We start from the raw sequence: 115343 nt of genomic DNA, 5'->3' as shown, positions 1-115343 counted from the left end.
CACAGCCAGCAAAAAGTGCTGTGCAGCAAAAAGTAGCGGCTTCGCTGGCCCGCCGGCACCGGCAGGAAACCCTGTTCCGCTTTACCGGGTTAACGGCTGTGATGATCAGCCTGGCATTGGTAGCGCTACTATTTATCAATATTTTTTCCAAAGGCTTACCGGCATTTTGGCAGGCCAGCATCACGCTGGACATTCATTTTGATCCGGCCATTTTGCAAATCAGCGACAAGCCAGTGCAGCAGCGTGGCGAGAGCGACAATGCTTTCCGTGAGCGCGATCTGGCCTGGCGCAGTGAAGTGGGCATGATCAACTTCAACCGCATTATTTCCGATGCCTTGATGCAAGTGCTGCCGGATGCCGACCAGCACCGCCGGCAGGTACTCCGTATGGTGACTTCCGGCGAGCGTTTTGCCCTGCGGGATATGGTGATTGACGATCCGTCCATCATCGGCCAGACCCGGCGGCTGAATCTATTAACCGATGCCAACGTCGATGTTTGGTTAAAAGGCAACATCGATCGCAGTTTGCCGGATCATCAGCAGCAGCTGTCACCTATTGTCCGGCAGTGGGCTGATGAGCTCTATGCCTCGGGTGTGATTCAAAACCGTTTCAGCTTTGCCCTTTTTATGAACCCGGACTCGCGCAGCTCACTGGCCTCAGCTGGCTTGGCTGGTGCCTTTATGGGCTCGCTTTTTATGATGCTGATTGTGATGCTGCTGGCCGTTCCAATGGGTGTGGCCGCAGCCATCTACCTGGAAGAGTTTGCCCCACGTAACAAAATCACCGATTTGGTGGAGGTGAACATCAACAACCTGGCGGCGGTGCCTTCCATCGTTTTTGGTTTGCTGGGGGCTTCGGTCTTTATCGGCTGGTTTAATTTGCCAATGTCAGCACCTGTGGTGGGTGGTTTGGTGCTGTCGCTGATGACATTGCCGACGGTGATTATTGCCACCCGCTCAACGCTAAAAGCCATTCCGCCTTCGATCCGCCAGGCAGCGCTTGGCCTGGGTGCGTCCAAGATGCAGACCATTTTCCATCATGTGCTGCCGCTGGCCATTCCTGGCATTCTAACAGCATCCATCCTTGGGGTTGCCCAGGCTCTGGGAGAAGCGGCACCGCTGCTGCTGATTGGCATGAAGTCCTTCGTGGCCAGTGTGCCGGCTACTCCTTTTGAGCAGTCAACCGCCTTGCCGGTACAGATTTTCCTCTGGCAGGGCAACGAGTTGCGTAACTTTTTTGAAGCCCGTACTTCAGCCGCCATTATCGTGCTGCTGACCATGATGATCAGTTTGAATGGCCTGGCCATCTGGCTGCGGAAAAAATTTGAACGGCGGTGGTAACTATGACACGCGATATAACAGATCAACGCAATGCAAGCGTACTTACAGAACAACCGAACTTAACAGCAGGCCTGGCGATGAATGCACAAACTGAATTGAAGATGAAAGCCCGCGATGTCAAAGTCTTTTATGGCGCGAGCGAAGCCATCAAAGGCATCGACATGGATGTTGCGAAAAACGAGGTATTGGCCTTTATCGGCCCATCCGGCTGCGGCAAGTCGACCTTTTTGCGCTGCCTGAACCGGATGAACGACACCATCGACAGCTGCCGGGTGACCGGCCTGATTGAACTGGATGGCCAGAACATGTACGACCCACGACTGGACGTGGTGCAGCTGCGTGCTCAGGTTGGCATGGTGTTTCAAAAGCCAAACCCTTTTCCAAAATCGATTTACGACAACATCGCCTATGGACCGAAATTGCATGGTCTGGCGAGCAAAAAATCGGATCTGGATGACATCGTCGAGTCCAGCCTGCGTAAAGCCGGCCTGTGGAACGAAGTAAAAGACCGATTAGCGCAGCCGGGTACCGGTTTGTCCGGGGGGCAGCAACAGCGCCTGTGCATTGCCCGTACTATAGCGGTTAGCCCCGAGGTGATTTTGATGGATGAGCCCTGCTCTGCACTGGATCCAATCGCCACTTCGATTATTGAAGAGCTGATTGATGAGCTGAAAACCAACTTCACCATCGTGATGGTCACGCACAACATGCAGCAGGCGGCCCGGGTCTCGGATCGCACCGCCTTTTTCCATCTGGGGGAGCTGGTGGAAGTAGGGCCGACCAACGAGGTCTTTACCAACCCGCAAAACAAGCGAACCGAAGACTACATTACCGGCCGTTACGGCTAAACAGGCGGGATCAGAGGACATTGATGATGAATAAAATTACCGGACATTACTCCCAGTCGTACGACGATGAATTAAACGAAGCGGTCGACCGCTTGCTTACTATGGGCGCCTTGGTTGAGCAACAGCTCCGTGATGCCATCAAAGCTTTTATTAAAGGCGACCGTGACTTGGCACTGGAAGTGATTCAGACTGATCGTACTGTCAATACCCACGAAATTGGTATTGAAGAACATTGCCTGGAAATCATTGCCCGTCGTCAGCCGGCGGCCCGTGATTTGCGTTTAATCGTTGGCGTGCTCAAAAGCATCAACGATGTTGAGCGGATTGGTGATCAGGCCGAGCACATCGCCAAACAGCTGCTGGATGAAGAATGCCAGCGCCCGACTGAAGCACAGCTCGAAGACATTGAAATGATGGGGGATAAGGTACTGCACATGTTGCAGCAATCGCTATCAGCATTTAAAGAAATGGATGCTGCGCTGGCCTTGGCGATACTGAAACAAGATAAGCTGGTCGATCACGACTATGGCCGTATTTTACGTCATAACCTCACCTACATGCTGGAAGATACGCGCCAAATTACCCGTGGCCTGCATCTGATCTGGGTGGCTAGGGCGCTGGAGCGGATTGGTGATCATGCGCAGAATATTTGCGAATTCAGCATCTTTATTGCTAAAGGGCAGAACGTCAGCCATCTGACCGAAGAAGAAGTAGAAGCTGTGGTCGATAAAGGCCGTAAATAACGGGGCTGCTTTGAATTCTTCCTGCAATAAAAGGGCCTTCGGGCCCTTTTGTCATCAAACTGTCATTGAAAAGACATTTTAGTGTCATCTCCTGCTTTGATAATAACGCCAGCAAACACAAGTCGACATCCATAATAAGGTCTGGAGAGTTCCGAATGAAAACCATCAAAACATCTTTACTTGCCGCTGCTGTTGTCTCTGCATGTGCAGTGCCAGCGTTGGCAAATGACATCAATGTAAAAGTATCAGGTCGTGCCCATCTGTCGGTAGATCACCTGAACGATGGCGTGGACAGTGGTTTGAATCTGTCCAGCAACTCCAGTCGTCTGCGTTTTGCTGCCAGCACTGAAGTGGCAGAAGGCTTAACTGCAGTCATGCAACTGGAACAAAACATTCGTTACGACCAAAGCGGTGGCAGCTTTGCGACCCGCGATTCATTCCTTGGCTTGCGTGGTGACTTTGGTTTGGTGCGGATGGGTTTCTTCGATACGCCATTAAAAGCCATTCGCAGCCGCACCGATATGTTTGGTGATCGTGTTGGTGATGCCCGTAACATCACCAGTGGCCCTGGCATGAGCTTTGATAACCGGTACCGCAACGGTATTCACTACCGCAGCCCGGCGATGAATGGTTTTACTTTTGATTTTCAGTACACGCCGCACAATGCAGAGAATGCTACTGTCGATAACGACCGTGAGTCATACAGCACCTCATTCACTTACAATGCCAATGGCCTGTACGCTGCCATTGCCTATGAAACCTATGAAAATGCCGCTGGTGATGATCCAAATGCCTTGCGTCTGGGTGTCAGCTACGATGTGAGCAAGCAATTGAAAGTTGCCGCTTTGTACCAAAATGCCAGCAACCTGGTGGGTGGTGACCGCACTGTGTGGGGCATCGGTGCCAGCTACAAAATCGAAGATTACACCCTGCGTGGTCAGTTCTATCAGGCCGGTAAAAACGACCTGACGGACTCTGGTGCCAGCATGTTGGCCATTGGTGTAGATCGCAACTTTGGTCGCGCTCTGACCATGTATGCGGTCTATGGCCTGACTTCAAACGACGATGCTGCAGCTTTCACTATCGCCAGTGGTGGCCGTGATACCCGTTTACCAGCTCTGGCTGGTGAGAACAGCTCAGGTTTTTCCCTGGGCCTGATTTACAACTTCTAATCCTGCTGTTTCCTGTTACCCTGGATTTAGCCCTCCTTACCGGAGGGCTTTTTTTATGCAGCTGCATTTATGTTGCTGGAAATGTATATTTTTTGTTTGGTTTTGTTTTTTCATAAATCTGTCATAATGAAAGAAGATAATATACATACTCAGGAACTTAGCAGGTGGGAAAGAGTATGTCACGTAGAGTACTGGTGGTGGAAGATGAAGCCCCGATTCGGGATATGTTGTGTTTTGTGCTGGAGCAAAATGGCTACCAGACATCAACAGCTGAAGATGTTGATCAGGCTCTGGAATCACTGATTGAGCCATACCCTGATTTGGTGCTGTTGGACTGGATGTTGCCAGGGGGCAGCGGCATTCAGATTGCCAAAAAAATGAAACAACACGAACTGACCCGGCAAATTCCTATCATTATGATCACCGCCCGCGGTGAGGAAGAAGACAAAGTCAAAGGCCTGGAAGTTGGCGCTGATGATTATGTCACCAAACCGTTCTCGCCCAAGGAGCTGATGGCCCGCATTAAAGCGGTGATCCGCCGGGTATCGCCCACCAGTTTGGATGATGTGATTGAAGTACAAGGCTTAAAGCTGGATCCGGTATCGCACCGGGTCAGTGCCAAAGAAGAAGCGCTGGATATGGGCCCAACCGAGTTTCGTTTGTTGCATTTCTTTATGACGCATCCGGAGCGGGTGTACAGCCGCGAGCAACTGCTGGATCATGTCTGGGGCACCAATGTGTATGTGGAAGATCGCACCGTGGATGTGCATATCCGCCGCTTACGGAAAGCCATTTCACCGGCCGGTCATGATCGTTTGATCCAGACGGTACGCGGCTCCGGTTATCGTTTTTCCCTGAAATAAGGCAGGTTAGCAGCAAGCATGCGCCTTTTATTATCCAAACGAGCGATCCTGTTCCGGCTCGCTTGCTTATTTTCTTTCGCTGCCCTGCTTGGTAGCATCTGGGGGCGTGCTACTGAAGGCATGCTGCTGGCTGCATTGATGCTGTTGCTCTGGCATTACAAACATTTATTTATGATGGATCGCTGGCTTTGGCGTGACCGCAAGCTGACCCCTCCCGATGGCTGGTGGAGCTGGCAGCAAATTTTTGATGGCGTCTATTACCAGCAGCGTAAATCCAGGCGCAAACAAAAAGAGTTGCAAGAGCGGATCCGTCGCTTTCGGGATGGGGCTGAAGCTTTGCCGGAAGCCATTGTCGTGCTCAGTGATGAGTGGAGCATCGTCTGGTGCAATAAACTGGCGCAACTATTGATTGGTTTACGCTGGCCACAGGATGAAGGTCAACGCATTGACAACCTGGTGCGGCATCCCGAGTTCCAAAAGTACTTGCATCGGCAAGATTTTAAAGAGGCTCTGGTATTAACCGCGCATCACCCTGAAGAGTTGGTGCTGGAGTTTCGTTTTGTGCCTTATGGCGAGCATCAGTTTTTGTTGATCGTGCGGGATATCACGCAACTTAAGCAGTTGGAGCAAATTCGCAAAGACTTCGTCGCCAACGTATCGCATGAGCTCAGAACGCCATTGACTGTGGTGCAAGGCTATCTGGAAATGTTGGAACCAGGTCAGTTGCCGGATGAAGCCATGTGGCAGAAAATCCACCCGGTGATGTTGGATCAGACGCTGCGGATGCAGGCACTGGTGCAGCAGTTGCTGGCTTTATCGCGCATTGAAGCATCAGGGCCTGTACAGCATGATCGTATTGTACAGGTTCCTGGGTTGTTGCATTACCTCGAGCAGGAAGCGCAATCGCTGAACCGGGATAAAAATCATCAGATCAGCTTTCTGATTGATGAGCAACTGCTGGTAAAGGGCAGTGAGGATGAGCTGCGCAGTGCTTTTTCAAACTTGATCAGCAATGCGATTAAATACACGCAACCTGGCGGTGAGATCAAAGTTAGCTGGCAACGCCAGCACACCAAGGCGGTATTCTCGGTCAATGACAATGGAGAAGGCATAGCGCCAAAACATGTGAAACGGCTGACGGAACGTTTTTACCGGGTCGACCAGGCCCGAAGTCGTGCTACCGGGGGCAGTGGCTTAGGGCTGGCCATTGTGAAGCATGTACTGTCGCGTCATAACAGCCGCTTGCTTATTTTCAGTGAGCCAGGTGCTGGCAGCAGTTTTTCTTTCAGTTTGGCGGCAGAGAATGCACTTAGCCCAGACCAAGCTGCCGGTAAGTTGCAATGATCTGTTCACGGCGAAAACAATCCAGGCTGTGATCATTGACCATGCCGCACGCCTGCATATGGGCGTAGATGGTGGTGGAACCGACAAATTTAAAACCACGTTGCTTTAAATCTTTGCTAAAGGCATCGGATGCTTTGCTGGTGGCGCGGTAATCTGCCGGGCCACGAATGGCATTGACAATAGGGCGACCATCGACAAAACGCCACTGATAAGCCGCAAAGCTGCCAAATTCTTGCTGAATGGCCAAAAAACAGCGGGCATTGTTGACGGCTGCTTCCACTTTCAGCCGGTTACGGATAATGCCGGGGTCTTGCAGCAGTCGTTCAATCTGGTGTTGGCTGAAGCGAGCCACCTGCTGCGCATCAAAGTTTGCCAAGACGGTGCGGTAGTGCGGCCGCTTTTTCAGTACCGTGTACCAGCTCAGGCCAGCCTGGGCAGCTTCCAACGTTAAAAACTCAAACAGTTTGTCATCATCCAGCAGCGGTACGCCCCACTCGGTATCGTGGTAGGCAACATAATCGGCTTTGCTGGTATCCAGCCAGGGGCAGCGACACAGTTCTGTCATGGCATCACTCCGGGCAGTTCAAAGGTAGGGTGAGCGTAAAGCCGACTTTGCTAAGCCAGTCGGACTCCTGCTGCAGATCCGCTTGCAGCAGCGGTTGCTGTGCCAGCCAGTCGGTTGGCAAGGTTAGTGTCAGGCCGCACTCGCTGGCCTGGATTTCAGGTTCCGGCAACCAGTCATCCAGTCGTTTCTGATTCAGCAGCACCGACAAGCGCAACAACACCAGTAATCGTAACAGTTGATGCGAAGGGAAAAGATACAGCTGCGGCAGGCTGAAGCCTTTCAGCTTACGGCGGTGAAAGCGCACCAAAAAGGCCAGCACTTGCTGTTGTTCCTGATTAAAACCCGGCAGGTTGGCATGCTGCAGAATATAAGCAGAATGCTTCTGAATGCCGGAGGAGTTAATCTGCAAGCCAATTTCCACCACCTGACAGGCCCAGAGCAAGAGTCGTATTTCTGTGCTGGCTAACTGCCAGTCGGTCTGGCAATGACTGATCAGTTGCCGGGCAGTGCGCTCCAGTCGTTGGCAATGGCTGTCGTCTACCTGATAACGTCGTTGCAAACTGCTGATGGTATTTTGGCGGATATCCTGCTCATAACGACACTCACGCATTTCATTCAGCACCCCTTCGCGCAGCGCAGCATCGCAATAGTGCATCTCGCGGATATCCAGCATCTGAAAAGCGGCAATGGCAATACTCAGGGCCGGTGCCAGCAATTGGCGGCGGTCATCACTCAAACCTGCCAACTGCAGATGAGAGGTGTGGCCGGAGCTTTGCAGTAATTGCTGCAGTTGCAGCAAGTCGGGCAGGCGCAGTACCCCATCGGTTTGCAGCTGTTGCTGCAAAATATCACGCAGCACTTTGACCGAGCCTGAGGTGCCCAACGCCTGTTGCCAGCCGGTTTTCTTAAAGCCACTGGCCACGGACTCCAGTTCCTGCTCTGCTTGTACTATAGCGCGGGCAAAACGTTTGGCACTGAGTTTGCCGCCGGCAAAAAACTCAGCGCCAAAGCTGACACACCCCATATTACGACTGCTAAGCCGCAGTACCTCGAAACCTTCACCAAGGGCAAATTCGGTGCTGCCACCGCCAATATCCATCACCAGCCGGCGATTGCTGGCATGCTCGAAATGCGCCACCCCCTGATAGATGTAGCGCGCTTCTTCCTGGCCGGAAATAATTTCAATCGGGTAGGGGAAAAAGCGGTTGGCGCGGCGCAGAAAAGTCTGGCTGTTTCTGGCACGGCGTAAGGTGAAGGTGGCAATCACCCGAACGGCCTCAGGCGCAATGCCGGACAAGGTATCGGCAAACTGGCGCAGCACGCTCAGGCCTCGCTCCATGGCGGCTTCGCTCAGGATCAGCTCGCTGGTTAGGCCTTCCGCCAGCTGGACTTTTTGTTTTTCACGGTGCAGCAATTGCAGGTCGCCATCAATCTCCCGGGCGATCACCAGGTGAAAACTGTTCGAACCCAGATCGACCGCGGCCATCAGGTTGGGTTCAGATGGAAAATAGGTAGTTGCTTGGCTCAATCGGGTGTCCTTGCTGGCACATCGTGCTGCAGCGCTGCCAGATAGTCGTAGGTGGCTTGCTGCGAGCGGATATTGCGCTTATTGCCACGCTTCACGTAGCTGTTACTCTGGCTGGCATCCAGCAGCCGACCTTTGACGTTATCTTTGAGCTGGATGTGCAGGATGTCAAGGATTTGCTGCTTTAAGCGTAAATCGTATATGGGCACGCCCACTTCGACTCTGTGGTCAATGTTGCGGGTCATCCAATCGGCCGAAGAAATATAGACCTCGGTCTCGCCACCATTATGAAACACATACACCCGACTGTGCTCGAGGTAGCGGTCCAGCACGCTGACCACCTTGATGTTCTGACTCAGCCCTGGCACACCGGGGATCAGCGAGCACATGCCACGAATGATCATGCGGATTTTTACCCCGGCCTGACTGGCCTGATACAGCAGGGCGATGATGTCTTTATCCACCAGATTGTTTATTTTGAGGATGATTTCGGCTTTACGGCCCGTGGTAGCAAAACCGATTTCCCGTTGGATCAGCGCAATTAAACGCGGCCGGCTCCATGTCGGAGAGACAATCAGATGATTGAACTGATAGGCCCGGTAACTGTATTCGATAAACTCGAACACCTGATCGACTTCCGCGGTAATGTCTGGCTGGCAGGTGAATAAGCTCATATCGGTGTAAATGCGGGCGGTTTTTTCATTGAAGTTGCCGGTGCCAATGTGGGCATAGCGTACCGGTTTGCCGCGTTCGAGCCGGGTAATTAAACACAGCTTGGAGTGAATTTTCAACGTGGTGAGTCCGAACACCACATGGATACCGGCCTCGGTCATCTTGCGTGACCAGTTGATGTTGTTTTCTTCATCGAAGCGTGCTTTGAGCTCCACCACCACAATAACCTTTTTGCCATTACGCACCGCATCGACCAGCGAACTAATCACCCGTGAGTTTTTGGCGACCCGGTACATGGTCAGCTTGATGCTGCTGACTTTGGGATCAAAGGAAGCCTGGCGGATCCACTCGGTAAAATAGCCAAAATCCTGATAAGGGTAATGCAGTAAAATATCACTGGTGCGAATGGCATCAAAGCTGGTGGCGTACTGTTCAAACTCTTGGCTCGGCAAAGGCGGCTGGGTAGCAAATTCCAGGCTGTGGTGGCCCATATTCGGAAAACTGATAAAGTCTTTAAAATTGCGGTAGCGCCCGCCGGCAATTAACGAGTCCATTGAACTGGTACCTAGTTGCTTGCGAAGTACTTTGAGCATGGCTTCCGGCATATCTTTGTCGTACACCAACCGTACCGGCTCGGATTTTAAGCGTTGCCGGATGCCCTTGGACATTTTGTCCAGCAAGCTTTGATCCAGCGTATCACTGATGTTGTATTCCGCGTCCCGGGTCATTTTCAGCGAATAGCCCTGGATCTGCTCAAACTCGAAAAAGCCACTGAATAAGTCGGCCAGGCACAGCAATAAAATATCATCCAGTAGCATCAACTGGCGGCGGTAATGGCCATTCTTCTTGCGGGTATTCAGTTCCAGTGGCAGCTCAACAAAGCGGGACAGCTCCTGAGTAGGCACTTCGACAATGGCGTATTCGGGCTTGCCCTGGCCACTCATTTCGACAAACAGATAGGTGGTATTGTCCTCCAGCGCGCGGGCCAGTCGCTGTTCCTCATTGCTAAGGATAATCGGCGAGATATGCTTTTTTACTTCGCTGCGAAAGTAATTGCGCAGCCAGTCGATTTGCGGTTCGGTCAGGCGGCTGTGATCAATCAGCTCGATGCTGTGCTTGCGCAGCTCCAGCTGAATATCTTTGTAGATTTGGTTGAATTGCTCACCCTGCTCAATGACTTTTTGCTGAATGTCCTGCAGCAGTTGTTCGGCATCTTCATCCGGACTGGCCTGGTACTTTTTAAGCAGGATACGCCGTTTGACATCAGCGACCCGTACCCGGAAGAATTCATCCATATTGTTGGAGTAAATCCCCAAAAAGCGCAGTCGTTCAATGGCCGGGTTGCGGGTGTCGGCGGCTTCCTGCAGCACCCGGCCGTTAAACGACAGCCAGCTGAGTTCACGTGGGATCATCGGGACGTGCGGTATTTCAGATAAAGTATGATGAGTATCCATAGCGGGGCTCCTGACAGCTATGGCACTACTCTATGGCAGTTTTATGACAATTGGATGAAGCGGCCAGAGGCCGCTGTAAAAATAAGTGCCCAGCTGGGCACTAGGCAGGACTAGCATTATTAGCTGGCTACTTCCACATCTACCACCACATCGGTGGCGATGGCTTCCAGCGCAGCAATGACTTCGTCCCTACTTAAACCAGGCGCCAGCTCGACGGTCGCAATGGCATTGAATAAGGGCGAGCCCCAATTCGGTGCACTTTGCTTGGAGCTTTCAAAGTGGATGATGTTGGTGCCCTTGTGCTTAATGACTGAAGACAGCTCGCGCACGATGCCGGGGCGATCATTGCCGGTAATGACGAACTTCAGTAATTGCTGATTTTGACCAGCGCTGTCAATGCCATGGTGGATATGAATGTCCAGATCGGAAATGGCTTGCAATGCCTCTGTTAATTCGGCCAGGTCAGTGTCAGCTACCTCCAGTTGAACAATGCCGGCAAAGTAACCCGCCAGGTGGCTGAGATTACTGGCCATCCAGTTGCCATTGTGTTGATTGACCACGGTAGCCAGTTGTTCTACCAGGCCGGATTTATCGCGTCCTATGACGGTCAGGACCAACTGCTTCATAGCGATTCCTTTTATTAGCGTCAGTATGGGGATGATTGTAGTCGTTGTATTAGTTATTAGGAACATGGTTCCGTGACCTAAGTGTAGACCTGTCACGAAAATATAAAAGTCAGCTCCGAGATTTTTTTGTTCTAGTCGATGCGCTTTGGTAGTGATGCACGCCAGAGCTTACAAAATCAGTAGCATAAAGGTCAACAAGGCTAGGTATCAGTGCTACTATAGCAACATGACCCTAACAGCGCTGCTGTGTTTGAGATGGGGGCCTTTGGCAGCCAGGTCCAGCTCGGGAGATAACGGTATTTGAACCAGCATATCGGGAGCATGCTCCTTGCTCATTGTTTAGTCGCTGTGCTTTGCTTTGTTCTGTTTCCGGCTGTTGCTGATGATGGCGTGGCAGCACCCGTTCAGGCAGGGCGGCTTTCTGGTAATCTGAGCTCTACCGGCTCGGACAGTCTGAACAGTTTGATGCAAGCCTGGTCGCTTCAGTTTATGCAGCACCACCCAGAGCTGAATGTACAAATTCAGGCCAGTGGCTCGGCTACGGCTGCGGTGGCTTTAACGGAGTCGACGGCCAATCTTGGCCCGATGAGTCGGCCCATGACCCACACCGAGCGTCTTCGCTTTGAGCGGATGCATGGCTACCCGCCCCTGGAAATACCCGTCGCATTGGAAACTCTGGCAGTCTATGTGCATCGCAACAATCCACTTAACGCCATAAAAATGAATGACTTGGAGTCGCTGTTTTCAGTTGAACCTCAGTGTCGGTCAGTAAGGCGCATCAGTCGCTGGGCTGAGCTAGGGGTTGCCCCACCGCTCGGTCAACGCCGTATTAGCTTGTTTGGGCGCAATTCTGCGTCCGGTACCTATGGCTTTTTAAAACAACAACTGCTCTGTCATGGCGATTTCAAGCCGGAGGTGCATGAGTTACCCGGTGCTGCAGCTGTCATTCAGGCCGTAGCCCTGGCGGAAAATGGCATCGGTATTGCCGGAGCCCGTCACCAGAGTTCTGCAGTGAAAGCGTTGCAGCTGTTGCGGCAGGATCAACAGCCGATGACTTTGCAGCGAACTTTGTTCATTTATCTGAATGCGCATCCGGTGATGGGGCTTGGCGCTACCGAGCTCGCTTTTATGCAGCTGGTGTTATCCGATACCGGACAGCAACTGGCAGAGCAACATGGCTTCGAACCCATTCCACTTGAAACCCGGCTTGGCTTGTTGCAACGATTGAAGGAGTTGGTGCATGTGGACTAGAAAGAGTCGTGATTGCATCAGCCGCCTAGCAGTCACTTTGGTTGGCTACAGTGTATTATTGGCCTTTGCTATGATCTTTATTTTTTTACTCTGGCAGGTGTGGCCATTGTTTCAGCCAGCAAAAATCAGTGCCCAGCCTGGGTCATCAGCATCGGGAGCAATGTCCTTCAGCTATTCAATCGATGGCGAAAGCAGCACGCCTGATAGCAGTTCGCTGTGGCTGGACAATGGATGGGATGAGCGGGTACTGCTGCAGGCCGATGGATATTTTCGCTGGTATCTTCGGGTGGGTGATGACTGGCAGCTCCAGCTGCAGGGCAAGTTGGGGCTTACCAGTTGGCAAGCCGCTACCATGTTAACAGGCAGCCGTACTTTGTTGGTGGCGGATCAGTATGCACAGGTGCATTCCTGGTTTCGCTTGCATCAGGAGTTGATCGCCCGGCCAGGGATTGCTCTGCGCCAGGCCGAATTGCGGGCTCTGATCCCTGTGTCGGCCGATAGTTTTTTTAGTCTGCATCCGGGGCACTTGCATTGGTATCATGCAACAACCGGTACACGCCTTGCAGAGTTGCGGCTGCCAGCGACACCCTTGCAGCACCTTCATTTGAGTGAAGATCGCCAACGAATGCGACTTGACTGGGCCTCAGGGCACAGCAAGGCGTACCAGCTACAATGGCAGCACCCGGCGGTAGCAGGGGGGCAATTGTGGTCTGCAGTGCATTACGAAGGCCGGCGTGAAGCTGCTTATGTCTGGCAAACCGCTGCTGCAGCGGATGATAGCAATCCGCGTTTATCGCTGGTGCCGCTTACTTCAGGGACTTTAAAGGCTGCTGGCTATGCCATGTTGTTTGCGACCCCTTTGGCGATACTGGCTGCGGTGTTTACGGCCTTTTATCTGCCGGAGCGCTGGCGTTACCGAACCCGGGCCACCATGGAAATGCTGGAGTCCATGCCAACGGTGATCCTGGGTTTTATTGCGGCTTTTTTGTTGGCGCCCTGGCTGGAGCAACAATTGATGTTGTTTTTTGTGTTGCTGGTGCTGGTTCCATCAGTGCTGGTGCTGTGCAGTGGACTCTGGTTTCACTGGCGACAGCGGCAACAACAACAAGCCGAACAGCCAGGCGCTCTGTTGGTGCTGTCGCTGGTAGCGAGTATTTTGATGGCTTTTATGCTGGCTCCTGCGCTGGAGCACGCCTGGTTCGATGGCAGCTTGCTGCTCTGGCTGGCCAGTCAGGGTATGGATTATCAGCAACGTAATGCTTTGATTATCGGCATGGCGATGGGGTTGGCAGTGATCCCCTGCATTTTTAGCTTGACGGAAGAAGTGGTCTCTCAGGTGCCTTCTTCGCTGACACAAGGAGTGCTGGCACTTGGAGCCAGCCGTTGGCAGACATTAAGTAGTATGGTATTGCCGGTGGCCGCACCGGGTATTCTGGCAGCCGTGTTGCTTGGGCTCGGCCGGGCGCTCGGAGAAACCATGATTTTAATCATGGCAACGGGCAATACACCATTGCTTGGCTTTGATCCTTTTGAAGGTATGCGCACCCTGACGGCCAGTTTGGCCCTGGAAATACCAGAGGCAGCAGTAGGCTCCAGCCACTTGAAAGTCCTGCTGCTGGCAGCCTTGCTGTTGCTGGTGTTAACCTTTTTGGTCAATACACTGGTTTCCGTGCTCAGGCAGCGGATCCGGCAGCGTTATCAACAACTGTAGGAGTTTCAATGCGGCAATGGTGGCAACAAGGCAGCCCCTGGGTATGGCTCAGTGCCTCAGCACTGTTGTTGTGCCTTGCTCTCTTTATGGCGTTGCTGGGCTTGATTGCCGTCAAAGGCATGCAGCACTTTTGGCCGGCGCCCCTGGTTCAATTCCAGTTGACCGAGCAGAGTAAGCCACAGCCTGGCCGGTTGGTACGCCAGGTCTCGGACCGCACTGAGGCGATGACAAGATCGCTCTGGCTGGTAGACCGCGGTGATGGGCTGACAAATCAGACGAATGCTGAGCTGGGACGTTATCTGCTGCTGGAGTCGTACCAGCTGTTGCCTGAGCGGCCATTGGGGGCTGTGTTGGTGCAGTTGCAGGATGGCCGCACACTTTATGGCTCACAACTGCAAAGCGCATCAGAGACAAACGGGCTCTGGCTGGAGCTGAGTTCGGCACCGCCAGTGCTGCTGACAGCGGCAGATATCCGGGCATATTGGTTGCCCAATCAGCTGAGTTGGTGGCAACGAGGCGCGATTTTTTGGCAGGAATGGCGTCACTTTTTGACGGCATCGCCCAGTAAAAACCAAAGTGCCGGTGGTATTTTTCCGGCTATTTTTGGTACTTTAGTGATGGTGTTGCTGATGGCGGTGCTGGTGACACCTTTCGGTATTTTAGCGGCTATTTATCTGCATGAGTACGCGCCGAAAAACTGGCTTACTCAGCTTATTCGTACCAGTGTGTACAATCTTGCTGGCATTCCATCCGTGGTGATGGGGGTTTTTGGGCTGGCCTTTTTTGTCTATGTGCTGGGCGGCAGCCTGGATCGTTTGCTTTTCGCCGAGCAGTTACCGGCACCAACATTTGGCACCCCCGGATTGTTTTGGGCTGCCTTAACGCTGGCCCTGCTAACCTTGCCAGTGGTGATTGTTGCGACCGAGGAGGGGCTTAGCCGCTTGCCCCAGGCTCAGCGTTTGGGCAGCTTTGCACTTGGTGCCACGCAGGCCGAAACGATTTGGAAAGTGGTGGTGCCTCAGGCTGCCCCAGCCATGTTAACAGGGCTGATTCTGGCCATAGCGCGCGCTGCTGGCGAGGTCGCTCCGCTGATGCTGGTGGGGGTGGTGAAGTCAGCGCCACAATTGCCAGTCGATATGCAGTTTCCGTTTATTCATTTAGAGCGAAAGTTCATGCACCTGGGGTATCATTTGTACGATGTTGGCTTTCAAAGCCCGGATGCCGAAGTCGCCATGTCGCTGGTCTATGCCATTGGCCTGGTCTTGCTGACGCTGATTTTGTTGCTGAACCTTAGTGCGTTTTTTTTGCGCCAGCGCTTACGCCGTAAGTACCGGTTAATTGATTAGAGTGACCATGCAGACCAAACTAGCCATTCGCGATTTTTCTTTGTGGTTTCAGCATCAGCAGGTGTTGGATGCCATTGGTTTGACTATCCCGGCCAATCAGGTCACGGCCTTGATTGGCCCGTCTGGTTGCGGCAAGTCCAGCCTGCTGAGAGCAATGAACCGGATGAACGAGTTGATGCTCGACTGCCGCAGTCAGGGGCAGGTGTTGTTGGATGGCCAAAACATCTACCAGCCCGAAACCGATGTTGCACGTTTGCGCTGTCGGGTCGGCATGGTGTTTCAAAAACCCAACCCTTTTCCCAAGTCGGTCTACGACAATGTCGCTTTTGGCTTGCGCTTGCAAGGCCAGCGCAGCCGCAGGCGTCTTGATGAGCAGGTCGAGTCGGCTTTGAAACAGGTCGGGCTTTGGAGTGAAGTCAAAAGCCGCCTGCACCAGAATGCCCTCACGCTATCGACCGGCCAGCAGCAGCGACTGGTGATCGCCAGAGCCATTGCATTGCAGCCCGAGGTGCTGCTACTGGATGAACCGGCATCGGCACTGGACCCGATTTCAACCTTAAAGGTTGAAGAGCTGATCTATGAGCTAAAAGCCGCCTATACTGTGGTCATTGTCACGCACAATATGCAACAGGCGGCGCGGATCTCTGATTACACCGCTTTTTTGAATCAGGGACGCCTGGTGGAATGGGCCGAAACCCATACCATCTTTACTCAGCCCGCTTCGCAGCAAACCGAAGATTACATTACCGGCCGTTTTGGCTAAGGAACAGTGATGGATACCTTGCATTTATCCCGCCATATTTCCAGTCAGTTCAATGAGGAAATTGAGCAAATCCGTAATCATGTGATGGCGATGGGCGGGCTGGTCGAGCAGCAGCTGCATCATGCTTTGCAAGCCATCGCGAATTCGGATACGGACAAAGCCCAGCAGGTGATTGACAATGATCGCAAGGTCAATGACTGGGAGCTGACGATCGACAATGAATGCACCCGCATTATCGCCAGGCGTCAGCCGGCGGCCAGTGATCTGCGGTTGGTGATGACCATTTTAAAAACCATTGCCGATTTGGAGCGGATTGGCGATGAAACCCGCCGTATCGCCATGGTTGCGCTGGAGTCCTTTAATACGGAGCAACAAGATTTACTGGTCAACTTGGACAATCTGGGGCGTCATGTCTGGCAAATGCTGCATGATGTACTGGATGCTTATGCCAGGATGGATGTCGAAGCTGCTTTGACTGTCTACAAAGAAGACAAACGGGTGGATAGGGAGTACGAGGCCATTACCCGTCAATTGATGACTTACATGATTGAAGATCCACGCTCAATTCCTAAGGTGATGAATGTGCTCTGGTCGGCACGGTCACTGGAGCGCATTGGCGATCGGTGCAAAAACCTGTCGGAATACATCATCTATCTGGTGAAAGGAAAAGTGGTGCGGCATAGTGATGAGTCGGAGTTAGAGCGCAATGCCCGCAGCTGACAGATATGTCGTTTATAGTCATAAAAACGAAATATTTCATTTTTTATTGCGCTGGTTCGCAGCTATAATGCCGACTGAATTGCACCAATGCATAAAATATGTCCGATTTTAAAAGCAGACAGCTTTTAAAGCGGCCTATTCAGGGCAAAAACGCATGAGCTATACATTGTTTGATTTTCTCCAGTTGATTGGTTCGCTGGGGATTTTTATTTTTGGCATGAAGATTTTCAGCGAAGGCCTGCAGAAAATAGCAGGACACCGGCTGAAAGGCATCTTAAGCGGCATGACCCGCAATCGTTTAACTGGTGTGCTTACCGGCTTTGGCACCACCGCCATTACCCAATCATCCACCACTACCACTGTGATGGCGGTGAGTTTCGTCAATGCCGGCTTGCTGACCTTTGTGCAATCGACGGGCGTGATTATGGGAGCCAATATTGGCACCACCATCACTGCCTGGATGGTGGCCTTGTTTGGCTTTAAGTTTCAGATCACCCCGATCGCGGTTGCCGTTATCGGGGTATTTTTTGCCTTCCTGTTTTCCAACAACAGCCGGCTGCGCAATATCGCCGAGGCCATGGTTGGTTTTGGTATCCTGTTTATTGGTTTGGAGTTTATCAAAGGCGCTGTGCCGGATATTCGCGCCAACCCTGAGATGTTTGCCTTTTTGGATGCCTTTACCGAGTACGGCTATTTATCGCTGCTGCTGTTTGTTTTCGCCGGCACGGTGTTAACCTTACTAACCCAATCGTCCTCGGCAGCAACCGCCATTACCCTGGTGATGCTGTTTGAAGGCTGGATCTCTTTCCCGATTGCTGCAGCCATGATCTTAGGTGAAAACATTGGTACTACCGTGACCGCCAATATTGCGGCTCTGGTAGGCAACGTGCATGCCAAACGAGCCGCCCGTTTTCACTTCTTCTTTAATATTGTCGGGGTGATCTGGATGATGGTCATCATCTTCCCGATGCTCAGCCTGATGGATACCGTGGTGCAGTATTTTACCGGCAATCCGGTGTCTGTTATGGCAGGGACGCAGGAGGCACGGGCCAATGCCACCCTGGCTTTGTCCTTGTTTCACACCACTTTTAATGTACTGAACGTGGTGCTGTTGTTTGCTTTTGTGCCTTATCTGATCCGTTTTGTCGAGTTTATCCAGCCGGATCGCGGTGGCGAGGACGAGGAGTTCCATTTGCGTTACATCAGTGCTGGCGTGATGACGTCGCCGGGGCTGTCGGTGGCGCAAGCACAAAAGGAAATTCAACAGTTTGCCGGTGTGGTGGAAAAAATGCATGAGTCGGTGACCGAGCTGCTGTTTGAGCCTGGCAACAACCGCGAAAAACTGATGGAAAAAATCCAGAAATACGAGGATGCGACCGATCAACTGGAAGTAGAAATTTCCGACTATCTGGTGCGGGTCAGTGAGCACACCAACCTGGAACATTGGATGACAGAGCGCATTCGCTTTATGCAAACCATGATCAACGATATGGAGCGGATTGCCGATATTTATTATCAGGTGTCAAAACTGTCCGAGCGGATGGTGGAAACCGAATCGACCTGGCCAGAGGTCGCAAGCACCGAAATGGCCGCAATGATGACGGCGCTGCACCATGCTATTATTGCTATGAAAGACAATGTAGCGAAAGAGCCAGCGGCCGTAAGCCTGAAAGATGCCATTGCATTAGAAGATAAAATCGACAAGCTGCGTGATGAGTATCGCAACAACCATTACGGCCGTTTGGAAAGTGGTGACTATGCCCCTCGAGCTGGTGTGATCTTTATCGATATGCTGAATCGGTTGGAACGGATTGGCGATCACGTACTGAACGTCAATGAATCGGCATCGGGGCGTCGCTTGAAGGCGATGCGGATTGATGGCCAGGCTCAGGCGCGTAAGCACTAGTCTCTTAGTCGGAAACCACTCCGTTATCGGAATAAAAAGCGCCGCTCATTGAGCGGCGCTTTGCATTTCAGGGAGAAATGGTGTTTTTACTCGTAACGTACTTCCAGTGTCATACCGCTGACCGCACGGAATGCATGCAAACCAATGTGCCAGGTGCCTTCGGCCGGGTTGGTGAAGGTACAGGTTTCATTGTTGCCATTGGTGCCTGGCTTGCAGTCGAACTGCGTTGCTGTGGGTACAGCGCCATGACGCACATGCAAATCGGCATCACCACGGCCACCGGAGATTTCAACCACCAGGCTGGTGGCACCGGCTGGTACATCCACACTGTAGTAACTCCAGGTCCGACGGGCAATGCTGATGTCGTTCACAACATAACCACCTGCATCCGGTACATCCGGCTCATCCGGCACTTCCGGTGCTGTGAAGCTTCCCACCAGGCTAACGCCGCTAAAGGCGGTATAGCCATTGATCATCACATGCCAGGTGCCTTCTTGCGGCGTGGCAAAATCACAGCGCTCTTCGTTGCCAAAGCGGAATGGCCGGCAATCGTAATCGCTGAGGGTTGGCGCTGAGCCAAACTTCACATACAAGTCTGCATCACCGGTGCCGCCAGACATCACAAAGGCCAAATCGCTGGCATCAGCAGGCAGTTGCATGGTGAAGGACAGTTGCTCTCCGCTGCCACCGGCAAGATCGGTTACCGGAACACCATTTTGCAGCTCAGTGTCTGGCTCTGGATCCGGGTCTACCGGATCATCCGGTAAATCAGCACCTTCACAGCCATTAGCGGTCAAATAATCCACCGCATCTTTGGCCTGTACCAAACCCCAACCATAGGAAGTATCTCGGCCTGGCGCTCCCAGATCTTCCGCGGAGGCGGCCAGCGCAGCACGAATTTCAGCATTGGTACATTGTGGGAAGTGGCTCCATACCAGAGCAGCAACACCTGCAACGTGCGGTGATGCCATCGAGGTACCGCTCATCAGGCCATAATTGCTGGCACCTGAGGTAAAGTTAGCTACATCACCCAGTTGCCCCATCAATACGTTGCCTTCTTCTTGCGACAAACTTACTGCTGGAATGGTGGTCGTCGGGTTGTCACCGACAGTACCACTGAAATTACCCGGTTCGTTGTTGTAGATAATGGCTGCTACACCGCCACCGTCCTGACAGGACTCTACCTTTTGCGCGAAAGAGACTTCACCCCGTTGCATCAGGCAGACTTTACCCACCATATCATCACAGGTGGTTAAACCCAGACCACAGCTGGCAATTTCTGCCGTCATGCTGCCTGAGCCAGCGCCAGAGATAGGGTTTGGATTAAAGGCAACGCCATTGACTGACAGCAGCGACTCAACACCTGTCCCTTCCGGATACGTTGAACGTACGTCAACCCCTGGGCCTGCCAATTCGACCTGCGCATTACGTTGTGAGAAGCCAGCCAGTGTTTTGCTGCTATCCACTGCAGCGACTGAAATGACTGAGTCGTAGGAGGCAGGGTAAGACATGGCGGTGTTGCCGCCGTTACCCGCAGCAGCTACCAACAGCACGCCGGAGTCATAAATACTTTGCAGGGCGTTGCGCTCAGCCACGCTCGAGCCTGCACCACCTAAGCTCATATTTACTACGGTTGAGCCATTTTGAGCACAGACGTTAATGGCATTGACTAATGAGGAGGAGTAACCCCAGCCAGCGGCATTAAAGACTTTCACAATATGCAGTTTGACTTCGCCATTTGGCAGCACACCAACAATACCGACATCATTATTCAAAGCGGCAATGGTACCAGCAACATGAGTACCGTGTGGGCCACCGGCTTCAAACCAGTTACCCGTGCCAGGGTCATTGGTGCCAGTGATGTTGCTGCTCAGGAAATCTTCATGCGGTAGATCCAGGCCGGAGTCAATCACACAGACCGTTTGATTACTGGCAAATTGATCAGACACCTGATCGGCTTGCACCATGGTGTAGCCGTACGGAATATCCTGAGCCATTGGGTAGCGAACCAGGTCTGGTTCAATAAGTTCAATGCGCGGGTCTACTTGCAGACGCTTCAGAACAGCTTCCGGTAACTCAGCAGCGATAGCCCGTTGAGGCCCCAGGATAAGTTTGGTCTTAGCGCCCATCCGCTCCAAAGCACGAGCTGTCACTTGCAGTGCAATCTGCTCATGGCTTTCACCCGGACGAAGAGAAAGGTTTTGTTGCGCCAAATGTTCAGCGCTGTAATGAATGATAAAACGGTTGGAACTTGGCTCTGCGCTTTCTTTTGCTTGTGCTGCCAGTGGGGCAGCTAAAGCCGCAGAAATAGCCAAGGCGACTAAACTGCTCTTGGCTCCAGCCAGAGTAGCAAAGGATTTGGACATGGTTTCACCCTCCCGAGGTGATTATTATGGTTATGGTAGTAGCGCACTTACTGAGAGAAGCAGACAGCAGGACAGACTCAAAACATAGTGGCGACACTGAGTCAATGCAGGTCAGGCTTTATGGCCCATTAACCTTAAACATTGTTGCCTAATTAACTTATAACATCAAAGATTTGGATTCAATCAATAATTTACAGCTGTAATCATAACTAATTATAAATTGCTGTAATTAATCACAATTTAATTGGAAATGGTCAAGAGAAGATGCTTGCTCGCGTGCCTTTATTGGGTAATTGTGTTAACTTTGCGGCGAGGTAAAATGCTGTGCGTTCAGAAATCATGCTGATATACTAAATGAGAAGCTTATGGGGGGATGATGAAGCGTTTACCTAGCATTAAACAAATGCAGTATCTGTTGGCGCTGCATGAACATCAGCATTTTGGCCGGGCGGCTGAGGCCTGTTTTATTGGACAGTCCACTTTAAGTGCTGCAATTGCTAATATGGAGGAAACGCTCAATGTGCAGCTGTTGGAGCGTGACCATAAAACCTTTATTTTTACCCCACTTGGTGAGGATATCGTTCGTCAGGCTCGTTATATCATTGAGCAGTGTGAAGAGCTCAGCCTGTTTGCTCAGTGCCAGGGTAAGCCAATGTCGGGTCCTTTTCGTCTGGGGTGCATCCCTACCATAGCTCCTTTTGTACTCAGTGATATTATGGCGGAGTGTCGCCAGCAGTTTCCGGAGCTGCAGCTGTTGCTGCGTGAAGATACTACAGATAACTCCCTCCATGCGCTAGGGGAAGGGCGGTTGGATATGGTGTTGCTTGCATTGCCGTATGAAACCGGTGCCTTTCATACGGAAGTGCTGGCTGAAGATCCATTTCAATTGGTGTTGCATAGGGACTGGTTGGGGCATGGTTTTGAGCATGACATCACGCAATGGCCAGACGAAAGTATTTTTCTACTGGAACGGGAGCATTGTTTGACCGGCCACGCCGTAAAAGCTTGTGAGCTGGAAGATAATCGTAAGGTGAATCTTTTTTTTGCCACCAGCTTGCATACTCTGACCCAGATGGTGAATAACAAATTGGGGGTCACCTTTATGCCGCAACTGGCCATCAATGCAGGTTTATTGCAAGGCACTGAGCTGGTATGTCAACGGCCTGGCACAGGCCAAGCCAGCAGGGATATTGGTGTGGCGTGGCGGCCTACCTCCAGCAAGTTGCACAGTTATCGCTTACTGGCCGAGTTGATTCGTCAGGTCTTGCAGAAGAAAGTTACTTCGCCGGCGTAAGCACTGACCCGGCGGAAGCCAGATCGGGCAAGATGAAGTTAGGGTATTGCTGATACAAGGGCTCTAATTGGCCACTGCGGTACAAGATTTGGTATTGATAATCCCACCATCGCTTTAGCTCAAGGCCTCGGACGTTGTTGGCAAACCCCATATAAATTGGTTCACCTTTAAGAAAACGCAGCTCCAGACCAGCTAAGTCTTCTGCGTTAATTGTGCTCTGCAGCTCTGTTTTTTCAACCAAAAATGCATCTACCCGCTGGTTGCGCACCATATCAACGCCGGTGCGAATGCTGTCTACTTCATAACTGGTATTATTCAGATTCATCACCAGCTCATAATTGTAGCCGCGCTGTGTGGCGAGTCTGAGCATGGATAATTTACTGTTTTCCGTCAGTTGCAGTTGATCAGGCAGGTACAAAACCGCAATCTCGTCGACATCAAAGGGCAGGTCGGACAATAACAACTGTTTACTGTCTTTGACGCCAATCCCAATCACCATCAGTACTTGTTGTTGTTCCGCCATCAGAATGGAACGGCTGAAACTGGTGAAATGTAATTCCAGCTCGGTGTCGACAGGTAAAATAAGCTGTAGCAAGTGCAGGTAGGCCCCTTTGCCATCAGGCTCTGTAAACCCAGGCCAGAGATCACTGGCTACATGAATCACCCCAGTGGGGATGGTGGGTCGTGTATCAGCTTTGCTCGCAGTGAACAGCAAGCCATGCCCGCACATCAGCAGCAAGCAGCAGTACAGCATCTTTTTGACAGCAGTGACAGTGCTCATGGCAACCTCCACTGCTAAGTGTAGACCTTTTCAGGCGGAGTAGAGGTGGATTTCACTTGTTCAAAGCCCCTGCTGTTATTAGACTAGCGGCCTTGATTTTTCAGAGGTGTTGGTTCCTATGCAGCTTGCCGATTTTCATTTTGAACTACCGGATGCACTCATTGCCCGGTATCCACAGGCTGAACGCTCAGCCAGCCGTTTGCTGTGTATGGATCGTCATACCGGGGCCTTAAGTCACCGGGTGTTTCGGGATCTTGCCGACCAGCTTAAGGCGGGTGACCTGTTGGTATTCAATAATACCAAAGTGATCCCCGCTCGATTGTTTGGCCAAAAAGCCTCGGGCGGCAAGGTGGAAGTGCTGGTGGAACGAATGTTGGATGAGCAGCGCTTTTTAGCCCATGTCCGTGCCAGTAAATCACCCAAGCCAGGCACTGAGTTGCTGTTGGAGAACGACGCCAGAGTGACGATGCTGGGGCGCCAGGGCGAGTTGTTCGAACTGGAGCTGCAAGGCGATGAAAATGTGCTCAGCATGCTGGAACGGCTGGGTCATATGCCGCTGCCGCCTTACATCGACCGTCCCGACAGCGAAGAAGACAAAGCCCGTTATCAAACGGTGTATCATCAGAAACCCGGCGCTGTCGCTGCACCAACCGCCGGTTTGCATTTTGATCAGCCACTGCTGGATACATTGAAGGAAAAAGGTATCCAGTTCGCTTTTATTACCCTGCATGTCGGGGCTGGTACCTTTCAGCCGGTGCGGGTGGAGGATGTCACTACCCATCAAATGCATGCTGAATACATTGAGGTGGATCAAGCGGTGATTGATGCGGTCAATGCCTGTAAAGCGCGCGGTAATAAAGTGATCGCTGTTGGAACCACCTCGGTGCGGGCACTGGAAAGCACCGCGCAGCATGCCCTGAGCCAGCAGCACCCCTTGGCGCCATTTCAGGGCGATACCCAGATCTTTATCTACCCCGGCTATCAGTTCCAGCTGGTGGATGCCCTGATCACCAACTTCCACTTGCCCGAATCGACCTTAATTATGCTGGTCTCGGCGTTTAGCTCACGCGATCATGTGATGCAGGCTTACAACACGGCGGTGGAGCAACAGTACCGCTTTTATTCGTACGGTGATGCCATGTTTATTAGCTAAAGCGTCGCTATCACGGGATGCCTTGCATCGCATTTTCCGGCCGGACAGGGTATGATAGCGCCCGCGAAGCCGGACTGTTTCTCCGGTGTACGAGGTAAGCTGTGAAATTTGAACTGTTAGCGACCGACGGCAAAGCCCGTCGAGGTCAAATGATGTTTGAGCGGGGCGTGGTCGATACGCCTGCGTTTATGCCGGTGGGCACCTATGGCACTGTCAAGGGCATGACGCCGGAAGAGCTGGAGCAAACCGGGGCGCAAATCTGCCTTGGCAATACCTTTCATTTAATGCTGCGTCCGGGCACGGATATCATCAAGCTGCATGGTGACTTGCATGATTTTATGCACTGGCACAAACCCATCCTGACCGACTCCGGTGGTTTTCAGGTGTTTAGTCTGGGCGAATTGCGCAAGATTACCGAGGAAGGGGTGTTGTTTCGCTCGCCACTGAATGGCGAAAAAATCATGCTGACACCGGAGCGCTCGATGGAAGTGCAACAGGCACTGGGCTCGGATATTGTGATGATTTTCGACGAGTGCACGCCATATCCTGCGACCGAACAACAAGCGAAAAAATCGATGGAGTTGTCGTTGCGCTGGGCAGCACGCAGCAAAGCGGCTCATGGCGACAACCCTTCTGCCTTGTTTGGCATCATTCAGGGTGGCATGTATCCGGGGCTACGCGATGTATCCTTGCAAGGTCTGGAAGACATCGGCTTTGATGGCTACGCCATTGGCGGTTTATCGGTGGGTGAGCCGAAAGAAGACATGATCAACATTTTAAACCACACCACCGACAAAATGCCGGCGCACAAGCCGCGTTATTTGATGGGCGTGGGCAAGCCAGAAGACATTGTCGAAGCGGTGCGCCGTGGCATCGATATGTTCGATTGCGTCATGCCAACCCGCAATGCCCGCAATGGTCATTTGTTCGTCAGCGATGGCGTGGTAAAAATTCGCAATGCCAAACACAAGGCCGATACAGCGCCTTTGGATAAAAATTGTGATTGCTACACTTGTAAAAATTATTCCAGAGCCTATCTACATCATCTGGATCGTTGCAATGAAATTCAGGGCGCGCGCCTGAACACCATCCATAATCTGCATTTTTATCAGAAATTGATGCAGGGATTGCGTGAAGCGATTGCCGCTGGTAATTTGGACCAATTTGTTGCTGACTTCTATGCCGCCCGAGGCATGGCTGTACCAGCGCTTGATTGATTACGTTTATTTAAGGGGATAGTTATGAGTCTGTTTATTGCAAATGCACATGCGACAGGTGGCAGTGCACAAGGTGGCGGTGGTATGGAACTGGTCATCATGTTATTGGCCTTTGGTTTGATTTTTTATTTTCTGATCTACCGGCCACAAGCCAAGCGTGTGAAAGAACATAAGAATCTGATGGGCGCGCTTGGGAAAGGGGACGAGGTGTTGACTCAGGGCGGCCTGGTTGGCCGTATCAGCAAAATCTCCGAAGAAAAAGATTTTATCGTGCTGGCGCTAAATGACAGCACCGAAGTGACGGTGCAAAAGGCGTCTGTCTCAGCTGTGCTGCCAAAAGGCACCCTGAAGTCGCTGTAATCTGAATTGCCATTGATGCAAAAGGACTGTTGAGTGTTAAATCATAACCCAGCATGGCGTTATCTTGTGGTCATCCTGGTGCTGCTGGTTGGTACCTTGTATGCCCTGCCGAATTTATATCCGGAAGATCCCGCCATTCAAGTAAGTGCCACCCGTGGTGGCGAGGTGCAGCAGGATAGTTTGGTCTTGCTGCAACAACGTTTTGCAGAAGACCAGATTGCGCTAAAAGACATCACGCTGCAGGACGGTCAGTTACTGGCTCGCTTCTTCAATACCGAAGATCAGCTGCGAGCCCGCGATCTGGTTAGCCGCACGCTCGGTAATAATTATGTGACCGCGTTGAATATGGCGCCGACCACGCCAGCCTGGCTGATGGCTATTGGCGCCAGCCCGATGAACCTGGGCCTGGATTTACGCGGTGGCGTGCACTTCTTAATGGCCATCGATATGCAGGCGGCGATTGATAAGCAGTTGGACGATCTGGCGCAAATTTTCCGCACCGACTTGCGTGAAGCCCGTATTCGTTTTGGCAATATCCAGTCCGATACCGACTCAGGGACCGTGCTGGTGCAATTGCGCAATGCTGATGATTTAGCGGCGGCCCGTCGTTTGATCAGTCAAGATCGTGATTTGGATGTGAGCAATGGCCCGGTCGAGTTCAGTCTGCAAGTGCGGATGAGCGATGCCAAAATTGCCGAAATTCGCGATTATGCACTGCAACAAAACATCACCATTATCCGAAACCGGGTCAATGAAATCGGGGTTGCCGAGCCACTGGTGCAGCGTCAGGGCGAACGCATTATTGTACAACTGCCCGGCGTGCAGGACACCGCCCGCGCCAAAGAAATTTTAGGCGCTACCGCGACGCTGGAGTTCCGGCTGGTGGATGATAGCGTGGATCTGAACGATGCACTGGCAGGCCGGGTGCCGCCCAGTGCCCAGCTTTATTATGACCGTGATGGCCGCCCGGTGGTGCTGCAACGGCGTATTATGCTGACCGGCGATCGCATTACCGGTGCCAGCTCCAGCTTTGATGAATATGGCCGGCCGCAGGTCAATATTTCATTGGATGCGCAGGGGGGCAATATGTTCTCTCAGGCCACCCGTGATGCCATTGGCCGCGGCATGGCCACCGTGTTCATTGAATACAAACCGACCGATCAGATTGGCCCGGATGGCGACCCTGTACTGGAAAAAATCGAGGAAGTCATCAACGTGGCTACCATCCAGGCTCGGCTAGGTCGCAGCTTCCGTATTACCGGCATTAATAACCCCGGTGAAGCGCACAACTTAGCGCTGCAGTTGCGGGCAGGTGCCTTGTTAGCTCCGATCCAAATCATTGAAGAGCGCACCATAGGCCCAAGCCTGGGTCAGGAAAACATCGAATTAGGGCAAACCGCTATTATGTTGGGTTTGGCTGCCGTATTGGTGTTTATGGTGCTGTACTACAAAGCCTTTGGTTTGGTTGCCAATGCCGCTCTGGTCGCTAACCTGGTGCTGATTGTTGGCATTATGTCGATGATCCCAGGGGCCACCCTGACCTTGCCGGGTATGGCGGGTATCGTGCTGACGGTTGGTATGGCGGTGGATGCCAATGTGCTGATTTTTGAGCGCATCCGTGAGGAACTGCGCGATGGACGTAGTGTGCAGCAAGCCATTCATCATGGCTACGACCGGGCACTGTCAACCATTGCCGATGCCAACGTCACCACTTTGATTGCGGCGCTGATCTTGTTCGGTGTTGGTACCGGGCCTATCAAAGGCTTCGCGGTTACACTGATGATCGGTATTATTACCTCGATGTTTACCGCCATTGTCGGTACACGTGTGCTGGTCAACATGATCTGGGGCGGACGTCGCCTGCAGAAGTTGCCAATTTAAGGGGGCCATGATGATCGCAATTAATTTCAATAACACCATCAACTTTATGAGCTTGAAAATACCGGCCTTGATTTTGTCCGGTATTCTGGTGATTGCTTCCCTTGGTTTGATGGCCACCAAAGGCATGAACTGGGGGCTGGACTTTACCGGTGGTACCGTGATTGAAGTCGGCTATCAGCGCGATGCCGATTTATCAGCCGTGCGCTCTGTACTGGCCGATGCCGGCTTTCCGGATGCAGTGGTGCAGTATTTTGGCTCCAGCCGTGAAGTGTTGATCCGCATTGGCCCGCGTGATGATATCGAGCAGGTCACCCTTGGCGAGCAGGTATTACGTTTACTGGGTGACGCGGATGGCACGGTCGATATGCGCCGTATCGAATACGTGGGCCCCAGTGTGGGTGCCGAGCTCAAAGAGCAGGGTGGCCTGGCTACCCTGGCGGCCTTGATCTGTATTTTGATTTACGTGGCGTTTCGTTTCGAGTGGCGTTTTGCACTAGGCGCAGTCGCTGCCTTGGCGCACGATGTCATCATCACGCTGGGCTTGTTTTCCTTGCTCGGGCTGGAGTTTGATCTCACGGTACTGGCCGCTGTGCTGGCGGTGATCGGTTACTCGCTGAACGATACCATCGTAGTCTGTGATCGTATTCGTGAAGGTTTCCGTCGTATCCGTGAGAGCGCGCCGATCGACGTGGTGAATGAATCGCTGACCGGCACCATGAGCCGGACCATCATCACCTCTTTAACGACCATACTGGTGCTGCTGGTACTGTTCTTTAAAGGCGGCGAGTTGATCCATGGTTTTGCTACTGCGCTGTTGTTTGGTGTGGTGATTGGGACCTATTCGTCGGTCTATATTGCCAGCTCCATGTCCTTGTTGCTGGGCATAAGCCGCGAAGATCTGATGCCACCGCCGGTGGAAAAAGAAGGCGAGAACACCGAGCCCTTGCTATAAGCGTGTTTAACCGACAAAATGCCAGTCAATCGACTGGCATTTTTTTTGGAGCTTGTTATGCAGCACTCACCGGCATTTCTGGCCTTAGTCAACGCCGCCAAAGCCGTTATCAAGGAAATGGATATCGCGACTTTGCAGCAGCGAAGCACACCTTATGTACTGATAGATACCCGTGAGGATCATGAGTGGCAGCAAGGGCACTTACCCGGGGCCATGCATCTTGGCAAAGGCATTATCGAGCGGGATATTGAACAGACAGTGCAAGATAAGCACCAGGCGATTATCTTGTATTGCGGTGGTGGCTACCGCTCGGCGCTGGCAGCCCAGGCACTGCAGCAAATGGGCTATCAGCAGGTGTTTAGCCTGGCAGGCGGTTATCGCGCCTGGCAAGAGCAGGGCTTGCCCACTGAAAATAGCATTGTTAATAAATGTGGTTTAATTTGATTTTATATTTTCTTGTGGTACATTTAAGTTTCTTTTTGGTAAGAGGGAACTGTAATCATGAAGAAATTTGCTTTGCTGTTTGCTTTATTCCTATTGATGAGCTCAGGGGTAAAAGCCGCACTTCAACCTATGGAGTCTGTGATATGTAACTTTTGCACGGATGCACAAATGCGAAATAAAATTGAGCGTGAAACACCATTACCAAGTACAAAGCAGTTATTAGTCATAGATATAGCCCAGGAGATTGCGAGGCAGTACATTGTTACTAAAAATTTCGATAATTGGGGTGAGCCACAAACATCAACAGTCGAAATTTCAATTAGCCCTCAACTACAAGACGTTGTGAATAATATTTTCCTACTCCGGCAGCAATTGATTATTGATTTTGGTGCATTTCCGGCTGATGATTTTACAACACAAACTAATGTTACACCTCAAAACTCTTCGTTTTACTTCAGAGTACCTCATCGTCAAATCATCGCTGATCCATATGATTTTGTGCAGTCCAGCAGTGTGAGACGTGATGTTTACAATGTTCTAACTAACACTTTATCTGGGCAGAGCAGGCTCTTGGTTGCATCTACGGTTGGTTTCATCAACTCTTTGCTTTTAACTGATCTTGGGATCAGCATGACAGTTGTATTTGTAGACAGGCAAGGTAATAAAATAGGTGAGGCAATTGTAGCAATAGATGTAACAAGAGAAGAGCTTGTTGTATTAAATGCTTTTGATCAGGCAAGTAATCGTATACCGCAAACAGTAGCCCAAGTACCCGGCTCTTACAGTACGGTTTCAGCAGCTCACAACGAAGCCTTCGTTAACTACATGAATACGAGTTATTCTATTAACTGGGATGTTGGCTCTGTTTCTTCTGCCCATTATTGTCAGGTTGTTACATCGAACACCACAGGTAATAGAACGATTTATAGGTTTAACTGTAATTAAAAGGCCCGAAGATGAAACTTTATCCCTACCAGAATCTAAAAGCCGGAAACTTAGGCTTACTTCTCTTCGTTGCCAGAGTGCTAGGTATTTTCAGTATGGCGCTTCTTACGATTGCAGTGTGTATTGTACTGTTCGGCATTTGGTGGTTTTTTGTTCCTGATATTGTGCTCACAGACCCTGACCCAACTGCCTTGTACAAGGAATCCAGGTTTCAACTGTCAGCACTGACTAGCACCTCATTCATTGCGGCGGTATTTGCAGGATTTAGTTTTGTTCTTGCATTTATCAGTGGTGTAAGTGCGGCCATCGTTTCTTGGGAGGCAAGTTTACTTAATCGAGGCAAAAAGATAGCTGTGAATGAGTAATTGCCACTAGAAAGCTTTGCTGCTTTGAAGAACGCACTTTCACTATCCGGGAAAGTGCGTTTTTATAGTAAGCTCTAACGCATCAAATCTTCAGTCAGGTGCGGCCGCATGGTTTTTAGCATGCCCTGCAGCACTTTCGGACTGGCGGCGACCACATTGCCACTTTTTAGCTGGTTGTTGCCACCGGCAAAGTCGGTGACCATACCACCGGCTTCGCGCACAATCAGTTCACCGGCAGCAATATCCCATGGTTTTAAACCAATTTCCCAGAAACCATCCAAACGGCCTGCAGCGACATAGGCCAAATCCAAAGCAGCCGAGCCAGCACGGCGCATATCAGCGACCAGCGGGAACAGGCTGTTAAACACACTGCTGTATACCGGCAGCAATTGCTTTTGCTTAAAGGGGAAGCCAGTACCAAGCAGCGCACCGGTCAGTTCAGGCCGGTTGCCAACACGAATACGGCGGCCATTAAGCTGAGCGCCACGGCCACGGGAAGCGGTAAAGAGTTCATCGCGCAGCGGATCGTAGATCACCGCTTGCTCGAGCTTGCCCTGAACTTTTAAGGCAATGGAAATGGCAACATGCGGGATACCGCGGATAAAATTGGAGGTGCCATCGAGCGGGTCGATGATCCATTGGTGATCGCTGTCCGCCGGCCCTTGCACACCCAGTTCTTCACCAACCACACCATGGCCAGGGAAGGATTTACGCAAGGTTTGCACAATCAGTTGCTCGGCTTCACGGTCGATGTTGGTGACAAAGTCGTTGCTGGATTTCTCCGTCGATTTAACGATATCCAGTTGCTCGCAAGAGCGGGCAATAAGTGTTCCTGCACTGCGGGCAGCACGGATGGCGATGTTCAACATCGGATGCATAGCGATTACCTTATTGGATAAAGAGCGGTTAAAACATACACAAAAGTGCGGCGGCTATTGTAGCGATTTAGCCGGTAAAGTAAAGGGGTTTTGGTCTTTAAGCGAGGGAAAGGTATCGCCTTAGGAAAACGCAGACTGGCCGAAAGGCCAGTCTGCAAAGAGCTTATTTGGAAATAATGACCTGCTCTTGTGTGACAGGATCCAGCTGCTTTAACGCGCCCTGGCCTACTGTCAGAAAGGTACCATTCTCCAACGGCATGGCATTGATATATTCGTGCCGTTGTCCAAGGATTTGGCAGCTTTGTGTAGCGAAATCATAACTTGCTAACTGACCGGACAGGATAAGCAAGCGTTGGCCTGCCGCATCATAATTTATCTTGTAAATGCCAGACTCGTCCACATTCAGGATGTTCTGTCCATAGTTGTTCATGCACCTATCTAACACCATTTCTGTTTCGAGCGTCTCCAAATCAAGGCGGTAGATGGTACTTTGCGATTGGCTGGACAAATAAAGTTGCTGATTTTCAGCATCCAATGCCACATCATTTACGCCTTCGATGACACCGGCAATACCGGCACTGCCATCAAACCCAAGCACAATACGCTGACCAGTCGTGACATCAATCTTAAAGATGGCATTGGTCAGACTATGCTTTGCCATATAGAGTGTTTCAGACTCTGCATCAAAGTCACCACCGGTTATGGGCCATAACTCAGGCCCATGCCCTGCACCCATGCCACTCACAACCGAAGTACTGCCATCGCTCAGTGCCACTGATATAATTGCGTCATCCAGCCCCACCAGCAGTGCATTGTTTTTTGCATGAAAGAACAGTCCGCTATGATAGTTGACTCTATCCTGATTAATGTCCGCAATCATGGTGCGATCACCGCTTGTTAAATCAACTGCAAATAATACATCAGCTGCATTAGAGCCATTATCCAACACGTAAAGTGTATCGCCCTCATCTGCAAAGGTCAGGTAGCGTGGCATCATGATACTGCGTCCAGCGCCAATACCTGAACGAATGAAAGCCGAGCGCTCGCCTGTGCGTGTATCAACTTGAAGTACATTGCCAAAATCCGGGTCTAATACCAGCAAAGTTTCCTCATCCAGCAATAAAGCCCCACGTATTTGGGAAGTCGGGTACAAGGTGGTACTGGTTTCGCGGGATAGCATGATGCTTAAAGGGAAAGCCAGTTCTATTTTGAGAATGCCTTGAAAACCGGCTATGAATAGCTGGTCGTCTCTGCTCCCTGCTGCCATTGCCATGGGGCTAAAATCCGGAAGTCCCATAACCGTGGTTCGCTCTCCAGTCTCCGTATTTATTTCAATCAACTGCCGGTTACTTGCTGCTGCGTACAGGCGCGTGCCAAGCATGGTCATGTGGGATATCGTCATCCGAGGACTGTCGTCAAGGTAGCTGGCAGATAATAAGCGGCTGGTATCGTCTGCTAAGTTAAATTGATACAGGCGATCGGTGGCATAGAAACTCCCGTCCTCCAACAGTTTTAGTAATACAAAAGCCAGTTGATTGATCGGGTCAAACACTGAGCGGGCCATAATAATCTTAACATCTGGCGCTAATTCCGGCGTGTAAGTCACCAGTGATTTTTGACTGCCCAGCACCAAATCTACTTCATGCAAAGAAACGGTATTTTCATGATGAGTAGAGTAGATAATACGGTTGTATACAGGGTCAAAATTCAACTCACTGATGAAGTCAGCGGTTGTTATTGGCTGATAACTCAGGTTCGACGGGTCAATAGCCACGATTTCTTTGCTTCCCAATACACCAATGAGTCGTTCATTCAGGTTGTCGTAAACAAGAAAAGTGGGTGCTTCCAGGGTATCGACCCTGACAGAGGCCGCATCATTATTCTCAGCGCCATCAGCATCACTGACCGATACTTTCAACTCAGTAGCACTGTTTGATTCTATCTCGACATCTGCAGTCCACTCAAACTCTTCTTCTTCTTGTTCTTCGTCGTCTTCATTACTGCCCTGGGCATGAAAGCTTTGTGCTGAAACCCTCTGTGCTGCAGCACTTCGGCTATGTACTGTGGCAGCTACACCATTCACACGCAAATCGCTGATGCCATTACGGCTGGTCGCAGTACCACGCACTGTGAGGGTGCCAGCTGTCGCTTTTGACTGCGACCATGGAAAAAGCACGGTCGCTTGCGGTGGTGTGCCGGTGCCGACTGCTGACGGTTGGTTGCGGGTAGTACTAACAAAGTTGGCACTGACACCACCAATAGTCAACGTTGTGGTCTGGCTGCTGGCGTATTCAGCCGATGCCTGATGACGTACCCTAATTTGCGCAGCATTATTAACGGTTGAAGAGCCCGAGGCAAAGTCACCGTTGTCAATTGAGTACTCGCCACCTTGAATGCTGATAGTCGCTGCCGCATTGATACCAGACACGGTAATACTGTTTGAAGTGACAGTGGCTCCGGGTTCAACATCCGCTTGCACGTTAAAGCTGAAGGTGTTTGGCTGGGTGTTTACTGGTGGTGGGGTAGGGCCAGAGTCAGAATCTGAGCCACCACCACAGGCAATGAGCAGCATAGATAACAGCAGCAAACAGAATTTTCCAGTTAATAAGAGTTGTTTCATAACTTTCCCTGTTGTATTTGGTGTAATTTTCGCGAGATTAAATTTATTATGGTGTGAATAAAAAAGCAACAATTAAAGCCGAGATGGATAAAAAAGTCACTTACCAAAACAAAGCTGTCAACACAGCACCGAGCAGAGCAACCCTTGCACCAGCACTATTATGGCGCTGGGGAATAAGCGTCTTAAACCAGAAAAGGGTGTATTAACCGGGTGTCAGCCTACAACGGCAAAGCCGGGAGCCGAGGAAAGATAGGATTTAATTTTGATCTGACCCCGATTTTAGGGAGCCGAGGAAAGATAGGATTTAATTTTGATCTGACCCCGATTTTAGTGATTCGACTATTAATGGAGCTAAAGGTTATGGTGGAGGCGGTGTTGGTGCGAATGCCGGAATTCAATTTTGCCGAACCTACACATACTCTTGTAATGGTAATTAATTATTTATGGTCAAGCTAAGAATATACTTAGGTCGAAGTTCATGGGCGTGGAAAGGCTTTATATGTTTCATAGTCGCACTTCTTGGTTTTCTTCTAGTGAAATCAGAGATAAATATTGTTGGTAATGCTCTGATGTATTCGGGCTTTTTCTGTGGGGCATACTGTGTTATTCAGAGTTATGTGACTAACGTGAAGATCCTTAAAGAAAGGCGGGGAAAGGGAGGCAAGAAGTAAATTGTTGTCCCGTCCAGGTGTCCCGTTCATATCGTTCGCATATGGAGGGCGGGTAAAAACAACCGGATTTTGGTTGATATTTAATCATCCTCAGGTTGTTAGCGGTAACAAATTTGGCAGTTCAGCCAGATTGGTTACTGCTTTTGCTCTTTTACAACCTCATTTTCTGCTTTTCAGGCAGGGGAAGGCGGCATTCGGTACGAACGCTGCTTTTTACCTGCCGGAAGATGGTGGCTGCTAATCCGGCACTCTTGCCATACTTCGGCATGGGGTAGCCCACTTAAACCTTGATGGATGACTCAAGTTGTTGGTATGCAGGGGATGGTGACAGCTATACTGATAACTTTTGAGTGCGATAGCTGGGTTTGTTAGAGATGGGGATGGTTCAAAATGTGTTGGGTATTATTGCAATAATAACAGCAATGTTTGTTTTTATTGCAGCAGCAGGATTGTTTTTGCGGCTCATTACCGACTTATGGATACATAAAAAGCTTAATACTGAGGTTTTGGTTAAAAGTGCGTTGTGTACGGCTGTAGCAGTTTTTATTTTTTTGCTGATATCAAACAACCCTGATTGGGTTAACTTTGAAGTTGTCATAGTTGAGTAAGTATTCCGTCCAGGTGTCCCGTTCACATCGTTCGCATACGGATGGCGGGTAAAAACAACCGAGCTTTGGTTGATATTTAATCATCCTCTGGTTGTTAGCGGTAACAAATTTGGCAGTTTAGCCAGATTAAATTCGGGGTCAGATCCTGAGGTATCCCCACGAAATTGTTAGCGAAAACAAAAGATGACATGATAAGGAACATTCATGGCGTTCGGTGATCAGATCAATCGCCAAACATCACTGAGACCAAACAACCATGAATGTTCGTACTATATTGACCAATATCGTTTCATTTGTCACACCTAAAATGCATGCAACCAGGCAAAAAGCTGTCATTGATTGTGTGCACAGCCTGGCCAATGTTAATGCTGCTACGGTGACCAGTATAGGCCGGGGGATTCACTCAAGTGCTCTTGAAAAACATAACATTAAGCGAGCTGATCGCTTACTCTCAAATGCTCACTTGCTACGTGAACAAACGCTGGTTTATGCTGCCATTTGCCAGCTGTTCTGCAAATCAAAACACCCAACTACTATCAAAAGCAGCATGGCACTTGGAAATGAGCGCTTTAAACAAGAAGTGGAAGTATTAACCGGGCGCAGGCAGTACAAAGGCAAAGCAGGGCGACCGAGGAAAGATAGGATTTAATTTTTATCTGACCCCGATTTTAGGGCGACCGAGGAAAGATAGGATTTAATTTTTATCTGACCCCGATTTTAACCCCGATTTTAATCGCCGCACGCTTACACTCGTTGAGATCAAATTGATAGCTAATCCGCTCAAAGTTACTTTTCCTCAATGCAAGAACTATTTGCACTATGTAAACTGGCTGCAGTAAAGTGTAGTAGCCATTTACTTTACTGCGAAATAACAATGACAAAACGTTACAGCTTTAAGAACCCTGAAATGATTATCGCGGGCTCAGCGCTAATGGTCAGTCTCATCACAGCTTTTGTTAGTATCTATTCGGCTTTTATTGACCGAGCTTACGCCCGCGCTTCGGTATGGCCAAGACTGGAGTTTTTCTATAACTATATCGAGGGAGACAATTTTGCATATGAAATTACCAATAAAGGCACTGGCCCAGCACTTATTAAATATGTAAGGCTCAGCTACGAGGATCAGCCAATACGAAGTTGGCCTGAGTATCTGACATTAAGTACAGGCCGCACTGTATCCCATACTCAATCATTTATCTATTCAAGAGTTATCTCTGCCGGAGAAACAGTAACAGCACTGTATACCACTGATTTTGAAGCAGCAAAGCTATTAGTCGCTGACAATAAGTTAAAAATAGAGCTTTGTTACTGCTCTATTTACAACGAATGCTGGCTATTAAACGACTCCATCGAGCCTAAAACCATCTCATATTGCCAAATTGATGAACATCTGCGGTTTATGCAGTAAGCTGTTTAAGGTATTCGAGTAAAAGCAGCTATATTTTTTTCAAAACTGCACAGGTGGCGCTACACTGCCGCCTTCGATATCCGCAATCGGATAAGCTCTGGAATTGCCGTGATTTCATTCGACTTTTCTGCCGTCTTAAGCTGCCCCAACACCACTTTGTTGGCACAGGCAAACGCAATGACCATGTGGATGGTCGATTTTCGATCTTCCCGGTGAAAAGAGCCTCGAAGCGTTTTACCATCAATGGCAACCAGCTCGCCCTTTGTCAGCTTATGCACGGCCTGCATCCCATCAATAAAGCACTGCCGGAATTGTTCAGGGGCAATTTTTGCAATGCAAAATGCGTGGTGAAAACTTCAAGGTGCATGCTACTTCCCCGAAAAAGAGAGTATAAGATCACAACTAAAACTGATCGTCGAATCGATCGTTTACTGATTAAAAAATGTTCGCGATCTTGCCCTGTTCAGCGACCCAGTGCATTAGCTGCTTTACGGCTATGGCTATCTGACCTCGAAACTCCCCCGAAATCCCCGTAGCGCCCTGAGACGTGCTATATATCGACTGTTGTGGTCAATCAGATGAATAGATGAATAGATGAATAGATGAATAGAGGTGAGTTTTAACCATGAGCGTAATTGTAAACGGCCACAAAGTGGCAGAGGGTGCCGGTTAGTACAAATAAATGCCAGATAAAGTGCGCAAACTTCACCCGGGTATCCAGCAGATAAAATACCACCCCCAGGGTATAGGCGATGCCACCTGCTGCCAGCCAAACAATGCCTGCCAGTGACACCTGGCGGGAGAGTGGGGGCAGGGCAATCAGGATCATCCAGCCCATAATCAGGTACAGCCCGACAGACAGCACTGGGTGTTGCAGTTTTCTCTGGCTTTTCATCACCACACCAAAAGTGGCCAATCCCCAGATAATCCCAAACAGCGTCCAGCCCCAGGGGCCACTCAGAGCGCCCAGAGTAAAAGGGGTGTAGGTACCGGCTATTAACAGGTAAATGGCGGAGTGGTCAATATCCTGGCATATCAGTTTAGCGCGGCCCTGAGGGAGCATATGGTAGACGGCGGAGGCCAGATACAATGCAATCATGGTGGCGCAGAAAATGCTTACGCCCACCACAAAGGATGGAGCGCCCGTGCGCATAGCCTGGTGGATGATAAAAGGCGTGGCGACTATTGCTGCCACCATGCCAATGGCATGGCTGACGCTGTTGGCCACTTCTTCACCCACACTTTGCGTCCGGCATGGAAAGGTAGGGGCTCTGGCTTTATTGCTCACGGCTTCTTTCCTCCTGCCTGGTGTATGGTGCTGCAACTGGTTATCAGGGTTGTTTAAAGTAATTTGTGTCTACCTAATTGCATAGTTACCCTTCACGTTCGTCACTGAAACAATGCTATTACACAGGAAAAGTCCATTTTATGTTGTGCTGTAACGTACAGACGCCCACGTACTTTTCAGGCAGGCTTACCTGTGCGGTATTGGAGATCCTGGAGGAGAAAGCGCATGAACGATTATTGCCATCATGTATCGGGTTTTTTCCCTGTACGTGAGGATGCGGAAAGTGCCGTCAACAAAATGGTAGCAAAGGGGTTGTCTCGCCAGCAATTGCACATCTTTTGTGCGGACACACCGCCAACTGCAACGTCAGTCTCACCAGCCGAGGAGGCAAAAAGCGACCGTGCGTTGCAAGATATTCTGGTGGATGGTGCCATCGGAACTGCAGTGGGTACTGGCGTTGGTGTGGTTGGCAGTGTGGCTTTAGCCGCAACCAGCGTTACATTATTTGTTGCCAGCCCATTGATTGCGCCACTGATGCTGATTGGCTGGGGAGCAAGCATTGGCGGCCTGATCGGTGCCGCTGCGGGAGCGACCTCAGGCCCTGAAAAGAAAGAAGGCTGGCTGGCTGATTTGATTAAAGATGCGATAGAAAACGATCAGGTTGTGTTGGTTGCTGTTACTCGTAGCGAGGGTGAAACCGGGATTGCCTGTGACATCATCGAAGATTCGGTGGGCAAATACAATGAGAAAGATGCAGACGCAAGCCCCTGATGGCAGCCACTTAGCTCAGGCAAGCAGAATGCGATGTGCCATTGCCAGCATGCAAGCCACTTGACTCTGAACTATGGTACAGAGTGTAAGCTTCTTCCTGAATTTAGCAGCAGAGGTGATGTGTTATGCACACGACTACGAAAAGCGCAGTGCTGTACCGCATGATGACTCCGAAGCATCAATGCCCTTATGGCCTGAAAACATTGCACTTGTTACGTCAGTCTGGCTTTGAGGTAGAGGATCACCACCTGAACTCGCGTGCAGACATCGACAGCTTTAAAGCACGCCACAAGGTGAAAACCACCCCTCAGGTCTTTATTGATGGGAAGCGCCTTGGTGGTTACGAGGCCGTGCGCAACTACTTAGGTAAGCCGGTACGCGATCCGGAGGCACCATCGTACCGACCAGTGGTCGCGCTGTTTGCCATAACCGCATTGACTGCACTGGCTTTGAATATGGGCATTCATGGCAGCTGGTTATCCATTCAGGCGATAGAGTGGTTTATTGCTTTGTCGATGGTGGTACTGGCCCTGTTAAAGTTGCAGGATGTGGAAAGCTTCTCGACCATGTTCCTGAACTACGATTTGGTGGCTCGGCGTTGGGTCCCTTACGGCTATATCTACCCATTTGCCGAAGGACTGGCTGGCGTGTTGATGGTGGGCGGCCTATTGAACTGGCTATCGATCCCGGTTGCACTCTTTATTGGTGTTGTCGGTGCCGTGTCGGTGTTCAAAGCCGTGTATCTGGATAAACGAAAACTTACCTGTGCCTGTGTTGGTGGCGCCAACAAGGTACCTCTTGGCTTCGTCTCGCTTACAGAGAACCTGATGATGGTTGGGATGGCGCTTTGGATGTGGTATGCCCACGGCTGGTTTTAATGGCTCTATGGTGCAGCGGCCCGGAACATGAAGAGCAGGATGATTGCCGCGCTTTGCGGTATCTGGCGGTTAGGGCAGGCTGTCATGCAGCTTTTGCTGCAACAATACCAAGATGTCATCGTTGCGTTTTAGGACGCGCAGCTGCTGGAATAATACCACAGCCTCCGGATATTGCAGTTTTAAGTAGCTGAACCATTGCTTGATGCGGTTGCTGTAGTACTTGCCTTTATCGCCTGTGATTTCAAACTCTGAATAACGCATCAGCAGTTGCAGGACCTCAGGCCAGGGCATGGCCTGTTGATCGCTGCGAATGCATTGCGCCAGGTTGGGCAATGCCAGGGCGCCACGGCCCAGCATAATATCCGGGGTATTGGCTTCTTGCCGGCATTGCGCGGCCTGGGCTGGTGTCCATATTTCGCCATTGGCGATCACCGGTATGGCAATGCGCTCGCGGATACGGGCAATCCAGGGCCAGTAGGCTGGCGGACGGTAGCCATCGCTTTTGGTTCGGGCATGCACGGTTAGCACACTGGCACCGGCTTCGGCAATGGCGCTGGCGTTGTCCAGCGTAAGGCTGGTATCGTCATAGCCAAGGCGGATTTTTACGCTGACCGGCTGTTCGGCCGGCACGGCCTGCCGCACCGCTTTGACAATCTGGTACAAGCGCTCGGTTTCTTTTAACAATACAGCACCGCCCCGGCTTTTATTGACGGTTTTGGCCGGGCAGCCAAAATTTAAATCAATGCCAGGCGAGCCTAACTGCACGGCTTTGGCGGCATTTTCTGCCAGCCAGTGTGGCTCTTGCCCAAGTAGCTGCACCCGCACGGGCACACCGGCCGCCGTTTTGCCGCCATGCGCAAGCTCCGGGCATAGCCGCCGGAACACCCGGGCAGGTAAGCGCTGATCGACTACCCGGACAAATTCGGTGATGCACAGATCAAAACCGCCAATCCGGGTCAACATATCGCGCATCAGATGATCAACCACGCCTTCCATCGGCGCCAGCACAATTTGCATCAGAGTCTCGGTTTCGTTATCGGGCGGCCGATTATAGTGAAAGCACAGCCGCTAAACCAGTAAAAAGGCAGGCACTGCCTGAGGCCCGCTGAATTCGGGCGATTTACCCTTACCAACCACCTTAACCCGGTTCTGTCCGAATCAGGGTTCATGCCCGGCTGATTTGACCCTTGCACTGATCGATCTATACTAAAACGATAATGATACTAAGTGCGATACCGCACGGATGTCCGGTGGGCATCCGTCTAATGTGGTGACAGTACTGACCTGATGATCGGTCAAAACAAAGGCACCACCTCTTTCTTGCCTGCACCCAGCTAGCAGGCCCATCTGTTATTCTTTACTACCAGGAGCGGATAATGAAGATCAACAATACAATGCGCACTCTATGGATATCTGTGCTGCAGAAGCACACTTTTTACCGCAATAGGGTGTCGCCAGCCAGGCTAGGTATGAGCCTGTTTGTGCTCATTGCAGTGTTGGTTGGCTGCGGACAGCCTGAACCTCGGCTGGATGTGACTGAGGAGAGTGCTGCTGTCGGTCAACCGGTGGAAGAGCAGCGACCCTTGGGGCATGTGGTGGAGTTTGATGGCTATACGCTTCGAGCCAATGTGATTGGTACCGGTGAGCTGGATGAAAGCATGGCCCGGCGGTATGGCATCGAGCAGGCTGCCGATCTGGCCATGCTCAATCTGGTTATTTTGGATACGCGCTCTGAGCAGCAGCCTGCCACAGTGTGGGGCGAGGTGACAGTGCAACACCAAAGCCTGATTGGTCATGTCAGTACGGTTGAGATGCGTCCGGTAGAAGCGGATGGTTATGTTTCCTTTGTTGGTACGCTGGATACCAGTTCAGAGCGCATTTTCCAGTTCGAGGTTCAGGTGATACCTGCAGGATCGGATAAGCCGCTGCAGATGAACTTTGAAGTGCGGCTCGATTGAGGCTTGGAAATTAAAAGTATCAGGTATATATATTTTGCATGGAACGAATATCCGGCGGCATAATAGCAATCTCTAAGTGCGTCAGAAAGTACAGGGACAGGTTGTGTACAAAATTGCTGTTGTTGCCATCTTGGGTTTACTGCTAACCGCCTGCGAAAAGATGCAGGGTCTTACGCAAGCAGAGCAGGTAGAGCGAACTATTCGTCAGGAAGTGCGCCGTGATCTGCATGGTTTGAACGCACTTACCGACACCGCTGACGCTACCCCATACGATGGCTTTGCCTGGCGCCGGGGCGAGCAGGTACAGATCCGCCAGCGGCAAGGGCAAGATCTGGTGTTGCTGGAGCAGGCAAAAGCCCCCCAGATTATTGCCACTGCAGTCGCTCAGCGGATCCCGAGCTTTAGTCTGGTGCGTTACCAGCAGGGGTGGCTGGTGGTGTTTGATACCTATGTCAGCCCGCTGTGTCAGGTGGTGTACGCTTACGCCTACCGCGGGCAATTAGCCGATACCCCGCTGTGTACAAAAGATGTATTTGCCGAACAGGCCAATGGCCGCTGCCAAAGCCCGATCACGGATGAATGGCAGGTGTTCAAAGAATGGTTTTTTGCCAGCTCGCTGCTCGAAGAAGGCAACCCAGCCTGTGTGCAATCGGCTACCAGGTTTTCCGAAAGCAACGGTTAGCTGCGGTACAGGGTTTTAATCAAGTGAAAGCCAAACTGGGTTTTGACCGGGCCGTGCACTTCCAGCACGGCTTTTTTAAACACCACTTCATCGAATGCACGCACCATCTGGCCGGGGCGAAACTCGCCTAAATCACCGCCTTTTTTGCCGGAAGGACACAGTGAGTGTTTTTTGGCGAGTTGGCCAAAATCAGCGCCTTTGGCCAGTTGTTGTTTCAGCTTTTCTGCTTCCGCTTTGGTTTTCACCAGAATATGCAGGGCACAGGCTTTAGCCATGATGTGTCTCCTTAGCAGGTTTGCGCTGTTGGCGGCAGCGCTTAGAGCAGTAGGTTACTTCATTCCAGCAGTGTTGCCATTTCTTACGCCAGGCAAAAGGGCGCTGACAGACTGGGCAGGTTTTTTCAGGCAAATGCAGCTTCTGATGTGCCATCGGCGCTTAACCCGTATAGATGGTACTAAGCTCGTTTTGCCGCAGTACTTCGGCCAGCTCAGGCAATTGGAACAGCTCCAGCTGCAATACATCCAGCATTTGTGGGGCAAATTGCTCCCACTCCGGGTCCAGTGTCATATCAAACAATACCCGGCTTTCACCACTCATGTGTTCGGCCAGTTTCAGCATGGCAAACAGCCGTTGTTCCAGTTCGTTGTCTGATTCCAGAATCAAAGCCGGGCTGTGGTGGTAAGCAATCACATTGCACAGCTCGGCGGGCAAGCCCCAGGATTGAGCAATCAGGTAACCCAGAATTTCGTGGCAGGTGTGAAAACGGTGCTCTTCCGCCTCGCTGTAACCCTGACCTGCCAGCACACCTATTTTCACCAAATCAGCGTAGTTCGGCGCCTGAGCGGTGATCAGGGCAATACCGGCGTTGCGAAATAAACCCAGAGTGTAGCAATCATCACAGAGCTCCTGAGGCCATTGCAGGTGCCTCGCCAGGCTAGCGGCACTATTGGCAACGAGCAGGGCGTTGCTCCAGAGCTTTTGTGAGAAAGGATCTTTCTGCTGGCCTTGCTCCAGGGTAAAGCGTAGCAAGACACTGCGAACCAGCTTGACCACCCGGTTGACGCCGAGGAACTTGCAGGCATGCTCAATGGAGGTGATTTTGCTGCGCAGACCAAAGTAAGCTGAGTTCACTACTTTCAAAGTAAAGCCAGCCAGGCCAATGTCCATATTAATCAAGGTAGCCAGCCGCTGCATATTGGGCTCTGGTTGCTGCACCAGTTGCTGAATGTGCAGCAGTACATCCGGCTGGGGCGGGATGGTAAAGCCTTGCAGCGCCTGATCAATGGCGTTCATATCCAGTGGCTGAACCATCCTGAACTCTCCAAACTTAAAAGGGTATGCTGGCTGATATTAAAGCAAAGTCCGGTGACTTTGCCAATACAGCCGCTTTGGTATGCTACTTAAGAGTCGAGGTAAGGACGGCCACTGATCAGGCTGCGGGCCAGTTGCCATTCGGCATCCGGATCGGCTTGCTCATCGCCGCTGAAATGCACTTCAAACTGCAGGTACTCATCACTGCTGTCCTGGCTGCTGACCAGCCGCTCAGGCACCTGGCCAACCTGACGACCGGCATGAATGGCGACCTGGGCCGCTTGCTCCATCAAACCAAGAAAGTGGCCAAGAGGTAGCTGTTGGAAAATGTCCGCTTCCAGATGGGCCCAACCCAGTAAGTCGGCACTAATCTGGCCATCTTTGTGGTCGGTGAACAGCATGGAAACCGCAGGCGAGTCCGGGTTTTCGCCACTCTGATAATTAGCCGCATCCTGCTCGTCAAAAAACATGACATAGCCATAGGCCGGACAGCCTTCGGCATCCATGTCGTCAAAGGATGGATCGTACATCAGAAAAAAGCGACGCTCAGACATCAAAGCCCCTGTGCAAAAATAAAACGCTATTGTACCGAACGAAACGCCCAAGCTAAAGTGCTAAATAGAAATCGCTTCGTCGGAGTAGGGAATTTCCAGCAGCAGTGACAGTGCTCTTAGCTGAACATCTTGTTGTTCAGATAGTTGGCTATCGGATTGTGCTGCTGCCTGCATCCCCAGCCACAGCTTTTCTTTCACCTTAGGGCTGGCAGCCATCAGTTTGGGCAGCAATGCTTGCACTGCCTGATAACTGGCATCGGGCTGCGCTGTATCGTCAGCCAGTTGCCAGCTGTTAAGGCCGGCTTGCCAGCTCTGCTGGCAGCTGGCGCTGTCGTCACTGGTTGCATTGGCCACCAGGCTTAGCAGTTGCAAGGCTTCGGCATGAATATCGGCAAATTTGCTGACCGAGGTATGACGAACCACCTCGCTACTGCGAAACTGGCTGGCTACTGCATGGTCCACCAACTGCGCGATGGCCCACTCAAGCAGATGCAGCTCGCCATCGGCATTAATAACTTGCAGCAACAGTTGCTCAAAGCGTTCAAACCTAACTGCCGTCAAGGTTTTCAGGCTTGGAATGCACAGCTGAGCCAGCATCAGCTTCTGTCGCTCTGGCAATGGCTCAATCTGGCTTAGCAAGCGGTCGACATCCTGTAGCAGAGCTATCGAGCCTTGGTCACGAATGACCTGTAACTGTTTTGGCCGGCTGACTTCATCGTTACTAATCAACAAAGCCAACAATAACGGTTCTGCCTGCAGTGGCTGATGAGCCGTTTGCAGCAGGAGTACAGGTAAGGCGGCCAGTAAGCGCTGACCTGGTGTATCGTTTTTAGGCGTATCTGCCGTGTCATTGGCGGCTGAGACGGCGGCAACCTGGTTGGCTTCATCCGTACGTGCAGCAGGTAGCTTCCCATTCCAGCGTGGTTCCAGCCGTTTGATGCGATCGGTTAAGGGGGGGTGGGTGGCAAAAATACTGGCCCAGCGACTGATGGCTTCGCCAAAGAACAGGTGGCTGTTTTCATCGGCATTCTGATTGCTGATTTTTGTACCGCGTGAACTGGCTGCAATTTGTTTGAGCGCCCCGGCGATACCGGCCGGATTGCGGGTAAACTGCACCGCCGAGGCATCGGCCAGGTATTCGCGCTGGCGACTGACCGCCGATTTGATCAGGTTACCAAAAAAGGCACCTAAATAGCCAAGAATGGTAAAGCCTAATCCCAGTAGCAGAATGGCCGCGGCACCACCGCCGCCTTTATTATTGCGGCTGCTGCGTGCTGCGATGTGTGCCCCACGGCTGCCTCGCAGGAGTAGATAACCGACATGGCCGACAAACAAAATGCCATTAAGCACCGCAATCATTTTGATGTTCATGCGCATATCGCCATTGAGAATATGGCTGAACTCATGGGCGATGACCCCCTGCAGTTCATCGCGGCTTAATTGCTCCAGACAGCCCTGGGTCACACCAATCACGGCATCGGCCGGGCTGTAACCGGCGGCAAAGGCATTGATGCCGTTTTCCGGCAGCACATACACAGCCGGAACCGGCAGGTTGGCGGCCAATGCCATTTCTTCCACTACATTCAGCAGTTGGCGGTGTCTGGCATCGGTGGTGTCCGGCGACACACGTTGGCCACCCAGTGCCTCGGCAACCACGCGTCCCCCTTTACGCAATTGCTGCCATTTAAGCAGCATAGCAATGCCAATGGCACTCAGCACAATCAGACTGGTCCACAGCAGCAATTCAGGCTGAAAGAAACCGCGTTGTAAACCGGACTGAATGGCTTCGCTATCGGCAAAGCCAAACACCACAGCGACCAGCAGATTGGTCAGTGTCAGTAGCAGCAGTACTGCCAGAGCAAACAACACCACCAGAATGCGGGTATTGCGCCTGGCCAGATCCTGCTGGCTGAAGAAATTACTGGCCATAGGGTGTTAGAAGCTGACTTTAGGCGCGGCCTGAATGGCCTGACTGTCTTCAAACTCCATGAGTTTGGCATCGGCACCATGGCCAAAACTAGGAGCCAGTACCACTTGCGGGAAGCTTTGCTTGTAACTGTTGTATGCGGTAACGGCATCGTTAAAAGCCTGACGGGCAAAAGCTACCCGGTTTTCGGTACTGGTCAGCTCTTCAGACAGTTGCATCATGTTTTGATTGGCTTTTAAATCCGGGTAAGCCTCCATCACTACGTTCAGCCGGCTCATAGCACCTTGCAGCATCGATTCGGCGCCAGCAAGCTGGCCCATGGCTGCAGCATCACCGGGATTATTAGCCGCTACTTTTAAACCTGCAGCAGCAGCGTTACGGGCATTGATCACTGCCTCCAGCGTATCCCGTTCATGTGCCATGTAGGCTTTAGCGGTTTCAACCAGGTTCGGGATCAAGTCGTAGCGGCGCTTTAACTGCACTTCAATTTGGGCGAAAGCATTTTGATAGCGATTTTTCAGTTTTACCAGGCTATTAAAAATGCTTATCACGAAAAATAATAGGATCAGAATAACTGCGAAAATAATCAAAGTTGTCATGGGTGTCCTCGTAGGCAGCGCTGCGAATTATGTGCTCGCTATAGTGTTAACTTTCCTTTAATCATTTGTCCAGTCTTACTGGATACAAAGTGATAAAAAAACGATATTTGACGTTTTAGAGTGGTTAGTAAGCAGCTTGCCATTGCTTGCTCGGGCCATGCATGATGCCAGCTTGGTAACCAACGCCTCCAGTGACTCTGAAACTCGCATCTTGAGGGGACTTGGGTATAATAGCCGGCAGTGATTACAGGAGCTTGCTATGTTTGAATTTAAGCACATCTCGGTGGATGAAACGGCTAGTCGGTGGCAACAGCAAACAGCGGTCATTGCCGATATCCGTGATGAACAGAGCTATGCCGCCGGGCATATTGATGGCGCCTGGCATTTGACCTCAGCAAGTTTGCCTGCCTTTATGCAGCAGCATGGCTTTGCAACACCAGTCGTGGTGGTTTGCTACCATGGCAACTCTAGCCAGGGAGCTGCTCAGTATCTGGCACAGCAAGGTTTCGATGAGGTCTACAGCATGGATGGGGGGATGGCGCTATGGCAGCTGCATCATCCGGTGAAACGCGCCGATGATTAAGCTGGGAGAGTTGAACTCGCCCAATGCAGCCCATCTGTTTGCCGATTACTGCGTGACTCAGGGGTGGTCGGTGCAAGCTGTGGTTGAAGGGGCTGAGCGGGCCGCTCTCTATGTAGAGGAAAGCCAACTGCAGCAGGTGAGCCAGGCATTGGACGCGTTTTTACACAATCCTGATCATCCACGATACCATGCTGCTGCCTGGCAGCGCAGCAAGATTGCGACTGGCTCCGGCGCAGCACCACTTTGGGCAGGCTTGCAGTTCAAAGCATTCAGCGGACCTGTGACGCTGCTGGTGTTAGTGCTGGCTCTGCTGGTGTATGGTTGGCAGCAAATAGCACCGCAACAAGCCTCTGCTGCCTTGGGTATTTTCCTGCAACCCGCTGCCATGAACCTGACGGAAAGCTGGCGCTGGTTTAGTCCGGCACTATTGCATTTTTCACTGACGCATCTGGTGTTTAACTTACTGTGGTGGTGGCTGTTGGCTGGCCAATTTGAACGGCGCTTAGGTAGCGGGCAGCTGCTGTCGTTCACATTGAGTAGTGCACTGATAGCCAATGTGGCGCAGTATCTGTTGGTGGGGCCATATTTTGGTGGTTTGTCGGGAGTGGTGTACGCGCTCTTTGGCTATTTCTGGTGGGCAGGGCGATTAAACCCTGCTCAAGGGTTGAGACTGGATGGGGGCCTGGTGGCCTTTATGTTGATCTGGATGCTGCTCGGTTTTCTGGATGTCCTCTGGGTGTCGATGGCCAATTGGGCACACTTGGGTGGTTTAGTGGCTGGTTGTGGCTGGGCCTGGTTGCTGCGGCATAAGCCAGGCCGTTCTACGTAACGGAGAAAGTTGATTTCAAAAGTAATTACATGCGCTGCTATTGATGAATGTACCGGGTGAACAGTACATCATGGATCATGTCTTTACCGGTTTCGCGTTTTAGCACCGCTTGCAGTTCTTGCAGAATGGTTTGGCGAATTTCTTCGCGGCCGGTCAGCGATTTGACTTTGTCTTCGTGTTGTTGATTGAAAACACGAATAATCGTATTCAGGATCAGTGGTTCATGATACTCAATATCAGCAAGGTAACTACGATCGGCTACCATCAGCTCTACGGATACCCGGACATACCCCAGAGAGCGACGACCTGACGTAACATAGTTGGTCACAATGTCCGGGTCAAAGCCATAATACACAATGTCTTGTTCGTTCCGTTGTGCCTGAGCGGCTGGTGTATAGAGGCTGCAAAGCAACATCAGGACTGTCAGTAAAATGCTGGCATACTTCATAAGCGGTTTGATCCCTGTTTCTGGCTGGTGCTCGCTACTGCTGGTCAGATCATAGCAGTTTCTGTCATTTGTTCTATCGGCCTGCTACAGAATTACTGAAATCTATGCGTGAAATTGCTATGATGCGGCGGTTTTTGCAATGATATGAGTACCATGCCCATCACCACTGCCCACTATTTGCTGCAAGCTCATTGGCAAACGCCTGCTGCCCTTCGGCTGTTGCCTGCGCAATGCTCTTGGTTGCTGGAAACTGATTCTCTGACAGCCCGGCTAAAAAGCCGTTGCCAGCAATTCCGGTTGCAGATGCTGACAGAGCAGTTTTATCCGCTTCCTGAGCCGTTGCATGCTCAGTTGACCGGTGCTGGAGATGCCCTGTTGCGTGAAGTATTGTTGTATTGTGATGAGCAGGCCATGATTTATGCACAGAGCTGGTTGCCGGCTTCGACCCTGACGGCGATTGAGCCTTTGGCCCGGCTGGGTAGCCAGCCGCTTGGGGAGTTTATTTTTCGTCACCCGGCGTTGCAACGGGGCCCCATTGAAGTCGCAGAGCTTGATACTGCTCAGCTTACACTACCTTTGCCGTTGACAGAGCCCACGTTGTGGGCCAGACGCTCGGTATTTTGGTTGGCCGAGCACCCATTGCATGTGGTGGAAGTTTTCATGCCAGAGGTGTATCGGTTATGAGTTGGCAATTGCGCTGGTCACATTGGCCCTATTACCGACAACTAATGCGGCTAGATAAGCCTGTAGGTATTTATTTGCTGTTGTGGCCAACCTGGTGGGCCTTGTGGTTGGCTGCGGAGGGGGTGCCGCCCTGGTCGCTCTGGCTGGTATTTACTCTTGGCGTTGTGTTGATGCGCTCGGCTGGTTGTGTGATCAATGATTACGCCGATCGGAACTTCGATGGCGCTGTGGCCCGAACTCGGCTCAGACCGCTGGCGGTGGGCAAGGTGTCGGCCAGTGAAGCTCTGCAGCTGTTTGTGTTCTTACTGTTGTTGGCAGCAACCTTATTGCTGTTTTTGAACTGGCAAACGGCCTTGTTATCGCTGGGGGCGGTGGCGTTAGCCTCCCTGTATCCCTTTATGAAACGATACACTTATCTGCCGCAGGTAGTGCTGGGAGCGGCCTTCAGCTGGGGTATGCCCATGGCTTTCATGGCCATTCAGCTGCAGTTACCGGCTCTGGTCTGGTGGCTCTACTTGGCTAATTTATGCTGGACTGTGGCCTACGATACCTACTATGCGATGGTGGACCAGCCGGATGATGAGCAGGTAGGCATTAAATCGACCGCGATTTTGTTTGGTCGCTATGCTTTGCCCACCATCCTGCTGTTGCAGGCGCTGACTTTGGCATTGTTGTACTGGGTGGGTCAGCTTGCTGAGCTGGGATGGTGGTATCAGTTGTCGCTGCTGTTGTGTTTGCCGTTGTTCGGGTATCAGTTTAGGTTAGCATCTCAAAGCCGGGCGCAGTGTTTTCAGGCTTTTTTGCACAATCATTATGTTGGATTGCTGATCTTTGCCGGCATCGTACTGGACTTGTGGCTGCGGTAGCTTGATGTAGCCACCAGGCTGCGAGCAGACCGTTCACAGCAGGACATCATCGCGTCGAAACCAACCGGCAATGCTGAAGCGATCCTGCCGGGTAGGCAATACCTGGTGCGGAAAACGGCTGCTTTCAAACAGAATAAGGCTGCCTGCTCTTGGCGGTAGTTGCATCAGTTCGGTGTGCTGTTCATCGTACAGCACCAGTTCTCCGCCATCTTGCACATCATTTAGATAACAAACACTGGTGACCTGCCGGCTCGCCTGCCGATTAAAAGCATCCAGATGGGTGCGGTAAAAATCGCCTGGCTGGTAATGCGCGAAATGGCATTCGTAGCCCGTCAGACCCAGAAAAAAATGCCGGTTTAGTTGGCTGAGAATGGTGTTCAGCTCCAGCATGTAACGTTGCTGCGCTACGGTGCTGCCATCCAGCCAACAGGTTTTATCGCGACGGATATCGCTGGCATGTTGTCGTTGCTGACCACGGCCAATGGCTGCAGGTGTCAGCTCAGCCTGCTGCTGCACTTCCTGCAATAATGTGTGGCATAGATCAGCGGTGAGGTACTCTGGCAACACCACCAGTCCATCACGCTCAAAGGCCGCCAGCCAGGCCGCAGGCTGTTCAGGCGAGCTGGGCTGGGGTTGCAATAGTGGTTCGACAGCGTGCATGGCGGTCTCCTTGGGCTTAATGCGTCCTTATACTGCGCAGGTGCCGGGCTGTCTAACAAAGAAAATTTGTCTTAAAGATAAAAAAGTTTACTGGTTGAGCCAAAGGCGACTAGGGTACGTATTCACGACAGAAGACAAGGAGAGACAATGATGCGTAACTGGTTGGTGGTTCTTGTGGTGGGCTTGCTGTTTGGTTGCAGTCGGTCGGTGCTGGATTATCAGGCGGAGCAGCCTGAGCTGAAGTTGGAGCAATTTTTTCAGGGCAGTGGCCGGGCTTATGGGGTGTTGCAGGATTGGCGCGGCAGGCAGACCCTGCGCTTTCATGCCGATCTCTGTGGCGTGTGGCAACAAAACCGCGGTGATTTGTACGAGGTGTTTTATTTTAGCGACGGTCGGGTGGATTACCGGCACTGGCAGTTGCAGCTGCATGCGGATGGCCGGGTCAGCGGCACTGCGCATGATGTTATGGGCGAAGCCAGTGGGCAATTGGCAGGCAATAGCTTGTACTGGGAATACACGCTGCGTATTCCCTACCAAAACGATACCATGGATGTTCGGGTGAAAGACTGGATGTATCTGGTGACGCCTCAGCAAATCATCAATCGTACCAGTTTGCATAAATTTGGTGTGAAAGTAGCTGATCTGACGTTGTCATTGCAGCAACTGAACCCTGAGGCCGACTGCAGTGATCTGCGTCAGCAGTTGCAGCAGTTAGCAGCAGGAAATGAGGCTGCTTAAGGTTTAGTTCGTTCCTGCATTGATTCCAGTTCAATGTTGATGGCATCGCAGGAAATCTGAATTTCATACAAGGACAAAGCCAGGCTAACCAGCAGGGCAATCAAACTGGCCGCGAAGCTTAGCTGACCGGCCAGCTCCCACAGCATAAATAAACAAAACATCGACAAAGTACACAGCAAAAAGCTAAGTACACCATATGCCTGCATCGAGCGGATCAGCACAATGCGCTTTTTCAGGTTAGCAATTTGGCGCACCACCAACTGGCGTACCTGCGCACCTTCGCGTTCATTTAATTCCCGGATCAACTGCGCCAATACCAGGAAACGGTTGGTATAAGCCAACAGCAACAAGGATATGGCAGGAAACAGCAGGGCTGGGGTGGTTAGTGTCATTATGATGCCTTCTGAAGGGGAATTCGCTTATTTTGCCTGAAAGGATTACACTTAGTCGAATTTATAATGAACAGTCAACCCAGTAGCTCTAAGCTAAATTCTGGCTTAAAGTGTGTATTCCGATGTAATGAAAAGGCGTCGTGGTTTGATATGGTAATAAAACAAAAACAACAACCTGCAGTGCAGCCTGAAGTGAAGCTCGATACTTTGATCGAGACAATGAGCAGTGAGCTTGGTGATTTGCTGAGTCACTTTTCGCAACAATTGCAAAGCCAGCAGCAAACCCAGTTGCAGCAGCTAAGTCAACAATTGATGCAAATCAGCCAGCAGCAGTGGCAACAACGCTTGATAGAACAAGAGCAAGCCTACCAGAAGCTGTTTAAAGAGTGGCAACAAGCCAAACAGCAGCTTGATATGGCGATCCCGGAAGATCCGGCGCAGTTGGAAACATTAAAAAAGTCCCAACAGCAATTGGATCAGGCGATTCAACAGAAAAAGCAGCTGGAGCAGGAATTAAAAGCGGTGCAACAAGACTTTACCGCACAGCAACAACAGCAGACTCTGGCCAATGAGCAGCTGCAGCAAGAAAAACAACAACTGGAGCAACAAATTCAGCAGTTGCAGCAATCGCAAGGCCAACAGCATAGCGACCAGGAGCGGCAGCTAAAGCAACAGCTGCAACAGCTGCAGCGGCAATTGGACGAATTGAAGCATCAGCAAGTGGCTGATCAGGCTCAATTGCAGCACAGCAAAGAGGATGTAAAAAGTTTACGCCAGCAGCTGGCCGAAGAAAAAAAGCTACGCCAGCAGGCCGAAAAAAGCTTGGCGGAGCAGGAAAAAACACAAGCCTCCAGTGCGCAGCAGCACGCCAAAGCCTTACAACAAGTTCAGCAGGAGCTACAACGGTTACAGCAAAAGCAGGCTCCTACCGAACAGGAGCTGAAAGATACCAAGCAACAGTTGGAGCGACTGCGTGGCGAGCACAGCGAGTTGCAGGAGCAGCAGGGAGCTCAGGCCGAGGCACAGAAAGAGAAGTTGCAGGCGCTGGCAAAAGTTCAGCAAGAGCTGCAGGATTTGAAAACCGCCCACGAGCAACTGCAGCAACAGCAGCAATCCTCGTCCGCTTTGACTGAACAACTGGCTGCGGAAAAACAGCAACTTAAACAACAGTTAGCGGCTATCCAGCCGGAGTTCCAAAACATTCAGCAAAAATGGCAGGCCGCTGAGCAACTTAACAGCGAGCTGCAACAACAACAGCAACAGCATGAACAGGAGCAGCTGGAGTTGCAGCAGCGGCTGGAGAAGCACAAAGAGCAATTGCAGCATGCGCAAAAACGATTGGAAGCACATGAACAAAAGCAATTGCAACAGTCTGATGCTTCCAGGGAAACCATCAAAGAGTTACGGCAGGAATTGCAAGAGCTGCAACAACGCCAGCAAGATAAGTTAAGCGAGCTGGAAGAACAACTGATTGAATACAAATTAAAATTCGAATACGCCCAAAAACAGCTGCAACAACACGCATAAAAAGGGTAAGTCATGAGTGAGCTGCAATGGCAACTGGTGTATCATGCCGCTTCCGAGTTCGAAGCGGCTTTGTTGACCGGGTTATTGCACAATCAGCGAGTTGAAGCTCGTTACCAGGGCCAGTTGTTGCTGGGCGCTGTTGGCGAGTTACCTCCTACCGCGGTTGAGGTTGCCATTTGGGTCAGGCCGCATCAAGTCAGTCAGGCACTGGCAATCATTCAAAGCACAAAACAACAAGCCGGCCGTGAATGGTGCTGTGCTTGTGGTGAAAACAATGCGCCAGAGTTCGAACTATGTTGGGCTTGTGGCAGGGATAAAGATGAAAGCGAATAATTTTCAACGCCTGCGTGAGTTGGGTTTTTACCAGCAGGTGGCAGTTGCGGCTACATTGATGGAGCGAATGTTGCCCAATTACCAGCTGTTTGCACAGCTGATGGACTTTGGTGACAGCAAGCTGGTTCGTCATAGCCTGGATCTGGTCTGGGAATGGCTGGCGGTCAAAAAAGCCAAGATTAATTTTGCCCGTTTAACCGATGAACTGGCCGAGGTGATCCCGGAAGTGAATCACTACGATTGTTTTGGCGTTTATCCGGCGGTGGATACTGCCACCGCACTGGAAACCTTATTAACTGGCATTGAGCAGCGCGACAGTGCTGATATTGTCAATGTGGCAAAAATATCCCAGGCCTCGGTCGCCCGATTGATTGAGCACGAGTCGGCTGAGCTGGATATCACCAGTGAAGCTGAGTTAAAGCAACATGTGCGCAAGCACCCGCTGATGCAGTACGAAATGGAGTGCCTGGCCGAGTTGATTGAACTGGTGTCTGCCATCCGCCAGTTTGACTGGGAGGAGGTAAAAAAGCTGCAACAGTGGGTGGCTGAGCAAGGGGTGAGTAATCTGGGTATGGAACTGACGGCTGAGGATAGCACCGATGAGCAATGATTTTGTATTTGGTTTGCACGCAGTGCAAGCCGTTGTAGAGCGCTCACCGCAGGATGTACTGGAAGTCTTTGTCAGCAAAGAACGTGATGATAAACGGATGAACCCGCTGGTACAGCAGCTGCGCCAACAAGGTATTGCTGTGCAGTTTTGTCACCGCAAAACGCTGGATAACCTGGTACAGGGCCAGCATCAGGGCATTGTCGCCAAGGTACGGTTGGCACAGGCGGGCAGCGATGCTGATTTAATGGCCATTGTACAACAGCAGAGTACGCCCTTGCTGTTGGTGCTTGACGGCGTGACGGATCCACATAATTTAGGCGCAATTCTGCGCAGTGCCGATGCCGCCGGGGTGCATGCCGTGGTGGTACCCAAAGATCGCTCGGTCAAGCTCACCTCCGTAGTACGCAAAGTGGCCTGTGGCGCTGCTGAAACCGTGCCATTTATTGCGGTGACCAATTTAGCCCGTGCGCTGCGGCAATTGCAGGAAGCCGGTGTTTGGGTGATCGGTACTGCCGGTGAAACCGAGCAAACCCTGTACCAAACCGAACTGACCGGCCCGCTGGCCATTGTGTTGGGTGCTGAAGGTGATGGATTGCGTCGGCTGACCCGTGAAACCTGCGACGCGCTGGTAAAAATTCCGATGCAGGGCAGTGTGTCCAGCCTGAATGTGTCGGTGGCCGCCGGCATTTGCTTATTTGAAGCGGTGCGGCAGCGTCTTTAACACTAACCTTGGATGAAAGGCTGCTGGTTGAATCTCGCAGTCTTTTAGAGCCTAAACTTTAACGCATCTTGTCAGTAACACTCTGGCCCTTGTCAAAATAGTGTCATTTTTCTGTCTTACAATCTTCAGCATTTTTAATACTGGGAGATTGTGTTATGGCACATTGGTTGTTTGTGATTTTTACTGTCAGTGTACTTGTGCTGAGTCAACCAGTATCTGCACAATCCTGTCCATCACCACTTCGTTTTGCAGATACCGGCATCGAAGGCGCCGAAGAGTTACAACGCGCTTACCATGAGTTTGTTGCATTGATGCTGGAACTGCTGGACGTTCAGGTGCAGTTTTTCCCCGTTGGCAATCGAACTACAGCAGTCAATGCTTTGCGCTTTCGTCAGGTTGATCTGGTATTGGCTGGTCCGACCGAGTTTTTGCTAATGCAGCAACGTTTGCAAGGTATTCAGCCTGTCGCTGCAATTGCCCGCCCTGAGTATGCTGCCGTATTTATTGTGCCGGAGCATAGTTCAATTCAGCGCTTAACTGATCTGAAAGGGCGCCATGTCGCAATGAAAGATCATGGCTCCACCACAGGCCATATCATTCCAAGCTATATGCTCCATCGGGCAGGTTTGGATCTGGATCGGGATGTACGAATTTCTTTAATCGATGGTGCCCGTATGGCAGCGTTAGCTGCAGGTGAGGTAGACGCTGTAGGTACCGGCCTTCGAGATTTTGCTCCTTTTGTGGCTCAGCAAGCGCAGCCCTATCGGATTTTGGCGCAAAGTGATGACATGCCCGGTGACCCAATTATCGCAGGTGGTCATGTTCCTGCGGCCTGTGTGACAACCCTGCAACTGATTTTCCAGCAGCATGCCGAGCCCATTCTTCAGGCTATTTTAAACCCGGGGGCCCGGGATAAATATCTGGAAGCACGTATGATTCCAGTGACTAAAGACGATTATCAGTTTGTTGCTGATGCCATGAAGGTGTTGGGTATTTTGAGGTGATCATCAAGTGATTCAGATAAGTGATTTATCCAAAGTGTACCCGGATGGCACGCAAGCACTCAATGGTGTGACTTTACAAGTCAGGCAGGGAGAACAGCTGGTTTTGTTAGGGCATAATGGCTGTGGTAAATCAACCTTGATGAAATGTTTAACCGGCCTGGAAAAGCCGAGCTCCGGGAAAATTTTGCTCGATCAGCATGATATTCATCAGCTTCGTGGGCATAAACTCCGAAAAGTTCGCCAAGGCGTTGGCTGTGTTTTCCAGCAAATGAACCTGGTGCTAGATGTCTCTGTTTTGCAAAATGTCCTGTATGGCGCGATGGCAAAACATGGCTTTTGGCGAGTACTCAATCTGACTGCTTCCCGGACACTTCGCGAGCAGGCACTTTGGGCGCTGGAGCAGGTTGGTTTGGCAGAATTGGCTGCCAGGCGCACGGATATGCTGTCTGGCGGCCAGCAGCAGCGGGTTGCCATAGCCCGTATGTTGATGCAGCAAGCCAAAATCGTCTTTGCTGATGAACCGGTCGCCAGCTTGGATCCTAAAGCAGGGCGTGAAGTGATGGAGCTATTGCAGCGTATTGTGGTTGAACATGGCATGACATTAATTTGTGTGTTGCATCAGCTTGATTTGGCTATGCAGTACGGCCATCGCTTGGTCGGAATGAAAAAGGGCAAGATTGTGTTTGATGACACCCCCGATAACTTACCCGCTGAAACATTTCAGGAGCTGTATCACGCATGATTGAGAAAGCACAACATGGCAACTCAGACTATTTGCCACCACGATTCCGCAGTCCATCGGTTACTGCTTGGTTGTTGATCATCGGTTTTGTTGCATTTTTTCTTCATGGGATTGACGGTGCGGATGTCAGCATAGACAGACTGGGCCAGGGAATTTTGAATGTTGGTATTTTTGCTGCAGAGTCTTTTCCGCCTGATTTGAGCCGCTGGAACTTTATTGCTTATGCCATGCTTGAAACCTTTCAAATGGCACTGGTTGGGGTTGTCTTCGGTGTTATCATTAGTGTGCCTTTTGCCTTGCTCAGTGCCAGAAATACCTCGCCGAATCGACTGGTGCGTTGGTTGTCTACCAATATCGTCGCAACACTAAGGACCATCCCCGATCTGGTATGGGCACTGATCTTTGTAGTGGCTGTTGGCCTTGGGCCTTTGGCTGGCATTCTGGCTATTATGATGGATACCATCGGTTTTTGTGGTCGCTTTTTTGCCGAACGCATCGAAGAAACCGATCCTCGTCCGGCACAAGCCCTAACAGCCGCAGGCTGCTCGCGCTCAGCTGTGATTATGGCAAGCATCCTACCAGAAGCATTCCCCTCTTTTGTTGCTACCTCGTTGTATTCTGTTGAAAAAGCGATTCGAAGTGCTGTGGTATTGGGTTTGGTTGGTGCCGGCGGTATCGGAGTCGAGCTTTCAGCCGCAATGAACTTATTCCGTTATGATCAGGCGTTGACCATCATGCTCATTATCTTGCTTGTGGTTATTTCGGTTGAGCATTTATCTAGTTGGATCCGTAAGCGTTTATTGTCATAAAAGCTAAACCTACCTGTCTGCATACTGTCATTTCATGGTCATTTTCCTGTCAATTTTGCTCTGTAATCTTTCGGTCAAATTTGTAAAACAGGAAAATGTGAACAATGAAGCATCGTACCAAACCAAGATTTTTCCAGCATGCCATCGCCGCCGCTGTTGCCCTATCCTGTGGTGGTTATCTGAGCACATCGCTTGCTGCAGATACGAGTTTGCCACTTCGGGTCAGTTCTTCAGTTACAGAGACTCAAGGCATTTCCGGCCAGTTACAGGACAATCGCAACAGCTTTTTGCAAGGCGCTATTGTCCGTATTGCTGGTACCAACCGGGAAACCACCACGGATCGTCAGGGCCGTTTTCGCTTTGACGGCCTGCAGCCTGGCTCCTACCAGCTGGAAGTGAGCTACCTTGGTTTTGGTACCCAGCGTGTATCTGCTGAAGTTCTGCCAGGTCAGGGGGTGGCGTTGGACTTACGGTACGGCAATGGTGATGTAGAAGTGATGCATGTGTTTGGTAGCCGCGATGCACAATCGCGGGCGTTGAACATTCAACGTGCCTCAGACAACCTGAAGTCCGTGGTATCGGCTGATTATCTGGGGCGCTTTCCGGATGATAACGTGGCAGAAGCCATGCAGCGTTTGGTTGGCGCTTCCATTCAGCGCGATCAGGGGGAAGGCAAGTACGTCAACGTGCGTGGTGCGCCACTGGAATATGCCAACGTATCCATCGATGGGGTGATTATTCCATCACCGGACGGCGGAACCCGAGCGGTGGATTTGGATACCATTCCATCGGATATTATTTCCTTGCTGGAGTTGACCAAGGCCATTACGCCGGATATGGATGCCGATGCCATCGCCGGTAATATCAATATTGTTACCCAGGGGGCTTTGGATAGCTCTGGCCATATTCTGCGTGCCCGTGCTTCTGGCGGCAAAAACCAAAAGGGCAATGGCAACGCCTATAAAACGGCATTGACTGCCGGCTCTCGTTTGGGTGCGGATGGCAATGCTGGCTTTCTTTTCTCGGCGCAGCATAGTGAAACCAATCGGGTTACCGATAATATTGAGCCGGTTTGGTTTGAAGCTGCTAATGGGGCTTACTTACCTGAAACTTTTGAGTTCAAAGATTATGAAGTCAAACGTGTACGTACTGGTTTAACCGGTCGCTTTGACTGGCGACCAGATGATAATTCACATCTGTACCTTTCGCACAGCTATTCACGTTTTGAAGACAATGAATTCCGTGACACCTTAGAAATCAGTCTGGATCGGTTTACTCCAGAGTCGAATCAATTCTCCGGTGTTGCTGGGCGTGCCACCTTTGATAAAGAGCTGCGGCATCGAACTTTCGTCAATACCATCAACTCCACGGTATTTGGTGGCCGCTACCATTTCGACGCCTATTCCGTTGATTTCCAGGCGTCGGTGTCTTCGGCTAAACAAGATTTCCCTAATCGTGATTACTTAATTTATCGTGAGTCGAGCCGTCCGGCTATGGCGTACGACTTTAGTAATCCGGACTTGCCAACCTTTCAGGTATTGGACAGCGATGGTGGCGTGGTACGCACCGATTTTAACTTCCCGGTTTCGGATATGAACTGGCGTCGTTATGAGCGCCGTACCGGTGGTGCCAAAGAAACTGAGCAAGCCTACCAGGTTAATATCACGGTACCTGGTCAGTGGGGCAATGCGTATTCGACCTTAAAATTTGGTGCCAAAGCACGCCTGAAAGACAAAGAAAACGATGAAAATCGTTTCCGTAACTCGCGTGGTGTGGGCGCCCCGGCCTTTGCTGATGTGATCATTGATAAGCAATCACAGCCATTTGGTGGCTTTTACAACAATGGCTCTAAGTTGCAGCGTGATTTTGTCACTGCGTATCGCGATATTTTTGAAAATGAGGATTTCCTTGATCGGGGCGCGCCATCCATTGTGTCTGATTATGAGGCTTCTGAAAATATTCTTGCTGTCTATGCGATGAATACGCTGGAATGGGATACGACCACGCTGTTGTTTGGTGCTCGTATCGAGCAAACCAAAAACAGTGGCACCGCCAATGAGTACGATGCTGATACCGGCGAAGCGACCCTGGTGGACGCCAGCAAGCGTTACACCAAGGTGTTCCCAAGCGTGCATTTACGCCAGGAGCTGGAGAATGGCTTGATTGTCCGTGCCGCCTACAGCACTGGTTTAAGCCGGCCAAACTTCGAAGACTTAGTGCCTTATTTTATCATCGAGGATCGTGAATCTGGTCGCGGTACGGTAGATATTGGTAATATCAACCTGAAACCAACCTATGCGCATAACCTTGATTTAACGGCTGAGTATTACCTGGAACCGCTCGGGCTGATTTCGGCTGGGGTTTTCTATAAAAACCTGTCGGATCCGATCTTCAAAGCGCGCAGTATTTTTACAGGTGGTGAATTTGACGGGTTCAGGATGGTTCGCCCTGAAAATGGCGACAGTGGTTACCTTTATGGTCTGGAACTGAATTGGCAGCAAACCCTGAGCTTCCTGCCTGGTGCCTGGAGTGGATTGGGCTTCATTGCCAATTACACCCACACCAAGTCTGAAGCTGATTTGCCGTTCAATATCGGCAAAACTGAGCTGGCGGGTACCAGTCGTCATACCGTGAACCTGGCCCTGCAGTACGACATTGCCCGTTTCAGCAGTCAGTTGGCCTACAACTACCGCTCTGAATACATTGACGCCTTTGATACCGGCAATCCTGAGCTGAATGTGTTTTGGGATGGTCGGGGAACACTGGACTTTACCGCCAGTTACAAACTGACGGATCAGTTTTCAGTATTTCTGGAGGCCAGCAACCTGACCGACAGCAAAGCGGTCCGTTATCAAGGCGAGCGTAGCCGGGTGTATGAGCACGAGCAGTTTGGCCGTGCCTGGCAGCTGGGGATTAGTGGCTCTTTCTAGACGAAGTTGAGCGTTTCAGCCGGGCAGCAATGCCCGGCTTTTTTGCATTGTAAAAAGGAACATCGAGTGAACTATTTTCTGCTAACTTTAACCTTACTGGGTTTGATCGTAAGTTGTGTTACCAGTGCTGAGCCTCATTATACCCTGGTACCTGCCGGGGCGGATCCTTACCGTGCCAGTGTCAGCCCTGATCGTATTGTTTTAATACCCACCACAACACCTGCCAGCAGTCAGAGTATTCATTGGCGCACCCATGCCGACGTTGGAGTTGCTAAAGCGCAGTTGGCGCGGGCCATTGATGGGCCCGGTATGCATCGTGCTATGAAAACGGAGCTCAGTCAGGTAACCGCTGTATACAGCGACAATGGCAAGGCCCATCAACACAAAGTGACTTTTGACCAACTCGAGCCGGACACGCTCTATGCGTATCGGGTGCAGGGATTGGGAACCTGGAGCGAGTGGTTTCAATTTAAAACCGCTACAGCAGAATTTAGCCCTTTTAGCTTTATCTACTTTGGTGATGCGCAAAACCAAATGAAAGCTCATGTATCACGTGTGTTTCGTGAAGCGCTGTTGCAGCGTCCGCGAGCCAGTGTCATGGTTCATGCGGGGGACTTGGTCAATAGCCGGGCTGGTAATCATGATAATGAGTGGGGGGAATGGTTTCATGCCTTGGGGTGGCAGGGGAGCATGGTCAATCAAATTGTCACCCCTGGCAACCATGAATACATCGAACATGGCACCGGCCCCCGCACTTTGGTACCACAATTTTCAGCTCAGTTTTCTTCCATCCGAAATGGGCCAGAGCCACTGCAAGATACCGTATTTTATACAGATTATCAGGGGGTTCGTTTTATCTCGCTGAATTCAATGGAGGCGCTGCAAAATGAAGAGCTTGCCAAGCTGCAGGCAGTCTGGTTGGAACAGGTGTTAAGCACGAACAGCGGGCATTGGACCGTAGTGACTTATCATCACCCTATGTTTTCTGTCTCGACGGGACGGGATAACCCGATATTGCGTCAGTACTGGTTGCCTTTGTTCGAAAAGCACAACGTGGATTTGGTGCTGCAAGGCCATGATCATGTCTACGGCCGCAGCCAAAACCTGGCCACTGGCTTAAGTGGCCAGCCTCAGCAGGGAGGCCCTGTTTATGTGGTCTCGGTTGCAGGCCCTAAGATGTATCTGAACTCAGAGCAGGCAACGAAAAAAATGCAACGGGTGGGTGAGGATACGCAGCTATTTCAGCTGATTGATGTACAGAGCAATCGCCTGGTGTATCAGGCGTTTACTCCAGCCGGAACTTTGTACGATGCTTTTGAGCTTCACAAAGATGCCCAGGGCAACAAATACATTCAGTCATCGCAGGTGCTGCCTGAGGTTCGGGTTTGCAGTGTGCTGCTGGCCGAACGTGTTCGTGCCAACCGCTGCTGGAATGGCACTGAATTTGGCTTGGACCAGGAGATCCAACAATGAAAAAAATGAAGTATCTTTTTGTAGTTAGCGCATTATGCATGATGGGCTGTAGCCCGCAGCCAGAACAAAATCAGTCTGATCCGGGTGTATTGTTAGGCAGCAAGATGCCTTACCAACCTCAGCAGAATTGGCAGCAGTATAGCCAGCCACCAGCAGGTTTTTCGCCTGTCATGGTGCAGCATGTTGCCCGCCATGGTTCTCGGGTGCTCTCCAGCCCGGGCGATGATGATTTGGCCTATCAGTTGTGGCTGGCAGCAAAGCAGGCTGAAGCCCTGACTGAGTTGGGTGAGAGTTTGGGCCCAGTGCTGCAGCAACTGCTAGCTGTGCATAAAGCTATTGGCTACGGCAGTTTGTCCGAGCTTGGCCGGCAAGAGCATCGGAATATGGCAGCACGGATGCTGCAGCGTCAATCCGTCTTGTTCGAACAGGCCATTGCCAGGCAGCAACGCATCGCCGTGCTTCACTCCGGGCGAGCGCGGGCCGCCGAAAGTGCAGAAGCCTTTTTGGCAAGCTGGACTGAGCATCTTCCGCCGTTGGCAGCCCTGGCTGAGCCAATGCGGGCCGATCAACACACCTTGTATTTTAACAAAGCCGAAGGCAGCGAAGGTTACAATGATTACCGTAAAAATGACCCACGGCTGCAACGTATTCTGCACGACTTATCGACCCAGCCAAAAACCAGACTCATGGCGCGGCAGATGCTGGAAAGGCTATTCACACCGGCGTTTTTAGATCAACTGGATAACGGAGCGATCCGTTTTCAGCTGGATTACGATGACGATAGCATCGCAAACTCGGTCGATGCGGCTATGGTAATGTATTCACTATTCAGTATCACCAGCAATATGCCGGCAGAGGGCGACTGGCAATTTGAACGCTTTGTGTCTGAACCCTATGCGTTGTGGTTTGCTGAGCTTGATGACGCGGACTCGTTTTATGGCCGTGGCCCAGGTTTTAGCGGTGAGGATATTACCTATCGCCTGGCCGGTAATCTAGTCCGCGACATGCTTCACCGTATAGAGCATGCCAATGATGAAGTGGCCACCGTCCGTTTTACGCATGCTCAGGTTTTAATGCCTCTGGCCGCATTTCTGGGAATCAAAAATGCCAGCGAAGGTTTACCGGAAACCATGGTATTCAGTTATCAGAATAGCCAGTGGCGGAGCGCTTTGGTGTCACCAATGTCTGCTAATGTGCAGTGGGATGTGTATCGTAATACTGAAGGGGTTACGCTTATCCATTCGTTGCACCAGGAAAAAGAAACACAGTTAAAGCCAGATTGTCGGCCATATCCGGGAACGCAGTTTTTTTACGAGCTCGCTGAGCTGAAGCGTTGTTTATTAAATTAAACTAAGTGGAACACTTCCGGGTGTTCCACCTTTCATTGAATCATGTTACTGGCTGAATCGCTCGATCGTTAGGCGGGATTTCAGTGCATCGTTTGATAATAGCAATTTTTTTTCTGCTAACCATTGTCGCATTGTGTCTCGTTGTGATTGAGCATCAGCCAAACCTTTTGCCCGAAATGACAGCTCTATCAGTGTGTGGGCTTGGGCAGTCTCGTTTTCAGGAAACTGCCATACCTCAACTGATATCCCATCAATTGTTTTATTTTCAAAACTTAGCGACAAGTTACGATAGCGGGTAAAGGGGACATAGCCATACACCATCAAGCCGTATTCTTGAACGATGTCGACAGGAAATTGAACGGGAGCCTGCTGTAACAGCAAGGCTTTAATAGCAGGTAAATCTGGCATGGCTAGCTGCGTTGGCATATCAAAGTTCTGACGACTGGTTTGGGCAAAGCTAAGCGTCTGATGTTGTATCCCCCAGTCTACTTCAACATCCCACTCGTCTGCTGTACTGGTAAAGCTTTCAGAGCTGGCAAGCGCAATGGTTTCCTGCAGCCGCTGAACTGGGTAGCGTTTTTTAAATTGCAGCCGATGTTCTGGTTGATCTGCCCGCTTTCTTATGCGCAGTCCCCAGCCAGTCTGGCGTAAATGAAGGCTGGCAGTATCAAGATAACCCACTGAAAAGGCGAGTTGTTTTAATTGGCTTTGATCGAACTGTTGCAGAAACTCTGAGGTTAGCTCACCTTCAACGGCTAAAACTCCTTCAACAGGCAACAAAAACTTAAGTTCATACCACAGTTCAGTTTTTGCCTGGGCCCTGCTGAATGTGACGCTAAAAATAATGATACTGAGTATGGTGGCTATGGGGAGCATATTCACTGTGTGACTCCTTTATTGTGTATGGTAGCGTTGCAACAAAGGGAGCCATGGACGGTTTCCCCAGGTTGAAAAAGGGTTGCCGGCGGCAACCCTTTTGATAGGGCATGGTGATGGTAACCAACGTCTTTGCGTTAAAACTCAAACTGCAAACGCAGGGCGTACACCATGCTGTCCCAGCTTTTGAACTCACCAGGCTCCAGATCGCGGCTGGACGTTTTGGCATCGACGAACATGGCATTGAACTTCAGCACAATGTCATCAACCGGGTACCAGTTCAGGCCCAAGGTGTAATGCTTCAGCTCCTGTGCACCCCGCTCATCGTGGTGGTCGGTGTGATCGGCATAGGCATAGCGTGCCAGCAACTCGACGGCGCCATAGCCACCTGAGCCCACCGGGTTTTGTACCCGGGTACGGCCAAAGTCGCCACTGAAACGACGGTAGTTGCGTTGTTCGCCAGTGGTGAAGAAGCTGGTTTGAACGTAGTAGCCACCATTGCTGATCTTGACGACACTTGGATTCTCAAAGCCACGGGCATTTTCATCCCGGTTGAGCCGTACGCCTGCGTACTCGCCCTGAATGGAGAAAGAGCCGACGCCGTAAGCCGCTTCAATGGCATAGCGGGTCATGTCTTTTACATCGCTGAAATCGCGACGGCCAATGACCCGGCCATCAATGGCACGGGTGCCTAAACGACTGCGTAAGCGGACGGAGTTGTATTCTTTCTCGCGGCCACGGCTGCGCTGGTATTCGTAGCCATTACTGCGGTAGTTGACCGACAGCCCTAAGTGCGACCAGATTCGGTTGGATGCATCATAGACCGGCGAGAAAGAAGCGCGGCCTGCAACTGAGAAGCCTTCGGTGTTGCGGCGGTTACGGCTGACGCCATCGCCACCAAACAGGCCCAGAGCGGCATAGTAATTTGGATTCAGTGTTTCATACATCACACCCAGCTCGCGGGACGGACGGTAGGCGTCGATGGGCGTTGCACGTTCAATAAAAGAAATCCGGCGCGAGCTGGTCGAACTTTCCATGCTGAATGGCTCTTTGAAGTAGCCGGCGGCCAGACGACCGTGATCGAACAGATAGGCCACGTAGGTATTGGCAAAACGGATGCCCTCGATGTCATCGCCTTCTTCAATGTCGTAAGTTACCGGATCGCGGAAATCAATTTCCACCTGCCACTCCCAGCGATCGTACATCACCCCCAGCATGCCCAGGCGCGCGCGACGAATGATGGTGCCATACTTGGCCAGATCGCCCCGGTCTAACCGGTCGTCATCGGTGGTCATGAAGTTGTCATCCAGGTAGGCGGCATCGAGCATAATGCGGCCGCGGACACCAAAACGATGTTTGCCGTCGGCGGTTTCCACCGTGAATTTATTGACGCGGGTGCGGACTTCATCGCCCTCAATAGGAGAGGTTGGCTCATAATCAAGCTCGGAGTGGATTTCGCTAATTGGGTTACTGGCTGCAGTGGCGGCAAGTGATGCACTGAGCAAAGCGGAATAGATTAGGCTTAGGGTGAAACTACGCTTCATGCTTTACGCTCCTGTTATGGTTTTTGGGTAAATTCATACCCCAACCAGAACGCAGCATCATCAACCTTGCATTCTACAATGTAGCTCGTGCACTTCGCAGCGATATTAGCTGCGTTACTGCCCGGGACCAAGAAATGTTAACAAGATAGTATGACGATCCCGTGACGAAAATATGTCACTATAATGACGGATCCCGAGTTGTTGATCTGTGCATGCGGATAAGTGGAATGATAAAAGATGCCAATGCCAATATCAGCAAAACAGCACTGATAGGACGGGTAAAGAATACGTCGTAGCCATCCATCATCACGGCACGGCGGAAATTGGTTTCGGCAATGGATCCCAGCACCATCCCCAGGATCACCGGAGCCAGTGGGTAGTCTTTGCGCTTTAAGATCCAGCCCAAAATGCCAAAGCCCAGGCAGCAAAATACATCAAACATCGAGTGACGCACCGAGTAAGCGCCAATCACTGCCATCAGACTGATTAGCACAAAGAGCACCGGTTTAGGAACATCGGTCACCCGGATCCAAAGCCGGCTGCCAGCCAGCCCCACCAGCAGCAGGGCCAGATTAGCCAGCAACATGGCAGCGAACAGACCATACATCAGCTCTGGGCTGCTTAGAAACAGTTGAGGGCCAGGGTTCAGTTTGTGGATCATCATGGCACCAACCAGCACCGCTGTGGTGGCACTGCCGGGGATCCCCAAGGTGAGCAGGGGCACCATGGCACCGCCCACTGAGCCTGAGTTGGCGGCTTCTGCAGCCGCGACCCCTTCATCGCTGCCTTGGCCAAATTGCTCCGGTGTCTGACTCTGCTTTTTCGCGATGTCGTAGCTGATAAAAGAAGCTATGGTGGCGCCGGCCCCTGGGAATATGCCAATCAGGGTCCCAATCAAGGCTGAGCGGAGCGTAACCCACTTTAACTGCCAGTAGGTGACGAAGCCGGGCCAGCTGTCCTGCACTTCATCCAGCCGCTTTCTGCGAAAATCGCGCTGCTCTATCCGACTGAACACTTCGCTTAAGGCAAAGAGACCAATCAGGGCCGGGATCAGCAAAAAGCCATCGGACAAGGGGGTGTAATTAAAGGTAAAGCGGTCGGCCCCGGAAATGGGATCGGTACCAATGGTGTTAATTAGCAAGCCGATGATGGCGGCAATAAAAGCTTTCAGCCAGTTGGCACCAGCCAGCGAGGAGATGGTGGCCAGGCCAAACAACGCCAGCGCAAAGTACTCTGCTGGGTGAAAGGTAACGGCGATGGCGGCCAGCGGTTGCGAGAACAGCATCAACACCAGGGTGCCCAGCATGCCGGCCACCGCTGAGGTGACAATGGAAATACCAAGAGCCCGGGCTGGCCGGCCTTGCCGAGTCATGGCATGGCCATCAATGGCGGTCACTACAGCGGACGCTGTCCCCGGTGCATTGATGGTAATGGCGGTAATGGAGCCACCATAGCTGGCGCCAATGTAAATGGCCAGCAACAGGATCAGCGCCAGCATCGGTGACATGCCGTAGGTGAAAGGGACCAGCAGGGCAACGCCCATGGAAGGCGATAAACCAGGAATGGCGCCGACCACAATGCCAATCATCAAGCCAGCTACAATGGCAGCCAGGGGCCACCAGGACAGCACGGCCGAACTACCGGCCAGCAAATGTTCAATCACAACAGCTCCTTCTCCAAACAGGCTGACAGCGGCGCCTTACACCAGCAGGCCACTGGGTAAATCGACATAAAGCAAGCGCTGAAACACCCAGTACGAAAACAACAGCCAGCCGGCGGTGAGCAGCAGCATGGCCCGGGGCTGACGGTATTTCAGCAAATAAAGACCCGCTGGCAAGTACAACAGGGAAGCCAGCCAGTAACCCAGGATGGGGATCAGCAGCACATAGCACAGCATGGCGCTTAGAAAGCGAAACAGCAGTCGGGGCCGTTTGCGCAGCCGGTTTTTTTTGGGGTGCCGTAAAATCAGCGCCACCTGATACAGTGCCAGCGGCAGCAAAAGATAAATCCACAGCCTGGGAACGCCCTGGGCTCCAACCACATCGACGCTGGATGGTGGCGGTAAACTTGTGGTCATGCCGTAAAACAACAAGGCCAGTGAGGTAATGCCGGATAGAATCATCAGCTCACTGGCATGGGCACGCCAGGAGGAGCGGAACAACACCAGGGCCAGCACTGCATTGATCAGCAGCAGGCTGGCGGTAAAAAATTGTCGGGCTTGCTGCTCGCCTACACCGGCAAGCAGGCTGCTGCGTTCACCCGGCTGGCGCAACAAGCCGATTTCGGTCAGGTAATACTGAAACTCCCGGGTGTCGCGCTCAACCAGTTGATGAAAGGCCTGGCTGTCCTTGTACTGGAGGCTGACCCCTTCATTGGCCCAACTGGCTTGCCAGTCCGGGTCCTGACTGACCTGATAGATCAGCTGGCTGTACCATTGGCGAATGGATTCCGGTACTCCTTGACGCAGGGCAAAACCGCGCCAAATCAGCTCCTGCTCCAACCCTGGAATGCCAAGCTCATGGAAGGTGGGCGCATCCGGAAACTCGGCCAGGCGTTCGCTGGCTGCGACTGCAACCAGGGTTAAATCATTGGAGGCCAGGGCATCGCGCGGATTCCCCAGGTAAGCATCTCCCATATTACCCAGTAAAGCAGCGATGGCCTGACCGCCACTGCTGTAGGGGATCCAGCGCATTTGAATGCCGGCCTGCTTGGCCATTTTTACGCCAGACACGTGTTTGACACCGCCAATATCGGCGCCCAGCCACAACTGACGATCACCTTTTTGGATGGCATCCTGATACAAGGCTTGCCAGCTATCGAGTCCGCTCGTGCTGTTGGTAATGAGCACATGAGGGTTGTGCATCAGGTAGGAGTGCCAGTCGAGTTGCTCAATTAAGTCTTCCCGGCCGGTGGCGACCATTTTGGATATATTGGATCGGGTAACGGCCAGTAAAGTGTAGCCGTCAGCCGGGCGCTGCAAGGCTTCTTCAAATGCGACGATACCACCGCCTCCGGGGCGGTTAATCACCACAAAAGGGACACCATTGCTGTAGCGGCGTGCGATTTCGGCAAAGCGGCGTGCTGTTAAATCGATCAGACCACCAGGGCTGGTGTAGACCACAATACGAATCGGTTGGGTTGGGAAGTCATCGGTTGCTGCTAGCTCCTCTGCCTGAAGACTCTGGCAGCTCCACAACAGCAACAGGGCGCAGAGCCAGAATGGCAGTCGAAGGCGCTGTAAAACGGGCAGGGGCATTCGGTGGCACCATCTTCTTGCGGGACAAAAACCAACAGTCTAATGCTGCTTTATGACAGTGGCATGACAGTCGCCAGCAGGAGCACTGCACAGAATGCTTGTGATTTACCCAGTTCCTAAGTATAATTCGCGCCCTTCGGCCACTACCCATGTTCCTTGCCTCCATGCAGGTCTGGCCGAGCCTGACCGAGGCTAATTAACCGTAAGGAGCTGCAATGCGTCATTACGAAATTATTTTTATGGTCCACCCGGATCAAAGCGAGCAAGTCCCTGGCATGATCGAGCGTTACACTGGCTCTATCACTGAAGCTGGTGGTACTGTTCACCGTTTGGAAGACTGGGGCCGCCGTCAACTGGCTTACCCAATCGAAAAACTGCACAAAGCGCATTACGTGCTGATGAACGTGGAAGCTCCACAGAACGTGATCGACGATCTGGAAACAACGTTCCGTTTCAACGATGCTGTGCTGCGTAACATGATCATGCGTACCAATGGTGCCGTGGTTGAGCCTTCACCAATGGCTAAGGTTCGTGAAGAGCGCCGTGAGCGTGCTCCTCGTGATTCTGAGCACCAGGCTGCAGCGTCAGAAGAGTAAGTTGTCAATGGACAATCAACTGGTGTGTGCTGGGCAAATTTGCCGACAGCCTGCGCGCAGTGAAAGTCCGGCCGGGATCCCACAACTGAGCCTGGTGCTAGAGCACCGCAGCCAGCAACAGGAAGCCGGGTTAAATCGTCAGTGTTATGTTCGCCTCCAGGTGGTCTGCAGTGGGGATTTGGCACAACAAACTCAGCATTTATTGTTGGGGGATATGGTGCGGGTGCAGGGCTTTTTAAACCGGCATCAGCAGCGCAACGGCCAGAGCAAACTGGTGTTGCACGCCCAACACATTGAACAAATTCGTTAGGAGATCGTGTTATGTCACGTTATTTTCGTCGCCGTAAATTCTGCCGTTTTTCTGCAGAAGGCGTTAAAGAGATCGATTACAAAGATATCGCTACTCTGAAAAACTACGTCACTGAAAGTGGCAAAATTGTACCCAGCCGTATTACGGGTACCAGTGCGAAGTATCAACGTCAGCTGGCTCGTGCGATTAAGCGCGCTCGCTACCTGTCTTTGCTGCCTTACAGCGATTCACACAGCTGATCGCCTGGTTTAACCGAATACTGAAGAGGTATCCCAATGAACATTATTCTTTTAGACAAGGTCGCTAACCTGGGTAGTCTGGGTGACCAGGTCGCAGTGAAAGCCGGTTACGCTCGTAACTACCTGTTCCCACAGGGTAAAGCTGTTCCTGCGAACAAAGCTAACATCGAAAAATTCGAACAGCGTCGTGCTGAGCTGGAAGCCAAACTGGCGGAAGGTCTGGCTGCTGCGCAAAAGCGTGCTGAGCAAATTGCTGCACTGGAAGAAGTGACCATCGCTTCCAAAGCCGGTGACGAAGGCAAGCTGTTCGGTTCTATCGGTACCCGCGATATCGCCGACGCTATCACCGAAGCTGGTGTGGCGGTTGCTAAGTCTGAAGTGAAGCTGCCTCATGGCACGCTGCGCGAGACTGGCGAGTTCGACATCGACCTGCAGCTGCACGCTGAAGTCACTGCAACCGTAAAACTGGTTGTTGTTGCTGAAGCCTAAGCCGTCTGGTTTGAAAAAACAGGCAGTCTCTTCGGGGCTGCCTTTTTTTTAGTCATCATGTACCGCCTAAGGTATTTTAAAGATGATAGTGTCAGCATTGACCAATTTGACTAGCAACACCAAACCAGAAACACCAAGCATGAACATCCGCCTTGCTACCCATGACGACTTCGAACAGATCTGGCCAATTTTTCATGCCATTGCTGCAGCAGGCGAGACCTATGCTTTTGCCCGAGATATCAGTAAAGAAGAAGCCAGGCAGCTGTGGCTGCTAACGCCAAGGAAAACCTTTGTAGCGGAAGAGGAAGGGCAAATCCTTGGCACCTACTATTTGAAAACCAACCAGGCCGGTCCTGGCAGCCATGTCTGCAATTGCGGTTACATGGTAGCTGAAACTGCCAGAGGACGAGGGCTTGCTACTGCAATGTGTGAGCACTCACAACAACAAGCGAAGGCGCTGGGCTATCAAGCAATGCAGTTCAACTTTGTGGCATCCAGCAATGAGGGGGCGATTCGGCTATGGCAGCAACTTGGGTTTGCCATTGTGGGTCGATTACCCCAGGCGTTTAACCACCCATCTTTAGGGTTGTTAGACGCTCTGGTGATGTACAAGTGGCTGACTAACTCTGTGGTTGATACAGGCAATAACCGCCGCGGCCACTGTGCTTCATCTGATACATAGCCTGGTCGGCTTTTTCCAATAGATCGGTAAAGTCTTTGCCATGATCCGGGTAGAGGCTGATGCCAATACTGGCACCCAGCTGATACTGCTGTTCACCGACCTTAAAGGGCATATTCAGGCTGTGCAGTATTTTTTTAGCTACTTCGTTGGCGTAGATATCCTGCTCCAGTTGTGTCACAACAACGACAAATTCATCACCGCCAATGCGGGCGCATATATCGGTACTGCGCAGGCAGGACTTCAGCCGCGTGGCCACCTCTTTTAAGACTAAGTCTCCTGCTTTGTGCCCGGCCTGATCATTGATCGGTTTGAAGTGATCCAGGTCGATGTAGCAAACAGCCAACAATTGATGTGGGCGGGTGGCCAGTTGCAGGGCCTGACCGAACAAGGAGTCGATGTAGCGTTTGTTGCTTAGCCCGGTCAGTGGATCTTTGTACGCCATATCCAGCGCTTTAGACTCGGACTCTTGCAGTCGTCGCTGAAACATCGACAACACAGCACCAATCAGTGATGTGTACAGTAGTACCACCAGGCCTGTCCCTATGATAAATGAAAGTGTCCGCCAGTCATGCAGCAGCAGCCTGGAGATCGGGACATACAGCAACCAATGCAGCATCAGCAGGCTGGCAAACAGAATGATCATCTGTCGGATCAGGGGATGAATGGGCGCCTTTCCCCGCCATACAGTCACTATCACCAGCCAGATGCAGAGTGCGTTACATACGGCCAGAATGGTGGTGTAGAGCCAGCTTGGTATCTGCGCCAAATGTGCCAGCAATAAGCCCAGTTGCATCAACAGCACGATAACGATCAGACTGCGGATACGTAGCCAGGGCCCAAAGAAATAGCTAATACCGATTAGTAGCATCAGTTTTTCCAACAGTACCAATTGGGAGTATAGCAATACGATGTTGGCCATATCATCGGAATGAATGCCAAGGAAAGCGAGCCGGGCCAGGCATGCAAAGAAAATTGCCGCAGCCCACCAGCTGCAGCCCGGGTTGGTGCGGGGGATCCGCCTGGCGATCAGCAACAGAAAGAAATACACCAGGTAAATCGCCGAACCTGCCGTATGAACACTTTGAAACAGCATACAAAGTCCCTGTTCCGCTCCTTTCACAATCCATCGTTAATGCCTGCAAGCTGCGTGGTGCTTGCTCATCACACAGTATCAGCTATGGCGTTTGTTTGCTTGGTACAATAATTAACCATAGTCAGGATCGGGAAAATTGTAAACTCTCAGGCGAAGAAGTATGCAATGTTGCCTGTCTGCTTTGTTACCAAAAGAAAAGCAGTGCACAGCCAAGTGCAAGCGCCGCAAAGATCCAGCCCATACGGCGTAAATCACCAATAATCACCTCTTTTTGTGCCAGTAGCTCACGAAGTTCCTGGCTATCCAGAGTGCCACAATCCGGGCATTTGGCCTTGATATGGTGATTGTAGAGTAAGCCACAGCGTTTGCAGGGGCTTTTTTGACGCATTTCGCGTATCCAGCGTAGCCGGTCTTCGATGTAAAGTGACATTAGTTGGGCCTGATAATCGCCATATCGCCGACGACCGTGCTCCAGGGGCGTACTTCCCAGCGCCCCACCAGGCCATGACGGACATAAGGATCCTGCTCGGCAAAACGCTCAGCTACCGCTGGGCTGTCGCCCTGAAATAGCAGCACAGCACCATCGACCGGATCGGCCAGGGCCCCGGCAAGGATGAGATCACCTCTGGCATGGGCGGCTTTGGCATAGGCCAGGTGCTGGCCACGCCAGGCTTCGCGTCGCTGCACGTAGTCATCTACCAAGTCGTGGTAAAACAGTAAATAATGCATCCATTGTCTCCATCAGGTTGACCAGCTTTATCATACTGTGCCCGTTTACAAGCGCAAGTGGTGATTGAAGCTGCACTTACTTTGCTGAGTGCTGAACTTGTGCGCGATTTGCCTGGCAAGCGCTCGTGCTGTGGTCCATAGATCACCACTGACTTTTAACAGTTGCTGCTGCCAGTGCAGGCTGTATTCCCGGCCGGGGGGCAAGGATGCTCCCCATTGCTCTGTTGCAGGGACCGAATCTCTGCAGTAGCGTTCATTCTGAAGTAGCACATTGAGATTCGGTATAATAGATTTTATAGATCAAAAACCGAAATTTTTATTTTATCTGGTCTTATGGCGTGGCCGGCTTATCCTCGGCCATGCTTTGATCCTGCTGCTGCAACTCCGGAGAAAGCGCATACACCGGACAGATGGCTGAGATGTCTTGCCAGAGTTGTTGTTTCTCTTCCTGTTTATTCACGGTGCCAAGTAACCAGGCAAGGTGGGTTTTTGCTTGCAGTCCGAGATCTTCCTGATCCGCTAAAAACAGCTCAACTTGTTGTGGCAGGCTTGCTGGAAGTGATGCTTCCGGTGTCAGCTGCTGCAGCTTGGTTTGGTAGTACACTTTGTGCAACTGGTCACTGAGGGATATATTACCCAACAGCTCATCCCGCTCAATCAGGGTCAGGGCGTGGCTGTAATGCTGTTTTGCTGGCACGTGCTGTCCTTGCTGAAGATACAGCTCACCTAAGTTGCTCCAAACTTGATGAATGGCCACTTCAGGTTGTTTTTCAATTGCGAGCAGTTTGTGCTTAATGGCTTTGTCATAATTTTGTTGCATGTGATAGAGGTTGCCTAAATTTTCATGCCCAAAATGTTCGTATTCGAAGTGGTTGATTAATGTCTGATAGGTTTGTGCTGCCTGTTCCAGCTCACCATAGCACATTTGCAGCGTACCCAGGTTGGCTAAGATCACTTCGTGTTGTTGGCTTGCCTTCGCAAACTGCGCTTTGGCTTGCTGAGAGTCGCCCAGCATAAAGTACAAGTTACCTAAGCTATTATTAGCTTGCCAATGGCCAGGGACTAACTGAACCGCTTGTTTGGCATAGGCTTCCGCAAGCGGCCCCTGTGGTTCAGGATCGTCCTCACCAAGGCGGGCCATGTGCACTGTGGCTCTGATTGCGAGGGCATCGGCATCGGCGGTAGTTAAGGTGACATGCTCGCTCAGTAGATCTAACGCTTGTTTGGCACGCCCTGTACGTGCCAGTAACTCCGCCTGCGCGGTGATCACTTCCAGAAGCTCTGGTCGTTGTTCTGCGGCCAGTTGGCAGAAGGAGGCTGCTTTCTCCAGCGACGGTGTTTCATCCTGGATCCAACTACTGCGAACATACAGGCGGCATAATTCAGCATGGGTGGCGGTGAAATTTGTATCCAATTCCAGAGCCTTAAGAAAATGTGATTCAGCGAGCAAATAACTGCTTGCTGAATGGCTGATAAATAGCTGGTTTTTCCCTTGCAAAAAATGCCCCAGTGCAACGCTGGAGTTTGACAAAATGGGTGCGAGTGGCTTGCCATCAATAAAGCGCTGGCTTTGTGTGACAATAGCATCGCGAATAGTTTCACTTTGTGCAGTCAATTCCGCGTGGTGAAATACGCTCTGCTCGATAGTCAGGTTGTGCTGATGCGATGTCAATGTCGCTGTAATGGCAGCGTAAAATTGATCTTTGTCGTGGGCGAGGTGCAAAACGCCATGGGCCTGCCAGCTTTTTAGAACCTCGGTTGCCGGCAGCTGATACGTTTCAGGTCTACTCAAGACTATGGCTCGGATGGTATCTTGTTCAGACATTTGGCTGGCAATTTCCTCAGCAAGTGGATTTAGGTTGGCTGGTGCCTGCAACACAATCAGCACCTTACCAATTGGTGAGATCAACTTGGTGCTTGGTGGCTGCTGAGAAGTATGATCTGTATTGCTCTGCTGCCACCAAATTAGGCTTCCAAGCAGGAACGTCAGAGCTACCAGGGGCAGCCAGAGATTCTGCATGGAGCGACTGGCTAAAAGTGGCTGTGCGATAGGGCTCTGGCTGGAGATAACTTCAGCGAACGGATTGTCATCTTTAGTGAGGTAAATAGTGTGCGCTTCAACCTGCAATGCGTGAGCAATACGAGCCAAATTATGCGGGGATACGGCTTGTTCCCGAAAGACTTTACTGACTAAATCGCAGGGGGGTTTTGAGATGCCTTCATTCTGCGCTATTCGCTGTGCCAGTTCCGTTTGTGTCTCAAAACCGCTCGCCAACATAGCAGCTTCCAGTTTCTCTCTGGATGCTCTGACTCCACGTTTTCGTTTTCTACCATCCATGTTGAGCTAGTGTGCAGCAAGCAGGTGTTCTGATAGTAGCGAAGCACTGTGCAAATTGCACGTTTAACAACCAAATTTAACCATCACTAAGCGATCCATCGTCACTAAGCGCCGGTTAATGGCACTTAAGATCCGATCGATCCTGATGACGGTTGCATCATCTTAATTACGACTTAAGAATCACCTATGTTGTTTGCCAAAACCGCGCACTCTAGTGACCTTCGATGATGAAGCGCAGTGACTGAACGCATTACACTGCTTAAAAGAAACACTGGGGATGTGTTTACATTCAATAGGGATATTGGTTGTTGTTTTTGTAGTTGCCAACCCCACTACAAATAGGTGAAATATTATGTTCACATACAAAACACTCGTTCTTTCTTTGTTCCTTGCATCGCTTGCTTTTGTTTCATTGCCGTTTTCTGGTTCGGCAAAAGCAGGGTGGGGTGCGGAAGAAATCGTTATTTATATTAAAAGGATCCGTGATGAGCAAAATAACTATCTTCGAGACGTAACGATGGCCACTGCTCGTGCTGTTTCAGAAAGCGGTGAGTTCAAAGCGCTGCCTCACAAGCGTAATGCTAAAGGTCCAGTTATTGAGGTAAGTCCTCCTACTTTTAACTATGCCCAATACCGAGAAGGCATGAATGCAAGAGAAATGACCACCGCCGGCTTAAGTGTAGTTTCCGATGTCAGCAATTTACTTGGATTTGGCAATAGAACCCGAAGGTTGAATGAGGTGAACGCCAGTTTAAATCGAAACAGGACAATCCTTGATGCATGGGGTGACAACGAGCAGGTTATGGTTACGATGCAATCTCGTGTTTTGTTGTTGGATCAAGTTGCTGGAGTCGAAATCGCTCGCGCTATTGATTATGAAAAAGTATTTAACTCTAAAAGTGAGTTTCTAGCGCAAAAAGACTCGCTGATTCAAGAAGCTGTGGTAAGTGAGGTAAAAAAAGTGCTGGTTGAGTATTTAGACGACTCAGGTTTTTAAGCGCGGCACCAGGGTACTACCAGTGGATCACATTTGTTTCGTGGACTGCCGCACCTGCTTAGCGACTTGCCTGGCAAGCGCCCGTGCTGTGGTCCATTTACCACCACTGACCGTTAACAGTTGCTGCTGCCAGTGCAGGGTATATTCCCGGCTGGCGCGGCTGCTATCGGCACTGCTTTTTAATAAGGGCCGTACACCGGCAAAACTATCCAGAACATCGACTGGCTGCATTTGAGGGTGAAAGTACTGGTTGTACACTGCCAGCAACTCATCGCGTTCTGCTTCAGAGCAGGCAATTGGCTCATGCAGCTGTTGCCGGACCTCCGTCGTGCCCAGCAGGCACTGATGCTTGTAGGGTAAGGCAAAGACGATGCGACGACTGCCCGGCACCTCCAGCATATGGCCGTAACGGCCTAAGGTAGGCAGCAGCAAATGACTGCCGCGCACCAGATCCAGCGATTGCTGCACCGGCAAGTTAGATTGTTGCAGCAAAGCTTCGCTCCAGGGACCTGCCACATTGATGATGCGATCAAAAGACTGCCAGCCCGAACTCAGCAGCAGCTCGCCGCTGGCAGCCAGTTTCAGTACCGGTTGGTGTTCGAAAAGAGTGACCCCGGCTTTGCGACACTGGGCCGCAACCCAAAGCCCTAGCTGATAGTCGTCCATCTGGCCATCGAAAAACAAATAAGCCCCTTGCAAGCCTTCGGCTGTCAGCTGCGGTGAGCAGCGTAGCGTTTGTGCAGCTGTTAGCCAGCGATGACGTCCAATGCCTTTGCGCCCGGCAAAAAAATCATACAGCATTAGGCCAATTTTCAATTGCCAGCGCGGGCGTCGGCCCTGGCGATACAGTGGGTACAGTAGTGGAATGCGCCGGGTCAGCTGGCTGGTTTTATTCAGCCACCAGCGTCGTTCTTGCAAGGCTTCGCGCACCAGGCGGAACTCGCCTTGCTCGAGGTAACGCAGGCCGCCGTGCAGCAGCTTGGATGACGCGCGGCTGGTAGCCTGCATCAAGGCATCGCGTTCGAACAACTGCACCTGATAGCCGGCTTTTGCCAGTTCCCAGGCCGTGCATAAACCATTGATACCGCCGCCGATCACTGCAATGCGCATGGTGTGTCCAATTAAGTTGGGAATGGTATCCATTCCTCTTCATCGCCAGGTACTTTTGGAAAGCGACCTTGCTGCCAGTCTTGCTTTGCCTGTTCAAGCCGCTCTTTGCGGCTGGAGACAAAATTCCACTCCATATAGCGCTTGCCAATGGCTTCACCACCAATCAGGGCGATACGGCTGGGTTTCGTTGCGGTGATCTGCACCCCTTCAGTTGCGCCCAGCACCACGAACTGGTGAGCCGTCACGACAGTATCTTGCAGCTGCAGCTCCCCACTGGCAAGGTAAAGCCCTCGCTCTGGGCTAGTTGGCAGTGTCAGGCTTTGGCCTGTTTGCAACTCAGCCTCCAGGTAGAGCGTCTGATAAAAGGTTTTGACCGGGGAGTTCAAGCCATAGGCACTGCCAATTAACACCCGTACCGGCACACCATCAATGCGGGTGGCAGGAATGGCGGCTGAGGAGTAATGGTAAAAGGCCGGCTCGATTTCTTCGTCGGCCTCGGGCAGTGCCATCCACAGCTGCAGGCCATGCAACCGGTGATCGCGGGCGGTCACTTCCGGACGTTCGCACTCGGAGTGCACGATGCCTTTGCCTGCCACCATCAGGTTGATATCTCCGGGCGTGATCGGCTGATAGCTGCCCAGTGAATCGCGATGCAAAATTTCACCTTCAAACAGGTAGGTTACTGTCGCCAGATTCACATGCGGGTGTGGTCGAACATTGATGCCGCTGCCGGCGGTAAATTCAGCGGCACCCATTTCATCAAAGAAAATCCAGGGGCCAATGCTGCGCCGCTCACGCACCGGCAGGCTGCGCCGAACAGAAAAGCCTCCCAGATCTTTAGGCTTAGGGTTGATAATCAGCTCGATAGCGGCGCAGCCTTGTTGCACATTGCAATCAGACTCCAGCTGTTTGCCTGCTGTACTCATACCATCCTCACTCTCTGTGCTGCATGAACAGCGGTTGCTTAAATTTAGGTGCTAAGGCCTGGCAAATCAAACCACAAAGCATGCACAGGGCCAGGGCTAGCGGTGGCTGTGGCTGGCGACTGATGCACTAGCTTGATGCCATCACCGGGTTGCAGTTGCTCGTCGGCCAGGTTCAGCTCGCCTGTTATCAGATGCAGGTAATAAGCCCGGTCAGGGTGCATTGGTAGCTGCAGTTGCTGCTGCTCAGTAAGCCGTAGCTGCGACAGACTGGCATCTTGCCTGATCTGCAAGGTACCATCGCGGCCATCCGGCGTGATCACCGTGGTAAGGCCAGGCTGCTCACCAAAGTACTTTTGCTGATAGCCCGGCTCGCCGTCAAGTTGGTTGGGCTCTATCCAGATTTGCAAAAATGCCAGTTCATCGTGCTGGCTTGGATTGTATTCACTGTGGTAAATACCGCGGCCGGCACTCATCAGCTGGAACTCACCGGCCGGTAAGATCTGCTCGTTGCCCGCTGAGTCTTTATGCGCCATGGCCCCTTTGAGCACATAACTGATGATTTCCATGTTGCGATGGCCATGGGTATCAAAACCAGCATCGGCACGGACCCGGTCGTCGTTAATCACCCGCAGTTTGGAAAAGCCCATTTGCTTTGGATTGTAATAATGGCCAAAAGAAAAGGTGTGACGGCTTTTCAACCAGCCAAAGCTTGCCGTACCGCGTTGCTGGCTACGAATGATCTCAATCATAGTGGTCTCCTAAGCTGCCGCTGCAAAGCCGTGCTTTGCGATGCATGCTACTCTAGCTTAGCCTCACGAATGAATATAACGGATAAAATCTAACGTTTTGTTCTCATTTTTAGAGTAAATCATGGCAACTGCTGCAGGGGCTTAGTGCTTAAACAGCCAACCGGCTAGCAAAGGCACCAGCCGCGGCATAATCAGATACACCACTAGGCCAACAATCATAGCGGCGCTGAGTAAATGTCGTAGCCCCCATACTCCCAGCACAGGTACCTGGCTAAACAGCTGTTGCAGTACTGGAGGAACCAGCATGGTCAGCCCACAGATCACCAGTGTGGTCACCAGCCACTGCTTCCAGCGCACAGGATGCGGTGCATCACTATTAAGCGGTTGAAACCACTGATCGATGCCGGTAGACACTCGCACATTCTCCGGCAATTGCAGCAAGGGGGCAACCTCAGCAATCAGTTGCTGGCGTACTTGCGATTCCAGCCAGAGCCGGGCATCCGCTTCAGAGCAAAAACGGACTGCAATCTCATAACGATGCAGCCCTTTGGCGGGCTTGACGATGGTGACACCCTGATGGCCAGGAAACTCAGCGGCCGCCTGAATAATATCGGCCAACCAGCCTTCGTAGTGATCCATTGCATCGGGCACCACCTGATGGTGGATCAAAATCGATGCCCCAGCTGTTGCCGGCTGCTGTTTGGCCATGATTTGCTCCAAAGATACAGCCCTGCTACCGCAAGGGGGCAGGGCTGGGTAGTCAACGAATTTACTTGCCTGAGGTCAGGGTGTTGAAACTGTTGATCAGGTTGCGGTAGTCCGGAATATGATTGGAGAACAGCTGCCCCAGCCCTTCCACATCATTGCGCCAGTCGCGGTGCAGCTCACAGGCAACACCAAACCAGGTCATCAACTGGGCGCCGGCATCGGACATCCGTTGCCAGGCAGCGTCGCGAGTTAGCTCGTTGAAGGTACCTGAGGCATCGGTGACCACGAAAACATCATAGCCTTCTGCCAAAGCCGATAAGGTTGGGAAGGCCACACAGACTTCGGTAACGACACCGGCGATGATCAGTTGTTTTTTGCCCGTGGCTTTAATGGCAGCAACAAACTCTTCATTGTCCCAAGCATTGATTTGGCCAGGGCGGGCAATAAAGGGGGCATTGGGAAAAGTTTCTTTTAACTCAGGGACCAGTGGGCCGTTCGGGCCATTTTCAAAGCTGGTGGTTAAAATGGTTGGCAGGTTAAAGTAGGCCGCCAAATCGGCCAGTGCCAGCACATTGTTTTTGAATTTATCCGGGTCGATGTCACGGACCAGTGAGAGTAATCCGGTCTGATGATCGACCAGCAGCACCGCTGCATTGTTTTTATCCAGGCGTACATAGGGTTTGCTCATGATTCGCTCCTTAGCAAGTCACCGGTGCGGAAGTGCAGCCGGTACATTTTGGCTTTAAAGTCTAGATGCGGTATCAATGAAGCGGTAGACTGCTAAACTGTGATGCAGCGTTCTATTTTAAGAACGATAACTGGGGGCCTATGCAGGATCTCAATGATCTCTATTACTTTGTGCAGGTGGTTGAGCACGGTGGCTTTGCACCGGCCAGCAGGGCGCTTGGGATTGCCAAATCAAAACTGAGCCGTCGCCTCGCCTTACTGGAAGATCGGCTGGCAGTTCGTTTGATTCAGCGCTCCAGCCGACATTTTCAGATCACCGAGGTCGGGCAGCAGTACCTGGAGCATTGCCGGGCTATGTTGGTAGAGGCTGAAGCAGCACAGCAAGCCATTGACTCGGTTCGGGCTGAGCCCTGCGGTACTATTCGGCTGACCTGCCCGGTTGGTTTGTTGCACTTTCATGTCGGCGCCATGCTGGCAGAGTTTATGCAGCTTTATCCAGGTGTCACGGTGCAGCTGGAAGCGACTAACCGGCGGGTCGATGTGCTGGCCGAGGGGGTAGACCTGGCATTGCGCGTCCGCCCTTTGCCGTTGGATGACAGCGAGCTGGTGCTGCGGCTGCTGTCGGATCGGGGCCAGTGTCTGGTGGCCAGCCCTCAGTTGGTCGAAGCCCAGGGTGGTTTACCCACGGAACCTACAGCATTAGTAAATTGGCCTAGCATGAGTCGGAGCAGACCCCAGGAAGTGCATGAATGGTGTTTACATCATCCAGCTAACGGGCAGTTAAAGCTGACATTTCATCCACGTTTTACTACAACCGATATGTTGACACTGAAAACAGCTGCTCTGGCCGGGGTGGGCGTGGTGCAATTGCCTCTACTGATGTTGCAGCAAGAGCTGGCGGATGGTCGGCTGCTCCAGGTACTGCCTGAATGGGAGCCACGGCGCGAAGTGATTCATTTGGTGTTCCCATCCAGGCGCGGCATGTTACCGGCCATTCGGGCCTTAATCGACTTCCTGGTCGAGCGCTATGCCGAGATCATGGAAGACTAAGTATGCTGTAACTTCTCATCCCAATAATTAGAATGTTTTGATTCTAATAATTCAATTTTATCATTCATTACGCTGCTCTATGCTAGCACCATCGACAACACATTGGCATGAACGGCCATGGGTCGACATCAATCACAGTGAGGGTACGACGATGAACAAAGCAATGGCATTACTGAAAAAACTAAGTGCAACCGATGCAGGCTGGGGCGCTCTGGCGTTACGGGTTCCGGTCGGCATTATTTTTGCCGCCCATGGGGCGCAAAAGCTCTTTGGCTGGTTTGGCGGTTATGGTCTGACGGCGACCGGAGGCTGGATGGAAAGCATAGGCCTTGCCCCAGGCGTTCTGATGGCCTTTTTGGCTGGATCGGCCGAGTTTTTTGGAGGGATAGCACTTATTGTGGGCTTGTTGACCCGGCCGGCGGCGGCTGTATTGGCACTGACCATGTTGGTCGCCATTTTTGCTGTGCATTTTGAAAACGGTCTTTTTATGAGCAACAATGGCTACGAGTTTGGTCTGGCCTTGCTGGCAGCCAGTGTTTCACTTGCCTTCAGTGGTGCGGGTAAAGCTTCCGTGGATGCGGCTTTGAGTCGCAGCAACTAAAAAAACGTAAAAACAGCCCGGCAAAGCCGGGTTGTTACTTTTTCTTAGCAAGGAGCAAAGTATGGCCCGTTCAACCCTGGAGCAATGGCGTATGTTTAAAGCTGTGGCTGAATACGGTGGTTTCCATCAGGCCGCTGAGGCCGTGTTTAAAAGTCAATCCAGCATTCATCATGCGGTACATAAACTGGAAGATGTTTTGGGCGTCGCCTTGTTCCAGGTTGAGGGGCGAAAAACTCAGCTCACAGCTGCTGGTGAGCAATTACTGCGTCGCATCAATTTTTTGCTGACCGAAGCTGAGCGTATGGAGCAGGTAGCTTTGAACCTGCAAGCTGGAGTCGAGTCGACACTCAGCATCGCCGTGGATGAAGCTTTTCCGCGCGACATTTTGTATCAAACCCTGGCTGCGGTATCGCACGAGTACCCTTTGATCCGCATTGAGCTGATGGAAACTGTGCTCTCTGGTGCCAATGAGCTGCTGGCACAAGGTAAAGCGGAAATAGCAGTGGCACCTTTTACCCTGGCTGATAACCTCAGTGAAGACGTTTGCCAGGTTGAGTTTGTTGCTGTGGCAGGTTCGATGCATCCTCTGCATCAACTGCAACGCGCACTGAGCCTGGAGGATTTAAAAGATTGCCGGCAAATCGTGCTGCGTGACTCCGGCAAAGCCCGCGATAAAGATCATGGTTGGTTGGGTTCGGAGCAGCGTTGGACCGTCAGTCATGTAGGTACATCTATTGAGCTGTTGCTGCAGAATCTCGGCTTCGCCTGGTTACCCCGCCATGCGGTACAGCCCTATTTGGATACTGGCCAATTGCAGGAGCTGCCTTTACCCAGAGGTAGCTGTCGCAGTATGACCTTTTATCTGAATTTTAACGATGCAGATACCCTGGGCCCAGTGGCTCGCACTTTTTTAGGGCATTTGCGTTATTTGACACAGGGTTAGTTTCAGGCTTGCAGGCTTGGTTGATAGCACCTAGTATGGAATCCAACAACGAGTAACTGCTTGAGGACCGAGATGAAAACCCAGTTAAATACCGTGCTTACGTTCTGGTTTGAAGAATTGAACCCTGAGCAATGGTTTGCCAAAGATCCTGAGTTGGATCAGCAAATCCGTGACTGTTTCTCCGGGCTGCATCGGATGGCCGCTCAGTGCGAGTTGTATCCATGGCGTCAGCAAGCACGCGGGCGTTTGGCGGAAATCATCGTCCTTGATCAGTTCTCACGCAATATATACCGCGATAGCCCTGAGGCCTTTGCTTGCGATCCCTTGGCACTTGGCCTGGCACAGGAAGCCATTGCCATTGGTGCCGATCAGGAACTGACCCCGACTGAGCAGAGCTTCTTATACCTGCCTTTTATGCACAGCGAGTCGCTGCCTATTCACGATGTGGCGATGCGGTTGTACGATCAGGATGGGCTGGAAGAGAACCTGCAATTTGAAATCAAACACCGCGATATTATAGAACGCTTTGGTCGCTATCCGCATCGTAATGCCATACTAGGGCGTACCTCAACGGATGAAGAGCTGGTGTTTTTGCAACAGCCTGGCTCTGGTTTTTAATGGATGGTTACAACAGCAGTACTCGCTGATTAGGTGCATTCAGGCGCTGCAAGCATCAATTTTTGGATTTTTTTGGCTCATTTTTCAAGACATGACTAAGCTTAATTGAATTGGTTGGTTCATCATCAGCCGATTGTAAGCCTGGTCTTTCTCGGATAGCACCAAACAAAGCATGGAACTAACGCTGGAAAATATTTTACTGGATGTATCGATGAGCCCTGTGCTGGATGCCGGTGAGCTTGCACAGGCCGAACAGCTTTTGCTGTCTGCCTGTCAGCAAGGACTAGCTGTCAGCAGAGTGGGGATCTGGTTGTATTTGCCTGCCGGGGAAGCCATCGCCTGTCGAGCCTTGTTGGATCAAGGGCAATGGCAGCCGGTAGAAGATTTGGTTCTGAATCGCGATGATTTCCCCAACTATTTTCAGGCCCTGGATCAACAGCGTGTGATTGCAGCCTGCGACGCCCGCTCTGATGCAGCAACCAGCGAGTTTACTAAGCCTTACCTGTTGCCGCGTGGTATTTTTTCCATGCTGGATGTCCCTATTCGCCATGCGGGTGCCATGATAGGTATTATCTGCTGTGAAGAAACAAAGCAGTTAAAGCAGTGGTTACCGGATGAAACCAGCTTTGTTGCCGCTTTGGCCGATTTGTATGGCCGGGCTTTGTCGGCTAGCCAGAGGTTGCAATACCAAAAAGAGCTGGAAGCTCTGAATGCAGAACTTGAAGCCAAGGTGCAGCAAAGAACCCAGCGTCTTGAAGCTAATTTGGAGCAACTCAAAGCAACCCAGGCCCAGTTGGTAGAAGCAGAAAAAATGGCTTCGTTGGGCACCTTGGTTGCTGGTGTAGCGCACGAGGTCAATACTCCGGTAGGAGTTGCCTTAACCGCGAATTCGTACAGCAAGGAACTAACGGCACGGCTAGTCGAAAAACTTAAAGCAAATCAGCTGTCCCGTTCTATACTCGAAAAAAACCTGCTTGAAATAGTGGAGAGCCAGACGATTTTGGAGCGCAATCTGTTGCGAGCCGATGAACTCATTAGTAATTTTAAGCAGACTGCCGTTGACCAGGTGCACTACGAGCTGCAGTCTATTAACCTGCATGACTACATTCATATGGTACTGGTTACCTTAAAGCCTTATACCAAAGAGTACCAGGTCGACTTTGATGTTCAGTGTCCGGCTGAAGTCAGGCTTGTCACCTATCCTGGCGCAATTGCTCAGGTGCTTACTAATCTGGTAATTAATGCCTGTGTTCATGCTTTCAGCGACCTGAGCATCCAGCCTAAGATTTTGATCCAGGTCGATTCTTACCGTCATGATCAGGTGCTACTGGTGGTAAAGGATAATGGCCATGGAATGTCGGAGCCAATCAAGAAACGTGTGTTTGAACCCTTCTTTACCACCCGGCGCGGTCAGGGCGGCAGTGGTTTAGGTCTGGCCATTGTCTACAACCTGGTTACCAGTACCTTGCGGGGACGCATTCAACTGGAGTCCGAATCCGGCCAGGGAGCCAGTTTCCTGATCCATCTGCCCAGTCAGCTATCCTGTGTCACACAAGCAAAATAAACTTGGTTGAAGAAGCAAAGTCCGTACCTGTTTTGTTGATACTGTTGATTTTTGCTTATTTTTTCACCGATTTTGTTATTCAGGTCTATACTTGAGTCACGGACGTGGTTATTCCGATGCGGCGATCAGTCTGCAGTCTTGATCGTTACACTAACTTGTCTTTGCCAAGCAGAGGGCTGGAAGATGATAAGACGGTATTTTATAAGCGATGATTTGGATGACTTGGAAGCGATCGAACATGAGTTGGAAGCCAAAGGGATAGATACACCTCAAATTCATGTGCTTAGCGAGCAGGATGCTGAAGTGGAACTGCATCATTTGCCTGAAGTGTCGCCGGTATTAAAAAGCGATGTGGTGCATAGCACCGAAGTTGGAGCTGTGGTTGGGGTGATTCTGGCAGCTATTGTATTGCTGGTCGCTTATTTTAGTGGCTGGACAGAAACCGCCGCAGGCTGGGTGCCTTTTATTTTTCTGGCCATCGTCGTACTGGGTTTTTGTACCTGGGAAGGTGGCTTCATTGGCATTCAGGAACCCAACATTCATTTTAAACGCTTCCAACAGGTGCTAAGTGAAGGCAAGCATGTACTTTTTATCGACATTGATCCCGAACAAGAAGCGGCGGTAAAAAAAGTGGTTCGCAAGCATCCCAAGCTGCAAAATGCTGGTACCGGCGCAGCCGCCCCTGGCTGGGTGGTACGGGCCCAAATTTATTTCAAACGCTTTGTGAAAGCCATGCCCTGACTGCCTGCATTTCTGCACAACCAGAACCCCTTAAAGTGGCTCTGGTTGTTGCAACTCCCACATTTTGTACAAATTTTATGCATTGGCTTGTGCACCATGCTGGTTTATGACCTATAGTGACTGTACAGACGAAAAAGTGTTCGGTTTGCAGCCATGCGCTGGCTGTACAGTTGCATACCGTGTGTTCTGATGTCCGATTCATCTGTTGAAGTAGTGTCCTGTTACTTTTGCTGATTAAAGGATTATCCGGGTTATGGCGATTGCAATCATTATCCTGCTGCTTATCATTGGTACCGTCATTTTTCACTTCATCAGCCCTTGGTATTTCACCCCACTTGCCTCCAACTGGTCTGCCATCGACAACACCGTCGAGCTGACATTCTGGATCACCGGCATCGTCTTTGTGGCGGTCAATTTATTTTTGGTGTATGTGCTGTTTCGTTACCGCAGCAGGCCGGGTCTGAAAGCCGAATATGAACCAGAGAATAAAAAACTGGAGGGGTGGTTAACGCTGGCAACAACCATTGGCATTGCCGCGATGTTGGCACCCGGGCTCTATGTTTGGGGGCAGTTTGTCAAACCGCCTGATAATGCGATACAGGTGGAAGCAGTTGGTCAGCAATGGCACTGGAGTTACCGTTTCCCCGGTGAGGATGGTGTGCTGGGCAAGGTGGATACCCGGCTAGTTCGTGAAGATAATCCCTTTGGTATAGACCCAACTGATCCAGCTGGCCAAGACGACATTCTGATTTTCAGCAATGAATTGGTGTTACCACTGGATCAACCAGTAAAAATGCTGCTGCGCTCCAAGGATGTACTGCACAATTTCACCGTGCCGCAATTTCGCGTCAAGATGGACATGGTGCCAGGTATTTCCAGTTTCTTATGGTTTACCCCAACCCGTACCGGTGTTTTCGACCTGATGTGTGAAGAACTCTGTGGCATTGGCCATTACGCCATGCGCGGACGGGTGGTGGTGAAAGAGCCCGACGAATTTAAACGTTGGCTGGCCCGCCAGGTGACCTTTGCTCAAACCCAAAGCCGTTCGGCCGGGGATGCGGCGCTTGGCCGGGCGCAGTACATGGTCTGTGCCGCTTGCCATGGTCCTCAGGGGGAGGGCAACGAAGGGCTGCATGCTCCTCGTCTGGCTGGCCAGGATCTTTGGTACCTGCAGCGGCAGCTGAAAAATTATCAGCATGGAGTTCGAGGTACGACGGAAGGTGATGTGTTTGGCGGTCAGATGATAGCTATGGCCAACCTGGTGAGTGATGAGCAAAGCATGCAGCATCTGCTGGCCTATATTGGTTCCCTCCCAGAGCCTGCCAGAGCAAAAGCGGACGGAGATCTTCGGCGTGGGCAACAGTTGTATCGCAATTGCATGCATTGTCATGGCGAACAGGCTGAGGGGAGTTTTCATATGAATGCGCCTCGGCTGGCGGGCCTGGAGCCTTGGTACCTGAGCCGACAAATAGTTTACTTCCGCGACCGGGTTCGCGGTGGTCACCCGGATGACTTTTACGGTGCCCAAATGAGCTTGCTGGTGCAGTCCCTGCGCTCGGAAGAAGACATCGATGACCTGGTCGCCTACATCAATTCATTGCAACCTGCGCAACTGGCAAGGAGAGACTGATGACACAAACAGCGATTGCCGAACATGCCGATGAGCATCATCCAACCAGCTTTGTCAGTAAGTACATTTGGAGTCAGGATCACAAAGTCATTGCCATTCAGTACAGCATCACAGCAATTTTTGTTGGCCTTGTTGCCTTAGTCCTGTCAGGGCTAATGCGGTTGCAACTAGGTTTCCCCGATCAGTTCTCATTTATCAACCCAGAGTCTTACCTGCAGTTTGTTACCATGCACGGCATGATTATGGTGGTGTATTTGCTGACCGCTTTGCTGCTGGGAGGCTTTGGCAACTACCTAATCCCACTAATGATTGGTGCCAGGGACATGGTCTTCCCGTTGCTGAATATGCTGAGCTACTGGACTTATTTGCTATCGGTTATTGTGCTGTTGGCCAGTTTTTTTGTGCCGGGCGGGCCTACTGGGGCAGGCTGGACCTTGTACCCACCGCAAGCCATTTTACCCGGTACGCCGGGGGCTGACTGGGGTATCCTGCTGATGCTGATTTCGCTCGGTATCTTTATTGTCGCCTTTACCATGGGCGGTCTGAACTATGTCTGTACGATTTTACAAGCCCGCACCAAAGGCATGACACTGATGCGGATGCCGCTGACCATCTGGGGCATTTTTGTCGCTACTGTAATGGGCTTGTTAGCGTTCCCAGCCCTGTTAGTCAGCGCCATCATGATGATGATGGACAAAGTGGTAGGCACCAGCTTCTTTATGCCGGCCATTATATCGATGGGTGAAACATTGGATCATACCGGTGGCAGCCCGATTTTGTTTCAACATCTGTTCTGGTTTTTTGGCCATCCCGAGGTCTACATTGTTGCCTTGCCAGCTTTTGGCATTGTGTCCGATATTCTTGCCACCCATGCCCGCAAAAATATTTTTGGCTACCGCATGATGGTCTGGGCCATCGTGGTGATTGGCTTGCTTAGCTTTGTGGTTTGGGCCCACCATATGTATGTCAGTGGCATGAATCCTTACTTTGGTTTCTTCTTTGCTACCACCACGTTGATTATCGCTGTGCCGACAGCGCTCAAGGTCTACAACTGGATCCTGACACTCTGGAAAGGCAACATTCAGCTGACCGTGCCGATGCTGTTTGCGATAGGCTTTATTTTTACTTTTATCCATGGCGGCTTAAGCGGCCTCTTTCTTGGCAATGTGGTCATTGACTTGCCCTTATCCGATACCTACTTTGTGGTTGGCCACTTTCATATGGTGATGGGTTTATCACCGATCCTGGTGCTGTACGCTGCCTTGTATCACTGGTTCCCGAAAGTCACTGGCCGCATGCTGCATACCGGCCTGGGCAAGATCCATTTTTGGACTACCTTAGTAGGCGCCTACTCGGTGTTTTTACCGATGCATTATCTCGGTATTCTTGGCTTGCCAAGGCGTTATTTTGGCATGGCTGGTACCGACTACATTCCGGAGTCGGCACAGCTGCTCAATGCCAATATCACCGTCGCTGCCATCATTGTGGCTGTGGTACAGCTGGTCTTTATCGTCAATGTGATCATCAGCTTACGCTCTGGACAAAAAGCACCTGCCAACCCGTGGGGGGCAACCACGCTCGAGTGGCAAACACCGGATAACCCACCCAAACATGGCAACTGGGGACCGGAAGCACCGGTTGTGTATCGCTGGGCTTATGATTTCAGCGTACCTGGCGCCAAAGATGACTTTATTCCCCAGAATGTGCCCAACAGTGCGGTGGAAGTAACCGATGCTGCTGCTTTTGCGGAGGCCGGTAAATGAGTATTTTCAGCAAATTGATGGAAAAACCCTGGCTGGCTCAGCCTGAAGGGATGGACCCCTCCCTGTTGCAGCCTGCGGCTACTTACTGGCCTGCCCGAATAGCCTTGCGGTTTTTTCTCGCGACGGTAACGGTGATTTTTTTACTCTTTATTATGACGATGCTGGGGCGCTCGCAAATGGGTGATTTTCATGCCCTGGCCGGGGAGCCCTGGCTGCCCTTTGATCGGCCGGTGCAGTTATGGTGGAACACAGGCATTTTACTGTTGAGTAGCCTGGCTATGCAGGTTGGCCTTTGGTTGGCACGCAAAGACCAATTGCAGGCTTCGTTGCTGGCAGTAATGCTGGCAGTTCTCTTTGTGTTGGGATTTATGCTGGCGCAGTGGTATGTCTGGCAACAGTTGGCACTGGCCGGTTTTGGCCTGACTACCAACCCTGCCAGCAGCTATTTTTATTTACTGACAGCAGTGCATCTGGCGCATTTGCTCGGTGGCGTGGTGGCGCTGGGAGCTTTGTTGCAGCGTTATTGGCGACAGCAGGGCAGCGATCGCATTGTGGCCAGCCTGACACTCTGTACCACTTACTGGCATTACTTGTTTGGGATCTGGCTGGTGTTGTTTGCCTTGCTGACCAGCTCGGCAGGTACCATTGATTCACTCGCTGCCTTGTGCGGCTTCTAAGGAGGAAGCGATGAGCGCTGAACCAAATCCATCGTTTTCAGACAGACCCAACGGCTGGCAGGGGGTGGTAGCTGACTGGTCGGCCGATCAGCAAGCTTTTCGAATGTCCTGGGGCAAGTTGATGATGTGGGTATTCCTACTGGGGGATACCTTTATTTTTAGTATTTTCCTGATTGCCTATATGAATGTGCGTTGGTCTGCCGCCGAAGCCTGGCCCAATGTCAGTGAAGTCTTTGCCCTGACGGTTGCCGGGCAAACGATTCCGCTGCTGCTGATTGCCATTATGACTTTCATTCTGATCACCAGTAGCGGGACCATGGCGATGGCGGTGAGCAGCGCCTATCGGGGCATGCGCAAACAGGCAGTCTGGCTGATGCTGGCGACCGCTGTGCTTGGAGCCATGTTTGTCGGCATGCAGGTGTTCGAGTGGAGCAAGCTGATAGAGGATGGGGTTCGGCCTTGGGGCAACCCGATGGGAGCCGAGCAGTTTGGCGCTGCCTTTTTTATGATCACCGGTTTCCACGGGCTCCATGTAACGGGTGGCGTGATCTATCTGCTGATCGTGGCCTGGCGTCTGCATAAAGGGCATTACGATAAAAAGGGCTATGAGATTGTCGAGATTACCGGCCTCTATTGGCATTTCGTCGACCTGGTTTGGGTGTTTATTTTTGCATTTTTCTATCTCTGGTGAGGTGAAACATGACGCAGGACGTGAATCAACAACATCCGGTCAGTATGTACCTGAAAGTTTGGGGCTGGCTGTTTGTATTGAGTTTTTTTTCTTACATGGTCGATTACATGGAGCTGCAGGGGCTATTACGCTGGAGTCTGATTTTATTTTTTATGGTGATTAAAGCCGGCGTGATTTTAAGCGTCTTTATGCATGTGAAATGGGAAAGCCTGAATCTGAAACTTTTGTTGATCATTCCCACTTTTGCCATTGTCGTTTTCATTGCTTTAATGGCCTTTGAGGGTGATTATACCTTGATGAACCGAATGCTGTACTACAGCACCGCTGACTGAGGCCAGGCCTTGATGCGCTGGAGTGTTCGACATACCTTGGTAGCGGCTATTCTGCTGGTAGTGCTGTTGGTAGCTTCGGTATTATTTTTTTTACAGCGACAGCCAGGCTCTTTGCGGTTGCAGCAGGCAGTGTTGTTGACTAACCCTCTGCCTCTGCATGACTTTGAACTTTGGGATCAGCACCGGCAGCCTGTGACCCGTGAGGATCTAAAAGGGCAATGGCACCTGCTGAGTTATGGCTTTACTTATTGCCCGGATATTTGCCCGATGACGCTGGCAAAACTTAGCCGTTTTCGACTGGAGCTAGAGCTGCAGCAACAATACGCTGATATTCAGTTATTGTTTTATACAGTGGACCCTGCTCGTGACACCCCCGAAGTTTTGCAGCAGTATCTTACATTCTTTGCAGCTGATATTCGTGGGTTGGTAGCTATTGATGGCAGTGAAAAGCACAAAAACTTTGAGCAAACATTGGCTATACTCTATGAAGCGGGTGCTGCGGATGCTTCAGATCCTATGGCTTACCAGGTAGATCATGGGGTTTTGTTGTATTTGCTGAACCCAAATGCTGAGTTACAGGCCGTGTTTACCCCAGTAAGCCGTGTGGGGGCTGTGCCGGACTTTGATCCTGAACTATTGTTTCAGGATTATTTAGCCATTCGTAGTTTTTTGCAGTAATTCAGGAGTCATGATTTGAAGGCAGTAAGAGCACTCTATTGGTTGATGCTCAGTTGGAGTTGCTGTGCGGCTGCTGATGAGCTAGTGCTCTATACCGAGCATTTTCCACCCTTTAGTTATGAGCATGATGGTGTTATTACCGGCACCAACACAGAAATTGTGCGGCGTCTGTGTGAGCGTGTGACCATCAGCTGTCGCTTTGAGCTTTATCCCTGGCGTCGAGCTTTTGAACATGCATTAGCCAATCCACAAGCAGGGCTTTACTCGACTTCCCGCAGCAAGGAGCGCGATGCCATGTTTCAGTGGGTGGGGCCGCTGGCGTATACCACTCCTTATTTGTACCGGTTAAAGAGTCGAGGCGATATCCAACTGCAGCAAGTCGAAGACGCGAAAGGTTACATGATAGCCGTGGCCCGGGGCGATGTGTTTGAAGAGTACTTTTTAGAAAAAGGTTTTCGGTATGGTCAGCATCTGCTGGACTTCGAGTCCAAGTCGGCAGCTACCCCGCTGTTTTTACAAGGGCGGGTTGATTTGATGGTATCTTCCGAACTGGTGATGCCGGTTTGGCTGGCAGATTACCATCAGACCATGGAAGTCGTTGAAGCGACGATTGCACTGGATGGGATCGCCGGTAATTTTCTGGCACTAAATCCGGATGTGCCTGTTGAGTTGGTCGAGCAGCTGCAAGCGCAGTTGGAACTGATGCGACAAAGTGGTGAGTTTGAAGCCATCGTACAAAGTTTTCAGGTGAAGTAATGTGGGCACTAACTCCACCAGGGCGTTGTTTTTTTCTTGTGCAAGCAGCTCAGCCTCCGTTACCATCACAGCATGATGAAAGATTCAACTGAACAGCCTCATTTCTGGCAGGTTTCTGGCCAGAATCAAACCTATACCGAGCTCTGCAATGCGTTGTATGAGCGCGAGTTGCTGCGCTTGTCACAGTGTCCCGCCAGTGATGTTGTTCAGTTGCCCCGTCAGCTGGCCAGCTTGCCGTTTTACATTCGCAAAGCGGCGCAGCGTATCCTTAAGGTGCAATCTCCATTGTTGTTGGACAGTCAGAATGCATCCTGGTTTGCCAGTCAGGCGGTCAGCTGTCCCTTGAACCGACAGCGACCAGATCAAATAGCCCGCTTTTTTGAAAAAGCAGCCAAACCCGGCCTGCTGGTACCTGTCTATCAGGAGCGGCTCGGCGTAGAGCGTATTTTGCTGGATGCGATCGATGAGGTCGACCTTGCCGGCCAGCGCTTACACTGCAACCAGCATGGTTGGTTTGCCTTTGCCGGTACGCCACTAAGTACTGATAATACAGATAAATTTTTGCTTCAGCCGGTTAAGGTGGTGATGACGGCGTGCTGCTGTGGTCATCAGTGGAGTAACCAAAAGCGCAGCTCGCCCCGGGCACTTAGTTTGCGTGAGTTGCTTTTGACCACAGACCTTAACTGGAAAAATTTTGCCAAACCCATCCTGCGCGCCCCGCTTGCGACCAGTTAGCCCTTCCCTCACCGCACCGAAAGCTTCATAATAACCCTATGATGAACTCTGAGCCGGTGGCATGCGGTTACTGACAATTGCCTTATTGATTTTGTTGCTGCTGCTGCAATACCGACTTTGGTTTGGGCAGCGCAGTGTCAGCGATTACCTGCAACTCACACAGCAATTAGAGCAGCAGGCATTAGCCAATGAGGAATTGGCCAAGCGCAATCGCCTGTTGTTGGCAGATGTGGATGATCTGCGGCTTGGTTTGGAAGCGATTGAAGAGCGAGCACGCAATGAACTTGGTATGATTCGCAATGATGAAATTTTCTTTCGAATTGTCACCGATAGCCCAAGCCTGAATGATCAGCGTCAGGGGATTACCTTGCCACTGCAACCGGAGCGGAGATGACGGCTTTGAGCCTGAACCGATTAGCGGCTGTGATCCCTGCCGCAGGGATTGGCAGCCGAATGAGAAGTGAGTTACCCAAGCAGTACCTCAGCTTACATGGCCGCACCATCCTGGAACACAGTGCCGCAGCCCTTCGTCAGCTACATCAAGATCTGCCTTTGGTGATTGCACTTGGTGCAGAGGACCCTTACTTTGCCAGTACCAGCCTGGTCGCAGACCCGAGGGTGCGTACCGTTGTTGGTGGCCGTGAGCGTGCTGACTCGGTGTTGGCAGCGCTTGATGCCTTGGATCCGGCTCAGTTTGACTGGGTGCTGGTGCACGATGCAGCCAGGCCGTTGCTGCATGCTACCGATTTGAAGCGCTTGTTTGATTGCTGCCAGCAAGCTGGTTACGGCGGGATTCTGGCTGCTCCGGTGCGCGATACCATGAAACGCGGTGGGCCTACCATTGACCACACCGTGGATCGCACCCGTCTCTGGCATGCGTTGACACCACAACTTTTTCCTCTGCTGCCATTAAAACAGGCACTTCGCTCAGCACTGGTTGAGAGCATAGTGGTGACCGACGAAGCCTCTGCCATGGAGCGGGCGGGGCAGTCGGTGCTTTTGGTGGAAGGTCGCAGCGACAATATCAAAGTGACCCGGCCAGAGGATCTTGCCTTGGCTGCTTTTTATCTGGAGACACAACAGTGACAGCTTTTCGCATCGGTCATGGTTTTGATGTACATGCTTTTGGAGGCGAAGGCCCGGTGACTCTGGCGGGTGTGCAAGTGGATTACCCGCAAGGACTGCTGGCCCACTCGGATGGTGATGTCGTGCTGCATGCACTGACAGATGCCATTCTGGGTGCGTTAGCGCTGGGTGATATTGGTCACCACTTTCCAGATACCGATGCTGCCTATGCCAATATCGACAGCCGTTTGTTATTGCGTCAGGTGGTGGCCACCATGCAACAGCAAGGCTGGAAATTGGGTAATCTGGACATCACCATTATGGCGCAGGCCCCCAAGATTGCACCGCATATTGCCGCCATGCGTGCCGTGATTGCTACCGATGTTCAGGCCGAGCTCAGTCAGGTCAATGTCAAGGCAACGACAACCGAGCGGTTAGGGTTTGTTGGCCGTAAAGAGGGCATTGCTGCTGAGGCTGTGGTGTTGCTGGTGGCTTGCTGATGGCTGCAAGCACTCAGGCCTGGTTGTATGGCCGGCCGCAAGCAAGAGCCAGCATTCGTAGCCAGCCCGATGATTTTGTCGTGGATGAAGAGCTCAATTTTAGCCCCAGCGGCGCAGGGGAACATCTGCTGCTTCAGATTGAGAAAATTGGCCAGAATACTCAGTATGTCGCCAGACAGCTGGCAGAGCGTACCGGCCTTAAAAACCGCGACATCAGTTTTGCCGGCCGCAAAGATCGCCATGCCATAACAAGGCAGTGGTTTTGCTTGCCCTGGCCAATCAAAGCCGAGGTGCCTTGGCAAAGCTGGCATGGCGAAGGCTACCGGATTATCCAGGTGCAGCGCCACCATCGTAAGCTGAGGCTGGGAGCCTTAAAACGCAATTACTTCCAGATCCGCTTACGTCAGGTCGATGATATTACTGCAGTGCTGAAGCGATTGGCCCAGGTGCAACAGGGCGTTCCCAATTATTATGGTGAGCAACGTTTTGGTATCGATGGGGGCAACCTGATCAAAGCGAAAGCGCTCTTTGCTGGCCATGGCATTGCCGATCGGCAGTTACGCGGACTGGTGTTGTCCGCGGCCCGCTCTTTCTTATTTAACCAGCAAGTGTCGGCGCGAATTGCTGCTGGTTATTTCAACACTCTGGTGTTGGGCGATATCGTGCAACTGGATGGCTCGGGCTCTATTTTCAGGGCTGATGAAGGGCTGGAGGCATTGCAGCTCCGTATAGAGCAAGGCGATTTGCATCCTACGGCTGCGCTCTGTGGCCTGCCTGCCGCCGAGAAATCCCAACCACAGCATCAAGCGGCCCAGCTGGAAGCTGCCTGGCTGGCTGAGCATGGCGGTTTGGTACAAGGACTGATTGATTTTCGCTTGAAAGCAGAGCGTCGCTCTATCCGGCTGGTGCCGCAGCAGCTTAGTGCGACGCAACAAGACGATACAATTTTGCTGCAATTTGCCTTGCCAACGGGTTGTTTTGCCACCAGCGTGCTGCGAGAATTGGTGCAGTACACCGATGCAGGCGCCAGCCAGCAGTATGGAGAAGACTAATGCGAATTTTGTTAAGTAATGATGATGGCGTCTATGCCAAAGGCATTCAGGTGTTGCAGCAAGCCTTATCACAAATTGCTGATGTTACAACGGTTGGGCCTGATCGTAACTGCAGTGGAGCTAGCAATTCTCTTACCCTGCTGAACCCACTTCGAACCCAGCAGTTGGATAATGGCTTTATTGCTGTCAGTGGTACCCCAACCGATTGTGTGCATCTGGCCATTAGTCAGCTTTTGGACTTTACCCCGGATTTGGTGGTGGCTGGCATCAATCATGGCGCCAATATGGGGGATGATGTGATTTATTCGGGCACGGTTGCTGCGGCGACCGAAGGCCGGCATCTAGGCCTTCCTGCCATCGCCGTGTCATTGGCCGGGCATGATGAGGAATACTTCGAAACCGCTGCCTATGTGACAGTTCAAGTGATCAGGAAATTAAAATCGCATCCGCTGCCGGCTGATCAAATCTTAAATATCAATGTACCCTCGATTCCAGTGCAACAGCTCAAAGGGGTACAAATTACCCGGCTGGGGCGCCGCCATAAAGCTGAAACCATGACCAAGGCACGCGACCCCTGGGGACGCGATATCTATTGGTATGGCTCTTTAGGGCCAGAGCTCGATGCTGGCCCTGGTACTGATTTTTATGCCATTGCCAATGGCTATGCTTCGATTACACCTATTCATGTCGATATGTCTGCTTATAAAAGCATGGAACAACTTAGTCAGTGGTTAGAAGGAATTCAGTTGTAAATGGCTGTAGCAACCCAACGCAGCGCCAGTGTGCTGGCGCAAAAGCTTCAAAGCGAAGGCATTGGTAATCAGCAGGTGATCATGGCTATCGCTAACACGCCGCGTCATTTGTTTGTTGAAACCGTGCTGGCGCACAAAGCCTATGAAAATACGGCATTGCCAATTGGTCATGGCCAAACGATTTCACAGCCTTACATTGTCGCCCGTATGACCGAACTATTGCTGGCTGGTGGTAAACACCAGCATGTGCTCGAGATTGGCACCGGCTCCGGTTATCAGACCGCAGTGCTGGCTCAGTTGTTTGATCGGGTATGCAGCGTGGAACGCATTAAAAGTTTGCAGTTCCAGGCCAAGCGCAGACTACAACAGCTCGATTTGCACAATGTATCCATGAAACATGGTGATGGCTGGCAGGGCTGGCCCAGTAAGGCTCCTTTTGATTGCATTCTGGTAACGGCTGCACCCAGTGCAGTGCCCCAGGCCCTGTTGCAGCAACTTAGTGACGGGGGACGGTTGGTGATCCCCGTCGGCACCGATGAGCAGATGCTCCGGGTAATCAGTCGCCAGGGCGATGAGTTTGTGGAAGAAAATGTCGAAGCGGTTCGCTTTGTACCTTTGGTGCCAGGTGAACTGGCCTAAGTAAACTGTGAATCACAGGGTGTGGTGATGTCCTATTTTATGGTGTGGTGTAAAGGATTGCTGATGGGGGCTGCCGATATCGTACCCGGTGTTTCCGGGGGGACTTTGGCGTTGCTGCTGGGGATTTATGAGCGGCTGATCAAGGCTATTCGCTCGGTGGATCACCACGCCATTGGCATGGTGCTGCAAGGAAAGTTGAACGCTGCCTGGCAACACATGGATGGTACTTTTTTACTGTGTCTTTTCAGTGGTATTTTACTCAGTGTCTTTTTATTGGCTAATGGCGTGAGTTGGATGCTGGCCCATCAGCCGGTATTGCTATGGGCGCTGTTCTTTGGCTTGATTCTGTCTGCTTTGCCGCATTTATGCTTCAAGTTAAATTGGAACCGCTCACGGTTGGCCTTGCTAATGGTTGGCGTTGGTATTGCCCTGGCCATTGGCCGCCTGCAGCCGGTAGAGCTGGAGCCTGAGCTGTGGATGTATTTTGTCGCTGGCGCCATCGCCATTTGTGCGATGATTTTACCGGGGATTTCAGGGAGTTTTATTTTGTTGTTGCTGGGCATGTATGCGCCTGTTTTGCTGGCAGTAACAGAGTTACACCTCGTACCGCTGGCGCTCTTTGCCAGTGGTTGTGCAGTGGGACTGCTTAGTTTTTCTCGCTTGCTCTCCTGTTTACTGGCGCGTTACCATGATGCGACTCTGGCGCTGTTGATTGGTGTGGTGATAGGTGCTATGTACCGGGTTTGGCCCTGGCAGCTTGCTGGTGAGCCTGTTAGCTTTGCCACTTACGCTCAGCAAAACGGATCCTTGCAGTTGGGCTGGGCAGTGTTGTTGGCTGTCGTTGGGATCCTGTTGATGCAGGGCATGCTTCGCCTGGAGCGCCAGCAAGATAGTCGTGATGATGTAAGCAATTAATGAGGCGGCGATGAGTGCACCGAGTGCCCCAGTCAGACGCAAAGGCAACCCCGCTTGTTCGTCGGGTCTTTGTGGCTTTTTGGTGGTTATTCTGCTTAGTGCATTGCTGATCGGTTGCGCCAAACGCTCGGCACCGGCACCGGTTGCCAGTTTAGCCGTACAACCAGCCCAGGCATCGCGGGGCAGTATCACCACCGATACCTATCAAGTGCAACGAGGTGACACTCTTTACTCCATTGCTTTTCGAGCCGGCCAGGATTTCCGTGAGTTGGCCAGGCGCAATCAAATCACAGCACCCTACATTATTCATCCGGGCCAGCAGCTGCGTATGACCGGAACAGCTCCGGCTGCGCGAGCTAGCACGGCAACAGCACCTGCAACCTCAGTACCTGCAACAAGAGCAGCGCAACCAGCTCCGGTAACCACCCAACCAGCCACACCAGCCCCGGCAACACCAAGAGCTCAGACCAATCCAAGCCCACCGGCAAAATCGGTTGCACCGCGTCCGCAAACGGGTTATGTTCATAATAGATCAGCACAAAACCCAGAAAAAACCGAGCACAATACCTCAGCATCTGGTCGATTGCAATGGCAGTGGCCGGTCAGAGGGACCATTCTGGCGCGTTTTTCGCATCAGGAGCATGGCAGCAAGGGCATCAAGATCGCAGGTAATGAAGGCCAGCGTATCAATGCAGCAGCAGCAGGGCAGGTGGTCTATGCCGGTAACGCGCTGAGGGGGTATGGCAATTTAATCATTATTAAACACAATGATGATTATCTGAGTGCCTATGCTCACAACAGCCGATTACTGGTGCGGGAGCAACAGCGGGTGGAGGCTGGACAGCACATTGCCGACATGGGCAGTACTGAAGCAAGTCGTACGCAGTTGCATTTCGAAATTCGTTTTCGAGGGCAATCGGTCGACCCGCTGCAGTTTTTGCCAAAGTAACATACGAAAAACAACATCATAACAACAGACGTCCAGAAGGACGCATTGATGGTCAGCAACCAGGAGCCGGTCTGTCTGTACCAAATGTACCCTTTAGATGTGGGAGAAGGATATGGGATCCAAGGCAATAAATGAGCGTAATGATAGCAGCAATGATGATGTAAATGACGAATTGTCTTTGATGGACGATACAGATGAGCCAGATGCTGCCGCCCTTGCCGAAGACAATGATACTGATACCGACGATATCTTTGCGCGCGATGATAGCTACCGTGCCTTAGATGCCACTCAGATGTACTTGGGCGAAATTGGTTTTTCGCCCTTATTAAGTGCCGAGGAAGAAGTTTACTTTTCGCGGCTGGCGCTCAAGGGCGATGAAGCTGCCCGCAAACGCATGATAGAAAGCAATTTACGGCTGGTGGTGAAAATTGCTCGTCGCTACATCAACCGGGGCCTGGCTTTGCTGGATCTGATTGAAGAAGGCAACCTTGGTTTGATCCGCGCGGTGGAGAAATTCGACCCTGAGCGCGGTTTTCGCTTTTCAACCTACGCCACCTGGTGGATCCGCCAAACCATAGAGCGGGCCATTATGAACCAGACCCGCACCATCCGTTTGCCAATTCATGTGGTGAAAGAGCTCAATATCTATTTGCGAGCGGCCCGGGAGCTTTCGCAAAAGCTGGATCATGAGCCGACTGCCGAAGAAATTGCCGCCGCGCTGGACAAACCGGTGGAAGAAGTCAGCAAGATGCTTAAGCTCAACGAACGTATTACTTCCGTGGATGGTTTGGCGGCAGGTTCGTCCGATAAACAGTTGCTCGATGTGATTGCAGATGACAAAGAGCTGGGGCCGGAAATCGAACTGCAGGATCAGGACATTAAGCAGCACCTGGTGCAATGGCTGGATGAACTGAACCCGAAGCAACGTGAAGTGCTGGCGCGTCGTTTCGGTTTGCTGGGTTATGAGCCATCCACGCTGGAAGATGTCGGCCACGAAATAGGCTTAACTCGCGAGCGGGTGCGGCAAATACAGGTCGAGGCCTTGCGACGGTTAAAGGAAATCGTGACCCATCAGGGTCTGAATATCGAGACCCTGTTCCAGGATTAAGATATTTGGTTAAAAAAAGCGCCCGAGGGCGCTTTTTTATTGGGTTTCGCTAGTGTAGTTAATTCTGGCTATCTTGTCCAAGCGATTAATTTTTCCAAGGTTAATATTATTGTTTTTAACCATTATAAATAGGCCTTCATTACAAAATACATCTATCCCGTATTAGGACAAAACGATAGATATACCCACTGATCTGCGATAAATTAACTAAACTGACAGGGAGGGGTAACTTTGCATCTACATTCTTATCGTTTAAAAAATTTCCGCCGTTTGAAAGACGCTCATATCGAACTAGCTAAAGATATTTCAATTTTTGTCGGCTCGAATAATAGCGGTAAAACCTCATCAACACAGGCTATACAGGCTTTTGTCAGTGGAAAGATTGACAGATTTAGTCTGTATGATTTTAATGCTTCGTGCTGGCAAGAGATGGATACTGCAGGAAATCTCGATTTAGAGGGTGCAATTCCGGATAGCTTTGTACTTCCGAGCATCGATCTGGATCTCTGGTTTGAGGTAGCTGCTGAAGACCTATATTTGCTCATACCATTACTTCCAAGCACTTCATGGGAGGGAACAGAAGTGGGTATACGAGTTTCTTTGGCTGCCCGCTCGCCTCTCGATTTAGTTCGAAACTATCAACGAGCGAAGGCCCTGAGTGCTGGTTTTCTAGATGGATTGCCACCAGAAACATCGTATCTTCCATGGCCTAAGTCCCTGACAGACTATTTGCATCGTGAAATGAAAAGTGAGTATGAACTGCGTTATTTCATATTAGACAGAGCACAGTTTGACAAAGATTTTAGGGAAATAGGTGATTATGTTCCTGACGAGTTATTCGGTGAACCAAGCGGCGGGTCTATTCTCAGGTCGCTTATTCAAGTCGACAACTTAGGGGCTCAGAGACACCTTTCTGATCCAAATTCAGAAGTGGGTGGACGCTCTGAAGATCTTTCCAAGCGCTTAAGTCGTTTTTATAAGCGTAACCTTGATCAAAGACAAGATGATCACTCAGCTCTAAAAGCACTATTTGATTCAGAACAAGCTTTAAATACACACTTGGATAAAGTGTTCGCGCCGTTACTACATAAACTTGCTGATCTGGGTTATCCAGGACTAAATAACCCTCGATTGACGATTAAGTCGGCGCTGGATCCTTCACATATAATGAGCCAAGATTCGCGGGTCCACTATCTGCTCGGAGACGATATAAACGCAGCCACACTCCCAGATAGTTATAATGGTTTAGGATTCAAAAACCTAATCTACATGGTTGTGGAAATTCTTGATGCTCAAGCACGATGGGTTTCGATGGATAACCGACCTCCTTTGCATCTTATTTTTGTCGAAGAACCTGAGGCGCATTTACATGCACAGCTCCAACAAGTCTTCATCCGTAATATTCTTGGTCTTTTAAATATAGACGGTGATGATGGGAGTATTTTTAATAGTCAAATGGTTATCACAACACACTCACCGCACATTCTGTACGAGCGAGGTTTTAAACCGATCCGCTATTTTAGGCGGAAAAATGTCGATCATGAACAGGTGACAGAAGTCCTAAATCTATCAGCGTTTTACCAAAGCCAGCCAGATGACCGTGATTTCTTGGAGCGTTACCTTAAACTGACTCACTGTGATCTCTTCTTCTCCGACGCAGCTATTCTCGTAGAGGGCAACGTAGAAAGATTACTTTTACCAGTAATGATACAAAAGGTAGCTAAATCACTTCGTTCTGCATGTTTATGTATCTTGGAGGTTGGCGGAGCTTTTGGGCACCGCTTCCAATTACTAATTGAATTTCTAGGTCTGACAACTCTGATTATTACGGATATAGATAGTGTGGCTCTCTTGCCTCAGGCATCTACAGAAACGCCTGATGAAGAAAGTGAAGATATTGAAGAATTTGATGTTCCAGAATATACCCCAGAAGAAACTGCTGCGCAGCAGCAGAGCGGACAAGGTACTCCACTTCTGATTACAAAAAAATACGGGAAGGCATGTTTACCGAATACGCCGGGAGCCGCCACTTCAAATCAGACACTCATTAAATGGCTGCCCCAGAAGAAAACCATTGAAGACTTACTTAATGTTTCAGACGCCGACAAAACCCACGAATTTGGTAATGATGCGAAAGTTCGCGTGGTTTATCAGATCCCTAGGGATGTTAATTGGAATGGTACAACAGAATTCCTGTGTGGACGTACACTTGAGGAAGATTTTGGCCTTGAGAACGCTGAATGGTGCCAAGCAGCTGAAAGGAAGTCGCTTGGCTTGTGTGTCAAAGGAGAAGTTGCTACTCCGGCATCTCTTGCTGCAGGTCTTCATAAAAAAGTTTCAAGTAAGAGCTTTGACAAGACGAAATTCGCTTTAGTCTTACTTACTGAAAATGAGAATACATGGAATGTGCCGAAGTACATTCATGAAGGACTTGATTGGCTGAAAAATGAAATCCGCATCGAGCTTGAGAATGAGTTGATTAATGTCGATCCAGAAGGTGAAAATCTCGAAATAGGGGGTACTCTAGATGAGTAGTCGGGCTAACAAGCCTGATACTCAGGCAGATATTGAATTACGACACTGTATTGCATCGAAGCCACCCAAAAGCTTCATTATGAAGGCGGGTGCGGGGTCGGGGAAAACTACCTCTTTAATTAAAGGCTTATCAGCAGTAATTCAAATACACGGCGACAATCTTAGAAGAACACGTCAACGAGTTGCTTGTATTACATATACTGACATTGCAGCTGGTGAGATATGGCGTGATGTTGGTAGTGATCCACTAGTTCACGTTTCTACAATACACAGCTTTATGTGGTTGCTAGCAAAACCTTTTCAAAAAGACATCCGTGATTGGGTATCGGCCAGAATAACTGAAAAAATTAGAGGGATCGAAGAAAAGCAGGCAAGTTATGGACCAAGGGTCCAACAACGCACAAAGGACAAAGATGCGCGGGATATTGTCCGACTACGTCGGCAGTTAGAGCGAATATCCGATGTCAAAACTTTTCGATATGGTACTGGCAGCAAATATGGAAAAGGTATTCTTGGGCACGATGATATTTTAAAGCTTGGAACCTATTTGATTTGTGAACGTCCATTATTTCAAACACTCCTCGCTAGACAATTTCCTTTTGTCTTTGTCGATGAAAGCCAAGATACAACTGCTGAGGTTGTAGATGCTTTGAAGCTCGCCCAGCGGGATTCAGGAGCACCATTTTGTCTTGGTTTTTTTGGTGATCCAATGCAAAGGATATACGTCACAGGGTCTGGCCTAGTTGAGCCTGAGTCAGATTGGGTGGATATTCCGAAGCCAGAGAATTACAGGTGTTCATTGAAGGTCTTGAGTCTCGCCAATGCAATCCGCCGAGATGGCGATGATCTTGTTCAGGTCCCAGGCAAACGATTAAATAAGGAAGGTATTATCACGTCCACGCCTGAAGGTTCAGCTCATCTTTTTATCTTGCCAGCTGACAACTCTCGAGATGTGAACCTTAGCCTTGTAAGACAATGGATGGCTACTAACACAGGTGATGATTTGTGGTGCCCCGGCAGTGATGACCAAAATCGGGTAAAACTATTAGTTATTGTCCACCAAATGGCAGCTAAACGGCTGGGGTTTGGGGAACTTTACTCAGCTCTAAATTCAAAAGCACCTTCAGCATTTAAAGATGGATTTTTAGATGGCACCGCATGGCCCCTATCACCATTTATGAAGTTTCTGGTTCCAATCGCAATAGCAAATCATAGTGGTCATCAACTTGAAGTTATGCGGTTATTACGAACTTATTCACCTCAGCTTGAAGATGCGGCTGTTGCTGCCGCGAAAATATCAGATCGTTTGAAATCCCTTGGAAAGCTCGTCGCATCGATTACGGCAGGAGTTTTCGGTGAATCAAATACAACTATTGGCGATCTTTTAAGATTGGTTTACAACACAGAGTTACTGTTGCTTGACCCTAGGTTGACATCTTACTTAGATCCTAGTGCCGTTATTGAGGTGCAAGAAACTCCTGTACAGGATGAAAATGACGAAGATGAACAGGAAGAAGATGAATCCGAAAAGGAATTCATGGCAATGCAAGCATTTTTGTCCTGTCCAGCGAACCAGTTGTTGGCGTACCAGAACTATATTATGGAGAGGTCACCTTTCTGGACGCAGCAAGGTATCAAAGGTGCTGAGTTTGAAAGAGTATTAGTAGTCTTGGATGACGCTGAGAGCACACACTCCCAGTTTTCTTATGAAAAATATTTACGCTTGAAGGAGCCTTCAGATAGAGACATCGAAAACCTGAAGGCAGGATTAGAAACAACAATCGATAGAACGCGTCGTCTTTTCTACGTAAGTTGCACCCGAGCCTTGAAGGACTTGGCAGTGATTCTATTTACTGAGAACCCTTCTCGCGCAGAGCCGGTATTACGTCAACTTAATCTGTTTGAAAGTGACTCAATCCATACACTATCTGCCCTACAAGAATAGTATTAGGTGAAACAAATGGTGACTTCGTTAAGACCGACAGAATACAATCCGGTTTGAAAAATCTGTTGTGAATACACCTGAAAGAGCATGAGTTTAATATATTAAACTCATGCTCTAGGGGAGCGTTGTTATATATAAATAAGGAGGACACTAGCTCTCTTTTTCATGGATTAGGCCGGTAGATATCTATATGATTGCGGAGCCGTGATGTTCTCGCCAAGCTCACTTAAACACAAGGGACGCTCATATTTAACCACGTTTCCTACTTTAATTGCTGTGCCTCTTTCTCTTCCAGAGTAATACTCATCAAAAAACTGCTTTGTAATACCTGCGGCCTTCTCTGTTCGATGCCACAGAAGTTCAAGATGGTCAGATATGACATCTTCGATGTCAAACTCACCAACAACTTTACCTACTGGCATCGTTGAATACACAACAACTGTTTTAACATCATCCCTTTTAAATGTATTTTTCCTGAACTCAAACTTTTTTGAGCCCTCAAGAATTTTGTCTACAAACTCTGGCTTAATCGACAATAAGACTTTCATTAATTCCTCCCAAACTAGCAATATGCCTAAACTGCTGGTTCGTCAGCTGCATCGCCCCCCAGTATTCGCCTTCATTTAAGCCAACTTCGTCCAAAAGGTGGCCTCGTGTGATGCGCCTACAAAGAGCAGCATTATAAGTAAACCTGATAACATGACAGTATCTTTTTTCATGATATATCTGCATCAGCTCGTCATTTGTAAAAACAGAATAGGGTGAGCAATACGCCAAAAATGCCTGTAGTGATTCGAATTCTCTGATATTTCTGTACTCCTCGACAACTCCAATCGAAGTCGCCACCGAACGAAACCGAGCGAGCCTCGGTTTGTCTGAAGTTCGGTATAAAATGAGGTTGTCTCCTGGTCTAAATGACGACACTAGATCCATACCACAAATATATATTTTATGAATACTATTTGTGTGTGAAACGTCCTGGATGACATCGTGAGTTTCATTGTTCAAAATAGAATCAGGGAGCATTCTCGAGTGGAACTGAGGGTAAATAGACAATAGGTATGATCTCGATTGACCTAGTTTAACAAAAGGGTAACTGCTAAGTGTTGAGCCAAGCTGGTTTCGCATAGATCGAACCATGACCGATTCAGTTCCATTTAGGGTGCTTTTTACACCATGAACTGTAAACCCATATTTTGCAAATAGATTTCTTAGATAGTGGTGTTTATCAAATACTGTCACATAAATGCTGTCAACGTTTTGTGACAATGCATGATCAAAAATCTTTTTAATGAATTTTTCTCCACGGCGCGTTCCTTGCGAATTGAACTTAAAAGTACCAACTTTCAAATATCTGCCTGGAGATAAGTTAGGAGATACATCCGTTATTGGACCAAGCTCGTTTTTCAAGTACATGAATCCATCGACAGCAGGTCCATTTACTAGCACGTAGGCAAATTCATTTTGCTCTGATTTTCGTGAAAACCAAGTAGGAAACTCGGCATAATCAGCTCTTAATGTATCAAAAAAAGAGTCTTGTAGATTAATTTCTCTGAAAGGCAAATAGTGAAGGCTTTCCATGGCTTACTCCAGATGTTCACTGATAAATTTTGTCAGTTCTCTCACGTCGTTATTGGTATTTTGCAGAAAAAGAGGGATATTTAGCCGTTCAGCTATAACTTTTGCATGTGCAATCTCGCTGTGGTTCAAGGTTTCATAAGCAGATTTGTCATGCCGTATCCCATCTCTAGTGGCAATTCTTTCAAGTACTACGTTGACATCACAAGTGACAACACAAATGGCTGTAAGTCCCATAGATGCAAAAGTTGCGGCTGGTACTAATTGCACGTTGTGGTCCGAATCAAACAATGCAAAGTGACCATCTAACAGAAAACAAGGCTCACTTACGAACTCATCTATAGCGGAAAGCAAAACGTCTTGGTTTTTTGATACATCAGTTACAGTCTTATCTTTCTTAAAGAGTCCCTCATTAGCATTTTTTATCAACTGACTAGCTGAGTAGTGAGGGATTTGCAAGTTAGAAACCAATTTGCTACACAGTGTTGATTTTCCTGCCCCATGAATGCCACCAATAAATATTACTTCCCTTTTCATAACTGTATTTCCATATACTAATTCAGCAAGTATATAACACTAGAGTTCATGCTATTGTCAAATACTTCGCCAGAGGGTCGTGCAGGATATGGGTACATACGACGTGATGAACATTTTTAATGTCAGGCAATTAATACTGCGATAACCTTGTCAGTACTATTTATTCAGCCCAAAAGTGAACATCATTTCTGGTTTTAAGTGAACAGCCATTGTGCAACAGCTACATAATAGCGTTGCATAACTCGTTTGACTATTTCAGCTGTGGCGGCTTAATGGTCATAACTCATTATCCGGGTAATTTGCCATTGCGTCTCTTGCAGTTGCCAGATATGCAAAAACTTAAACACTCCGCAGTCTGGGGCTCCATCGTGTCCGGTGTGGCAGAATTTGTGGCGGCCAGTCTGAATGGCGCCGTAGTTTGGGATTGGGTAAACCTCGGTGTGCTCAGGTAGTAATTCCCGTCTCAGATCCGTACCACTATTAAACATACTCTCAGTTGACTTCAGATTTTGCTGATAATTCGTCAGACCACTTTTGTCATGATAAAACTCCAAATCTTCGCTGAGTAGGGCTTTAAAGACTTCTAGCTCACGTTGATTAAAAGCATCAAACAGCTTTTTGTCCAGATTAAGAATGGTTGTGGTGAGATCATCTTGTTCTGCATGAGCCAATACCTGAGCACTCAGCAGCATGGCCGTTATGATAAAAAGGCGCAACATAATACTTTCCCGTACTGATATCTGTAGAAGAAAACAGCATGACAAACGGAGAAGGGTTGAGCAAATTGAAGATGTTACAAGGTGTGGCCTTTGCAACATCTTCACTGTTTTGAAAGGTTTAATAGAACTGCTTAGTCTCTTAGTTGTGCTTGCAGTTGATACAGCAACTCCAGCGCCTGACGGGCGCTGAGATCATCCGGGTTCAGGCTGCGCAGTTGTTGCAGCACCGGATGCTCCGGGGTTAGCAGATCCAGTTGTGCCGATGCAGCTTGCGGGCTGTGGTTGGTTTGAGCTGGTTCGGCCTGCTCCAGTTGCAGCAGCTTACGCCGTGCCTGCTGGATCACGATTTTGGGTACACCAGCCAGTTGTGCCACCTGCAAGCCAAAGCTTTTACTGGCAGCTCCTTCTTGCACATGGTGCATAAAGGCGATGGTATCGCCGTGCTCGACTGCATCGAAATGCACATTGGCCAGGCCTTCCAGCTCATCGGCCAGTTGGGTCAGTTCAAAGTAGTGAGTGGCGAACAAGGTCATGGCTTTTAGTTGCTGCGCCAGGTAGTCAGCGCAGGCCCAGGCCAGCGACAAACCATCGTAGGTACTGGTACCACGACCTACTTCATCCATCAGCACCAGGCTGTTGGGGGTGGCGTGATGCAAGATGGTGGCGGTTTCGGTCATCTCCACCATAAAGGTGGAGCGGCCGGAGGCAAGATCATCCGATGCGCCAACCCGGGTAAAAATACGATCAATCGGTCCTATCACTGCCCGTTCAGCGGGCACATAACTGCCAATGGCGGCCATCAGCACAATCAGGGCAGTCTGACGCATATAGGTCGATTTACCGCCCATATTGGGCCCGGTAATCAGCAGCATACGTCGTTTGGGGGAGAGCTGCAGTGGATTGGCAATAAAAGGTTCCCGCATCACCTGCTCGACCACCGGATGGCGCCCTTGCTCAATCTGGATACCGGTGGCGGGCTGCAACTCGGGTTTTTGGTAATCCAGTACATCGGCCCGTTCAGCAAAGGTGCTCAGCACATCCAGTTGCGCCAGGCTAGTCGCCAGTTGCTGCAGCTGTGCCAGTTGCGGCAGTACCTGGTCAAACAGGGCCTCGTAAAGCTGCTTCTCCAGTGCCAGGGCTTTGCTTTGGCTGCCCAGTACTTTGTCTTCGTATTCTTTCAGCTCCGGAATAATAAAACGCTCGTTGTTTTTCAGAGTCTGACGGCGAATGTAGTCTGCCGGCACTTTGTGATCCGAGCCGCGGCCAATTTCAATATAGTAGCCATGCACCCGGTTAAAACCAACCTTGAGCGAGCTGATGCCGGTACGCTCTTTTTCGCGGCTTTCAAGTTGTTGCAGGTAATCGGTGGCACCGGTCGCCAGCGCCCGCCAGTGATCGAGTTCCTCATGATAACCCGGTGCTATCACGCCGCCATCCCGGATCAATACTGGTGGCTGGTCAATAATGGCACGCTGCAGTAAAGCGCACAACTCTGGCAGCGGTTGGGCGTGGTTGGCCAGCTCACTGAGCAAAGGGCTTTGCCAGCTGCTGGCCAAAGGCCGCAACTCCGGCAGTTGCTGCAGCGCCTGCCGAAGCCGGGCAAAATCGCGAGGCCGGGCTGAACGTAAGGCAATGCGGGCGATGACTCGCTCGATATCCCCTATTTGCTTGAGTTGCGGCTGTAGCTCGGGATAGCCATCTGCCAGCTCAGTGACCGCCTGCAAGCGCTGTTCTATGCGCTGTTGTTGGCGCAGTGGCGCATGGATCCAACGCTGCAATAAACGGGAACCCATGGCGGTCTGGGTTTGATCCAATACATCCAGCAGGGTATGTTCGCGGCCACCAGCCAGATTTTGCGTTAGTTCCAGGTTGCGCCTGGTGGCCGCATCCAGCACGATGTAGTCATCGCTTTGCTCTTTGGCGATGGCACGGATATGTGGCAACTGGCTGCGCTGAGTATCTTTGACGTATTGCATCAGGCAACCGGCAGCCATCAAACCAACAGGCGCATCCTCCACCCCAAAACTCAATAAGTCATTGGTACCAAACTGCTGGCACAATAAGCGCCGGGCGGTTTCCGCTTCAAACTCCCACACCGGGCGGCGCCGGCAGCTGCAGCGCGTTGGTAATAAGTGTTGGGAGGATAACGCTTCGCTGTACAGCAGCTCAGCCGGTTGCAATCGTTGCAATAAAGCCTGTACATCACTTTCATGGCTTAATTGCTGCAGTAAAAAGCGGCCACTGCTAAGATCGAGCCAGGCCAGACCAAAATGGTCTTTATGCTGCACCAGACTGCACAATAGGGTATCGCGCCGCTCTTGCAGCAAAGCCTCATCGGTCACTGTACCCGGGGTGACAATCCTTACCACCTGGCGTTCAACCGGGCCTTTGCTGGTGGCTGGATCACCGATTTGTTCACAAATGGCTACCGATTCACCTAGCTGAACCAAACGAGCCAGGTAGGATTCGACCGCATGATAAGGCACACCAGCCATCGGAATAGGCTGGCCGCCACTTTGGCCGCGTTTGGTCAGCGAAATATCCAACAACCGGGCAGCTTTTTTGGCATCGTCATAAAATAGCTCGTAAAAATCACCCATGCGGTAAAACAGCAGAATATCCGGGTGCTGGGCTTTTAACCCCAGATATTGTTGCATCATCGGGGTATGGGTACTGGCAGCTTGCCCCAGGGCGGTGGTGGACGGCATAATGGTGTCAAATTCCTTGCATCTGGATTGCTATGAGCACCACCACTGACACCTTGCAACTGGCTCAGACGTTGGGCCAGTTATTGATCGAGCAAAAGCTGATGGTGACGGCGGCGGAATCCTGTACCGGCGGTGGTTTAGCTTACAACCTAACCGCTGTTGCCGGTAGCTCTGCGTTTCTGGATCGCAGTTTTGTCACCTATAGTAACAAATCCAAACAGCAATTATTAGCCGTTGATGGTCAAACCCTGCTGCAGCACGGCGCGGTTAGTCTGCAAACGGTGCAGGAAATGGCGGCAGGTGCTGCCAAAGCGGCTGCAGCCGATTTGGCCATTGCCATTTCTGGCATTGCCGGGCCAGGAGGAGGATCGGAACACAAGCCAGTCGGTACGGTCTGCTTTGCTTTTTGGTTGTGCGGGCTTTGCACCAGCAATCAAGCGTTTTTTGCGGGCGACCGGGCAGAGATCCGCCAACAAGCCATTCATTTTGCGTTGCAGCAGAGCATCCGGCTGTTGACAGCATCGCCAAACTAAACTACTGTATGCTCATACAGCATTCAGCCGATTGATATTTTTTGGGAGTCATCAATGGACGACAATAAACAAAAAGCCCTGGCCGCCGCTTTAGGCCAAATTGAACGCCAGTTCGGTAAAGGTTCCATCATGCGCCTGGGTGATAGTACAGCGCTGGAAATTGACTCAGTTTCCACCGGCTCACTGGGTTTGGATATTGCGCTGGGCATCGGTGGTTTGCCTTATGGACGTATTGTCGAAATCTATGGTCCTGAATCATCCGGTAAAACCACGCTGACTTTGCAGGTTATTGCTGAAGCCCAGCGCGCTGGCAAAACCTGTGCTTTTATCGATGCGGAACACGCTTTGGATCCAATTTATGCCTCCAAGCTGGGTGTGGATGTCGATAACTTGCTAGTTTCTCAACCAGATACCGGCGAGCAAGCGTTGGAAATCTGCGACATGCTGGTACGTTCAGCTGCAGTTGATGTGGTGATTGTCGACTCTGTTGCGGCTTTAACGCCAAAAGCTGAAATTGAAGGCGATATGGGCGACAGCCATATGGGGTTGCAGGCGCGCTTGATGTCCCAAGCTTTGCGGAAATTGACTGCCAACATCAAACGGTCGAACACCCTGTGTATCTTCATCAACCAGATCCGGATGAAAATCGGTGTGATGTTCGGCAACCCGGAAACCACCACAGGTGGTAATGCGCTGAAGTTTTACGCCTCAGTACGGCTGGATATTCGTCGCATTGGCTCGGTGAAAGATGGTGATGAAATCATCGGCAACGAGACCCGAGTGAAAGTGGTGAAAAACAAAGTCGCGCCTCCCTTTAAGCAAGCTGAGTTTATCATTACCTATGGTCAGGGCATTAATAAGCAGGGTGAGCTGCTGGATCTGGGTGTGCAGGAAAAGCTGGTGGATAAATCCGGGGCTTGGTACGCTTATCAGGGCAACAAGGTAGGGCAGGGTAAAGCCAATGCGATGAAGTTTCTGCTGGATAACCCAGCTATTGCCAATGAAATTGAAGCCGAATTGCGCAGTCGTTTGCTGTTAAAGCCAGAAAAAATGAAAAAAGCTGCAGTAGAAATAACAGAAGAGTTGCCAGCAGAAGAGTAAGTGATTACTGCACTAAAAAATGCCAGCCTTCGAGCTGGCATTTTTTATGGATGAAGAATGCTGTGGATGCGGTTCGATAAAGCAATCACCCCTCTAGATTAGACGTCTATACGTTTAGAAGTTGACTTTCTGTTGGTTTTTTCGCACACTGCACCCATTGCTTTAAGTGGGTATGGAGTCGTTATGCCAATCAAAGTTGTCGATCAGTTGCCTGCGGTAGGCGCTTTGTCAGCCGAAAATGTGTTTGTCATGACCGAAAGCCGGGCTGCCAGCCAGGATATACGGCCGCAGCGTATTGCCATTTTGAATCTGATGCCCAACAAAATTACCACCGAAATCCAGCTGCTGCGCCTGCTTGCCAACTCGCCATTGCAGGTGGATGTGGAGCTGCTGCGTTTAGACGATCATGTTAGTAAACACACGCCGGAAAGCCATTTAAATTGCTTCTACCGTTACTTTTCTCAGGTCGCGGATCAAAATTACGATGGGCTGATTATCACTGGCGCGCCGCTCGGCCTGGTTGATTACGAAGATGTGACCTATTGGGACCAGCTGGAAGGGATCCTCAGCTGGGCCGATAATCATGTCACTTCAACCTTGTTTTTGTGCTGGGCGGCGCACGCAGCTTTGTATCACTACTATGGCTTGCAGCGTGAAATTCGTGGGGACAAGCTCTCCGGTGTTTATGCTCAACACCTCAAACAGCCTTTATGTCCCTTGGTACGTGGTTTTGATGATGAATTTAAAGTACCGCATTCCCGCTATGCCCAGGTCCCCAAGCAGCGCTTCTCTCAGCACGATGACTTGCATATACTGGCCGAATCCGATGTAACAGGTCCTTATTTGCTGCAGAACAGCAGTGGTAGCCGGGTTTTTGTCACCGGCCATCCTGAGTATGATGTCAATACCTTAGCGGATGAGTATCAACGTGATCTAGCCGCTGGTTTAAGCCCGAAGATCCCAGAGCATTATTTCCCGCAGGATGATCCCGGTCAGCCCCCTTTAAAGTTATGGCAAAGCCATGCCTTTTTGTTATTTAGCAACTGGTTAAACTATTATGTCTATCAGGCCACACCTTTTGATTTAGGTGCCATTGGCCGGAAGTGAGGTTTCATGAGCAAAGCACGATTGACCCCTGAGCAGCTGCGTGCCGTGTTAGCGCAGCGCATCCTGATCCTGGATGGCGCTATGGGTACCATGATCCAGGCCCATCAGTTGCAAGAAGCCGATTACCGCGGCAGCGAGTTTGCAAACTGGCCGTGCGATGTAAAAGGCAACAACGATTTGCTGGTACTAAGCCAGCCAGACATTATTTGTGCTATTCACCGTCAGTATCTGCTGGCCGGCGCTGATATTGTTGAAACCAACAGCTTTAATGCCACCACCATCGCCATGGCCGATTACCAGATGGAAGCATTATCAGCCCGTATTAATCGGGAGGCCGCCAGACTGGCACGTCAGGCCTGTGATGAGATAACTCAGCAAACACCGAAGCGGCCCCGTTATGTTGCTGGGGTGCTAGGCCCGACCAATCGCACGGCATCGATTTCACCCGATGTGAACGACCCTGGTTATCGCAATGTCACCTTCGATGAACTGGTCACTGCCTACAAAGAATCGACCCATGCTTTGATTGAAGGTGGGGCCGATATCATTATGCTTGAAACCATCTTTGATACTTTAAATGCCAAAGCCGCTGCTTTTGCGGTACTGGAGGTGTTTGATGAGCTGGGGTTCGAACTACCAGTGATGATTTCAGGCACTATCACCGATGCATCTGGTCGTACCCTGTCGGGTCAGACCACAGAGGCCTTTTACCATTCACTGGCCCATGTGAAACCGGTCTGTTTTGGCCTGAATTGCGCCTTGGGTCCGGATTTACTTCGGCCTTATGTTGAGGCTTTGTCGACGGTTTCTGAAGCTTTTGTCTCGGTACATCCGAACGCCGGTTTGCCGAATGAATTTGGTGAGTACGATTTAGGTGCTGAAGAGATGGCAGCAGAAATTGCCGATTGGGCACGACAAGGCTTTGTTAATATTGTTGGTGGTTGCTGTGGTACTACGCCAGAGCATATCCGCACTATTGCCGAAGCGGTCGCAGGCGTTTCGCCTCGTCAGCCAAAACCTGTCAGTCATCAGTTTAACCTGGCTGGCTTAGAAGCTTTTTCTCCGGAGTGGTAATGCAGCAACAGGCACGATTTATCAATATCGGTGAGCGCACCAATGTCACCGGTTCAGCGCGTTTTAAGAAGCTAATTTTAAATGGCGATTATGAAACGGCGCTGGATGTGGCCAGGCAACAGGTAGAAAACGGCGCTCAGATCATCGATATTAACATGGATGAAGCCATGCTGGACAGCAAGGCTGCGATGGTGCGTTACCTCAGTTTGCTGGCAGGTGAACCCGACATCTGTCGTGTACCCATTATGGTGGACTCGTCCAAGTGGGACATTATTGAGGCGGCACTTAAATGCATTCAGGGTAAAGCCATCGTTAACTCCATCTCACTCAAAGAAGGGGAAGCCCCCTTTTTAGAGCAAGCCAGACGCATTCGCCGTTACGGGGCTGCGGCTGTGGTGATGGCCTTTGATGAGGTAGGGCAGGCCGATACCAAAGCGCGCAAAGTGGAGATTTGCCAGCGAGCCTACCGTTTGCTGGTGGATACCGTGGGCTTTCCGCCTGAAGACATCATTTTTGACCCCAATATTTTTGCGGTCGCTACCGGTATTGAAGAACACAACAATTATGCTGTGGATTTCATTGAAGCTTGCCGTGACATCAAGCAGCTGTGCCCGTACGCCAAGATCTCCGGCGGGGTGTCGAATATTTCTTTCTCGTTTCGTGGCAATGATCCGGTGCGTGAAGCCATGCACTCGGTGTTTTTGTACCATGCCATTGCTGCAGGCATGGACATGGGCATTGTCAATGCTGGCCAATTGGCGGTGTACGATGATATCCCTGACTTGCTGCGCGAGCGGGTAGAAGATGTCATCTTAAACCGGCGCGAGGATGCCACCGAGCGCTTGCTGGAGATAGCGCCGGAATTTAAAGGCGATGGCAGTGTGGCAGAAAAGCAGGACGATGCCTGGCGCAGTCTACCGGTCACCAAGCGGCTGGAGCATGCGCTGGTGAAGGGTATTA

The 115343-nt window shown here is 50.9% G+C and carries 116 protein-coding genes and 1 pseudogene (2 of these 117 cut by a window edge); 79 read left to right on the top strand and 38 right to left on the bottom strand.

The genetic code is table 11. The features are described from left to right. The 6 genes from pstA (BLW37_RS12800) to phoR form a co-directional block, all read left to right on the top strand. Positions 1-1340, top strand: the 3' portion of a protein-coding gene (gene pstA / locus BLW37_RS12800) for a phosphate ABC transporter permease PstA (RefSeq protein WP_091343466.1). The gene continues 28 nt to the left of window position 1, outside the view; the window shows 1340 of its 1368 coding nt (coding positions 29-1368); its start codon lies off the left edge, out of view; it ends in the stop codon at positions 1338-1340. A 77-nt stretch (positions 1341-1417) separates the two neighbouring features. Then, positions 1418-2188: a phosphate ABC transporter ATP-binding protein PstB gene (gene pstB, locus BLW37_RS12795; RefSeq protein ID WP_245785740.1), complete on the top strand. Its 771-nt coding sequence runs from the start codon at positions 1418-1420 to the stop codon at positions 2186-2188. Between the two features lie 23 nt (positions 2189-2211). Further along, positions 2212-2931, top strand: coding sequence for a phosphate signaling complex protein PhoU (gene phoU / locus BLW37_RS12790; protein ID WP_091343462.1), 720 nt, complete (start codon positions 2212-2214; stop codon positions 2929-2931). A gap of 155 nt (positions 2932-3086) precedes the next feature. After that, complete coding sequence (locus BLW37_RS12785) at positions 3087-4103, top strand: porin (protein WP_091343460.1); 1017 nt, start codon at positions 3087-3089, stop codon at positions 4101-4103. Between the two features lie 176 nt (positions 4104-4279). Next, positions 4280-4966 (top strand): phosphate regulon transcriptional regulator PhoB, encoded by a 687-nt coding sequence (phoB, locus tag BLW37_RS12780; protein WP_091343458.1) that lies wholly within the window; start codon positions 4280-4282, stop codon positions 4964-4966. 18 nt (positions 4967-4984) lie between these two features. Then, entirely contained in the window at positions 4985-6310 is a 1326-nt protein-coding gene (phoR, locus tag BLW37_RS12775; RefSeq protein WP_091343456.1) for a phosphate regulon sensor histidine kinase PhoR, read from the top strand. Here phoR and BLW37_RS12770 read toward each other — a convergent pair. The 4 genes from BLW37_RS12770 to BLW37_RS12755 all read right to left on the bottom strand — a co-directional run bounded on the left by BLW37_RS12770 (position 6276) and on the right by BLW37_RS12755 (position 11152). Then, positions 6276-6875, bottom strand: a complete 600-nt coding sequence (locus tag BLW37_RS12770; RefSeq protein ID WP_171907618.1) for a DNA-3-methyladenine glycosylase I — start codon at positions 6873-6875, stop codon at positions 6276-6278. The genes phoR and BLW37_RS12770 overlap by 35 nt on opposite strands. 4 nt (positions 6876-6879) lie before the next feature. Continuing rightward, on the bottom strand, positions 6880-8403 hold the full coding sequence (locus BLW37_RS12765; RefSeq protein ID WP_245785730.1) for a Ppx/GppA phosphatase family protein: 1524 nt from the start codon (positions 8401-8403) through the stop codon (positions 6880-6882). Continuing rightward, complete coding sequence (gene ppk1 / locus BLW37_RS12760; protein WP_091343455.1) at positions 8400-10526, bottom strand: polyphosphate kinase 1; 2127 nt, start codon at positions 10524-10526, stop codon at positions 8400-8402. The genes BLW37_RS12765 and ppk1 overlap by 4 nt, the downstream gene beginning before the upstream one ends. Before the next feature lie 119 nt (positions 10527-10645). After that, complete coding sequence (locus BLW37_RS12755; RefSeq protein ID WP_091343453.1) at positions 10646-11152, bottom strand: glycine cleavage system transcriptional repressor; 507 nt, start codon at positions 11150-11152, stop codon at positions 10646-10648. A gap of 321 nt (positions 11153-11473) precedes the next feature. Between BLW37_RS12755 and BLW37_RS12750 the strand changes: the two genes are divergently transcribed. The 6 genes from BLW37_RS12750 (at position 11474) to BLW37_RS12725 (ending at position 18849) form a co-directional block, all read left to right on the top strand. After that, positions 11474-12403, top strand: a complete 930-nt coding sequence (locus tag BLW37_RS12750; protein WP_091343451.1) for a substrate-binding domain-containing protein — start codon at positions 11474-11476, stop codon at positions 12401-12403. Next, on the top strand, positions 12393-14114 hold the full coding sequence (locus BLW37_RS12745) for an ABC transporter permease subunit (RefSeq protein WP_091343449.1): 1722 nt from the start codon (positions 12393-12395) through the stop codon (positions 14112-14114). Before BLW37_RS12750 ends, BLW37_RS12745 begins: the two co-directional genes overlap by 11 nt. Before the next feature lie 8 nt (positions 14115-14122). After that, positions 14123-15460: a phosphate ABC transporter permease PstA gene (gene pstA, locus BLW37_RS12740; protein WP_091343447.1), complete on the top strand. Its 1338-nt coding sequence runs from the start codon at positions 14123-14125 to the stop codon at positions 15458-15460. 7 nt (positions 15461-15467) lie between these two features. Next, entirely contained in the window at positions 15468-16223 is a 756-nt protein-coding gene (gene pstB, locus BLW37_RS12735; RefSeq protein ID WP_091343750.1) for a phosphate ABC transporter ATP-binding protein PstB, read from the top strand. Positions 16224-16232: 9 nt separating this feature from the next. After that, positions 16233-16943, top strand: a complete 711-nt coding sequence (phoU, locus tag BLW37_RS12730) for a phosphate signaling complex protein PhoU (RefSeq protein ID WP_091343445.1) — start codon at positions 16233-16235, stop codon at positions 16941-16943. Between the two features lie 154 nt (positions 16944-17097). Next, complete coding sequence (locus BLW37_RS12725; RefSeq protein ID WP_091343444.1) at positions 17098-18849, top strand: Na/Pi cotransporter family protein; 1752 nt, start codon at positions 17098-17100, stop codon at positions 18847-18849. Positions 18850-18935: 86 nt separating this feature from the next. Here the strand turns inward: BLW37_RS12725 and BLW37_RS12720 are convergent, their stop codons facing one another. Then, positions 18936-21215 (bottom strand): S8 family serine peptidase, encoded by a 2280-nt coding sequence (locus BLW37_RS12720; RefSeq protein ID WP_091343442.1) that lies wholly within the window; start codon positions 21213-21215, stop codon positions 18936-18938. A gap of 376 nt (positions 21216-21591) precedes the next feature. On the opposite strand from BLW37_RS12720, the gene BLW37_RS12715 reads away from it, so the two are divergent. After that, a complete protein-coding gene (locus BLW37_RS12715; protein ID WP_091343440.1) occupies positions 21592-22509 on the top strand; it encodes a hydrogen peroxide-inducible genes activator in 918 nt (305 codons plus the stop codon). Here the strand turns inward: BLW37_RS12715 and BLW37_RS12710 are convergent. Beyond that, entirely contained in the window at positions 22493-23290 is a 798-nt protein-coding gene (locus BLW37_RS12710; RefSeq protein ID WP_091343439.1) for a substrate-binding periplasmic protein, read from the bottom strand. The two genes, BLW37_RS12715 and BLW37_RS12710, sit on opposite strands and share 17 nt — an antisense overlap. 118 nt (positions 23291-23408) lie before the next feature. Here BLW37_RS12710 and queA point away from each other — a divergent pair, with 118 nt between their 5' ends. The 8 genes from queA (at position 23409) to BLW37_RS12670 (ending at position 30607) form a co-directional block, all read left to right on the top strand. Further along, the gene (queA, locus tag BLW37_RS12705) at positions 23409-24443 is read left to right on the top strand and encodes a tRNA preQ1(34) S-adenosylmethionine ribosyltransferase-isomerase QueA (protein ID WP_091343437.1); all 1035 of its coding nucleotides are present in this window, start codon (positions 23409-23411) and stop codon (positions 24441-24443) included. 101 nt (positions 24444-24544) lie between these two features. Continuing rightward, on the top strand, positions 24545-25660 hold the full coding sequence (tgt, locus tag BLW37_RS12700; protein ID WP_091343435.1) for a tRNA guanosine(34) transglycosylase Tgt: 1116 nt from the start codon (positions 24545-24547) through the stop codon (positions 25658-25660). A gap of 24 nt (positions 25661-25684) precedes the next feature. Then, entirely contained in the window at positions 25685-26020 is a 336-nt protein-coding gene (yajC, locus tag BLW37_RS12695; RefSeq protein WP_091343433.1) for a preprotein translocase subunit YajC, read from the top strand. Between the two features lie 33 nt (positions 26021-26053). Beyond that, positions 26054-27901, top strand: coding sequence for a protein translocase subunit SecD (gene secD, locus BLW37_RS12690; RefSeq protein ID WP_091343431.1), 1848 nt, complete (start codon positions 26054-26056; stop codon positions 27899-27901). A gap of 10 nt (positions 27902-27911) precedes the next feature. After that, the gene (gene secF, locus BLW37_RS12685; protein ID WP_091343430.1) at positions 27912-28853 is read left to right on the top strand and encodes a protein translocase subunit SecF; all 942 of its coding nucleotides are present in this window, start codon (positions 27912-27914) and stop codon (positions 28851-28853) included. 57 nt (positions 28854-28910) lie between these two features. Further along, a complete protein-coding gene (locus tag BLW37_RS12680; RefSeq protein ID WP_091343748.1) occupies positions 28911-29297 on the top strand; it encodes a rhodanese-like domain-containing protein in 387 nt (128 codons plus the stop codon). A gap of 57 nt (positions 29298-29354) precedes the next feature. After that, complete coding sequence (locus BLW37_RS12675; RefSeq protein ID WP_091343429.1) at positions 29355-30242, top strand: hypothetical protein; 888 nt, start codon at positions 29355-29357, stop codon at positions 30240-30242. A gap of 11 nt (positions 30243-30253) precedes the next feature. Further along, the gene (locus tag BLW37_RS12670) at positions 30254-30607 is read left to right on the top strand and encodes a hypothetical protein (RefSeq protein WP_091343428.1); all 354 of its coding nucleotides are present in this window, start codon (positions 30254-30256) and stop codon (positions 30605-30607) included. 74 nt (positions 30608-30681) lie between these two features. On the opposite strand, the gene suhB is transcribed toward BLW37_RS12670, so the two are convergent. Beyond that, entirely contained in the window at positions 30682-31485 is an 804-nt protein-coding gene (gene suhB, locus BLW37_RS12665) for an inositol-1-monophosphatase (protein WP_091343427.1), read from the bottom strand. 163 nt (positions 31486-31648) lie between these two features. Then, positions 31649-34105: a YncE family protein gene (locus tag BLW37_RS12660; RefSeq protein WP_091343425.1), complete on the bottom strand. Its 2457-nt coding sequence runs from the start codon at positions 34103-34105 to the stop codon at positions 31649-31651. Positions 34106-35168: 1063 nt separating this feature from the next. Here BLW37_RS12660 and BLW37_RS12650 point away from each other — a divergent pair. The 3 genes from BLW37_RS12650 to BLW37_RS12640 all read left to right on the top strand — a co-directional run bounded on the left by BLW37_RS12650 (position 35169) and on the right by BLW37_RS12640 (position 36792). Further along, positions 35169-35384, top strand: coding sequence for a hypothetical protein (locus tag BLW37_RS12650; RefSeq protein WP_139243717.1), 216 nt, complete (start codon positions 35169-35171; stop codon positions 35382-35384). Between the two features lie 256 nt (positions 35385-35640). Further along, complete coding sequence (locus BLW37_RS12645) at positions 35641-36033, top strand: hypothetical protein (RefSeq protein ID WP_139243716.1); 393 nt, start codon at positions 35641-35643, stop codon at positions 36031-36033. 225 nt (positions 36034-36258) lie between these two features. Continuing rightward, positions 36259-36792: a hypothetical protein gene (locus BLW37_RS12640; protein ID WP_091343422.1), complete on the top strand. Its 534-nt coding sequence runs from the start codon at positions 36259-36261 to the stop codon at positions 36790-36792. 83 nt (positions 36793-36875) lie between these two features. Here the strand turns inward: BLW37_RS12640 and BLW37_RS12635 are convergent. Beyond that, positions 36876-37127: pseudogene (locus BLW37_RS12635) on the bottom strand (ISAs1 family transposase); the annotation flags it as partial. Positions 37128-37411: 284 nt separating this feature from the next. Next, on the bottom strand, positions 37412-38080 hold the full coding sequence (gene trhA / locus BLW37_RS12630; RefSeq protein ID WP_245785729.1) for a PAQR family membrane homeostasis protein TrhA: 669 nt from the start codon (positions 38078-38080) through the stop codon (positions 37412-37414). Positions 38081-38305: 225 nt separating this feature from the next. Between trhA and BLW37_RS12625 the strand changes: the two genes are divergently transcribed. Together BLW37_RS12625 and BLW37_RS12620 are read left to right on the top strand one after the other, a co-directional pair. Further along, positions 38306-38851, top strand: coding sequence for a hypothetical protein (locus BLW37_RS12625; RefSeq protein ID WP_091343420.1), 546 nt, complete (start codon positions 38306-38308; stop codon positions 38849-38851). 125 nt (positions 38852-38976) lie between these two features. Next, a complete protein-coding gene (locus BLW37_RS12620; protein WP_091343419.1) occupies positions 38977-39729 on the top strand; it encodes a MauE/DoxX family redox-associated membrane protein in 753 nt (250 codons plus the stop codon). Positions 39730-39798: 69 nt separating this feature from the next. Here the strand turns inward: BLW37_RS12620 and dusC are convergent, their stop codons facing one another. Next, positions 39799-40746 carry a tRNA dihydrouridine(16) synthase DusC gene (gene dusC, locus BLW37_RS12615; protein ID WP_091343417.1) on the bottom strand — a complete coding sequence of 316 codons (948 nt, stop codon included), beginning with the start codon at positions 40744-40746 and terminating at the stop codon, positions 39799-39801. A 359-nt stretch (positions 40747-41105) separates the two neighbouring features. Here dusC and BLW37_RS12610 point away from each other — a divergent pair, with 359 nt between their 5' ends. Together BLW37_RS12610 and BLW37_RS12605 are read left to right on the top strand one after the other, a co-directional pair. After that, entirely contained in the window at positions 41106-41687 is a 582-nt protein-coding gene (locus BLW37_RS12610) for a DUF4426 domain-containing protein (protein ID WP_091343416.1), read from the top strand. 103 nt (positions 41688-41790) lie between these two features. Next, positions 41791-42369 (top strand): hypothetical protein, encoded by a 579-nt coding sequence (locus tag BLW37_RS12605; protein ID WP_245785728.1) that lies wholly within the window; start codon positions 41791-41793, stop codon positions 42367-42369. Here the strand turns inward: BLW37_RS12605 and ppiC are convergent. The 6 genes from ppiC to BLW37_RS12575 all read right to left on the bottom strand — a co-directional run bounded on the left by ppiC (position 42366) and on the right by BLW37_RS12575 (position 46760). Then, positions 42366-42644, bottom strand: a complete 279-nt coding sequence (gene ppiC, locus BLW37_RS12600) for a peptidylprolyl isomerase PpiC (RefSeq protein WP_091343414.1) — start codon at positions 42642-42644, stop codon at positions 42366-42368. The two genes, BLW37_RS12605 and ppiC, sit on opposite strands and share 4 nt — an antisense overlap. After that, complete coding sequence (locus BLW37_RS12595; protein ID WP_091343413.1) at positions 42637-42798, bottom strand: DUF2256 domain-containing protein; 162 nt, start codon at positions 42796-42798, stop codon at positions 42637-42639. Before BLW37_RS12595 ends, ppiC begins: the two co-directional genes overlap by 8 nt. A gap of 6 nt (positions 42799-42804) precedes the next feature. Continuing rightward, positions 42805-43680 (bottom strand): HDOD domain-containing protein, encoded by an 876-nt coding sequence (locus tag BLW37_RS12590; protein ID WP_091343411.1) that lies wholly within the window; start codon positions 43678-43680, stop codon positions 42805-42807. A gap of 89 nt (positions 43681-43769) precedes the next feature. After that, complete coding sequence (locus tag BLW37_RS12585; RefSeq protein WP_091343410.1) at positions 43770-44234, bottom strand: hypothetical protein; 465 nt, start codon at positions 44232-44234, stop codon at positions 43770-43772. A gap of 60 nt (positions 44235-44294) precedes the next feature. After that, complete coding sequence (locus BLW37_RS12580) at positions 44295-46163, bottom strand: M48 family metallopeptidase (protein ID WP_091343408.1); 1869 nt, start codon at positions 46161-46163, stop codon at positions 44295-44297. Between the two features lie 6 nt (positions 46164-46169). Continuing rightward, complete coding sequence (locus BLW37_RS12575; protein ID WP_091343406.1) at positions 46170-46760, bottom strand: LemA family protein; 591 nt, start codon at positions 46758-46760, stop codon at positions 46170-46172. 259 nt (positions 46761-47019) lie between these two features. Between BLW37_RS12575 and glpE the strand changes: the two genes are divergently transcribed. Both glpE and glpG read left to right on the top strand, forming a co-directional pair. Further along, complete coding sequence (glpE, locus tag BLW37_RS12570; RefSeq protein ID WP_091343404.1) at positions 47020-47343, top strand: thiosulfate sulfurtransferase GlpE; 324 nt, start codon at positions 47020-47022, stop codon at positions 47341-47343. Further along, positions 47336-48172 carry a rhomboid family intramembrane serine protease GlpG gene (gene glpG, locus BLW37_RS12565; RefSeq protein WP_091343403.1) on the top strand — a complete coding sequence of 279 codons (837 nt, stop codon included), beginning with the start codon at positions 47336-47338 and terminating at the stop codon, positions 48170-48172. Before glpE ends, glpG begins: the two co-directional genes overlap by 8 nt. Before the next feature lie 37 nt (positions 48173-48209). On the opposite strand, the gene BLW37_RS12560 is transcribed toward glpG, so the two are convergent. Continuing rightward, on the bottom strand, positions 48210-48620 hold the full coding sequence (locus tag BLW37_RS12560) for a flagellar basal body-associated protein FliL (protein WP_091343401.1): 411 nt from the start codon (positions 48618-48620) through the stop codon (positions 48210-48212). A gap of 153 nt (positions 48621-48773) precedes the next feature. Here BLW37_RS12560 and BLW37_RS12555 point away from each other — a divergent pair, with 153 nt between their 5' ends. Continuing rightward, a complete protein-coding gene (locus BLW37_RS12555; RefSeq protein ID WP_091343743.1) occupies positions 48774-49304 on the top strand; it encodes a chorismate--pyruvate lyase family protein in 531 nt (176 codons plus the stop codon). Beyond that, on the top strand, positions 49301-50170 hold the full coding sequence (gene ubiA, locus BLW37_RS12550) for a 4-hydroxybenzoate octaprenyltransferase (RefSeq protein ID WP_091343399.1): 870 nt from the start codon (positions 49301-49303) through the stop codon (positions 50168-50170). The genes BLW37_RS12555 and ubiA overlap by 4 nt, the downstream gene beginning before the upstream one ends. Positions 50171-50203: 33 nt before the next feature. Here the strand turns inward: ubiA and BLW37_RS12545 are convergent, their stop codons facing one another. Next, positions 50204-50830, bottom strand: a complete 627-nt coding sequence (locus BLW37_RS12545; RefSeq protein ID WP_091343397.1) for a 2OG-Fe(II) oxygenase — start codon at positions 50828-50830, stop codon at positions 50204-50206. A gap of 147 nt (positions 50831-50977) precedes the next feature. On the opposite strand from BLW37_RS12545, the gene BLW37_RS12540 reads away from it, so the two are divergent. Then, a complete protein-coding gene (locus tag BLW37_RS12540; protein ID WP_245785727.1) occupies positions 50978-51568 on the top strand; it encodes a DUF3833 family protein in 591 nt (196 codons plus the stop codon). Here the strand turns inward: BLW37_RS12540 and BLW37_RS12535 are convergent. Next, complete coding sequence (locus BLW37_RS12535) at positions 51565-51960, bottom strand: DUF2721 domain-containing protein (protein WP_091343395.1); 396 nt, start codon at positions 51958-51960, stop codon at positions 51565-51567. The genes BLW37_RS12540 and BLW37_RS12535 overlap by 4 nt on opposite strands. 150 nt (positions 51961-52110) lie before the next feature. On the opposite strand from BLW37_RS12535, the gene BLW37_RS12530 reads away from it, so the two are divergent. The 10 genes from BLW37_RS12530 to BLW37_RS12485 all read left to right on the top strand — a co-directional run bounded on the left by BLW37_RS12530 (position 52111) and on the right by BLW37_RS12485 (position 63458). Continuing rightward, a complete protein-coding gene (locus BLW37_RS12530) occupies positions 52111-53487 on the top strand; it encodes a coiled-coil domain-containing protein (RefSeq protein WP_091343393.1) in 1377 nt (458 codons plus the stop codon). Between the two features lie 12 nt (positions 53488-53499). Then, positions 53500-53820 (top strand): putative signal transducing protein, encoded by a 321-nt coding sequence (locus BLW37_RS12525; protein WP_091343391.1) that lies wholly within the window; start codon positions 53500-53502, stop codon positions 53818-53820. After that, on the top strand, positions 53807-54430 hold the full coding sequence (locus BLW37_RS12520; RefSeq protein ID WP_245785726.1) for a YjaG family protein: 624 nt from the start codon (positions 53807-53809) through the stop codon (positions 54428-54430). Before BLW37_RS12525 ends, BLW37_RS12520 begins: the two co-directional genes overlap by 14 nt. Beyond that, the gene (gene rlmB / locus BLW37_RS12515) at positions 54420-55151 is read left to right on the top strand and encodes a 23S rRNA (guanosine(2251)-2'-O)-methyltransferase RlmB (protein WP_091343389.1); all 732 of its coding nucleotides are present in this window, start codon (positions 54420-54422) and stop codon (positions 55149-55151) included. The genes BLW37_RS12520 and rlmB overlap by 11 nt, the downstream gene beginning before the upstream one ends. Positions 55152-55306: 155 nt before the next feature. Further along, positions 55307-56155 carry a PhnD/SsuA/transferrin family substrate-binding protein gene (locus tag BLW37_RS12510; RefSeq protein WP_091343387.1) on the top strand — a complete coding sequence of 283 codons (849 nt, stop codon included), beginning with the start codon at positions 55307-55309 and terminating at the stop codon, positions 56153-56155. A gap of 7 nt (positions 56156-56162) precedes the next feature. Further along, complete coding sequence (gene phnC, locus BLW37_RS12505) at positions 56163-56897, top strand: phosphonate ABC transporter ATP-binding protein (RefSeq protein ID WP_091343385.1); 735 nt, start codon at positions 56163-56165, stop codon at positions 56895-56897. Beyond that, the gene (gene phnE, locus BLW37_RS12500; protein WP_091343384.1) at positions 56894-57706 is read left to right on the top strand and encodes a phosphonate ABC transporter, permease protein PhnE; all 813 of its coding nucleotides are present in this window, start codon (positions 56894-56896) and stop codon (positions 57704-57706) included. Before phnC ends, phnE begins: the two co-directional genes overlap by 4 nt. A gap of 104 nt (positions 57707-57810) precedes the next feature. Then, on the top strand, positions 57811-60636 hold the full coding sequence (locus BLW37_RS12495) for a TonB-dependent receptor (protein ID WP_091343382.1): 2826 nt from the start codon (positions 57811-57813) through the stop codon (positions 60634-60636). Between the two features lie 66 nt (positions 60637-60702). Then, positions 60703-62109 carry a fibronectin type III domain-containing protein gene (locus BLW37_RS12490; RefSeq protein ID WP_171907617.1) on the top strand — a complete coding sequence of 469 codons (1407 nt, stop codon included), beginning with the start codon at positions 60703-60705 and terminating at the stop codon, positions 62107-62109. After that, on the top strand, positions 62106-63458 hold the full coding sequence (locus tag BLW37_RS12485) for a histidine-type phosphatase (protein ID WP_091343378.1): 1353 nt from the start codon (positions 62106-62108) through the stop codon (positions 63456-63458). The genes BLW37_RS12490 and BLW37_RS12485 overlap by 4 nt, the downstream gene beginning before the upstream one ends. Before the next feature lie 45 nt (positions 63459-63503). On the opposite strand, the gene BLW37_RS12480 is transcribed toward BLW37_RS12485, so the two are convergent. The 4 genes from BLW37_RS12480 to BLW37_RS12465 all read right to left on the bottom strand — a co-directional run bounded on the left by BLW37_RS12480 (position 63504) and on the right by BLW37_RS12465 (position 69134). Continuing rightward, positions 63504-64238: a hypothetical protein gene (locus tag BLW37_RS12480; RefSeq protein ID WP_139243715.1), complete on the bottom strand. Its 735-nt coding sequence runs from the start codon at positions 64236-64238 to the stop codon at positions 63504-63506. Positions 64239-64471: 233 nt separating this feature from the next. Further along, positions 64472-65878 (bottom strand): OprO/OprP family phosphate-selective porin, encoded by a 1407-nt coding sequence (locus tag BLW37_RS12475; RefSeq protein WP_091343374.1) that lies wholly within the window; start codon positions 65876-65878, stop codon positions 64472-64474. A 178-nt stretch (positions 65879-66056) separates the two neighbouring features. Continuing rightward, positions 66057-67541 carry a tripartite tricarboxylate transporter permease gene (locus BLW37_RS12470; protein ID WP_091343373.1) on the bottom strand — a complete coding sequence of 495 codons (1485 nt, stop codon included), beginning with the start codon at positions 67539-67541 and terminating at the stop codon, positions 66057-66059. A 36-nt stretch (positions 67542-67577) separates the two neighbouring features. After that, the gene (locus BLW37_RS12465; protein ID WP_091343371.1) at positions 67578-69134 is read right to left on the bottom strand and encodes a tripartite tricarboxylate transporter substrate-binding protein; all 1557 of its coding nucleotides are present in this window, start codon (positions 69132-69134) and stop codon (positions 67578-67580) included. 215 nt (positions 69135-69349) lie between these two features. On the opposite strand from BLW37_RS12465, the gene rpsF reads away from it, so the two are divergent. The 5 genes from rpsF to BLW37_RS12440 all read left to right on the top strand — a co-directional run bounded on the left by rpsF (position 69350) and on the right by BLW37_RS12440 (position 71450). After that, a complete protein-coding gene (gene rpsF, locus BLW37_RS12460) occupies positions 69350-69730 on the top strand; it encodes a 30S ribosomal protein S6 (RefSeq protein ID WP_091343369.1) in 381 nt (126 codons plus the stop codon). A gap of 7 nt (positions 69731-69737) precedes the next feature. Continuing rightward, positions 69738-70040, top strand: coding sequence for a primosomal replication protein N (priB, locus tag BLW37_RS12455; protein WP_091343327.1), 303 nt, complete (start codon positions 69738-69740; stop codon positions 70038-70040). 11 nt (positions 70041-70051) lie between these two features. Further along, positions 70052-70279 (top strand): 30S ribosomal protein S18, encoded by a 228-nt coding sequence (gene rpsR / locus BLW37_RS12450; RefSeq protein ID WP_091343326.1) that lies wholly within the window; start codon positions 70052-70054, stop codon positions 70277-70279. Positions 70280-70315: 36 nt separating this feature from the next. After that, complete coding sequence (gene rplI / locus BLW37_RS12445) at positions 70316-70768, top strand: 50S ribosomal protein L9 (RefSeq protein ID WP_091343324.1); 453 nt, start codon at positions 70316-70318, stop codon at positions 70766-70768. A gap of 139 nt (positions 70769-70907) precedes the next feature. After that, positions 70908-71450, top strand: coding sequence for a GNAT family N-acetyltransferase (locus tag BLW37_RS12440; protein WP_091343738.1), 543 nt, complete (start codon positions 70908-70910; stop codon positions 71448-71450). Here the strand turns inward: BLW37_RS12440 and BLW37_RS12435 are convergent. The 4 genes from BLW37_RS12435 to BLW37_RS12420 form a co-directional block, all read right to left on the bottom strand. Continuing rightward, a complete protein-coding gene (locus BLW37_RS12435; protein WP_091343323.1) occupies positions 71389-72543 on the bottom strand; it encodes a GGDEF domain-containing protein in 1155 nt (384 codons plus the stop codon). The two genes, BLW37_RS12440 and BLW37_RS12435, sit on opposite strands and share 62 nt — an antisense overlap. Positions 72544-72727: 184 nt before the next feature. Next, the gene (locus BLW37_RS12430; protein WP_091343321.1) at positions 72728-72973 is read right to left on the bottom strand and encodes a hypothetical protein; all 246 of its coding nucleotides are present in this window, start codon (positions 72971-72973) and stop codon (positions 72728-72730) included. Next, positions 72973-73272 (bottom strand): YciI-like protein, encoded by a 300-nt coding sequence (locus BLW37_RS12425; RefSeq protein WP_091343319.1) that lies wholly within the window; start codon positions 73270-73272, stop codon positions 72973-72975. The genes BLW37_RS12430 and BLW37_RS12425 overlap by 1 nt, the downstream gene beginning before the upstream one ends. A 331-nt stretch (positions 73273-73603) precedes the next feature. Continuing rightward, complete coding sequence (locus BLW37_RS12420) at positions 73604-75550, bottom strand: tetratricopeptide repeat protein (protein WP_091343318.1); 1947 nt, start codon at positions 75548-75550, stop codon at positions 73604-73606. Between the two features lie 412 nt (positions 75551-75962). Between BLW37_RS12420 and BLW37_RS12415 the strand changes: the two genes are divergently transcribed. Beyond that, complete coding sequence (locus BLW37_RS12415) at positions 75963-76607, top strand: hypothetical protein (RefSeq protein WP_091343317.1); 645 nt, start codon at positions 75963-75965, stop codon at positions 76605-76607. A 27-nt stretch (positions 76608-76634) separates the two neighbouring features. Here the strand turns inward: BLW37_RS12415 and BLW37_RS12410 are convergent, their stop codons facing one another. From BLW37_RS12410 to ycaC, 5 genes are all read right to left on the bottom strand, one after another. Continuing rightward, a complete protein-coding gene (locus BLW37_RS12410; protein WP_091343736.1) occupies positions 76635-77717 on the bottom strand; it encodes a glycerol-3-phosphate dehydrogenase/oxidase in 1083 nt (360 codons plus the stop codon). An 11-nt stretch (positions 77718-77728) separates the two neighbouring features. Further along, entirely contained in the window at positions 77729-78643 is a 915-nt protein-coding gene (locus BLW37_RS12405; protein ID WP_091343315.1) for a pirin family protein, read from the bottom strand. Between the two features lie 44 nt (positions 78644-78687). Next, the gene (locus BLW37_RS12400; protein ID WP_091343314.1) at positions 78688-79392 is read right to left on the bottom strand and encodes a pirin family protein; all 705 of its coding nucleotides are present in this window, start codon (positions 79390-79392) and stop codon (positions 78688-78690) included. A 141-nt stretch (positions 79393-79533) separates the two neighbouring features. Continuing rightward, the gene (locus tag BLW37_RS12395; protein ID WP_091343312.1) at positions 79534-80100 is read right to left on the bottom strand and encodes a putative antibiotic biosynthesis monooxygenase; all 567 of its coding nucleotides are present in this window, start codon (positions 80098-80100) and stop codon (positions 79534-79536) included. A 61-nt stretch (positions 80101-80161) separates the two neighbouring features. Next, positions 80162-80788, bottom strand: coding sequence for an isochorismate family cysteine hydrolase YcaC (gene ycaC / locus BLW37_RS12390; protein WP_091343310.1), 627 nt, complete (start codon positions 80786-80788; stop codon positions 80162-80164). Positions 80789-80928: 140 nt separating this feature from the next. Here ycaC and BLW37_RS12385 point away from each other — a divergent pair, with 140 nt between their 5' ends. The 25 genes from BLW37_RS12385 (at position 80929) to BLW37_RS12265 (ending at position 105026) form a co-directional block, all read left to right on the top strand. Further along, positions 80929-81837, top strand: coding sequence for a LysR family transcriptional regulator (locus BLW37_RS12385; RefSeq protein ID WP_091343309.1), 909 nt, complete (start codon positions 80929-80931; stop codon positions 81835-81837). A gap of 151 nt (positions 81838-81988) precedes the next feature. Further along, the gene (locus BLW37_RS12380; RefSeq protein WP_091343307.1) at positions 81989-82438 is read left to right on the top strand and encodes a DoxX family protein; all 450 of its coding nucleotides are present in this window, start codon (positions 81989-81991) and stop codon (positions 82436-82438) included. 61 nt (positions 82439-82499) lie between these two features. Further along, complete coding sequence (locus BLW37_RS12375; protein WP_091343306.1) at positions 82500-83381, top strand: LysR family transcriptional regulator; 882 nt, start codon at positions 82500-82502, stop codon at positions 83379-83381. A gap of 72 nt (positions 83382-83453) precedes the next feature. Continuing rightward, entirely contained in the window at positions 83454-83999 is a 546-nt protein-coding gene (locus BLW37_RS12370) for a DUF924 family protein (protein ID WP_091343304.1), read from the top strand. 172 nt (positions 84000-84171) lie between these two features. Further along, the gene (locus BLW37_RS12365) at positions 84172-85563 is read left to right on the top strand and encodes a sensor histidine kinase (RefSeq protein ID WP_091343303.1); all 1392 of its coding nucleotides are present in this window, start codon (positions 84172-84174) and stop codon (positions 85561-85563) included. A 183-nt stretch (positions 85564-85746) separates the two neighbouring features. Next, a complete protein-coding gene (locus BLW37_RS12360; RefSeq protein WP_091343301.1) occupies positions 85747-86304 on the top strand; it encodes an NAD/FAD-utilizing enzyme in 558 nt (185 codons plus the stop codon). A 253-nt stretch (positions 86305-86557) separates the two neighbouring features. Further along, entirely contained in the window at positions 86558-87934 is a 1377-nt protein-coding gene (gene coxB / locus BLW37_RS12355; RefSeq protein WP_091343300.1) for a cytochrome c oxidase subunit II, read from the top strand. After that, entirely contained in the window at positions 87934-89697 is a 1764-nt protein-coding gene (locus BLW37_RS12350; protein WP_091343298.1) for a cbb3-type cytochrome c oxidase subunit I, read from the top strand. The genes coxB and BLW37_RS12350 overlap by 1 nt, the downstream gene beginning before the upstream one ends. Then, on the top strand, positions 89694-90374 hold the full coding sequence (locus tag BLW37_RS12345) for a cytochrome c oxidase subunit 3 (RefSeq protein ID WP_091343297.1): 681 nt from the start codon (positions 89694-89696) through the stop codon (positions 90372-90374). Before BLW37_RS12350 ends, BLW37_RS12345 begins: the two co-directional genes overlap by 4 nt. Before the next feature lie 10 nt (positions 90375-90384). Then, on the top strand, positions 90385-91065 hold the full coding sequence (locus BLW37_RS12340) for a cytochrome c oxidase subunit 3 (protein ID WP_091343295.1): 681 nt from the start codon (positions 90385-90387) through the stop codon (positions 91063-91065). Positions 91066-91073: 8 nt separating this feature from the next. Next, positions 91074-91397 carry a cytochrome C oxidase subunit IV family protein gene (locus tag BLW37_RS12335; protein WP_091343293.1) on the top strand — a complete coding sequence of 108 codons (324 nt, stop codon included), beginning with the start codon at positions 91074-91076 and terminating at the stop codon, positions 91395-91397. A 12-nt stretch (positions 91398-91409) separates the two neighbouring features. Then, positions 91410-92075, top strand: a complete 666-nt coding sequence (locus BLW37_RS12330) for an SCO family protein (RefSeq protein ID WP_091343291.1) — start codon at positions 91410-91412, stop codon at positions 92073-92075. 15 nt (positions 92076-92090) lie between these two features. Beyond that, entirely contained in the window at positions 92091-92831 is a 741-nt protein-coding gene (locus tag BLW37_RS12325) for a substrate-binding periplasmic protein (protein ID WP_245785725.1), read from the top strand. A gap of 75 nt (positions 92832-92906) precedes the next feature. Beyond that, positions 92907-93566 carry a hypothetical protein gene (locus tag BLW37_RS12320; RefSeq protein ID WP_342744211.1) on the top strand — a complete coding sequence of 220 codons (660 nt, stop codon included), beginning with the start codon at positions 92907-92909 and terminating at the stop codon, positions 93564-93566. A 61-nt stretch (positions 93567-93627) separates the two neighbouring features. After that, entirely contained in the window at positions 93628-93960 is a 333-nt protein-coding gene (gene ftsB / locus BLW37_RS12315) for a cell division protein FtsB (RefSeq protein WP_091343285.1), read from the top strand. Further along, positions 93957-94652, top strand: coding sequence for a 2-C-methyl-D-erythritol 4-phosphate cytidylyltransferase (gene ispD, locus BLW37_RS12310; RefSeq protein WP_091343283.1), 696 nt, complete (start codon positions 93957-93959; stop codon positions 94650-94652). Before ftsB ends, ispD begins: the two co-directional genes overlap by 4 nt. Further along, entirely contained in the window at positions 94649-95131 is a 483-nt protein-coding gene (gene ispF, locus BLW37_RS12305; protein WP_091343281.1) for a 2-C-methyl-D-erythritol 2,4-cyclodiphosphate synthase, read from the top strand. The genes ispD and ispF overlap by 4 nt, the downstream gene beginning before the upstream one ends. Beyond that, a complete protein-coding gene (truD, locus tag BLW37_RS12300) occupies positions 95131-96183 on the top strand; it encodes a tRNA pseudouridine(13) synthase TruD (protein WP_091343279.1) in 1053 nt (350 codons plus the stop codon). Before ispF ends, truD begins: the two co-directional genes overlap by 1 nt. Then, positions 96183-96935, top strand: a complete 753-nt coding sequence (gene surE, locus BLW37_RS12295; RefSeq protein WP_091343277.1) for a 5'/3'-nucleotidase SurE — start codon at positions 96183-96185, stop codon at positions 96933-96935. Before truD ends, surE begins: the two co-directional genes overlap by 1 nt. Beyond that, positions 96936-97574 carry a protein-L-isoaspartate(D-aspartate) O-methyltransferase gene (locus tag BLW37_RS12290; RefSeq protein WP_091343275.1) on the top strand — a complete coding sequence of 213 codons (639 nt, stop codon included), beginning with the start codon at positions 96936-96938 and terminating at the stop codon, positions 97572-97574. A 27-nt stretch (positions 97575-97601) separates the two neighbouring features. Further along, positions 97602-98489, top strand: coding sequence for a DUF368 domain-containing protein (locus BLW37_RS12285; protein ID WP_091343274.1), 888 nt, complete (start codon positions 97602-97604; stop codon positions 98487-98489). A 10-nt stretch (positions 98490-98499) separates the two neighbouring features. Next, the gene (locus BLW37_RS12280; RefSeq protein ID WP_091343273.1) at positions 98500-99438 is read left to right on the top strand and encodes a peptidoglycan DD-metalloendopeptidase family protein; all 939 of its coding nucleotides are present in this window, start codon (positions 98500-98502) and stop codon (positions 99436-99438) included. Between the two features lie 112 nt (positions 99439-99550). Further along, positions 99551-100546, top strand: coding sequence for an RNA polymerase sigma factor RpoS (gene rpoS / locus BLW37_RS12275; protein WP_091343734.1), 996 nt, complete (start codon positions 99551-99553; stop codon positions 100544-100546). Positions 100547-100777: 231 nt separating this feature from the next. Beyond that, a complete protein-coding gene (locus tag BLW37_RS12270) occupies positions 100778-103081 on the top strand; it encodes an ATP-dependent nuclease (RefSeq protein ID WP_091343271.1) in 2304 nt (767 codons plus the stop codon). Next, positions 103074-105026 carry a UvrD-helicase domain-containing protein gene (locus tag BLW37_RS12265; RefSeq protein WP_091343270.1) on the top strand — a complete coding sequence of 651 codons (1953 nt, stop codon included), beginning with the start codon at positions 103074-103076 and terminating at the stop codon, positions 105024-105026. Before BLW37_RS12270 ends, BLW37_RS12265 begins: the two co-directional genes overlap by 8 nt. Positions 105027-105196: 170 nt before the next feature. On the opposite strand, the gene BLW37_RS12260 is transcribed toward BLW37_RS12265, so the two are convergent. The 5 genes from BLW37_RS12260 to mutS form a co-directional block, all read right to left on the bottom strand. Then, a complete protein-coding gene (locus BLW37_RS12260) occupies positions 105197-105574 on the bottom strand; it encodes an ASCH domain-containing protein (protein ID WP_091343268.1) in 378 nt (125 codons plus the stop codon). Continuing rightward, positions 105552-106607: a GNAT family N-acetyltransferase gene (locus tag BLW37_RS12255; protein WP_091343267.1), complete on the bottom strand. Its 1056-nt coding sequence runs from the start codon at positions 106605-106607 to the stop codon at positions 105552-105554. The genes BLW37_RS12260 and BLW37_RS12255 overlap by 23 nt, the downstream gene beginning before the upstream one ends. 3 nt (positions 106608-106610) lie before the next feature. Continuing rightward, the gene (locus BLW37_RS12250) at positions 106611-107141 is read right to left on the bottom strand and encodes an ATP-binding protein (protein WP_091343265.1); all 531 of its coding nucleotides are present in this window, start codon (positions 107139-107141) and stop codon (positions 106611-106613) included. 269 nt (positions 107142-107410) lie between these two features. After that, complete coding sequence (locus BLW37_RS12245) at positions 107411-107860, bottom strand: nuclear transport factor 2 family protein (RefSeq protein ID WP_171907616.1); 450 nt, start codon at positions 107858-107860, stop codon at positions 107411-107413. Positions 107861-107991: 131 nt separating this feature from the next. Beyond that, entirely contained in the window at positions 107992-110568 is a 2577-nt protein-coding gene (mutS, locus tag BLW37_RS12240; protein WP_091343262.1) for a DNA mismatch repair protein MutS, read from the bottom strand. A 32-nt stretch (positions 110569-110600) separates the two neighbouring features. Here mutS and BLW37_RS12235 point away from each other — a divergent pair, with 32 nt between their 5' ends. The 5 genes from BLW37_RS12235 to metH form a co-directional block, all read left to right on the top strand. Continuing rightward, positions 110601-111101 carry a CinA family protein gene (locus tag BLW37_RS12235; RefSeq protein ID WP_091343260.1) on the top strand — a complete coding sequence of 167 codons (501 nt, stop codon included), beginning with the start codon at positions 110601-110603 and terminating at the stop codon, positions 111099-111101. A gap of 54 nt (positions 111102-111155) precedes the next feature. Continuing rightward, positions 111156-112202 carry a recombinase RecA gene (gene recA, locus BLW37_RS12230; protein ID WP_091343258.1) on the top strand — a complete coding sequence of 349 codons (1047 nt, stop codon included), beginning with the start codon at positions 111156-111158 and terminating at the stop codon, positions 112200-112202. 183 nt (positions 112203-112385) lie between these two features. Continuing rightward, complete coding sequence (locus BLW37_RS12225) at positions 112386-113309, top strand: homoserine O-succinyltransferase (RefSeq protein WP_091343257.1); 924 nt, start codon at positions 112386-112388, stop codon at positions 113307-113309. 6 nt (positions 113310-113315) lie between these two features. Further along, positions 113316-114383: a homocysteine S-methyltransferase family protein gene (locus tag BLW37_RS12220; RefSeq protein ID WP_091343255.1), complete on the top strand. Its 1068-nt coding sequence runs from the start codon at positions 113316-113318 to the stop codon at positions 114381-114383. Next, a protein-coding gene (metH, locus tag BLW37_RS12215; protein WP_091343253.1) for a methionine synthase crosses the window boundary here: on the top strand, positions 114383-115343 show its start. It continues 1664 nt past the right edge of the window; only the first 961 of its 2625 coding nucleotides appear in the window; the start codon lies at positions 114383-114385; its stop codon lies beyond the right edge, outside the window. Before BLW37_RS12220 ends, metH begins: the two co-directional genes overlap by 1 nt.

This window comes from Alkalimonas amylolytica (genome assembly GCF_900107845.1).
GTDB classification, from domain to species: Bacteria; Pseudomonadota; Gammaproteobacteria; order Enterobacterales; family Alteromonadaceae; genus Alkalimonas; species Alkalimonas amylolytica.
The sequence above is the reverse complement of the archived record's forward strand: the minus strand, read 5'-3'. Positions and strand labels throughout refer to the sequence as shown.

Coding starts and splice junctions, on each gene's coding strand:
- glpE (WP_091343404.1), top strand. CDS start 47,020: ATGTTTGAATTTAAGCACATCTCGGTGGATGAAACGGCTAGTCGGTGG.
- rpsF (WP_091343369.1), top strand. CDS start 69,350: ATGCGTCATTACGAAATTATTTTTATGGTCCACCCGGATCAAAGCGAG.
- ispD (WP_091343283.1), top strand. CDS start 93,957: ATGACGGCTTTGAGCCTGAACCGATTAGCGGCTGTGATCCCTGCCGCA.
- BLW37_RS12420 (WP_091343318.1), bottom strand. CDS start 75,550: ATGTTGGCGAGCGGTTTTGAGACACAAACGGAACTGGCACAGCGAATA.
- BLW37_RS12415 (WP_091343317.1), top strand. CDS start 75,963: ATGTTCACATACAAAACACTCGTTCTTTCTTTGTTCCTTGCATCGCTT.
- pstB (WP_245785740.1), top strand. CDS start 1,418: ATGAATGCACAAACTGAATTGAAGATGAAAGCCCGCGATGTCAAAGTC.
- BLW37_RS12475 (WP_091343374.1), bottom strand. CDS start 65,878: ATGAAGCGTAGTTTCACCCTAAGCCTAATCTATTCCGCTTTGCTCAGT.
- BLW37_RS12375 (WP_091343306.1), top strand. CDS start 82,500: ATGGCCCGTTCAACCCTGGAGCAATGGCGTATGTTTAAAGCTGTGGCT.
- rplI (WP_091343324.1), top strand. CDS start 70,316: ATGAACATTATTCTTTTAGACAAGGTCGCTAACCTGGGTAGTCTGGGT.
- BLW37_RS12590 (WP_091343411.1), bottom strand. CDS start 43,680: ATGGTTCAGCCACTGGATATGAACGCCATTGATCAGGCGCTGCAAGGC.
- ycaC (WP_091343310.1), bottom strand. CDS start 80,788: ATGAGCAAACCCTATGTACGCCTGGATAAAAACAATGCAGCGGTGCTG.
- BLW37_RS12710 (WP_091343439.1), bottom strand. CDS start 23,290: ATGAGCACTGTCACTGCTGTCAAAAAGATGCTGTACTGCTGCTTGCTG.
- BLW37_RS12235 (WP_091343260.1), top strand. CDS start 110,601: ATGAGCACCACCACTGACACCTTGCAACTGGCTCAGACGTTGGGCCAG.
- coxB (WP_091343300.1), top strand. CDS start 86,558: ATGGCGATTGCAATCATTATCCTGCTGCTTATCATTGGTACCGTCATT.
- phoU (WP_091343462.1), top strand. CDS start 2,212: ATGATGAATAAAATTACCGGACATTACTCCCAGTCGTACGACGATGAA.
- ppk1 (WP_091343455.1), bottom strand. CDS start 10,526: ATGGATACTCATCATACTTTATCTGAAATACCGCACGTCCCGATGATC.
- BLW37_RS12400 (WP_091343314.1), bottom strand. CDS start 79,392: ATGATTGAGATCATTCGTAGCCAGCAACGCGGTACGGCAAGCTTTGGC.
- suhB (WP_091343427.1), bottom strand. CDS start 31,485: ATGCATCCGATGTTGAACATCGCCATCCGTGCTGCCCGCAGTGCAGGA.
- BLW37_RS12660 (WP_091343425.1), bottom strand. CDS start 34,105: ATGAAACAACTCTTATTAACTGGAAAATTCTGTTTGCTGCTGTTATCT.
- BLW37_RS12560 (WP_091343401.1), bottom strand. CDS start 48,620: ATGAAGTATGCCAGCATTTTACTGACAGTCCTGATGTTGCTTTGCAGC.
- BLW37_RS12465 (WP_091343371.1), bottom strand. CDS start 69,134: ATGCCCCTGCCCGTTTTACAGCGCCTTCGACTGCCATTCTGGCTCTGC.
- BLW37_RS12435 (WP_091343323.1), bottom strand. CDS start 72,543: ATGCTGTTTCAAAGTGTTCATACGGCAGGTTCGGCGATTTACCTGGTG.
- rpsR (WP_091343326.1), top strand. CDS start 70,052: ATGTCACGTTATTTTCGTCGCCGTAAATTCTGCCGTTTTTCTGCAGAA.
- glpG (WP_091343403.1), top strand. CDS start 47,336: ATGATTAAGCTGGGAGAGTTGAACTCGCCCAATGCAGCCCATCTGTTT.
- BLW37_RS12255 (WP_091343267.1), bottom strand. CDS start 106,607: ATGGAAAGCCTTCACTATTTGCCTTTCAGAGAAATTAATCTACAAGAC.
- BLW37_RS12745 (WP_091343449.1), top strand. CDS start 12,393: ATGTGGACTAGAAAGAGTCGTGATTGCATCAGCCGCCTAGCAGTCACT.
- BLW37_RS12520 (WP_245785726.1), top strand. CDS start 53,807: ATGAAAGCGAATAATTTTCAACGCCTGCGTGAGTTGGGTTTTTACCAG.
- BLW37_RS12335 (WP_091343293.1), top strand. CDS start 91,074: ATGACGCAGGACGTGAATCAACAACATCCGGTCAGTATGTACCTGAAA.
- BLW37_RS12250 (WP_091343265.1), bottom strand. CDS start 107,141: ATGAAAAGGGAAGTAATATTTATTGGTGGCATTCATGGGGCAGGAAAA.
- BLW37_RS12580 (WP_091343408.1), bottom strand. CDS start 46,163: ATGGCCAGTAATTTCTTCAGCCAGCAGGATCTGGCCAGGCGCAATACC.
- BLW37_RS12225 (WP_091343257.1), top strand. CDS start 112,386: ATGCCAATCAAAGTTGTCGATCAGTTGCCTGCGGTAGGCGCTTTGTCA.
- BLW37_RS12340 (WP_091343295.1), top strand. CDS start 90,385: ATGAGCGCTGAACCAAATCCATCGTTTTCAGACAGACCCAACGGCTGG.
- BLW37_RS12360 (WP_091343301.1), top strand. CDS start 85,747: ATGATAAGACGGTATTTTATAAGCGATGATTTGGATGACTTGGAAGCG.
- BLW37_RS12585 (WP_091343410.1), bottom strand. CDS start 44,234: ATGTCTGAGCGTCGCTTTTTTCTGATGTACGATCCATCCTTTGACGAC.
- BLW37_RS12610 (WP_091343416.1), top strand. CDS start 41,106: ATGAAGATCAACAATACAATGCGCACTCTATGGATATCTGTGCTGCAG.
- BLW37_RS12670 (WP_091343428.1), top strand. CDS start 30,254: ATGAAACTTTATCCCTACCAGAATCTAAAAGCCGGAAACTTAGGCTTA.
- BLW37_RS12640 (WP_091343422.1), top strand. CDS start 36,259: ATGACAAAACGTTACAGCTTTAAGAACCCTGAAATGATTATCGCGGGC.
- BLW37_RS12715 (WP_091343440.1), top strand. CDS start 21,592: ATGAAGCGTTTACCTAGCATTAAACAAATGCAGTATCTGTTGGCGCTG.
- BLW37_RS12370 (WP_091343304.1), top strand. CDS start 83,454: ATGAAAACCCAGTTAAATACCGTGCTTACGTTCTGGTTTGAAGAATTG.
- priB (WP_091343327.1), top strand. CDS start 69,738: ATGGACAATCAACTGGTGTGTGCTGGGCAAATTTGCCGACAGCCTGCG.
- secF (WP_091343430.1), top strand. CDS start 27,912: ATGATCGCAATTAATTTCAATAACACCATCAACTTTATGAGCTTGAAA.
- BLW37_RS12625 (WP_091343420.1), top strand. CDS start 38,306: ATGAACGATTATTGCCATCATGTATCGGGTTTTTTCCCTGTACGTGAG.
- ubiA (WP_091343399.1), top strand. CDS start 49,301: ATGAGTTGGCAATTGCGCTGGTCACATTGGCCCTATTACCGACAACTA.
- BLW37_RS12755 (WP_091343453.1), bottom strand. CDS start 11,152: ATGAAGCAGTTGGTCCTGACCGTCATAGGACGCGATAAATCCGGCCTG.
- BLW37_RS12405 (WP_091343315.1), bottom strand. CDS start 78,643: ATGAGTACAGCAGGCAAACAGCTGGAGTCTGATTGCAATGTGCAACAA.
- phnE (WP_091343384.1), top strand. CDS start 56,894: ATGATTGAGAAAGCACAACATGGCAACTCAGACTATTTGCCACCACGA.
- pstA (WP_091343447.1), top strand. CDS start 14,123: ATGCGGCAATGGTGGCAACAAGGCAGCCCCTGGGTATGGCTCAGTGCC.
- BLW37_RS12485 (WP_091343378.1), top strand. CDS start 62,106: ATGAAAAAAATGAAGTATCTTTTTGTAGTTAGCGCATTATGCATGATG.
- BLW37_RS12430 (WP_091343321.1), bottom strand. CDS start 72,973: ATGTCACTTTACATCGAAGACCGGCTACGCTGGATACGCGAAATGCGT.
- surE (WP_091343277.1), top strand. CDS start 96,183: ATGCGAATTTTGTTAAGTAATGATGATGGCGTCTATGCCAAAGGCATT.
- BLW37_RS12330 (WP_091343291.1), top strand. CDS start 91,410: ATGCGCTGGAGTGTTCGACATACCTTGGTAGCGGCTATTCTGCTGGTA.
- ftsB (WP_091343285.1), top strand. CDS start 93,628: ATGCGGTTACTGACAATTGCCTTATTGATTTTGTTGCTGCTGCTGCAA.
- BLW37_RS12395 (WP_091343312.1), bottom strand. CDS start 80,100: ATGGCCAAACAGCAGCCGGCAACAGCTGGGGCATCGATTTTGATCCAC.
- BLW37_RS12440 (WP_091343738.1), top strand. CDS start 70,908: ATGAACATCCGCCTTGCTACCCATGACGACTTCGAACAGATCTGGCCA.
- BLW37_RS12410 (WP_091343736.1), bottom strand. CDS start 77,717: ATGCGCATTGCAGTGATCGGCGGCGGTATCAATGGTTTATGCACGGCC.
- BLW37_RS12785 (WP_091343460.1), top strand. CDS start 3,087: ATGAAAACCATCAAAACATCTTTACTTGCCGCTGCTGTTGTCTCTGCA.
- BLW37_RS12595 (WP_091343413.1), bottom strand. CDS start 42,798: ATGGCACATCAGAAGCTGCATTTGCCTGAAAAAACCTGCCCAGTCTGT.
- recA (WP_091343258.1), top strand. CDS start 111,156: ATGGACGACAATAAACAAAAAGCCCTGGCCGCCGCTTTAGGCCAAATT.
- BLW37_RS12510 (WP_091343387.1), top strand. CDS start 55,307: ATGGCACATTGGTTGTTTGTGATTTTTACTGTCAGTGTACTTGTGCTG.
- BLW37_RS12290 (WP_091343275.1), top strand. CDS start 96,936: ATGGCTGTAGCAACCCAACGCAGCGCCAGTGTGCTGGCGCAAAAGCTT.
- BLW37_RS12425 (WP_091343319.1), bottom strand. CDS start 73,272: ATGCATTATTTACTGTTTTACCACGACTTGGTAGATGACTACGTGCAG.
- BLW37_RS12620 (WP_091343419.1), top strand. CDS start 38,977: ATGCACACGACTACGAAAAGCGCAGTGCTGTACCGCATGATGACTCCG.
- BLW37_RS12720 (WP_091343442.1), bottom strand. CDS start 21,215: ATGTCCAAATCCTTTGCTACTCTGGCTGGAGCCAAGAGCAGTTTAGTC.
- BLW37_RS12750 (WP_091343451.1), top strand. CDS start 11,474: ATGCTCCTTGCTCATTGTTTAGTCGCTGTGCTTTGCTTTGTTCTGTTT.
- BLW37_RS12260 (WP_091343268.1), bottom strand. CDS start 105,574: ATGAAAGTCTTATTGTCGATTAAGCCAGAGTTTGTAGACAAAATTCTT.
- rlmB (WP_091343389.1), top strand. CDS start 54,420: ATGAGCAATGATTTTGTATTTGGTTTGCACGCAGTGCAAGCCGTTGTA.
- BLW37_RS12345 (WP_091343297.1), top strand. CDS start 89,694: ATGAGTATTTTCAGCAAATTGATGGAAAAACCCTGGCTGGCTCAGCCT.
- BLW37_RS12245 (WP_171907616.1), bottom strand. CDS start 107,860: ATGTTGCGCCTTTTTATCATAACGGCCATGCTGCTGAGTGCTCAGGTA.
- BLW37_RS12365 (WP_091343303.1), top strand. CDS start 84,172: ATGGAACTAACGCTGGAAAATATTTTACTGGATGTATCGATGAGCCCT.
- BLW37_RS12545 (WP_091343397.1), bottom strand. CDS start 50,830: ATGCACGCTGTCGAACCACTATTGCAACCCCAGCCCAGCTCGCCTGAA.
- BLW37_RS12575 (WP_091343406.1), bottom strand. CDS start 46,760: ATGACAACTTTGATTATTTTCGCAGTTATTCTGATCCTATTATTTTTC.
- BLW37_RS12645 (WP_139243716.1), top strand. CDS start 35,641: ATGAATGTTCGTACTATATTGACCAATATCGTTTCATTTGTCACACCT.
- BLW37_RS12280 (WP_091343273.1), top strand. CDS start 98,500: ATGAGTGCACCGAGTGCCCCAGTCAGACGCAAAGGCAACCCCGCTTGT.
- BLW37_RS12385 (WP_091343309.1), top strand. CDS start 80,929: ATGCAGGATCTCAATGATCTCTATTACTTTGTGCAGGTGGTTGAGCAC.
- BLW37_RS12680 (WP_091343748.1), top strand. CDS start 28,911: ATGCAGCACTCACCGGCATTTCTGGCCTTAGTCAACGCCGCCAAAGCC.
- BLW37_RS12725 (WP_091343444.1), top strand. CDS start 17,098: ATGAGCTATACATTGTTTGATTTTCTCCAGTTGATTGGTTCGCTGGGG.
- BLW37_RS12380 (WP_091343307.1), top strand. CDS start 81,989: ATGAACAAAGCAATGGCATTACTGAAAAAACTAAGTGCAACCGATGCA.
- BLW37_RS12525 (WP_091343391.1), top strand. CDS start 53,500: ATGAGTGAGCTGCAATGGCAACTGGTGTATCATGCCGCTTCCGAGTTC.
- BLW37_RS12555 (WP_091343743.1), top strand. CDS start 48,774: ATGCCCATCACCACTGCCCACTATTTGCTGCAAGCTCATTGGCAAACG.
- BLW37_RS12220 (WP_091343255.1), top strand. CDS start 113,316: ATGAGCAAAGCACGATTGACCCCTGAGCAGCTGCGTGCCGTGTTAGCG.
- phoR (WP_091343456.1), top strand. CDS start 4,985: ATGCGCCTTTTATTATCCAAACGAGCGATCCTGTTCCGGCTCGCTTGC.
- mutS (WP_091343262.1), bottom strand. CDS start 110,568: ATGCCGTCCACCACCGCCCTGGGGCAAGCTGCCAGTACCCATACCCCG.
- phoB (WP_091343458.1), top strand. CDS start 4,280: ATGTCACGTAGAGTACTGGTGGTGGAAGATGAAGCCCCGATTCGGGAT.
- phoU (WP_091343445.1), top strand. CDS start 16,233: ATGGATACCTTGCATTTATCCCGCCATATTTCCAGTCAGTTCAATGAG.
- dusC (WP_091343417.1), bottom strand. CDS start 40,746: ATGCAAATTGTGCTGGCGCCGATGGAAGGCGTGGTTGATCATCTGATG.
- BLW37_RS12320 (WP_342744211.1), top strand. CDS start 92,907: ATGAAAGATTCAACTGAACAGCCTCATTTCTGGCAGGTTTCTGGCCAG.
- queA (WP_091343437.1), top strand. CDS start 23,409: ATGCAGCTTGCCGATTTTCATTTTGAACTACCGGATGCACTCATTGCC.
- truD (WP_091343279.1), top strand. CDS start 95,131: ATGGCTGCAAGCACTCAGGCCTGGTTGTATGGCCGGCCGCAAGCAAGA.
- rpoS (WP_091343734.1), top strand. CDS start 99,551: ATGGGATCCAAGGCAATAAATGAGCGTAATGATAGCAGCAATGATGAT.
- pstB (WP_091343750.1), top strand. CDS start 15,468: ATGCAGACCAAACTAGCCATTCGCGATTTTTCTTTGTGGTTTCAGCAT.
- BLW37_RS12540 (WP_245785727.1), top strand. CDS start 50,978: ATGATGCGTAACTGGTTGGTGGTTCTTGTGGTGGGCTTGCTGTTTGGT.
- BLW37_RS12285 (WP_091343274.1), top strand. CDS start 97,602: ATGTCCTATTTTATGGTGTGGTGTAAAGGATTGCTGATGGGGGCTGCC.
- BLW37_RS12350 (WP_091343298.1), top strand. CDS start 87,934: ATGACACAAACAGCGATTGCCGAACATGCCGATGAGCATCATCCAACC.
- BLW37_RS12265 (WP_091343270.1), top strand. CDS start 103,074: ATGAGTAGTCGGGCTAACAAGCCTGATACTCAGGCAGATATTGAATTA.
- BLW37_RS12535 (WP_091343395.1), bottom strand. CDS start 51,960: ATGACACTAACCACCCCAGCCCTGCTGTTTCCTGCCATATCCTTGTTG.
- yajC (WP_091343433.1), top strand. CDS start 25,685: ATGAGTCTGTTTATTGCAAATGCACATGCGACAGGTGGCAGTGCACAA.
- BLW37_RS12770 (WP_171907618.1), bottom strand. CDS start 6,875: ATGACAGAACTGTGTCGCTGCCCCTGGCTGGATACCAGCAAAGCCGAT.
- BLW37_RS12495 (WP_091343382.1), top strand. CDS start 57,811: ATGAAGCATCGTACCAAACCAAGATTTTTCCAGCATGCCATCGCCGCC.
- BLW37_RS12675 (WP_091343429.1), top strand. CDS start 29,355: ATGAAGAAATTTGCTTTGCTGTTTGCTTTATTCCTATTGATGAGCTCA.
- ppiC (WP_091343414.1), bottom strand. CDS start 42,644: ATGGCTAAAGCCTGTGCCCTGCATATTCTGGTGAAAACCAAAGCGGAA.
- BLW37_RS12530 (WP_091343393.1), top strand. CDS start 52,111: ATGGTAATAAAACAAAAACAACAACCTGCAGTGCAGCCTGAAGTGAAG.